99 protein-coding genes, 1 tRNA gene, 1 other RNA gene, 2 pseudogenes and 1 riboswitch are annotated in these 102,875 nt (G+C 57.0%); of the genes and pseudogenes, 78 read left to right on the plus strand and 25 right to left on the minus strand.

Annotation, left to right across the window (positions count from 1 at the left end):
- Positions 1-155 precede the first annotated feature (155 nt).
- The 4 genes and pseudogenes from ABIE60_RS14735 to smpB all read right to left on the minus strand — a co-directional run.
- A pseudogene (locus ABIE60_RS14735) lies at positions 156-473 on the minus strand (transposase domain-containing protein); the annotation flags it as partial.
- A gap of 36 nt (positions 474-509) precedes the next feature.
- Positions 510-620 (minus strand): annotated as a pseudogene (tnpB, locus tag ABIE60_RS14740) (IS66 family insertion sequence element accessory protein TnpB); the annotation flags it as partial.
- A gap of 1,100 nt (positions 621-1,720) precedes the next feature.
- Positions 1,721-2,078: a transfer-messenger RNA gene (gene ssrA / locus ABIE60_RS14745) on the minus strand.
- A gap of 55 nt (positions 2,079-2,133) precedes the next feature.
- Positions 2,134-2,613, minus strand: a complete 480-nt coding sequence (gene smpB / locus ABIE60_RS14750; RefSeq protein WP_354470374.1) for an SsrA-binding protein SmpB — start codon at positions 2,611-2,613, stop codon at positions 2,134-2,136.
- 162 nt (positions 2,614-2,775) lie between these two features.
- Between smpB and ABIE60_RS14755 the strand changes: the two genes are divergently transcribed.
- From ABIE60_RS14755 to ABIE60_RS14765, 3 genes are read left to right on the plus strand one after another with little or no spacing between them, the layout of a single operon-like run.
- On the plus strand, positions 2,776-4,140 hold the full coding sequence (locus ABIE60_RS14755) for a sodium-dependent transporter (RefSeq protein ID WP_354470281.1): 1,365 nt from the start codon (positions 2,776-2,778) through the stop codon (positions 4,138-4,140).
- A gap of 23 nt (positions 4,141-4,163) precedes the next feature.
- On the plus strand, positions 4,164-4,604 hold the full coding sequence (locus ABIE60_RS14760) for a type II toxin-antitoxin system RatA family toxin (RefSeq protein WP_354470282.1): 441 nt from the start codon (positions 4,164-4,166) through the stop codon (positions 4,602-4,604).
- On the plus strand, positions 4,604-4,927 hold the full coding sequence (locus tag ABIE60_RS14765) for an RnfH family protein (protein ID WP_354470283.1): 324 nt from the start codon (positions 4,604-4,606) through the stop codon (positions 4,925-4,927). Before ABIE60_RS14760 ends, ABIE60_RS14765 begins: the two co-directional genes overlap by 1 nt.
- A gap of 21 nt (positions 4,928-4,948) precedes the next feature.
- Here ABIE60_RS14765 and ABIE60_RS14770 read toward each other — a convergent pair whose 3' ends face one another.
- Positions 4,949-5,290, minus strand: a complete 342-nt coding sequence (locus tag ABIE60_RS14770) for an outer membrane protein assembly factor BamE (protein ID WP_354470284.1) — start codon at positions 5,288-5,290, stop codon at positions 4,949-4,951.
- Between the two features lie 88 nt (positions 5,291-5,378).
- Between ABIE60_RS14770 and fur the strand changes: the two genes are divergently transcribed.
- Positions 5,379-5,813, plus strand: a complete 435-nt coding sequence (gene fur / locus ABIE60_RS14775) for a ferric iron uptake transcriptional regulator (protein ID WP_354470285.1) — start codon at positions 5,379-5,381, stop codon at positions 5,811-5,813.
- 19 nt (positions 5,814-5,832) lie between these two features.
- Here the strand turns inward: fur and recN are convergent, their stop codons facing one another.
- A complete protein-coding gene (gene recN, locus ABIE60_RS14780; protein WP_354470286.1) occupies positions 5,833-7,500 on the minus strand; it encodes a DNA repair protein RecN in 1,668 nt (555 codons plus the stop codon).
- A 165-nt stretch (positions 7,501-7,665) separates the two neighbouring features.
- On the opposite strand from recN, the gene grpE reads away from it, so the two are divergent.
- From grpE to ABIE60_RS14840, 12 genes are all read left to right on the plus strand, one after another.
- The gene (gene grpE / locus ABIE60_RS14785) at positions 7,666-8,256 is read left to right on the plus strand and encodes a nucleotide exchange factor GrpE (RefSeq protein WP_354470287.1); all 591 of its coding nucleotides are present in this window, start codon (positions 7,666-7,668) and stop codon (positions 8,254-8,256) included.
- A gap of 101 nt (positions 8,257-8,357) precedes the next feature.
- A complete protein-coding gene (gene dnaK / locus ABIE60_RS14790; RefSeq protein WP_354470288.1) occupies positions 8,358-10,277 on the plus strand; it encodes a molecular chaperone DnaK in 1,920 nt (639 codons plus the stop codon).
- A gap of 102 nt (positions 10,278-10,379) precedes the next feature.
- Positions 10,380-11,519 carry a molecular chaperone DnaJ gene (gene dnaJ, locus ABIE60_RS14795; RefSeq protein WP_354470289.1) on the plus strand — a complete coding sequence of 380 codons (1,140 nt, stop codon included), beginning with the start codon at positions 10,380-10,382 and terminating at the stop codon, positions 11,517-11,519.
- Between the two features lie 46 nt (positions 11,520-11,565).
- Positions 11,566-12,375: a 4-hydroxy-tetrahydrodipicolinate reductase gene (gene dapB, locus ABIE60_RS14800; RefSeq protein WP_354470290.1), complete on the plus strand. Its 810-nt coding sequence runs from the start codon at positions 11,566-11,568 to the stop codon at positions 12,373-12,375.
- A gap of 167 nt (positions 12,376-12,542) precedes the next feature.
- The gene (locus ABIE60_RS14805; protein ID WP_354470291.1) at positions 12,543-12,854 is read left to right on the plus strand and encodes a YqfO family protein; all 312 of its coding nucleotides are present in this window, start codon (positions 12,543-12,545) and stop codon (positions 12,852-12,854) included.
- A gap of 29 nt (positions 12,855-12,883) precedes the next feature.
- Positions 12,884-14,242 carry a V-type ATP synthase subunit B gene (locus tag ABIE60_RS14810; RefSeq protein ID WP_354470292.1) on the plus strand — a complete coding sequence of 453 codons (1,359 nt, stop codon included), beginning with the start codon at positions 12,884-12,886 and terminating at the stop codon, positions 14,240-14,242.
- 7 nt (positions 14,243-14,249) lie between these two features.
- Entirely contained in the window at positions 14,250-14,855 is a 606-nt protein-coding gene (locus tag ABIE60_RS14815; RefSeq protein ID WP_354470293.1) for a V-type ATP synthase subunit D, read from the plus strand.
- On the plus strand, positions 14,852-16,645 hold the full coding sequence (locus ABIE60_RS14820; RefSeq protein WP_354470294.1) for a V-type ATP synthase subunit I: 1,794 nt from the start codon (positions 14,852-14,854) through the stop codon (positions 16,643-16,645). Before ABIE60_RS14815 ends, ABIE60_RS14820 begins: the two co-directional genes overlap by 4 nt.
- The gene (locus tag ABIE60_RS14825; RefSeq protein ID WP_354470295.1) at positions 16,633-17,079 is read left to right on the plus strand and encodes an ATP synthase subunit C; all 447 of its coding nucleotides are present in this window, start codon (positions 16,633-16,635) and stop codon (positions 17,077-17,079) included. The genes ABIE60_RS14820 and ABIE60_RS14825 overlap by 13 nt, the downstream gene beginning before the upstream one ends.
- A gap of 11 nt (positions 17,080-17,090) precedes the next feature.
- Positions 17,091-17,774 (plus strand): ATPase, encoded by a 684-nt coding sequence (locus tag ABIE60_RS14830; RefSeq protein ID WP_354470296.1) that lies wholly within the window; start codon positions 17,091-17,093, stop codon positions 17,772-17,774.
- Entirely contained in the window at positions 17,774-18,478 is a 705-nt protein-coding gene (locus tag ABIE60_RS14835; RefSeq protein WP_354470297.1) for a hypothetical protein, read from the plus strand. Before ABIE60_RS14830 ends, ABIE60_RS14835 begins: the two co-directional genes overlap by 1 nt.
- The gene (locus tag ABIE60_RS14840) at positions 18,478-20,298 is read left to right on the plus strand and encodes a V-type ATP synthase subunit A (protein WP_354470298.1); all 1,821 of its coding nucleotides are present in this window, start codon (positions 18,478-18,480) and stop codon (positions 20,296-20,298) included. Before ABIE60_RS14835 ends, ABIE60_RS14840 begins: the two co-directional genes overlap by 1 nt.
- Here ABIE60_RS14840 and ABIE60_RS14845 read toward each other — a convergent pair whose 3' ends face one another.
- Positions 20,299-20,856 carry an NUDIX hydrolase gene (locus ABIE60_RS14845; RefSeq protein ID WP_354470375.1) on the minus strand — a complete coding sequence of 186 codons (558 nt, stop codon included), beginning with the start codon at positions 20,854-20,856 and terminating at the stop codon, positions 20,299-20,301.
- A 124-nt stretch (positions 20,857-20,980) separates the two neighbouring features.
- Between ABIE60_RS14845 and ABIE60_RS14850 the strand changes: the two genes are divergently transcribed.
- Positions 20,981-21,589, plus strand: coding sequence for a CoA pyrophosphatase (locus ABIE60_RS14850; RefSeq protein WP_354470299.1), 609 nt, complete (start codon positions 20,981-20,983; stop codon positions 21,587-21,589).
- Entirely contained in the window at positions 21,582-21,773 is a 192-nt protein-coding gene (locus ABIE60_RS14855) for a DUF1289 domain-containing protein (RefSeq protein ID WP_354470300.1), read from the plus strand. Before ABIE60_RS14850 ends, ABIE60_RS14855 begins: the two co-directional genes overlap by 8 nt.
- 13 nt (positions 21,774-21,786) lie before the next feature.
- Here the strand turns inward: ABIE60_RS14855 and ABIE60_RS14860 are convergent, their stop codons facing one another.
- Both ABIE60_RS14860 and ABIE60_RS14865 read right to left on the minus strand, forming a co-directional pair.
- Positions 21,787-23,061: an HlyC/CorC family transporter gene (locus ABIE60_RS14860; protein ID WP_354470301.1), complete on the minus strand. Its 1,275-nt coding sequence runs from the start codon at positions 23,059-23,061 to the stop codon at positions 21,787-21,789.
- A gap of 73 nt (positions 23,062-23,134) precedes the next feature.
- Positions 23,135-23,932, minus strand: coding sequence for a cytochrome C assembly family protein (locus ABIE60_RS14865; RefSeq protein WP_354470302.1), 798 nt, complete (start codon positions 23,930-23,932; stop codon positions 23,135-23,137).
- A 155-nt stretch (positions 23,933-24,087) separates the two neighbouring features.
- On the opposite strand from ABIE60_RS14865, the gene ffh reads away from it, so the two are divergent.
- The 19 genes from ffh to parE all read left to right on the plus strand — a co-directional run bounded on the left by ffh (position 24,088) and on the right by parE (position 41,958).
- Positions 24,088-25,470 (plus strand): signal recognition particle protein, encoded by a 1,383-nt coding sequence (gene ffh / locus ABIE60_RS14870; RefSeq protein ID WP_354470303.1) that lies wholly within the window; start codon positions 24,088-24,090, stop codon positions 25,468-25,470.
- Positions 25,471-25,639: 169 nt separating this feature from the next.
- Positions 25,640-25,891, plus strand: a complete 252-nt coding sequence (gene rpsP / locus ABIE60_RS14875) for a 30S ribosomal protein S16 (RefSeq protein WP_091822730.1) — start codon at positions 25,640-25,642, stop codon at positions 25,889-25,891.
- 15 nt (positions 25,892-25,906) lie between these two features.
- Entirely contained in the window at positions 25,907-26,446 is a 540-nt protein-coding gene (gene rimM / locus ABIE60_RS14880; RefSeq protein ID WP_354470304.1) for a ribosome maturation factor RimM, read from the plus strand.
- Positions 26,447-26,449: 3 nt separating this feature from the next.
- Entirely contained in the window at positions 26,450-27,208 is a 759-nt protein-coding gene (gene trmD, locus ABIE60_RS14885) for a tRNA (guanosine(37)-N1)-methyltransferase TrmD (RefSeq protein WP_354470305.1), read from the plus strand.
- Positions 27,209-27,217: 9 nt separating this feature from the next.
- The gene (gene rplS / locus ABIE60_RS14890; RefSeq protein ID WP_091822721.1) at positions 27,218-27,574 is read left to right on the plus strand and encodes a 50S ribosomal protein L19; all 357 of its coding nucleotides are present in this window, start codon (positions 27,218-27,220) and stop codon (positions 27,572-27,574) included.
- A gap of 138 nt (positions 27,575-27,712) precedes the next feature.
- Positions 27,713-29,095 carry an aq_1923 C-terminal domain gene (locus ABIE60_RS14895; RefSeq protein ID WP_354470306.1) on the plus strand — a complete coding sequence of 461 codons (1,383 nt, stop codon included), beginning with the start codon at positions 27,713-27,715 and terminating at the stop codon, positions 29,093-29,095.
- Complete coding sequence (gene xerD / locus ABIE60_RS14900; protein ID WP_354470307.1) at positions 29,092-30,021, plus strand: site-specific tyrosine recombinase XerD; 930 nt, start codon at positions 29,092-29,094, stop codon at positions 30,019-30,021. Before ABIE60_RS14895 ends, xerD begins: the two co-directional genes overlap by 4 nt.
- A gap of 59 nt (positions 30,022-30,080) precedes the next feature.
- Positions 30,081-30,815 carry a DsbC family protein gene (locus ABIE60_RS14905; protein WP_354470308.1) on the plus strand — a complete coding sequence of 245 codons (735 nt, stop codon included), beginning with the start codon at positions 30,081-30,083 and terminating at the stop codon, positions 30,813-30,815.
- Positions 30,816-30,946: 131 nt separating this feature from the next.
- Positions 30,947-32,248 (plus strand): homoserine dehydrogenase, encoded by a 1,302-nt coding sequence (locus ABIE60_RS14910; RefSeq protein ID WP_354470309.1) that lies wholly within the window; start codon positions 30,947-30,949, stop codon positions 32,246-32,248.
- A gap of 10 nt (positions 32,249-32,258) precedes the next feature.
- Complete coding sequence (thrC, locus tag ABIE60_RS14915; RefSeq protein ID WP_354470310.1) at positions 32,259-33,653, plus strand: threonine synthase; 1,395 nt, start codon at positions 32,259-32,261, stop codon at positions 33,651-33,653.
- Between the two features lie 106 nt (positions 33,654-33,759).
- Entirely contained in the window at positions 33,760-35,487 is a 1,728-nt protein-coding gene (gene recJ, locus ABIE60_RS14920) for a single-stranded-DNA-specific exonuclease RecJ (RefSeq protein ID WP_354470311.1), read from the plus strand.
- A 27-nt stretch (positions 35,488-35,514) separates the two neighbouring features.
- On the plus strand, positions 35,515-35,694 hold the full coding sequence (locus ABIE60_RS14925) for a hypothetical protein (protein WP_354470312.1): 180 nt from the start codon (positions 35,515-35,517) through the stop codon (positions 35,692-35,694).
- 9 nt (positions 35,695-35,703) lie between these two features.
- Complete coding sequence (gene nfo / locus ABIE60_RS14930) at positions 35,704-36,555, plus strand: deoxyribonuclease IV (RefSeq protein ID WP_354470313.1); 852 nt, start codon at positions 35,704-35,706, stop codon at positions 36,553-36,555.
- 89 nt (positions 36,556-36,644) lie between these two features.
- A complete protein-coding gene (locus ABIE60_RS14935) occupies positions 36,645-37,517 on the plus strand; it encodes an EAL domain-containing protein (protein ID WP_354470314.1) in 873 nt (290 codons plus the stop codon).
- Positions 37,518-37,593: 76 nt separating this feature from the next.
- On the plus strand, positions 37,594-38,226 hold the full coding sequence (locus tag ABIE60_RS14940) for an NUDIX domain-containing protein (protein ID WP_354470315.1): 633 nt from the start codon (positions 37,594-37,596) through the stop codon (positions 38,224-38,226).
- Positions 38,216-38,656, plus strand: a complete 441-nt coding sequence (locus ABIE60_RS14945; RefSeq protein WP_354470316.1) for a DUF1249 domain-containing protein — start codon at positions 38,216-38,218, stop codon at positions 38,654-38,656. Before ABIE60_RS14940 ends, ABIE60_RS14945 begins: the two co-directional genes overlap by 11 nt.
- Positions 38,653-39,429, plus strand: coding sequence for a phosphodiesterase (locus ABIE60_RS14950; protein WP_354470317.1), 777 nt, complete (start codon positions 38,653-38,655; stop codon positions 39,427-39,429). The genes ABIE60_RS14945 and ABIE60_RS14950 overlap by 4 nt, the downstream gene beginning before the upstream one ends.
- Complete coding sequence (locus tag ABIE60_RS14955) at positions 39,426-40,049, plus strand: YqiA/YcfP family alpha/beta fold hydrolase (RefSeq protein ID WP_354470318.1); 624 nt, start codon at positions 39,426-39,428, stop codon at positions 40,047-40,049. Before ABIE60_RS14950 ends, ABIE60_RS14955 begins: the two co-directional genes overlap by 4 nt.
- A gap of 13 nt (positions 40,050-40,062) precedes the next feature.
- Positions 40,063-41,958 carry a DNA topoisomerase IV subunit B gene (gene parE / locus ABIE60_RS14960; RefSeq protein ID WP_354470319.1) on the plus strand — a complete coding sequence of 632 codons (1,896 nt, stop codon included), beginning with the start codon at positions 40,063-40,065 and terminating at the stop codon, positions 41,956-41,958.
- 84 nt (positions 41,959-42,042) lie between these two features.
- Here the strand turns inward: parE and ABIE60_RS14965 are convergent, their stop codons facing one another.
- Entirely contained in the window at positions 42,043-44,127 is a 2,085-nt protein-coding gene (locus ABIE60_RS14965; RefSeq protein WP_354470320.1) for a hypothetical protein, read from the minus strand.
- Positions 44,128-44,265: 138 nt separating this feature from the next.
- Here ABIE60_RS14965 and ABIE60_RS14970 point away from each other — a divergent pair, with 138 nt between their 5' ends.
- Together ABIE60_RS14970 and mepK are read left to right on the plus strand one after the other, a co-directional pair.
- Positions 44,266-45,945 (plus strand): L,D-transpeptidase family protein, encoded by a 1,680-nt coding sequence (locus tag ABIE60_RS14970; RefSeq protein ID WP_354470321.1) that lies wholly within the window; start codon positions 44,266-44,268, stop codon positions 45,943-45,945.
- A 79-nt stretch (positions 45,946-46,024) separates the two neighbouring features.
- Positions 46,025-46,621 (plus strand): peptidoglycan L,D-endopeptidase MepK, encoded by a 597-nt coding sequence (gene mepK / locus ABIE60_RS14975; RefSeq protein ID WP_354470322.1) that lies wholly within the window; start codon positions 46,025-46,027, stop codon positions 46,619-46,621.
- Here the strand turns inward: mepK and ABIE60_RS14980 are convergent.
- The 3 genes from ABIE60_RS14980 to ABIE60_RS14990 are packed head-to-tail and all read right to left on the minus strand — an operon-like array spanning position 46,606 to position 48,671.
- Positions 46,606-47,424 (minus strand): prolipoprotein diacylglyceryl transferase family protein, encoded by an 819-nt coding sequence (locus ABIE60_RS14980; protein WP_354470323.1) that lies wholly within the window; start codon positions 47,422-47,424, stop codon positions 46,606-46,608. The two genes, mepK and ABIE60_RS14980, sit on opposite strands and share 16 nt — an antisense overlap.
- Before the next feature lie 39 nt (positions 47,425-47,463).
- On the minus strand, positions 47,464-48,348 hold the full coding sequence (locus tag ABIE60_RS14985; protein WP_354470324.1) for a ChaN family lipoprotein: 885 nt from the start codon (positions 48,346-48,348) through the stop codon (positions 47,464-47,466).
- Positions 48,348-48,671, minus strand: coding sequence for a hypothetical protein (locus ABIE60_RS14990; RefSeq protein WP_354470325.1), 324 nt, complete (start codon positions 48,669-48,671; stop codon positions 48,348-48,350). The genes ABIE60_RS14985 and ABIE60_RS14990 overlap by 1 nt, the downstream gene beginning before the upstream one ends.
- Positions 48,672-48,836: 165 nt before the next feature.
- On the opposite strand from ABIE60_RS14990, the gene parC reads away from it, so the two are divergent.
- Complete coding sequence (parC, locus tag ABIE60_RS14995; RefSeq protein ID WP_354470326.1) at positions 48,837-51,086, plus strand: DNA topoisomerase IV subunit A; 2,250 nt, start codon at positions 48,837-48,839, stop codon at positions 51,084-51,086.
- Positions 51,087-51,106: 20 nt separating this feature from the next.
- On the opposite strand, the gene ABIE60_RS15000 is transcribed toward parC, so the two are convergent.
- Complete coding sequence (locus ABIE60_RS15000) at positions 51,107-52,840, minus strand: hypothetical protein (protein ID WP_354470327.1); 1,734 nt, start codon at positions 52,838-52,840, stop codon at positions 51,107-51,109.
- Positions 52,841-53,018: 178 nt separating this feature from the next.
- On the opposite strand from ABIE60_RS15000, the gene ABIE60_RS15005 reads away from it, so the two are divergent.
- The 13 genes from ABIE60_RS15005 to lipA all read left to right on the plus strand — a co-directional run bounded on the left by ABIE60_RS15005 (position 53,019) and on the right by lipA (position 64,765).
- On the plus strand, positions 53,019-54,275 hold the full coding sequence (locus tag ABIE60_RS15005; protein WP_354470328.1) for a glutamate-5-semialdehyde dehydrogenase: 1,257 nt from the start codon (positions 53,019-53,021) through the stop codon (positions 54,273-54,275).
- Positions 54,275-54,952, plus strand: a complete 678-nt coding sequence (gene nadD, locus ABIE60_RS15010; RefSeq protein ID WP_354470329.1) for a nicotinate-nucleotide adenylyltransferase — start codon at positions 54,275-54,277, stop codon at positions 54,950-54,952. The genes ABIE60_RS15005 and nadD overlap by 1 nt, the downstream gene beginning before the upstream one ends.
- Entirely contained in the window at positions 54,942-55,295 is a 354-nt protein-coding gene (rsfS, locus tag ABIE60_RS15015; protein WP_354470330.1) for a ribosome silencing factor, read from the plus strand. Before nadD ends, rsfS begins: the two co-directional genes overlap by 11 nt.
- A gap of 10 nt (positions 55,296-55,305) precedes the next feature.
- Positions 55,306-55,773 (plus strand): 23S rRNA (pseudouridine(1915)-N(3))-methyltransferase RlmH, encoded by a 468-nt coding sequence (gene rlmH, locus ABIE60_RS15020; protein ID WP_354470331.1) that lies wholly within the window; start codon positions 55,306-55,308, stop codon positions 55,771-55,773.
- Positions 55,774-55,782: 9 nt separating this feature from the next.
- Positions 55,783-57,672, plus strand: coding sequence for a penicillin-binding protein 2 (gene mrdA, locus ABIE60_RS15025; protein WP_354470332.1), 1,890 nt, complete (start codon positions 55,783-55,785; stop codon positions 57,670-57,672).
- Positions 57,669-58,811 carry a rod shape-determining protein RodA gene (gene rodA / locus ABIE60_RS15030; protein ID WP_354470333.1) on the plus strand — a complete coding sequence of 381 codons (1,143 nt, stop codon included), beginning with the start codon at positions 57,669-57,671 and terminating at the stop codon, positions 58,809-58,811. The genes mrdA and rodA overlap by 4 nt, the downstream gene beginning before the upstream one ends.
- Positions 58,812-58,823: 12 nt before the next feature.
- Positions 58,824-59,822, plus strand: coding sequence for a lytic murein transglycosylase B (gene mltB, locus ABIE60_RS15035; protein ID WP_354470334.1), 999 nt, complete (start codon positions 58,824-58,826; stop codon positions 59,820-59,822).
- A 1-nt stretch (position 59,823) separates the two neighbouring features.
- Positions 59,824-60,669: a septal ring lytic transglycosylase RlpA family protein gene (locus tag ABIE60_RS15040; protein WP_354470335.1), complete on the plus strand. Its 846-nt coding sequence runs from the start codon at positions 59,824-59,826 to the stop codon at positions 60,667-60,669.
- A 134-nt stretch (positions 60,670-60,803) separates the two neighbouring features.
- The gene (locus ABIE60_RS15045) at positions 60,804-61,919 is read left to right on the plus strand and encodes a D-alanyl-D-alanine carboxypeptidase family protein (protein WP_502914975.1); all 1,116 of its coding nucleotides are present in this window, start codon (positions 60,804-60,806) and stop codon (positions 61,917-61,919) included.
- A 70-nt stretch (positions 61,920-61,989) separates the two neighbouring features.
- Positions 61,990-62,856, plus strand: a complete 867-nt coding sequence (locus tag ABIE60_RS15050; protein WP_354470336.1) for an aminotransferase class IV — start codon at positions 61,990-61,992, stop codon at positions 62,854-62,856.
- Entirely contained in the window at positions 62,853-63,128 is a 276-nt protein-coding gene (locus tag ABIE60_RS15055) for an HP0495 family protein (protein ID WP_354470337.1), read from the plus strand. The genes ABIE60_RS15050 and ABIE60_RS15055 overlap by 4 nt, the downstream gene beginning before the upstream one ends.
- Complete coding sequence (lipB, locus tag ABIE60_RS15060; protein ID WP_354470338.1) at positions 63,128-63,781, plus strand: lipoyl(octanoyl) transferase LipB; 654 nt, start codon at positions 63,128-63,130, stop codon at positions 63,779-63,781. The genes ABIE60_RS15055 and lipB overlap by 1 nt, the downstream gene beginning before the upstream one ends.
- Positions 63,782-63,787: 6 nt before the next feature.
- Positions 63,788-64,765, plus strand: a complete 978-nt coding sequence (lipA, locus tag ABIE60_RS15065; protein ID WP_354470339.1) for a lipoyl synthase — start codon at positions 63,788-63,790, stop codon at positions 64,763-64,765.
- 78 nt (positions 64,766-64,843) lie between these two features.
- Here lipA and ABIE60_RS15070 read toward each other — a convergent pair whose 3' ends face one another.
- From ABIE60_RS15070 to ABIE60_RS15080, 3 genes are all read right to left on the minus strand, one after another.
- A complete protein-coding gene (locus ABIE60_RS15070) occupies positions 64,844-65,149 on the minus strand; it encodes a c-type cytochrome (RefSeq protein WP_354470340.1) in 306 nt (101 codons plus the stop codon).
- 152 nt (positions 65,150-65,301) lie between these two features.
- Positions 65,302-65,505: a hypothetical protein gene (locus ABIE60_RS15075; RefSeq protein WP_354470341.1), complete on the minus strand. Its 204-nt coding sequence runs from the start codon at positions 65,503-65,505 to the stop codon at positions 65,302-65,304.
- A gap of 60 nt (positions 65,506-65,565) precedes the next feature.
- Positions 65,566-66,090: a disulfide bond formation protein B gene (locus tag ABIE60_RS15080; protein ID WP_354470342.1), complete on the minus strand. Its 525-nt coding sequence runs from the start codon at positions 66,088-66,090 to the stop codon at positions 65,566-65,568.
- A gap of 382 nt (positions 66,091-66,472) precedes the next feature.
- Between ABIE60_RS15080 and gdhA the strand changes: the two genes are divergently transcribed.
- Together gdhA and ABIE60_RS15090 are read left to right on the plus strand one after the other, a co-directional pair.
- Positions 66,473-67,825 carry an NADP-specific glutamate dehydrogenase gene (gdhA, locus tag ABIE60_RS15085; RefSeq protein ID WP_354470343.1) on the plus strand — a complete coding sequence of 451 codons (1,353 nt, stop codon included), beginning with the start codon at positions 66,473-66,475 and terminating at the stop codon, positions 67,823-67,825.
- 69 nt (positions 67,826-67,894) lie between these two features.
- A complete protein-coding gene (locus ABIE60_RS15090; protein WP_354470344.1) occupies positions 67,895-69,103 on the plus strand; it encodes an MFS transporter in 1,209 nt (402 codons plus the stop codon).
- Here the strand turns inward: ABIE60_RS15090 and ABIE60_RS15095 are convergent.
- From ABIE60_RS15095 to ABIE60_RS15105, 3 genes are read right to left on the minus strand one after another with little or no spacing between them, the layout of a single operon-like run.
- A complete protein-coding gene (locus ABIE60_RS15095; RefSeq protein ID WP_354470345.1) occupies positions 69,069-70,106 on the minus strand; it encodes an alpha-L-glutamate ligase-like protein in 1,038 nt (345 codons plus the stop codon). The genes ABIE60_RS15090 and ABIE60_RS15095 overlap by 35 nt on opposite strands.
- Positions 70,106-71,623 (minus strand): inactive transglutaminase family protein, encoded by a 1,518-nt coding sequence (locus ABIE60_RS15100; protein ID WP_354470346.1) that lies wholly within the window; start codon positions 71,621-71,623, stop codon positions 70,106-70,108. The genes ABIE60_RS15095 and ABIE60_RS15100 overlap by 1 nt, the downstream gene beginning before the upstream one ends.
- Positions 71,620-72,420 (minus strand): ATP-dependent zinc protease family protein, encoded by an 801-nt coding sequence (locus ABIE60_RS15105; protein ID WP_354470347.1) that lies wholly within the window; start codon positions 72,418-72,420, stop codon positions 71,620-71,622. The genes ABIE60_RS15100 and ABIE60_RS15105 overlap by 4 nt, the downstream gene beginning before the upstream one ends.
- A 206-nt stretch (positions 72,421-72,626) precedes the next feature.
- Between ABIE60_RS15105 and ABIE60_RS15110 the strand changes: the two genes are divergently transcribed.
- The 3 genes from ABIE60_RS15110 to ABIE60_RS15120 all read left to right on the plus strand — a co-directional run bounded on the left by ABIE60_RS15110 (position 72,627) and on the right by ABIE60_RS15120 (position 78,675).
- A complete protein-coding gene (locus ABIE60_RS15110; protein ID WP_354470348.1) occupies positions 72,627-73,718 on the plus strand; it encodes an efflux RND transporter periplasmic adaptor subunit in 1,092 nt (363 codons plus the stop codon).
- Positions 73,719-73,720: 2 nt separating this feature from the next.
- Positions 73,721-76,846 (plus strand): efflux RND transporter permease subunit, encoded by a 3,126-nt coding sequence (locus tag ABIE60_RS15115; protein WP_354470349.1) that lies wholly within the window; start codon positions 73,721-73,723, stop codon positions 76,844-76,846.
- Between the two features lie 169 nt (positions 76,847-77,015).
- Positions 77,016-77,093: riboswitch (cyclic di-GMP riboswitch) on the minus strand.
- Between the two features lie 172 nt (positions 77,094-77,265).
- Positions 77,266-78,675, plus strand: a complete 1,410-nt coding sequence (locus ABIE60_RS15120) for a diguanylate cyclase (protein ID WP_354470350.1) — start codon at positions 77,266-77,268, stop codon at positions 78,673-78,675.
- An 11-nt stretch (positions 78,676-78,686) separates the two neighbouring features.
- On the opposite strand, the gene ABIE60_RS15125 is transcribed toward ABIE60_RS15120, so the two are convergent.
- The 4 genes from ABIE60_RS15125 to flgA all read right to left on the minus strand — a co-directional run bounded on the left by ABIE60_RS15125 (position 78,687) and on the right by flgA (position 80,461).
- A tRNA-Arg gene (locus tag ABIE60_RS15125) sits at positions 78,687-78,763 on the minus strand.
- 41 nt (positions 78,764-78,804) lie between these two features.
- Positions 78,805-79,302 (minus strand): flagella synthesis protein FlgN, encoded by a 498-nt coding sequence (locus tag ABIE60_RS15130; protein WP_354470351.1) that lies wholly within the window; start codon positions 79,300-79,302, stop codon positions 78,805-78,807.
- 6 nt (positions 79,303-79,308) lie between these two features.
- Positions 79,309-79,629 carry a flagellar biosynthesis anti-sigma factor FlgM gene (gene flgM / locus ABIE60_RS15135; RefSeq protein ID WP_354470352.1) on the minus strand — a complete coding sequence of 107 codons (321 nt, stop codon included), beginning with the start codon at positions 79,627-79,629 and terminating at the stop codon, positions 79,309-79,311.
- Between the two features lie 127 nt (positions 79,630-79,756).
- Entirely contained in the window at positions 79,757-80,461 is a 705-nt protein-coding gene (gene flgA, locus ABIE60_RS15140) for a flagellar basal body P-ring formation chaperone FlgA (protein WP_354470353.1), read from the minus strand.
- A 65-nt stretch (positions 80,462-80,526) separates the two neighbouring features.
- Between flgA and ABIE60_RS15145 the strand changes: the two genes are divergently transcribed.
- The 13 genes from ABIE60_RS15145 (at position 80,527) to flgL (ending at position 94,418) form a co-directional block, all read left to right on the plus strand.
- The gene (locus ABIE60_RS15145) at positions 80,527-81,465 is read left to right on the plus strand and encodes a chemotaxis protein CheV (RefSeq protein WP_354470354.1); all 939 of its coding nucleotides are present in this window, start codon (positions 80,527-80,529) and stop codon (positions 81,463-81,465) included.
- A 16-nt stretch (positions 81,466-81,481) separates the two neighbouring features.
- On the plus strand, positions 81,482-82,321 hold the full coding sequence (locus ABIE60_RS15150) for a CheR family methyltransferase (RefSeq protein WP_354470355.1): 840 nt from the start codon (positions 81,482-81,484) through the stop codon (positions 82,319-82,321).
- 192 nt (positions 82,322-82,513) lie between these two features.
- Positions 82,514-82,912 (plus strand): flagellar basal body rod protein FlgB, encoded by a 399-nt coding sequence (flgB, locus tag ABIE60_RS15155; RefSeq protein WP_354470356.1) that lies wholly within the window; start codon positions 82,514-82,516, stop codon positions 82,910-82,912.
- Positions 82,913-82,914: 2 nt separating this feature from the next.
- Positions 82,915-83,349, plus strand: coding sequence for a flagellar basal body rod protein FlgC (gene flgC / locus ABIE60_RS15160; RefSeq protein WP_354470357.1), 435 nt, complete (start codon positions 82,915-82,917; stop codon positions 83,347-83,349).
- 21 nt (positions 83,350-83,370) lie between these two features.
- A complete protein-coding gene (locus ABIE60_RS15165; RefSeq protein ID WP_354470358.1) occupies positions 83,371-84,054 on the plus strand; it encodes a flagellar hook capping FlgD N-terminal domain-containing protein in 684 nt (227 codons plus the stop codon).
- 14 nt (positions 84,055-84,068) lie between these two features.
- Positions 84,069-86,180, plus strand: coding sequence for a flagellar hook-basal body complex protein (locus tag ABIE60_RS15170; protein WP_354470359.1), 2,112 nt, complete (start codon positions 84,069-84,071; stop codon positions 86,178-86,180).
- A gap of 119 nt (positions 86,181-86,299) precedes the next feature.
- The gene (gene flgF, locus ABIE60_RS15175; RefSeq protein WP_354470360.1) at positions 86,300-87,043 is read left to right on the plus strand and encodes a flagellar basal-body rod protein FlgF; all 744 of its coding nucleotides are present in this window, start codon (positions 86,300-86,302) and stop codon (positions 87,041-87,043) included.
- Between the two features lie 18 nt (positions 87,044-87,061).
- On the plus strand, positions 87,062-87,847 hold the full coding sequence (flgG, locus tag ABIE60_RS15180; protein ID WP_354470361.1) for a flagellar basal-body rod protein FlgG: 786 nt from the start codon (positions 87,062-87,064) through the stop codon (positions 87,845-87,847).
- Between the two features lie 25 nt (positions 87,848-87,872).
- Complete coding sequence (flgH, locus tag ABIE60_RS15185; RefSeq protein ID WP_354470362.1) at positions 87,873-88,550, plus strand: flagellar basal body L-ring protein FlgH; 678 nt, start codon at positions 87,873-87,875, stop codon at positions 88,548-88,550.
- 20 nt (positions 88,551-88,570) lie between these two features.
- Entirely contained in the window at positions 88,571-89,680 is a 1,110-nt protein-coding gene (locus ABIE60_RS15190; protein ID WP_502914976.1) for a flagellar basal body P-ring protein FlgI, read from the plus strand.
- A gap of 1 nt (position 89,681) precedes the next feature.
- Positions 89,682-90,749: a flagellar assembly peptidoglycan hydrolase FlgJ gene (gene flgJ / locus ABIE60_RS15195; protein WP_354470363.1), complete on the plus strand. Its 1,068-nt coding sequence runs from the start codon at positions 89,682-89,684 to the stop codon at positions 90,747-90,749.
- 64 nt (positions 90,750-90,813) lie between these two features.
- Positions 90,814-92,820, plus strand: coding sequence for a flagellar hook-associated protein FlgK (gene flgK / locus ABIE60_RS15200; RefSeq protein ID WP_354470364.1), 2,007 nt, complete (start codon positions 90,814-90,816; stop codon positions 92,818-92,820).
- A 2-nt stretch (positions 92,821-92,822) separates the two neighbouring features.
- On the plus strand, positions 92,823-94,418 hold the full coding sequence (gene flgL / locus ABIE60_RS15205) for a flagellar hook-associated protein FlgL (RefSeq protein ID WP_354470365.1): 1,596 nt from the start codon (positions 92,823-92,825) through the stop codon (positions 94,416-94,418).
- Positions 94,419-94,436: 18 nt separating this feature from the next.
- On the opposite strand, the gene fliT is transcribed toward flgL, so the two are convergent.
- Positions 94,437-94,757: a flagellar protein FliT gene (fliT, locus tag ABIE60_RS15210; protein ID WP_354470366.1), complete on the minus strand. Its 321-nt coding sequence runs from the start codon at positions 94,755-94,757 to the stop codon at positions 94,437-94,439.
- 203 nt (positions 94,758-94,960) lie between these two features.
- On the opposite strand from fliT, the gene ABIE60_RS15215 reads away from it, so the two are divergent.
- From ABIE60_RS15215 to ABIE60_RS15245, 7 genes are all read left to right on the plus strand, one after another.
- A complete protein-coding gene (locus tag ABIE60_RS15215; protein WP_354470367.1) occupies positions 94,961-97,018 on the plus strand; it encodes a flagellin N-terminal helical domain-containing protein in 2,058 nt (685 codons plus the stop codon).
- Between the two features lie 71 nt (positions 97,019-97,089).
- Positions 97,090-97,485 (plus strand): flagellar protein FlaG, encoded by a 396-nt coding sequence (locus tag ABIE60_RS15220; protein WP_354470368.1) that lies wholly within the window; start codon positions 97,090-97,092, stop codon positions 97,483-97,485.
- Positions 97,486-97,543: 58 nt separating this feature from the next.
- On the plus strand, positions 97,544-99,595 hold the full coding sequence (gene fliD / locus ABIE60_RS15225) for a flagellar filament capping protein FliD (protein WP_354470369.1): 2,052 nt from the start codon (positions 97,544-97,546) through the stop codon (positions 99,593-99,595).
- Positions 99,596-99,635: 40 nt separating this feature from the next.
- A complete protein-coding gene (fliS, locus tag ABIE60_RS15230; RefSeq protein WP_354470370.1) occupies positions 99,636-100,040 on the plus strand; it encodes a flagellar export chaperone FliS in 405 nt (134 codons plus the stop codon).
- Between the two features lie 99 nt (positions 100,041-100,139).
- Entirely contained in the window at positions 100,140-100,847 is a 708-nt protein-coding gene (locus ABIE60_RS15235; protein WP_354470371.1) for a DUF4351 domain-containing protein, read from the plus strand.
- A 57-nt stretch (positions 100,848-100,904) separates the two neighbouring features.
- Positions 100,905-102,317 (plus strand): DUF6880 family protein, encoded by a 1,413-nt coding sequence (locus ABIE60_RS15240; protein WP_354470372.1) that lies wholly within the window; start codon positions 100,905-100,907, stop codon positions 102,315-102,317.
- A 31-nt stretch (positions 102,318-102,348) separates the two neighbouring features.
- Complete coding sequence (locus ABIE60_RS15245; protein ID WP_354470373.1) at positions 102,349-102,561, plus strand: DUF4351 domain-containing protein; 213 nt, start codon at positions 102,349-102,351, stop codon at positions 102,559-102,561.
- Positions 102,562-102,875 lie beyond the last annotated feature (314 nt).

The raw sequence follows: 102,875 nt of genomic DNA on the forward strand, positions 1-102,875 counted from the left end.
GGTAGTGTGGGGCTTCCCCATGTGAGAGTAGGTCATCGCCAGGCACTTAATACCAGAAACCCCGGCCTCGTTGAGGCCGGGGTTTTTGCATTGGGACGAAGCACGGCAGCAGCGTAACCGCCCGGTGATCGTATCCGTCCGGTGATCACACCTTGTCAGTCGTCATCTACCGGTTTCCAGTTGTGAGGCAACAACTCATGGATCGCACTGGCTTTCTGTGTAGGGAGTCGAGCCAGCACGTCTTTCAGGTACGCATAGGGTTCATGTCCGTTCAGCTTCGCTGACTGGATCAGGCTCATGATCGTGGCCGCACGACGGCCGCTGCGTAACGAGCCCGCGAACAACCAGTTCTTGCGACCCAGTGCCCAGGGACGGATCAGGTTTTCCACACGGTTGTTATCGATGGGGACAGCACCATCCTGCAGGTACCGCGTCAGGACGGACCAGCGCTCCAGGTTGTAGTCCAGCGCCTGCAGTTGCTTGGGTGTTAATGCTATACGCTTGCCGCGTCAGGTATTGGCCCAGCTGAAGTGGCCCTGATGCAGTCGACGCGAACAGAGCCAGATACCCAGGCCATCATGGATCAGTACCTTCATGCGGTTACCGCGCTTGTTGGCAAATAGGTAAGCGGTCGCGCCTCGCCGAACACCTAGACTACCCGTGCCAGCGCCGTATCAGGCTTCGCCCACATGTCCATGGGCTCGGTGGCCAACCAGACCTCATCGATGCGGATCATGATAACAGGTCGCGCAACAGGGCAATGCACGGCTGGGCCTGATCAACCGGCCACTCAACAACGACTGTTCCCGAAGGTCTTGTACACGCGATCCGAATAACCGAGCGATCGAGCTGAGCTGGCCGATGTAGTGCAGGGAGTTGAACGGGGACGAAGGCCGGCACCGGTGCCGGTGTATTGGCGCGCTCGGCTTCTTGCATCCAGCGCCGTACCATGTTGGCGTCAAGGCCCCGGGTTACCCAGTACAATCCGTGAAACGGATACGTTCGGCTGGCGGCATTGATAGTGTCTACTTAAAAATAAGTGGACACTATCGGATGGTCAGCGTGTTGAGCTCAAGATGGGTTCACCTGATGGATACGCAGCAACCCCGTCAGCGCAAGACAAGGCGGATGAATGCCAAGCAAAAGAAAGGGCCCGGCGCTCTCCCTGCGGCGGGCCCTGTCACTGACTTCCCTGTCAGCCGCTGCTTCAGTCCCGAAGCAGGCGGTGAGGTACGAACTCCTGTCGTCTTGATCACTTCCTGTGAACCTCAGGGGCATAATAGGCATATGGTCTGCGCGGGTATATAGGAAAAATTCTTATATTGCGCTATCAGGCCATAAGATGATGACCTGCATCAATATATTGAGCATTTCTTCTAATGTCTTTTAGTAGGCTTACCTAGCATAGTAATTTCACCAGCTACATTGGCTCTTTTGGGCGTGTATTGGTAAAGACGGGTATTGAGTTGCTGGCCAGGCAATCGGGTTCTCTGTCATACCTTTGCCAGTTACCGGTTATGAAGGGCGGCAATATTCTTACCTTTCAGCTTACCCTGGGACACTAGTTGGTTTAGGTGACAATGCGGTATGCAGGCTTTTTCTGAACACTTGGAAGAGGCGGTGAAATTGGCTCCGGTGACACATTGGTGACACTTTGAGCAAAAAGGAGGGGCTAGAAAAGAAAAAACCCTGTAAAAACAGGGTTCTAACTCTGGGTGTTTGGTGGAGGTGGCGGGTTTCGAACCCGCGTCCGCCAATCCTCTGCCTCAAGATCTACATGCTTAGGCATCTCTATTCAATTAACCCGTCGCGACCCGAGAGCCAGGGTGCTATGGGCGAGCTCTTTTAGTTTTAACCGTTCAGCTTAGAGCAAAGCATCCAGGCGATTCTGTCTCATATGACACCGCGAACCTCTGAGTTACAGACACCTTAGAGTGCGGCGCTAGCCGACTTAAGCGGCTAGAGCGTAGTTATCGTCGTTTGCAACTATAACTGTGTGATGAGGGATTAACGAGAATCATCACGTTCTCGGCATGCACCCAAGGGTTCGTAATCAGCGTCGAAGCCAAGTCACCCCCAGATATGTAACGAGTCATTATACCGTCATTATAGGCTGGAAGAAAGTGAAAAGGTTCAACGGGCTGCAACCGACATTTCGCGATGTTTCTGTCGATTCCAGTCTTTCTCTTTCTCGTCAGCACGCTTGTCGTGCAGTTTCTTTCCCTTCACAAGCGCAATTTCACACTTGACCATGCCGTTCTTCCAGTAAAGAGCCAGGGCTACACAGGTGTAGCCTTTGGCCTCGACGGCGGTGGTCAGCTTTTCAATCTCGCGTCGGTGCAGCAGAAGTTTTCGATCACGCCTGGGGTCTGTGACAAAGTGTGTTGAGGCTGAGATCAGAGGTGTGATGTGTGCCCCTACAAGCCAGGCTTCATCATTCTTGAAGACAACGTATGAGTCGACAAGCTGGCCACGCCCTTCACGCAGGCTTTTGACCTCCCAGCCACTGAGAGACACCCCAGCCTCGAATCGAGTTTCGATAGTGTATTCGTGCTTGGCACGCTTGTTCAGGCAGATGGTATTTCCGCCGGGGGACTTCTTCTTTTTCGCCATGGCGCGATTATATAGAGCGACTGTCTGCATTGAAAGCGGCTGCTACTGCCGCTCAAGTGTAATTAATCTACCGATTGGGGCTTACGGATGCAGCAAAAGGTTGTCACCCTTGTCCGAAATATGAACAATTGCTGTTCCTGAATTTTTTAACCTGAGAACACTATGCAGTCAAAGCAGTCTATGCACGGTTCATGGGCGAACCGTTGGATCTTCATTCTGGCAGCAACAGGATCTGCAGTTGGCCTGGGTAATATCTGGAAATTCCCCTATATCACGGGCGAAAATGGTGGCGGCGCGTTTGTGCTGGTTTATTTGGTCTGTATTCTTCTGGTCGGTATACCGATCATGATGGGTGAGATTCTGGTCGGTCGTCGGGCCAGGCAAAGCCCGATCAATGCAGTGCGCGAAACGGCCGTTGAAGCCGGCAGAGATCCTCGGTGGGGCCTGATTGGCTGGCTGGGTGTGCTGGCGGGTTACATCATTTTCTCATTTTATTCGGTGGTGGCGGGCTGGGTTCTGCACTATATCGCCGGCATGGGAACGGGACAGTTTGTTGATATAGGCAGTGATCTTGCTGGTAAGAAATTTGAGTCGCTGCTGGCAAGTCCGGATCAGATGTTGATTTGGCACTCAGTCTTTGTGCTGATGGTGGTCGTGGTCGTGGCCGGTGGTGTAAACAAGGGGCTGGAGCGAGCAACCAAGATAATGATGCCTGCTCTTTTCCTGTTGTTATTGGTGCTTCTGGGCTACTCATTCAACAGCGGGAGCTTCGCTGAGGGCTGGTCATTCCTGTTCAGCTTCAACCCTGACGCGCTGACTTGGGATGCAGTATTGGTAGCTCTGGGACATTCCTTCTTTACCCTGTCGTTGGGTATGGGGGCGATTATGGCCTATGGCTCCTATATGGGTAAAAAGGATTCAATCGGTGCCACTGTTCTGACAATAGGGGTGCTGGATACGCTGGTTGCGCTGGTTGCAGGCCTTGCCATTTTTCCAATCGTGTTTGCCAACCAGCTGGATCCGGGAGCGGGGCCGGGACTGATGTTTATCACTCTGCCGGTCGCCTTTGGTCAAATGCCAGGCGGTCAGATATTTGGCTTTCTGTTCTTCCTGCTGGTAGGTGTTGCCGCATGGACTTCAGCGATCTCCCTGCTGGAGCCTGCAACGGCCTGGGTTGTGGAGCGCTTTGGGCTTAAGCGCCTTCATGCCGCCGCTTTGCTTGGCTTCATCATCTGGCTGATGGGTATTGCATCACTGCTGTCGTTTAACCATTGGGCGGACATCAAGATATTCAGCATGGGCATCTTCGACTTCCTGGACTTCATTACCGCCAACATCATGTTGCCGTTGAGTGGGTTGTTGATTGCCGTCTATGCGGGTTGGGTTCTGACGCAGAAAATGACCCGCGATGAGCTGGCACTGGACAGCTCTGTCGCCTACAGTGCCTGGCAAATCACAATTCGGTTTATCGCTCCGGTTGCGGTTGCAGTGATTTTTGTGGTCAATCTGTACGGCAAGCTGGCCTGAGTCGGTGGTCGGATGAGGATGCTATGACACAGGTAAACCGCAGCGCGTTGGTGCTGCACTCTGCCGAGCAGATGTTCGATCTTGTCAATGATGTGCGTAACTACCCGGCTTTTCTGCCTTGGTGTGCATCCACCGAGGTGGTTTCCGAGTCTGCTCAGGAACTGGTGGCCACTCTGCATCTGTCAAAGGGGGGGCTTAAATATAGCTTTACCACGCGCAATATCCTGCAGCGCCCGGACTCAATGGAGATCACGCTGGTTGAAGGGCCGTTTTCGTCTTTCAGGGGTAAGTGGACCTTCACTCCCCTGAGCGAAGACGCTTCAAAAGTAGAGCTGCAGATGGATTTTGAATTCAGGGGCAAGCTCACCGGGCTCGCCATGTCCAAGGTGTTTAATTCGGTGGCAACAACGCTGGTGGATGCATTCGTGATGCGTGCCGATACAGTATATGGTCAGGAGGCGTAATGATCAGTGTCGAAGTGGCCTATGCACTACCCCATGAGCAGAAAATTATTGCACTGCAGGTGGATGAGGAATGTACTGCCTACCAGGCAGTTGTTCGCTCAGGAATTGCCGAGCTGTTTCCCGGAGTTGATCCTGCAAGCGCGCCGATGGGGATTTTTGGCAAGGCGATAAAAGATCCAGCAACGACGGTGCTGAAGGACGGTGATCGGGTTGAAATATACCGGCCGCTAATTGCGGACCCCAAGGAGGTTCGTGCCCGTCGAGCTGCAAAAATGAAAGCTGAGAAGGCGGCGGAACAAACGAAACGGGACGACGGGGAGTGACTCCCCGCATCGGATAAACGGTTAGCGAGGCTGATCCGGCTCTGCCCCCGGACGAAAGTCGCCGCTAAGACGGGTCAGTTTGCCATCTTCAAAGAAAATGCTGATCCGTTCCTGATAGCGCTGACCGTTCCCCTCCTTGATACTGTACAGGTAGTCCCAGCGCCCCTCACTGAAGGTGTCGGTGATCAGTGGTGTGCCCATGACGTAGCGTACCTGAGAGTGCGTCATGCCGGGGCGCAGCTGGTTGACCATCTCCTGAGTAACCACGTTACCCTGAGGGATATCGATCTTGTAAACGCCCGGGAACTCGGAGCAACCGGCGATCATCAGGGCAAGTGTTGTGCTGAGAAGAACCTTTCGCATCGGTAAATGGCTTCCGTTTTCATGCCTAAACAAAGATAATGGAGTCTAACATTGCAAATCCCGAACAGCATAGTGATTGAGACCTAATATGGCACTGGAAAATCAGGAACTGCGGAAAGCCGGACTGAAGGTGACTCTGCCGCGGGTCAAAATTTATCAGATTCTCGAACGTGCCGGCGAAGGCGACCACTTCAGTGCGGAAGATATCTACAAACTGCTGATGGAGCAGGGGGAAGATGTCGGTCTGGCCACGGTGTATCGTGTTCTGACTCAGTTTGAAGCGGCCGGTCTGGTGTCGCGCCACCACTTTGAAGGTGGGCATTCTGTATTCGAATTGGCACGCGACGAACATCACGATCATGTGGTCTGCGTTAAGTGTGGTCGAGTACGCGAGTTTACAGAGCCCAAGGTATCTGAAATTCTCGACAAGGTTGCAGACCAGCTCGGCTTTACCATTACCGACCGTACGCTTTACCTGTATGGCGTGTGTAAGGGCGGCTGCGAAGACGACGTCAAAAAGTGATTCCGGTGCTGTCAGCCGCTTAAGCTGACAGCATTTCCCGTGCGTGCTCCATGGACGTGCGGGTAATATCTACCCCGCCCAGCATACGCGCAACCTCTTCTACTCTTTGGGCTTCACTCAACCGTGATACCCGAGTCTGGGCTGTGCCCTTCTGTCCCCTCTTGCTCACGTACAGATGCTGGTGCCCTTGTGCTGCCACCTGGGGCTGATGTGTAACACATAAAACCTGCACCCGCTCACCCAGCTCACGCAGCATCCGACCTACCACTTCAGCGATGGCACCGCCGATACCGACATCGACTTCATCAAATACCAGTGTTGGGGTGCTGGATGATTGTGCTGTAACTACCTGTATTGCCAGGCTGATACGAGACAGTTCACCGCCTGATGCAACTTTCGCCAGTGCGCGGGCTGGCTGGCCTTCGTTGGTGCTGATCAGGAACTCGACCTCTTCAAGGCCGTTGGCATTGTAGCGCTCAGTATCCAGTGGCGTCAGGCATGCGCTGAAACGGGCGGCAGGCATGCCAAGGGCATGCAGCTGGGCGCCGACTAGGCGATCAAGGCGCTCCGCTTGCTGCTGCCGTGCAAGGCTGAGCTCAGCGGCGGTTTTAAGGTGGCTCTGCCAGGCTGTTTCGACTTCGTCGACCAGTAATTCAATTTCATTGTCGGATCGGGTCAAGCTCATCAGTTCCTGCTGCAGCGATTGCTGGAACTCAATAAGTTGCTCAGGCAGTAGGCGGTGTTTGCGTGCTACATCGTAGATGGCCGTCAGGCGTTCCTCTACCTCCTGCTGGCGTTCGGGGTTGATTTCGACCGCTTCCAGAAAGTGACGAACCTCGCGACCGGCTTCTTCTACCTGTATCAGTGCGCTGTTAAACATTTCACTGGCTTGTTGCAGGCGCGAATCTTCCGTGCCGAGCTGTTGCAGCAGCTGAAGGCAGTGGTGCAACATGGACTGACAGTTGAGGCTGTCATCCTCATGACTGATGTTGAGCAGCTGCTGGCCTGTACTCAACAAGCTGCCGGCATTTTCCAGCAGTTGCTGCTCATGCTCGAGCTGTTCCAGCTCTCCCTGAGTCAGCGCAAGCTGCTCCAGCTCTTCGACCTGGTAGCTCAGCAGTTGAATGCGTGCATTGCGCTCGTCCGATACCTGGGTCAGTTGCTCCAGCTCGGCATGCTGGCGGCGCCATTTGTGGTATAGGCGGCGTGCTTCTTCAGCCAGCTCGGTATGGTTGCCGAATTCGTCCAGCAGGATCCGATGATGATCCTTCTTCAATAGTCGTTGATGTTCATGCTGGCCGTGAATGTCAACCAGGTACTGGCCGAGCTCGCGCAGCAGTGCCAGTGGTGCGGGGCGACCGTTGATATAGCTGCGGCTGCGGCCTTCGCGGGTTACAACTCGCCGCAAATGGCATTCCTGGGGGTCTCCCTCCAGGTCGTGTTCGCTGAGCCACAGCCTGGCCTGTGGAATCTGGCGGATATCAAAGCTGGCCGTGAGCTCGGCGCGCTCTGCGCCGCTGTTGACACTGTCGCTGTCAGCCCGATCACCCAGGCAGAGGCCGAGGGCGTCCAGCATGATTGATTTGCCGGCGCCGGTTTCGCCGCTGATGACAGTCATCCCTCGATCCAGCTCGACTTCAAGGTCGCTTACGATGGCGAAGTTGCGAATGGTCAGTTGGGTCAGCATGATGATCACATATGGTTATTTATACAGTATTAACTGTATAAGCCATTTAATCGTCACCTGCAATCCCTGGCCGAAAAAAAATCTTTAAGCCGGTTGAATCCATCTGAGTGAGCCCCATATAGATGCCATCAACGCCAATACTCAAGTGTCAGTTGGAGAGACCTGATGTCGAAAGAGCAGCAGAATCAGAATGAAACCGTCGAGCCGGTTCAAAACGAACCTGAAGTGCTGGCCGCCGAAGGTGAAGTTGTAGAGCCAAGTGCTGCCGAAGAGACGGAAGTCAGCCTGATCCAGCAGCTGGAAGAATCCCGCGCTGAGGTTGACGCCCTGAAAAAGGAGTTGGCTGAGCTCAAACCGCGTGCGCAGGCTGAAATTCAGAACATTCGCCGCCGTGCCGAGCAGGATGTGGAAAAGGCACACAAGTTTGGTCTGGAAAAATTTGCTACAGAGTTGCTGCCGGTGGTGGATAGCCTTGAGCGTGCAATTGAAGCCAGCCAGGGCGATGAGGATAAGGTCAAGGCGATTCGTGAAGGTGTCGAGATGACGCTGGGGCTGTTCCTCTCCAGTCTGGAAAAATTCAATGTGGAGCAACTGAATCCGCAGGGTGAAGTATTTAATCCGGAGCACCACCAGGCGATGTCTATGGTGCCGGCAGAGGGTGTTGAGCCTAACACGGTCGTCACTGTGGTACAGAAGGGTTACCTGCTGAATGGCCGTCTGGTACGTCCTGCCATGGTAATGGTAGCAAAAGGCTGAAGCCGGAGTTGAAAAAATCGCTGCCGTACCCATATAGATGCACAACGGCTAATTGAACAGTTTTTGACCCAATACGGGTCACAGAAAGATCGGAGTAAGACATGGGCAGAATTATCGGTATCGACCTGGGCACCACCAACTCCTGCGTGGCGATCCTTGACGGCGACAAGACAAAAGTTATTGAAAACGCGGAAGGTGATCGCACCACTCCGTCTATTATCGCCTATACCAATGACGGCGAAACACTGGTTGGCCAGCCGGCCAAGCGCCAGTCCGTTACCAATCCGGACAACACGCTGTATGCCATCAAGCGTCTGATTGGCCGCCGCTATGATGACAAGGTGGTTCAGAAAGACATCAAGATGGTGCCTTACAAAATCATCGCGGCCGACAACGGCGATGCCTGGGTTGATGTAAAAGGCAAAAAGATGGCGCCGCCGCAGGTATCGGCTGAAGTGCTGAAAAAAATGAAGAAGACCGCTGAGGACTATCTTGGCGAGTCGGTCACTGAAGCGGTAATCACCGTGCCGGCCTACTTCAATGACTCTCAGCGTCAGGCCACCAAGGATGCAGGCCGAATTGCCGGTCTGGAAGTGAAGCGCATCATCAATGAGCCGACAGCGGCTGCGCTGGCTTATGGCATGGACAAGTCCAAGGGTGACAAGACCGTTGCCGTATACGACCTGGGTGGTGGTACGTTTGATATCTCCATCATTGAGATTGCCGATGTGGATGGCGAGCACCAGTTTGAAGTGTTGGCAACCAACGGTGACACCTTCCTAGGTGGTGAAGATTTCGACCTGGCGGTGATCAACTACCTGGCGGACGAATTCAAGAAAGAAAGCGGAATCGACCTGCACAACGACCCGCTGGCGCTGCAGCGCCTGAAGGAAGCTGGTGAGAAAGCCAAGGTTGAGCTGTCTTCCGCACAGCAGACCGACGTCAACCTGCCGTACATCACGGCCGATGCGACCGGTCCGAAACACTTGAACGTGAAACTGACCCGCTCCAAGCTGGAGTCGCTGGTGGAAGAGCTGGTCGAGCGCTCCATCGAGCCTTGCCGCATTGCGGTAAAAGACTCTGGACTGTCCGTGTCCGAGATTGACGAGGTGATCCTGGTCGGCGGTCAGAGCCGCATGCCACTGGTACAGAAGAAAGTGGCTGAGTTCTTCGGCAAGGAGCCACGCAAGGACGTGAACCCGGACGAAGCGGTCGCCATTGGTGCTGCCATTCAGGGTGCGGTTCTGTCCGGTGATGTGAAAGACGTACTGCTGCTGGATGTCACTCCGCTGACGCTGGGTATCGAGACCATGGGCGGTGTTGCGACCTCCCTGATTGAAAAGAACACCACTATCCCGACCAAAAAGTCGCAGGTGTTCTCGACAGCGGACGACAACCAGACAGCGGTGACCATTCACGTGGTACAGGGCGAGCGAAAACAGGCGAGCCAGAACAAGTCTCTGGGCCGCTTTGATCTGGCCGATATCCCGCCGGCACCGCGTGGCATGCCGCAGATCGAAGTAACCTTCGATATTGATGCCAACGGTATTCTGAACGTGTCCGCCAAGGACAAGGCTACCGGCAAGGAACAATCCATCGTAATCAAGGCATCTTCCGGCCTGAATGATGATGAGATCGAACAGATGGTGCGTGATGCCGAAGCGCATGCCGAAGAGGACAAGAAGTTCGAGGAGCTGACCACTGCGCGTAACCAGGGTGATGCGATGATCCACACCGCACACAAGACCCTGAAAGATGCCGGTGACAAGGCGACTGCGGATGAAAAAGAGAAGATCGAGTCGGCTATCAAGGATCTGGAAGAGGCGCTCAAGGGCTCTGACAAGGAAGCCATCGAGAGCAAGACTGAAACTCTGACTGAAGCGCTGTCAGCGGTGGCTCAGAAAATGTACGCCGATGCGGCTCAGGCTGAACAGGCCGGTGGCGAAGCGGGCGAAAAGGATGCCGCGGACGATGTCGTTGACGCCGAGTTTGAAGAAGTCAAAGACGACGACAAGAAGTAAGCGTTCGCGAGTGTCGATCGTTGCAGTGTGACAACGCGGGCTTCTGCCCGCGTTGTCATGTCCGGCTCTTTGGAGTCAAACCTGACGGGTCAGATTCGGATCATGGCAAAACAGGATTACTACGAACTTTTGGGCGTATCGCGCGACTCCTCCGACCGCGATATCAAAAAGGCCTATCGTCGGCTGGCGATGAAATACCACCCGGACCGCAATCCGGGCGACAAGGAAGCTGAAGACAAGTTCAAGGAGATCAGCGAAGCCTACGAAGTACTGTCGGATGCCCAGAAAAAAGCGGCTTACGACCAGTTCGGCCACGCGGGTGTGGATGGCCAGGGTGGTATGGGCGGCTTCGGAGGCGGTGGCTTTGAAGGCAACTTCTCCGATATTTTTGGTGACGTTTTTGGTGACATTTTCGGTGGAAACGGTGGCGGGCGCCGCCGCTCCAGCGTACAGCGTGGCGCCGATTTGCGCTACAACCTCGACCTGACGCTGGAAGAAGCGGTGCGCGGTTGTGAGAAAACGCTGCAAATTCCCACCTACGTCAGCTGCGAAACCTGTGATGGCAGTGGCGCCAAGCCAGGTACCAGTGCCAAGACCTGCTCCACCTGTGGTGGCATGGGACAGGTGCGGATGCAGCAGGGTTTCTTCTCGGTACAACAGACCTGCCCAACCTGCCGCGGTGAGGGTAAGGTCATTTCCGACCCCTGCGACAGCTGCCACGGTCAGGGCCGGGTGGAAAAAACCAAGACGCTGCAGGTCAAGATTCCGGCCGGTGTTGATACAGGTGATCGCATTCGACTGGCCGGTGAAGGTGAAGCCGGCTCGCATGGTGGCCCAGCCGGTGATCTGTATGTACAGGTACATGTGCGTGAACACGCGATTTTCCAGCGTGATGGCAAGCACCTTTACTGTGAGGTGCCGATCAGCTTTGTGGATGCGGCGCTGGGTGGTGAGCTTGACGTGCCGACACTGGATGGCCGCGTCAAACTGAAGATCCCGACCGAAACCCAGACCGGCAAGCTGTTCCGCCTGCGTGGCAAGGGTGTGACCCCGGTTCGAGGCGGCAGCGTGGGTGATTTGATGGTGAAGGTAATCGTCGAAACACCGGTTAATCTGAACAGTCGCCAGAAAGAGCTGCTGCGAGAATTTGCTGATGCCACTGAAGAGGGCAACAGCAAGCACAGCCCGAAGAAACACGGTTTCTTCGATTCGGTGAAAAAGTTCTTTGAAGATATGACCTGATCATCACACAATCAGGTATATGGATACAGACCAGCGGGGCAGGTGCATGATCAGAGTAGCGGTGACCGGCGCAGCCGGCCGTATGGGAAAAACCATTATTGAAGCACTGCAACAGGCTGATGATGTCAGCCTCAGTGCTGCCATCGTTGAGCCTGGCAGTTCACTGATCGGTGCTGATGCCGGCGAGCTGGCGGGAGTGGGCAGGCTGGATGTCAAATTGGCTGGCAGTCTGGACGATGTGGCGTCCGATTTTGACCTGTTGATCGACTTTACCGCGCCGGAAGTCACCCTGCAGAACCTGGCGTTCTGTGCCGCCAACGGCAAGAAAATGGTGATCGGAACTACAGGCCTGAACGAGAGTCAGAAGGATGAACTGAAACAGGCTGCGGAAAAAACAGCGCTGGTGTTTGCTCCCAACATGAGTGTGGGCGTAAACCTTTGCTTCAAGCTGCTTGAGATTGCTGCCAAGGCTCTGGGTGATGACGGTGGCTACGATATCGAAGTGATCGAAGCGCACCATCGACACAAGGTTGATGCGCCATCCGGTACCGCTCTGCGGATGGGGGAAGTCGTTGCTGACGCGCTCGGACGTGATCTGAAGACCTGTGCCGTATATGGTCGTCAAGGGCAAACCGGTGCCCGTCCTGCAAAAGAGATCGGCTTTGAAACCATTCGGGCCGGAGATGTTGTGGGTGATCACACCGTGCTGTTCGCGACCGAAGGCGAACGCATTGAGATCACGCACAAAGCCTCCAGTCGCATGACCTTTGCCAAGGGCGCAGTCCGTGCCGCAGGCTGGTTGGGCGATAAGCAAACCGGACTGTATGACATGCAGGACGTACTGGGCCTGCATTGAATCCAACACGTTGTTGTTCCCTCTGCCCGCTCCAGTAGCGGGCTTTTTTTATGCCTGCGCGCAATGTTTGTGTCACCCGAATCTGTCATCCTGACATCCATGCTTGCTGCAACTGCACAGTTGGCGCTATGGTGGAGATAATTGAACAGTATTGGCAGGAAGACAGTATGTACAAACTCTGCTTTTTTGTACCTGAAGCCAACTGTGAAGCGGTCAAGCAGGCTCTGTTTGCAGTTGGCGTTGGCCGTATCGGCGATTATGATCAGTGCTGTTGGCAGTCCCTTGGGACCGGCCAGTTTCGCCCGCTTGAAGGCTCCAACCCCCACCTGGGTCAGCCGCACCAGCTGGAAAGGGTGGCCGAATGGAAAGTGGAAATGGTCTGCAGTGATGAGCTGATCGAGTCTGCTGTAGCGGCATTGAAGCAGGCACACCCCTATGAAGAGGTCGCCTACGAGGTCTATCCGCTGGCTGCATTCTGAGAGTGATGGCAAATGAGAGGGAAATCGGTGTGACACAGTTGTTGGTTCGCTACTCGCGCATCCTTGAGATCGTGGGGGATATCGTCAAGGTCCACGTGCCGGAGCCCGAAGAGGGCGAGGTTGCTGCCATCGGTTACGGTGACCTGGCATTGATTGAAAACATCCTCGACCCTGATCAGCCCCCCTACATGGCACAGGTGATTCAGCTTGATCGTGCCAGCGTCTCCCTGCAGGTGTTTTCCGGTACCAAAGGGCTGTCCACCAAGGCGGGTGTGCGCTTTCTGGGTCACCCCATGCAGGTTACCTTTTCTCCCAATATACTGGGGCGTGCGTTTTCAGGCTCGGGTCGTCCCATTGATGGTGGGCCGGAACTGTCCGAAGAAGCCCGTATCGATATCGATGGGCCTACGGTAAACCCGATCAGGCGCATCCTGGCATCCCGCATGATCCGTACTGACGTACCGATGATCGATGTGTTCAACTGTCTGGTCGAAAGCCAGAAAATTCCCATCTTTTCCATTGCCGGTGAGCCGTACAACCGTCTGCTGGCACAGATCGGTGCTAACGCCGATGCGGATGTGGTTGTATTCGGCGGGATCGGTTTGATATTCGATGACTACCACTTCTTCCGTCGCGCCTTCGAAGAGGCCGGTGTAAGCGCGCGTACGGTGATGTTTGTTCATCTCGGCTCGGACCCCACTGTGGAAGGGCTGCTGGTGCCGGACATGGCGCTGGCGGTAGCCGAGCGCTTTGCCGTGGAAGAGGGCAAGCGAGTGCTGGTGCTGCTCACCGACATGACCGCCTATGCCGATGCGCTCAAGGAGGTGGGTATCTCCATGGAGCATGTGCCGTCCAACCGGGGTTATATCGGTGACCTTTACTCTCAGTTGGCGCGTCGCTACGAGAAGGCCTGTGACTACAAGGGTGCCGGCTCGGTGACCATCCTGTCTGTGACCACCATGCCCGGTGATGATGTGACCCACCCGGTGCCGGACAATACCGGTTATATCACCGAAGGTCAGTTCTATCTGCATAACGGCGTGCTCGATCCGTTCGGTTCCCTTTCGCGCCTGAAGCAGCACGTCATCGGCAAGGTGACGCGAGAAGATCACGGCCAGATCATGAATACCATGGTGCGCTTTTACGCCGAAGCAAGGGACGCACAGCAAAAACAGGCGATGTCCTTCGACCTGACCGAATATGACGAGCGCCTGCTGAGATTTGGCGATCTGTTCCATGATCGCTTCATGGATATCAGTGTGTCCATGCCGCTTGAACAGGCGCTGGATCAGTGCTGGCAGACGCTGGCTGAATGCTTCAAGCCGGAAGAGCTGCTGATGAAGCAGCAGTTGATCGACAAGTATTTCCCACAACAGCAGGCGGGCTGAGTCGGTTATGGGCAAGCTGGCGCTCAATAAAAGCACACTCAATCACGAGAATCAGCGGCTGAAGTCCTTTCGTCAGTTCGTGCCGGCGCTGGATCTCAAGCGCAAACAGATACTGGCAGCGCGAATGAAGTCTCGCCGTGTACTGGAACAGCTGCAGCAGGATGAGCATCAGATCAACGCCAGTGTGGCCGAGCAGATTCCCATGCTGGCCCAGACGCGGCTCGACCTGAACAGTCTGATCAGGATTCAACGGGTTGAGCATCAGCTGGATAATCTGGTGGGCATCGAGTTGCCCCGCGTGGCGCGCGTTGAGCTGGACAGAGCGCAGTACTCACGGCTGGCGATGCCGCAGTGGGTCGACCGTGCCGTGGACCTGCTGGGCCAGATGCTTGAGCTGAAAGTGCTGCAGCAGGTTGAGCGGGTACGGCTTGAACGTCTTGAGGCGGCGCTGCAGAAAACGACACAGCGTCTTAACCTGTTCGATAAGGTCCTGATTCCCCGTACCGAGTCCAATATCCGCCGTATCCGTATCGCTCTCTCGGATGCCGAGCGTGCCGGGGTCGTGCGGGCCAAAATTGCCAAGGGGAAACGGGCCAGGGTGGCACTGCAATGAGTATTGTAACGCTGCAAAAGGCGACCTTGATCGGGTTGACCGAGGACAAGGCTCAGGTGCTGGACCAGCTGCAGGCGCTGGGGCTTGTACATGTTATTCCGCTGCGCCATGAGTCGCAGGAGCGCGAGGTGGCATTGCTCGATGGTGTACACCCCGAACAGCTGCAGCAGGCGATTCGGTACCTGCTCAGTTGTCCGCAGAAGCGCAAGCAGGTGACCACGGAGCGTCATTTCGGCCTGCGGCAGGTGGTCGATGGTGCCCTGAAAAACCGCAAGAAACGACTGGAACTGAACGAGCAGCGCGACTTTTTGCGAAAGCGCATCAAGGATCTGGAACCCTGGGGCAGCTTTAACCTGCCCGGCGAGCAGGGCCTGTGTGGTCAGCTGCTCTGGTTCTACCTGGTGCCGAACTACCGTATGCATGAGCTGGAAGGCAATGAGCTGCCCTGGTCGGTGGTACATCGTGACAACCGCAACTCCTATGTAGCTGTCATCGCCAGGGATGAGCCCCGCAGCAACCAGATGCCGGTACCACGCACTCATACCGGCTCGGTCCCGCTTGAACAGCTTGAGGCTCAACTGGAAGACCTTGAGATTGAGCTGGAAGCTCTGGATGCCGAGCGTGAGGCGTATACCCGCTGGCTGTATCTGCTGCAGCGTTCTCTTGCCGGCAATGAAGATGAGGCCGAGCGCGAAGAGGTCAGCCGGCAGACGCTGGACACGGAGGAAGTGTTTGCCCTGCAGGGCTGGTTCCCGGCGCAGCAGCAGGACGCACTGGAAACCTTTGCCCGCCGACAGGGACTGGCGCTGGTGATTGAGGCACCTGCCGAAGAAGATCTGCCACCCACGCTGTTGCAAAACCCTGACCGCATCTCCGGCGGTGAGGATATCGTCCGTTTCTATCAGATGCCGGGCTACCGCAGCTGGGATCCATCGCGGGTGATCTTTTTCTCGTTTGCCATCTTCTTTGCCCTGATCATCTCGGATGCCGGCTATGCGCTTCTGCTTGCAGCGGTGCTCGGCTTTTATTGGCGCCGCATGGGTGAGAGTGCCACCGGCCGCCGTCTACGCGCGCTTGGGGTGACACTGGCGCTGTTTTCGGCCGTCTGGGGCGCGTTGGTGGGAAGTTATTTTGGTGCAGCACCGCCTGAGGCGCTGGCTGGCCTGAAGCTGTTTGATATGAACGACTTCGACAGCATGATGAAAATATCAGTGATCATGGGAGCCGGGCATCTGGTACTGGCTAACTTGATTACGGCCTGGCGCAGTCGCGGGAGCTCCGTCATGCTGGCTCCACTGGGCTGGATCGTGCTGATTCTGGCCGGTGTCAGCGCCTGGCTCAGGCAGCAGGTCGATATTGAGTGGGCCATGATGTCCGCGGGCATCATGGCGATTCTGTTCTGTTCCAGCCATCGCCCCTGGCAGGGGGCGAAGAACTGGATGTGGCGGCTGATTGATGGCCTGATGGCTTTGACCGGCCTGTCAAAAATGTTCGGTGATGTCCTCAGCTATCTGCGTCTGTTTGCGCTGGGGTTGGCCAGCGCCTCGTTGGCCATCACCTTCAACCAGCTTGCCAGCGACGTTGCGGCTGCCGTTCCCGGCATGGGGCTGCTGCTGGAGGTGCTGATCCTGCTGCTGGGGCACCTGCTCAATTTTGTACTGGCCGTTGTCAGTGGCGTGATCCACGGACTGCGGTTGAATTTGATCGAGTTCTACAACTGGAGCCTTGCGGATGAAGGCTACGCATTTCAACCTTTCACCAAGCGGGAGGTGAACCCTTGGATAACCTGATACTGGCACTGGGATGGGCGGGGCTGTATGGCCCCATGGCATTGGGTGCTATCGGCAGCATCATTGGCTGTGCGCTGGCGGGGCAGGCTGCCTGCGGCGCGCTGCTGGAAACGGAAACCGGGCATGGGCGATACGTCGGCATTGCCGCCATGCCATCGTCACAGACCATTTATGGCATTGTGGTGATGTTCTCACTTAATCGTGAGGTAAATATCGAAAATGCGCCGGGCCTGTTTGCCGTTGGCATCTTGGCGGGTCTGGCGCTGCTGTTCAGTGCGGTCCGGCAGGGGCAGTGCTGTGCCAGCGCGATCAATGTTTCCAAAATCAAGCCGGAAATATTCGGTATGTCGATTGCGCCAGCCGCCATTGTGGAAGGCTTTGCCGTGTTTGCCTTCATTTTTGCTCTGGTGATCAGCGCCGGCATTCCGGCCTGAGGAGGTAGACCATGACCGAGCAGGTTAAGGGCCATGCAGCGTCCGGCGTTGAAGAACTGATCGAGCGCCTGCGAGAGCAGGGTGTCGAGCAGGGCCAGCAGCGTGCAGCCGAGCTGATAGAAGAAGCCGAGCACCGCGCTGACTGGCTGCTGCAGCAGGCGCGTCAGGAAGCGGATGAGCTCAAGCGCAAGGCGCATGACGAGGCCGAGCGCATGAAGCGTGCCGGCGAAGATGCATTGAAAATGGCCGCTCGCGACATGAATCTGCAGGTGCGTGAAATGCTGTCACGCACCTTTGCCGACCGGGTGAAGCTGCTGATCAGTGAGCAACTGGACAGCCATGCGTTCATGCGCGAACTGATCCGTGAAGTGGTACTGCAGGCCTGTGGTGATGCTGATCTGGCCAGTATGGAGAAGATGGACCTGCTGTTGCCGGCTGATTTTATCGGTCTGGAAGAGCTGCGGCGCCATCCTCAGGCCTACAGAGCCAGCCAGCTGAGCCAGTATGTGCAGGAGCAGCTCAGTGTGTTGCTGCGCGAGGGGATAGTACTGGATACCCATGATGGCAAGGGGATCAGGATTCGTACCAATGGCGAGGCTACCGAGATCGACCTGAGCGACCGGGCGCTGGCAGAATTGCTGCTGCGCCACCTGCAGCCACGCTTCAGAGCGATACTGGAAGGAGTGATCCGCTAGTGTCCTCGTCCTCCTACTACACGCTCATTCCCGCCCTGCCGGCGCTGCCGGCACGCATGGATCAGCTCAAGGAGCTGCCGATCTCGATTCTGCAGCTGGAACAGCGGCTGGGCATGCTCGATGAAGCGGATCAGCGGCAGCTGGCACTGGCGCTACGCCTGTTCCAGCGTGAGCGTGATGGTGATGAAGAACTGTCGGACCGGGATGAGGTCCAGCACTGGCAGCAGGAACTGGCACAGATTCAGGACCACACGCTGAAGCAGTTGCTGGAACAGCACCTGATCTGGCGTACCCTGATTGCCGCTCAGCGATATCGGCTGGCGGGGCAGTCGGAGGGCAACGGGTTTCAGGGCTTCGGTGATTTGGTGTGGCTGATACGACGCCACTGGCAGGAGTCCGACTTTTCCCTTGCAGGGCGCTTTCCCTGGTTGGTTGAAGCCCAGAGCATGCTTAAAAAGGGTCAAAGTGCCGAGCTGGAGCAGCACTTGCTGGCCTGGTTCTGGCAGCAGTTGCGCGAGCTTGAGCAGTGTAACCCCTTCAGTTTTACCGCCGTGGCCGCCTACCGCCTGCGCTGGTCGATTGCCGAATACCGGCTGCGCTGGCAGGGTGAACAGGCTCAGGAGCAGTTCAGCCGGCTGGTAACCAGCGCGCTGGCAGGATTCAAACAGGATGAGACTCTCCACTCAGTGACAGAGGCAGGATAATGAGTTCAGCGAATACCGTGACCGCACGTGTGACCGGCGTGCATGATGATATTGTCAGTATCCGAATGCTGCGCGATGCAGAGGGTGAGTTTTACCCGCTGACCAAAAACGAAGTGGTACTGATCTGTCCGCAGCGCAGTGAGGCGGGGCGTACGGAAAAGCTGCAGGCTGAAGTGCTTCGGGTGCGCCATGGCGAGGCTGATGTACAGGTATTTGAAACCACCCGAGGTGTTGCCATTGGTGACGCTGTGGAGCAAACCGGACAGATGCTGTCGGTGGCACTGGGACCGGGGCTGCTGGGACAGGTGTATGATGGCCTGCAGAACCCACTGGAGCTGATCGCCGGCCAGCACGGCTTTTTTCTGCCGCGTGGCCTGGCCGTCGACGGTATCGATCAGCAACAGAAATGGTCGTTCCAGCCGGTGGTCAAGGTGGGTACTCGGGTCAAGGCCGGTGATCTGCTTGGGCGTGTACCTGAAGGCAAGTTCAGCCACAAGATCATGGTGCCGTTCAATCTGCGCGGTGAAGCAGAGGTCAGCTGGGTGCAGGAGGGCAGCTTCAGTGTTGTCACGCCGGTGGTCCGGCTGCGGCTGGCCAACGGCCAGGAGCGTGAAGTCAGCATGCAGCAGCGCTGGCCGGTGCGTGTACCGGTCAACCGTGACCTGCTGCGTGAAGGCTACAACCAGCGACTGTTTCCGCAACAGCCCATGCTGACCAGCATTCGCCTGATCGACACCTTCTTTCCGGTGGCGCTGGGCGGTACCGCCTGTATCCCCGGACCCTTCGGTGCCGGCAAAACGGTATTGCAGGGGCTGATTTCGCGCTACTCCAACGTCGACATCGTGGTGATCGTGGCCTGTGGCGAGCGCGCCGGTGAGGTGGTGGAAACCATTACCGAATTTCCCAACCTGCCTGACCCGCGCGGTGGTACGCTGATGGACCGTACCGTTATTATCTGCAACACCTCGTCAATGCCTGTGGCTGCCCGCGAAGCATCCATCTATACAGGTATCACCATCAGCGAATACTACCGTCAGATGGGCTACAACGTACTGGTGATTGCAGATTCGACCTCGCGTTGGGCTCAGGCAATGCGCGAAACGTCGGGCCGCCTTGAAGAGATTCCCGGTGAAGAGGCTTTTCCTGCCTATCTTGATTCGGCCGTGAGGGCGCTTTACGAGCGGGCGGGTATGGTACAGACCAATGATGGCACCATTGGCAGCCTGACGCTGATCGGCACGGTTTCACCGGCCGGAGGCAACTTTGAAGAGCCGGTTACCCAGTCGACGCTGCGTACGGTGAAAACCTTTCTTGGACTCAGTGCCGAACGCGCCTATAAGCGTGCCTATCCGGCTGTTGACCCGTTGATCTCCTGGTCACGCTATCTGGATCAGCTTGAAGACTGGTTTACGCGCGAGCTGTCCGATGGCTGGGTCGGCCAGGTCAAGCGCATGATTGAGCTGATTCGCGATGGCGAACAGGTTCAGCAGATGATGCAGGTAACCGGTGAGGAAGGGGTTACTCTGGACGATTATCTGACCTTCCAGAAGGCCCAGTGTCTGGATCAGGTGTACCTGCAACAGGATGCCTTCGACGATGTGGATGCCTCCACCTCGCTCAGTCGTCAGCAGGAACTGTTCGGGCTGTTGGTACGCTGTCTGGATCACCCACTGAAACTGGAAGAAAAGGAGCAGGTGCGTGAGCACTTTGTGCGCCTCAGTGGCCTGTTTCGCAACCTGAACTACAGTCGCGAGGACAGCCCAGACTACAGCCGCTTCCTGCAGGAGATCGAGATGGTCGGTCTTTCGGCTAGCGGCTGATCAGGGCTTGAGCAGCAGGCTGTCGGCGCCGGGCTCCAGCTCAATATGGCGCAACGGGAAGTGGTTCTCGCGTCGATCCGCAAAGTAGAAGCGCAAGGCGTTCCGAATGGTAGTAAAGGCCAGCTGATCCCAGGGGATTTCCTCTTCACTGAACAGCCGGCTCTCCAGCGTCTCGTTACTGCTGCCGAATTCGGGGCGCTCCAGCTCTGCCAGATAGATCAGCTGCACCTGATTGACATGGATAATGGATGTCAGCGTATAGAGCTGGTTCAACTGCACTCTGGCCTGAGCCTCTTCCAGTGTTTCCCGCAGGGCTGCCTGCTCGGTGGATTCGCCGTTTTCCATAAACCCGGCCGGCAGCGTCCAGTAGCCATAGCGTGGTTCAATGGCGCGGCGGCACAGCAGTACCTGGTCGCCATACACCGGCAGGCAGCCGGCGATGATACGCGGATTCTGGTAATGAATACGACCGCAACTGTCGCATACATGCCTTGGTCGGTTGTCACCTTCGGGTACTCTTAAACTGACGCGTTCGCCGCAGTGGCTGCAGAAGTTCATTGGCGGTGCCTGTTCCGGTTCAGAGAGGGCAGAGTAACGTCCCGCCGTGGCGGGGTGCAAGCAGGGTCGCTGATGCTCGCCGTGCAGGGTATTATAGTGATCCCGGCCACAAATGGATCGCCTCATGTCCGACCCGCTGCACCAGCTGCGTCATCGCTTGCAACGACATCGCCCCTGGCGGCTGCGCACCACCGGGCGTGAAGCGGGAGTGTTGCTGGCGCTGACGGATACCTCTGACCCGGAAGTGATTGTAACCCTGCGCTCGCCCTACCTATCTACCCACAGTGGGGAGATGGCGTTTCCTGGCGGCAAGCGAGATCCCGAAGATACCGATCTGCTGGCAACTGCGCTGCGTGAGGCCGAAGAGGAGGTAGCGCTGCCACCGGGTCAGGTGGAGGTGATCGGCTCTCTGGGTCAGGTGGTTTCCAAGCACCTGTTGCAGGTGACCCCCTGGGTGGGAGTGATTCCGCCACGCCTGCCGCTGGAGCCCAATCCCGACGAGATCGACAGCATTCATCGGGTGCCGCTCAGCTACCTGCTTGATCCAGCCAACCGGCGCATTGATCAGATCGATTTTGCCGGCAAGGTGAGGTCTGTGCCCGCATGGCACTGGCAGGGTGAGGTGATATGGGGGCTGACAGCCTATATTCTGGCGGAGTTGCTCAATGTGGGCTTTGATGCCGACATTCCGATGCGCCCCCGTCCCGAACACCGAGAGACCGAGCATGAATAAACCCGTCGATGAGAAACCGGTGCCCAGCCCCTGTGTCAGCGTGTGTGCACTGGGTGAGGGCGATATCTGCATCGCCTGCCACCGCAGCGGCGATGAGATCAGCCGCTGGGGGCGCATGAGTAATGACGAGAAACGGGCAGTCTGGGCGCTGATAGTGCGGAGGGAGCGGGGCGAGACAGTGTAATTTCGCCCGGAGACTAGAGGCTTTCGAGGGCTCTGGCTGTCTTGGTAATGCGCACGGTTTTGACCAGGTTGTCACAGATCTGCAGGGTTTCCATCCGATAGCCTGATACTTCCAGACAGACATTGGCGTCCGGAATCGACTCCAGAATTTCCGTGATCAAGCCATTCAGCGTCTTGGGGCCGTCAGTCGGCAGATTCCAGTGCAGGGCCTTGTTAACCTCGCGGATGTAGGCGCTGCCGTCGATAAAGAAACTGCCATCTTCCTGAGGGTGGATCTCCTGATTCAGATCGTCATGGTCGTTGGACATCTCACCCACGATCTCTTCCAGAATATCTTCCAGCGTCACGATCCCTTCAACATCCCCGTATTCGTCCACCACCACACCGATGCGGCGGCTGTGGCGCTGGAAGTTGAGCAGCTGAGTCTGGAGGGGTGTGCTTTCCGGAACAAAGTAGGCTTCATGCACGACCTGCATGATGGCCGGCTTGGTCAGATTGCCCTGCTGGATCAGCTGGGCAAGGTTGCGCATGTGCAGGATGCCGACAATATTGTTGATATCGCCGCGATAGACCGGAAGGCGCGTGTGCCCGGTTTTGGACAGCAGTTCCAGAATCTGATCCATCTCCAGATCCAGGTCGATCCCTTCCACCTCGTTGCGCGGAATCATGATGTCGTTAACCGTGACCTCGTTCAGCTCCAGTACCCCGAGCAGCATCGACTGGTTGCGATGGGGCAGCAGCGAGCCCGCCTCATGTACGATGGTACGCAGCTCCTCGGTACTCAGGTGTTCGTTGCCGGCATCGTTGACGTTGATGCCAAACAGGCGCAGGAAACCATTGGTGATGCCGTTGATGACCCAGACCAGTGGATAGGCCAGCTTCAGCAGCGGCTTCAGAATGTAGGAGGCGGGAAAAGCGATTTTTTCCGGATGCAGTGCGGCCATGGTCTTGGGTGATACTTCAGCGAAAATGAGTATCACGAGCGTCAGTCCAGCCGTGGCGATGGCGATACCGGCATCTCCCCAGAGTCGGACGGCGATCACGGTAGCGATGGCGGAGGCGAGAATGTTGACGAAGTTATTGCCGATCAGAATCAAGCCAATCAGCCGGTCCGGTCGCTCCAGCAGACTATTGGCCCTGCGTGCTCCGCGGTGACCGCTTTTGACCAGATGGCGCAGTCGGTAGCGGTTGAGGGACATCATCCCGGTTTCGGAGCTGGAGAAAAATGCTGAGCAGAATATCAGCAGAACCAGAATGGCGGTCAGTGTGCTTATCGACGCGTCGTCCAAGGGACAGGAACCTTTGTTTGCGGATTAGGGCGTTCATTTTCTGGTCAGCCACAGAGGCTGTCAAGCGAACGGGCTACATCTTGAGCAGCATCTCAAGGACCAGCTTGGAACCGAAAAAGCCCAACATCAGTAATACGAAGCCACCCAGTGTCCAGCGTACAGCGGTTTGACTGCGCCAGCCCAGAAAATGTCGTCCCGCCAGCAGCAGGGCATACACGACCCAGGCGATCAATGAAAGCAGCGTCTTGTGGACCAGGTGCTGGGCAAACAGGTTGTCCACAAACAGGAAGCCGCTGATCAGGGCGGCTGTCAGCAGCAGGAAGCCGGCCCAGAGGCTCTCAAACAGCAAGCGCTCCATGATCTGCAGAGGTGGCAGTGAGGCGACCAGCCCGCGGGTATGGTGCTGCTTCAGGGCGCGTTCCTGACGCGAAAGCATCAGGGCCTGTACGGTGGCGATGGTGAAAAGGCTGTAGGCCAGCAGTGACAGCAGAATGTGCGCCAGCAAACCGCCGGCGTAGGGTTTGTGTATGTTGGCTTCAGGTGTGAGTGCTGCCAGCAGTGCCGTGATGGCGGCCAGAGGAAACACACCTATGAACAGGTTGTCGAGCCGGTGCCTGAGGCTGCTGCTCAGTACCAGCCCTGCCACGACCCAGGCGATGAGCGAGCCGACCGGGAAGAAACTGAGGTCGATGCCATCCGGGTGGTGTAACTCCAGATACACGGCATGGCCCTGCAGCAGGAAACCGGCAAGGCCCAGGAGGCGAATGGGGGTGCGGAGCTGTTCATGGGCCGTGGACGACAGCCGACGACACTGCAGTACCGTGGCAATCGCATAGCAGAGTACAGCAACGAGTGTCGTGGTGATCAGCATCCATATCCTCCCTAAAGACCGCCAAGTGTGGCACAAATGTGCAGAGGAGGAAATATAAGGTGCCGCCTGGGCGGGGGGTCCTGTATAATATGTCGCCAAAGCGTTTTAAAAGGGTGGCTGCCGGGAGCGCGGTCGCCGGCAGATAGAGGTATGCGATGTTTGATAATCTGACAGAACGGCTTACACAGACACTGCGCAGTGTAACCGGTCAGGCAAAGCTGACTGAAGACAACATCAAGGGCACGTTGCGTGAAGTGCGCATGGCATTGCTCGAGGCTGATGTCGCCCTGCCCGTGGTGAAGGATTTCATCAACAGCGTGAAGGAACGCGCTGTAGGTCAGGAAGTCAGCAAGAGCCTGAGCCCTGGGCAGGTCTTCGTCAAGATCGTCAATGAGGAACTGATCCGCGTCATGGGTGAAGCCAACGCGGAACTGGATCTGGCGGTAACGCCTCCGGCCGTGCTGATGATGGCGGGTCTGCAGGGGGCGGGTAAAACCACCTCGGTGGCCAAGCTGGCGCGCTTTCTCAAGGAACGCAAGAAAAAGAAAGTGCTGGTGGTGTCTGCGGACGTATACCGTCCGGCTGCAATTCGTCAGCTGGAAACACTGGCCGGTGAAGTGGGTGTCGAGTTCTTCCCCTCCAGCGCCGACCAGGACCCGATCTTTATCGCCGAGCAGGCGATTCAGCACGCTCGCGTCAAGGCGTTCGATGTTCTGATTCTCGATACCGCGGGTCGTCTCCATGTCGATGAAGACATGATGCAGGAGATCAAGCGCCTGCATGCCGCCGTTAATCCGGTCGAAACCCTGTTTGTCGTAGACTCCATGACCGGTCAGGATGCGGCCAATACCGCTCGCTCTTTCAATGAAGTGCTGCCGCTGACCGGTGTGATTCTCACCAAAACCGATGGTGATGCCCGTGGCGGTGCCGCCCTGTCGGTGCGCCATGTCACCGGCAAGCCGATCAAGTTCCTCGGGATTGGCGAAAAGACCGATGCACTTGAGCCGTTCCACCCGGATCGTGTTGCCTCACGCATCCTCGGCATGGGTGACGTGCTGTCACTGATCGAGGAAGCCGAGCACAAGATCGACAAGGAGAAGGCCGAGAAGTTTGCCAAGAAGATCACCAAGGGCAAAGGCTTTGATCTTGAGGACTTCAAGGAACAGATCCAGCAGATGCAGAGCATGGGCGGCATGATGTCGATGCTGGAAAAGCTGCCGGGCATGGGCCAGATGGCACAGGCGGCGCAGGCTGCACAGGCCGAAAAGGGTGTGTTGCAGATGGTCTCTATCATCAACTCGATGACGCCGCATGAGCGCCGCCATCCTGACATTGTGTCGGGGTCGCGCAAACGTCGTATCGCCCAGGGCTCAGGCACACAGGTACAGGATGTGAACCGTCTGCTGAAACAGCACAAGCAGATGGCGAAAATGATGAAGAAATTCGGCTCCAAGTCCGGCATGGCCAAGCTGGCGCGTGGCATGAAAGGCATGATGCCCCCCGGCATGGGTGGAGGCGGCGGCTTTCCGCGCTTCTGAGCTGATTAAAAACTGATCTTTTTGCTTTCAACGGGCGGTGGTTTCACGTAAAATCACCGCCCTGTTTAGTTTGGCCTTCGTTTATCTGGGCAGTTTGGCCGGGGAAGCGAAGAAACAAGAATGATGGGCGATCCTAAAACCCATCCAGCGAAATAAAGGGGTCCAGCGCATGGTCACTATTCGTTTGTCTCGTGGTGGCGCCAAAAAGCGTCCGTTTTATCACATCACTGTAGCCGATTCGCGTAATGCGCGTGATGGCCGCTTTATCGAGCGGGTCGGTTTCTTCAACCCGGTTGCACGTGGTCAGGAAGAGCGCCTGCGCGTTAACCTGGAACGTGTTGAGTACTGGGTTGGCAAGGGTGCTCAGGCTTCTGAGCGTGTTGCTCAGCTGCTCAAAGAAGCACGCAAGGCAGCAGAGTAAGGTCGGATTCGGGCCGTGTCAGTAAATAGTGAAAAACAGGAAGACCTGGTTGTACTGGGGCGCTTCACTGCACCTTATGGGATCAAGGGCTGGATCAAGATCCACTCCTACACCGAGCCCATGGAAAACATACTGAACTACAACTCATGGCTGGTTGAGTCGGGCGGGCAGAAAGTGCCGGTCAGGCTGGAAGCTGGCAAACGCCATGGGAAAGGCCTGATCGCCAAATTGGCCGGTGTGAATACTCCGGAAGAGGCAAAGCTTTGGCATGGGCGCGAGATTATGGTGCCCCAGACTGAACTGCCTGATCTGGAGACCGGTGAGTATTACTGGAGCCAGCTGGAAAACCTGTTGGTTTACACCGAATCCGGCGTATTGCTGGGACGGGTGAGTCACCTGATGGAAACCGGCGCGAATGACGTGTTGGTGGTAAAAGGTACGGCCGAGAGTATTGATCGCGAACAGCGCTTGATTCCCTGGCTGCCTGATCAGGTGGTGAAAGAGGTTGATCTTGATTCAGGATTGATGCGGGTCGATTGGGATCCGGATTTCTGAGTGATGTGGTTCGGGATCGTCAGCCTGTTCCCGGAGATGTTCGAAGCGGTTACCCGCTATGGCATCACCGGGCGGGCGGTTCGTAACGGCCTGCTGCAGGTGGAGTGCTGGAATCCCCGCGACTTCACCCATGATCGGCATCGCACAGTGGATGATCGCCCCTATGGCGGTGGCCCTGGCATGCTGATGAAAGTGCAGCCGTTGCGTGATGCGATTCTGGCTGCAAAAGAAACCGCCGGTGAGGGCGCTCGGGTGATCTATCTGTCACCCCAGGGGCGCCGTCTTGATCAGGCGGGTGTGTGTGAGCTGGCAGCAGCGGAAAAGTTGATTCTGGTGGCCGGACGCTATGAAGGCATTGATGAGCGTCTGTTGCAGAGCGAAATCGACGAAGAGTGGTCACTGGGCGACTTTGTCCTCAGTGGCGGCGAGCTGCCGGCAATGGTGATGGTGGATGCAGTGGCAAGAATGATACCGGGTGTACTCGGACATCAGGACTCTGCAACCGAGGATTCCTTCTTTGAAGGTCTGCTTGACTGTCCCCACTACACCCGGCCCGAAGAACTGGCGGGGCAGCAGGTGCCCGCAGTGTTGCTCAGCGGCAACCATGCCGAGATTCGGCGCTGGCGACTGAAGCAGCAGCTGGGAAGGACCTGGGAACGGCGTCCGGACCTGCTGGAAAAGATTGATCTGAACCCCGAGCAGCAGACGTTGTTAAGCGAATATGTCCGCGAGGCCCAGGAGGCCAGCGGTAGAAATACTTAGGAGCGAGCGATGAGCAACAAGAGCCTGATTATTCAGCAGATTGAAGCTGAACAGATGAGCAAAGAGATCCCGGCATTTGCACCGGGTGATACCGTAGTAGTACAGGTACGCGTAGTAGAAGGCACTCGTAGCCGTCTGCAGGCGTTTGAAGGTGTAGTGCTGGGCAAGCGTAACCGCGGCCTGAACTCCGCTTTCACCGTGCGCAAGATCTCCCACGGTGTGGGCGTTGAGCGTACTTTCCAGACCTTCAGCCCGACTGTTGAACAGATCGAAGTGAAGCGTCGCGGTGACGTACGTCAGGCCAAGCTGTACTACCTGCGTGAGCGTAGCGGCAAGTCTGCACGCATCAAGGAAAAGCTGGGCTGAGGCACGCCTCACCCAACGATCCAGAAAAAGGCAGCCCTTTGTGGCTGCCTTTTTTATTGATCTGGGTACTCGCCATTATGATGGTCAGGTCCTAGAATTTTCTCTGAACGGAAACTGAATGGGTGCGGGAGTGTCGCCATGCGCAAGCTGGGAGCGGGAGTGTTTGTTCTGGTACTGATGGTGGCAGCCGCCTATGGCTTCTACTGGTATCAGGTTAAGAGTCAGGCGGATGATCTGGTGCAACAGATGTCGCCTTTCGCTCAGGTGCGTTACGGGTCGGTTTATGCCCATCCCGATGGTACGGTCGGGGTTGATGGTCTGACCATAACACCGCACCAGATGCATGCGCCTGTCAGCATCGAGGCTGTGCGAATACAGGCTGGCAGCCCATTGTTCTTTCTTTTTGGCAGTGATACTCCGCCCGAACGGCTCAACATCAGCCTGAAACAGGTACGACAGGGACTGGATTCGGAACTGTTTCGTACGGTTCAGCAGCAGTCCGACCTGATGCTGGAATCCAATCCTCTTTATGTCAGCCCCAATGCACTGGGCTGTGGCAGTGTGCGTCAGTTTGATATCAACACCATGAAGCGGATGGGCTTCAGCGAAATGCTGATGGACATCAACATGGACTATCGGGGCGACAGCCGGGCGCGCAAGATTCACTTCGATCTGTTCGTGGATATTCATGATCTGGGTGAGACGCGTATGGAGATGGCACTCAGTGCTGACCCGAACCAGCTGCGGAACCCGATGATAGCCAGTGGCAATGCGCGTCTGGAAACACTCTCTTTCAATTATGCGGACCGGGGCTATAACCAGCGGCGCGATCGCTTCTGCGCTGCGGAAGCAGGCATTAAGCCTGCCGAATACAGGCAGCAGCATCGGCACTTGTTTGTGCAGTGGTTGAACGCCAGTGGCGTTGAGTTGCCTGACAGCCTGCTGGCGGCCTATTTTGACCTGCAGCAGCCAGACGCTGACATGGCGTTTAGCCTGCGTCCGGTGGGTGGTGTCGGTGCTGCCGAGGTGATGATGCAGGATCCGATGACCCTGCTGCAGTCGCTCAATCTGCAGTTCAGCATCAATGACAAACCGCTGGTGCTTGATGGCATCGACTGGTCCGAGTTGATGACAGGGCTGGCCATGGCCGGCAATCCCGGTCGGACGGATTCTGTGTCTGCCGCTGAGCCTGAAGAGGGTATGGTGGCCGCGGCGTCAGAAGCAGAGGCCGAAGCATCGGCAGGAAGCGAGGCGTCGCAGGTGGCAGAGTCGGTTGCAGCCGCGGAGCAACGCGTGCGGGCTCAACCGGTCAGCAAGCGATATCAGCCAACGCCATTGGCAGAGCTGCCGGCCTACCTGGGGGCGCCGGTACGCATTTTCACCTACTTCGGCAATGATGTGGAAGGTCAGCTGGTACATGCCGACGGGCAGGGCATCAGGGTGATGCAGCGGCTGAAGCAGGGTGTCGCCGAGTACCCCCTGGACAACGACCGTATTCAACAGGCTGAGGTCTGGCGTTGAGTGAAGACCGTCGTTGTACTGCGGTAACCGTTGCGGCCGAAGATGAGCAACAGATTGATCTGTGGCTGGAAAGCCTGTGGCTGGAAAAGGGGTTGAGTGACAACTCGATCAGCTCATATCGGCGCGATCTGCGCCAGTATGCGCACTGGCTCAACAACCGTGGTGAACACCTGCTGCAGGCAGGGCGTGCCAGTCTGCAGCAGTATCTGAATTGGCGCCTGCAACAGCAGCTGCGCAGCAGTTCAACCTCGCGCCTGCTCTCCTGTCTACGCGGCTTCTACCGTTACCAGTTGCGCGAGGCACAGATTGTCGAAGACCCTACACTGAATCTGGACAATCCGCGCATGGGGCGCCCTTTGCCCAAAACCCTGACGGAACAGGATGTGGAGTGTCTGCTGGCTGCTCCGGATGTGAGTGAGCCGCTGGGCCTCAGGGATCGAACCATGCTGGAGCTGCTGTATGCGACCGGCCTGCGCGTGACCGAGCTGATATCACTGCAGTTGGAGCAGATCAACAGCCGGCTTGGTGTCATTCGAGTGGTTGGCAAGGGTGACAAGGAGCGCCTGGTCCCCGTCGGTGATGAAGCGCTTTACTGGCTGGGGCGCTATCTGAGCGAAGCCCGGTCATTGCTGACCGAAAACCCGCGGGAGGAAGCCCTGTTTGTCAGTCGTCGCGGTCAGTCCATGACCCGACAAACCTTCTGGTATCGAGTGCGCCGCTATGCCATCGAAAGCGGGATCGACAAACCGCTATCACCGCATGTGCTGCGTCATGCCTTTGCCACCCATCTGCTCAATCATGGCGCCGATCTGCGCGTGGTTCAGATGCTGCTGGGTCACAGTGACCTGTCCACAACTCAGATCTATACCCATGTGGCCAGCCATCGCTTGCAGCAACTGCACCAGACACACCATCCGCGTGGATAGGAACCAATCAACGAATTCGTGTTCTACCTGAAACGGTTCACCTGAAAATAGAGGTTTACATGCGATCAACAACACTGACTTCCGCCCTGATGCTGGTACTCACGGGCTCGGTCTGGGCAGCGGATGACGCTGCCGAAAAAATCCGCCAGCAGCTGAACAGTGTGGACAGTCGGCTTAAGGTGCAAAGCGTAGAGCCTGCACCCATGGCCGGGTTGTATGAGGTGGTGCTGAGCAGCGGCGAAACCCTGTACGCCGATAGTGAAGGCAGTTACCTGTTGGCGGGGCAGCTCTATCGGGTGGATGCAGAGCAGGGGCTGGTCAACCTGACGGAGCAGAAACGCAATGAAGCCCGTCGACTGGCAATGCAGGGCGTTGATGAAGCTGACATGGTGATCTACAGGCCGGCAGGTGAGGTCAAGGCGACCGTCAACGTGTTCACTGATGTGGATTGCCCCTACTGCCGCAAGCTGCATGACGAGGTACCGGCGCTGAATCGCATGGGGGTGCAGGTGAACTATCTTGCCTTCCCGCGTGGCGGCCCCCAGTCCAAGACCTTCTCGCGCATGGAATCGATCTGGTGTGGCAGCGAACAGGAGCGGCGTGAGCGCATGGATGAGGTCAAGGGCGGTGATTCAATCAAGCAGCAGGAGTGCGACAACCCGGTACAGGCACAGTACGAGCTGGGCCAGAAAGTTGGCATCACGGGTACACCGGCGCTGGTGCTGGAAGACGGCTCATTGCTGCCCGGTTATGTACCTGCCGCACGTCTGCAACAGATGCTGGGGCTGAACTGATTGGGTTAAACCGGCAAGACCGAGGCGGGCGTGCATAGTGCATGGCCCGCCTTTTCGCTATAATGGAGCCCATTTTTTAACCGCCAGCTGGCGGCTGTCTGATCTGACCGAACAATCTGTGAGGTGTTGGCTTGAAACCTGTAAAAGTAGGGATCTGTGGTCTGGGTACCGTCGGTGGCGGTACATTCAATGTTTTGACGCGAAATGCCGAGGAGATTTCCCGGCGTGCCGGTCGGAAAATCATCATTGAGCAGATCGGTACACGCAGCGAGAATCCGGCCTGTGACACCTCTGGGATGCAGCTGACCACTGATGTGTTTGAAGTGGCCACCAACCCCGAAATTGATATCGTCGTTGAGCTGATCGGTGGCTATGAGACCGCGCGCGAGCTGGTGATGACGGCGATCGAGAACGGCAAGCATGTCGTGACCGCCAACAAGGCACTGATTGCGGTGCACGGCAACGAGATCTTTGCGGCCGCGCAGGAGAAGAACGTGATGGTGGCGTTCGAGGCATCCGTTGCTGGCGGCATTCCGATCATCAAGGCGATTCGTGAAGGGCTGGCGGCCAACAAGATCAACTGGCTGGCGGGTATTATCAACGGTACCGGCAACTACATCATGACCGAAATGCGTGAAAAGGGCCGGGCCTTTGCTGATGTGCTGCAGGAAGCGCAGGCGCTGGGCTATGCTGAAGCCGATCCCACCTTCGATGTGGAAGGGATCGATGCCGCGCACAAACTCACCATTCTGTCATCACTGGCGTTTGGTGTGCCGCTGCAGTTCAACAAGGCCTTCACCGAAGGCATCAGCAAGATCACCCCGCAGGATGTGCAGTACGCCGAAGAGCTGGGCTATCGGGTCAAGCATCTGGGTATCACCCGTCGCACCGACAAGGGGATCGAGCTGCGTGTCCACCCGACGCTGATCCCGCGTGATGTGCTGCTGGCCAACGTCAACGGTGTCATGAACGCGATTCTGGTGGATGGCGATGCGGTTGGCCAGACCCTTTACTATGGTCCAGGTGCCGGCGCGGAAGCGACCGCATCTGCGGTCGTAGCCGATATCGTTGATGTTGTGCGTACCCTGACTGCCGATCGTGACAACCGCGTGCCACACCTTGCATTCCAGCCTTCAGAGCTGTCCGATGCACCCATTCTTCCGGTGGAAGAAACCACCAGCGCCTACTACCTGCGTCTGCAGGCCGTGGAACGTCCGGGTGTGCTGGCCCACGTAACCCGTATTCTGGGTGAGAAGGGGATCAATATTGAAGCGATCATCCAGAAGCAGACCACCGAAGCACAGGTGCCGGTGATCATGCTCACCCAGCGGGTGGAAGAGCGGATGATGAACGAAGCGATCCGCGAGATCGAAGCGCTGCCGGATATTCTCGGCGAGATCATCCGCATCCGTGTTGAGCTGCTGGCTGATTGAGGAACGATCGATGAACTACATTTCTACCCGTGGCCAGGCGCCGAAACTGAAGTTTGCTGATGTATTGCTGGCGGGCCTTGCCAGTGACGGTGGCCTGTACGTGCCGGAAACCCTGCCAACCTTCAGCCGTGACGAGATCGCCTCCTGGGCGGGCCTGTCCTACGCCGAGCTGGCATTCAAGGTGATCAAGCCGTTCGTCGACGACTGCATCAGTGATGCTGACCTGAAACGGATGATCGACGAGACCTACGCCGGATTCAATCACAGTGCCGTGGCGCCACTGAAAGAGCTGGGCACCAATGAGTGGGTGCTGGAGCTGTTCCATGGCCCGACTCTGGCATTCAAGGATTTCGCCCTGCAGCTGCTGGGCCGTCTGATGGACCATGTGCTGGCCGAGCGTGGCGAGCGTCTTGTGATCATGGGTGCCACCTCCGGTGATACCGGCTCTGCCGCCATCGAAGGCTGCCGCCACTCGAAACACCTGGACATCTTTATCCTGCATCCGTACAACCGCGTGTCTGAAGTACAGCGTCGCCAGATGACTACCATCAAGGCCGACAATGTGTTCAACATTGCGCTGGAAGGCAACTTCGACGACTGCCAGGAGATGGTGAAGGACAGCTTTGCCGATCAGGGCTTCCTCAATGGCCTCAAACTGGGTGCGGTCAATTCGATCAACTGGGCCCGCATCATGGCCCAGATCGTCTACTACTTCTCCGCCTCGCTGGCTGTTGGCGGTCCGCACCGTCCGGTCTCCTTCTCGGTGCCCACCGGCAACTTCGGTGATATCTTCGCCGGCTACCTGGCCAAGCAGATGGGCCTGCCGATTGAGCAGCTGGTGGTTGCCACCAACCGCAACGACATTCTTCACCGCGTGATCAGCGGCAACGACATGTCCAAAGGCGAGCTGGTACATACGCTGTCACCTTCCATGGATATCATGGTTAGCTCCAACTTCGAGCGTCTGCTGTTTGATGTCTATGGCCGTGACGGTGCCGAAATTACCGACCTGATGGCACGCTTCAAGAAGGAATCGGTGCAGCTGGAACCGGCCCGCTGGGAGACGGTGCGTGCGCTGTTCGACAGTCACGCGATCGATGATGACACCACCTGTGACGTGATCCGCGACGTGCATGCCGAAACCGGCTATCTACTCGATCCGCATACGGCGATCGGCGTCAAGGCTGCCCGTGAGTGCTGGCGTGACAAGTCGGTGCCGATGATCACCCTGGCGACCGCACATCCGGTCAAGTTCCCGGAGCCGGTCGTCAAGGCGGGTCTGGAATCGCCTCAGCTGCCGGCGCATATGGCAGACCTGTTTGAGCGTGACGAGCGCTTTGAAGTGCTGGCCAATGATCTGTCCGTGGTTCAACAGTATATCGCCGATAACGCCCACCGCGATTGAGTCTGACGGCTCTGGCCCAGCCGGGTCGGACAGGGCCCGCCTGCTTTCTGCGGCGGGCCTTTTGATTTCTGCACTTTCCTGCACACCATAAAGGCTTGACGGCACTATGACTGAACCGGTGATTCAACAGCGGCCGCTGCAGGTCGATCCTGCCCATCCCGGCCTTAACGGCCTTCACCCTGTGTTGGCTCGGGTGTATGCGGCACGCGGTATTGAGGACCCCGAGCAGCTCGGCCGTCGCCTGCAGGAGCTGCTGCCCGACAGTCGGATGAAGGGCATGGCGGCAGCGGTGGAGCGGCTGGTACAGGCCATTGAGCAGCGCCAGTCGATCCTGATTGTGGGTGACTTCGACTGTGATGGTGCCACCAGCACCACCGTCGCGATGCTGGGCTTGCGTATGCTCGGTGCTGCCGAGGTGGACTATCTCGTACCCAATCGATTCGAATATGGCTACGGCCTGAGCCCTGAAATTGTTGACGTGGCCGCGGTGCACAAGCCAGGTCTGCTGATTACGGTGGATAACGGCATCTCCAGCATTGAGGGTGTGGCTCGGGCCAATGCCCTTGGCATCGATGTGATCGTAACCGACCATCATCTGGCGGGTGATGAACTGCCCGCGGCCTGTGCCATCGTCAATCCCAATCAGCCCGGCTGTGAGTTTGTTGCCAAGTCCACCTGTGGCGTCGGCGTGATCTTCTATGTGCTGATTGCGTTGCGCCGCGCCTTGCATGAACGCGGCGGGCTCGGAACTCAGGCGCCCAATCTGGCCAGTCTGCTGGATCTCGTCGCGTTGGGTACCGTAGCGGATGTGGTACCGCTGGAGCGCAATAACCGGGCACTGGTCTGGCAGGGCATGCAGCGCATCCGCGCCGGACAGGCACGCCCCGGGCTTTTGGCGCTGATTGAGGTGTCCGGGCGCAACCGTGCCCGGCTGGTGGCCAGTGATCTGGGCTTTGCCATCGCCCCGCGGCTCAACGCGGCGGGGCGGCTGGAAGACATGTCGATCGGTATCGAGTGTCTGCTGGAAGACGATTACGAGCGCGCACTGGAGATGGCACGTTCGCTGGATGACCTTAACCGTGAGCGGCGTGGCATCGAACAGGAGATGCAGCAGCAGGCGCTGGAGCTGCTGAGTCAGCTGAGCCTGAATGATCAGGCGCTGCCCTTTGGTCTGTGCCTGTATGATCAGAGCTGGCATCAGGGCGTAATCGGCATTCTGGCCTCCCGCATCAAGGAACGGGTACACCGCCCGGTGATAGCCTTTGCCCCCGGTGATGCCGGTGAGGTCAAGGGCTCGGCCCGCTCCATCAACGGCTTCCACATCCGTGACGGGCTCGATGCCGTGGCAGCCAAGCATCCGGGACTGCTGAAGAAGTTCGGCGGTCACGCCATGGCCGCGGGGCTGACCATCGCTGAAGATCAGCTGGATGCCTTCCGCGACGCCTTTGATGCCGAGGTAAGGCGTCAGCTGGATGCCGAGGATCTGACTCAACGTATCCTGACGGATGGCGAGTTGCCGGAAAGCGCCTTCAGCATGGAACTGGCCGAAGCGTTGCGGAACGCAGGCCCCTGGGGGCATCATTTCCCCGAGCCCCTGTTTGAGGGCCGCTTCCATCTGCTGCAGCAGCGTATCGTCGGTCAGCGTCACCTCAAACTGGTGGTGATGCCCGAAGGTGGTGCTCAGGCACTGGATGCGATCGCCTTCAATGTGGATACCCTGCGCTGGCCCAATGAATCGGTGCAGAAGCTGCGTCTGGTATATCGGCTGGACGTGAACGAGTTTCGTGGTCAGCGTACCCTGCAGCTGATGGTGGATCAGCTGCAGCCCTGTTAATGCCATTTACACACTGGAGATACTCCCATGCATGAATTGACCCTCGAAGAACTGTCCGCCCTGCTGAATGTCTTCGACCGCGCCGGTGCCGGTCAGGATGCCATCGAGGCAGACCTGCTGAGCCGTATCAAGACGCAGCATGCCGAGAAGGAAGAGCTGGCCTCGATGGACTTTGACGACTGCCTTGGCGGCGCCTGCAAACTGTAAGGGGACGGCATGTACTATATCGGAGCCCATGTCAGCGCAGCCGGCGGGGTGGAAAATGCGCCGCTGAATGCGGCCAAAATCGGTGCCAACGCCTTTGCCCTGTTTACCAAAAACCAGCGCCGCTGGGATGCCAAGCCGCTCACCGGTAAAAGCATCAAGGCATTCAGGGCCAACTGTGAGCGCCTGGGGTTCAGTGCCGACCAAATCCTGCCCCACGACAGCTACCTGATCAATCTGGGCCACCCGGAAGCGGAGCCGTTGGAGAAGTCGCGAGATGCCTTTGTCGACGAGATGCAGCGCTGTGAACAACTGGGATTGAAACTGCTCAACTTTCATCCCGGCAGCCATCTCAGGAAGGTCGATGAGACAACCTGTCTGGCTACTATTGCCACATCGATCAATCTGGCGCTTGAGCAGACGGAAAACGTGGTGGCGGTGATCGAAAACACCGCCGGGCAGGGCTCCAACCTGGGCTTTCGCTTCGAGCAGCTGGCGGCGATCATTGACCGGGTCGAGGACAAGTCCCGTGTCGGTGTCTGCCTCGATACATGCCACACCTTCGCTGCCGGGTATGACCTGCGAACCCCGGAAGCCTGCGAGCAGACCTTTGCCGACTTTGAGCGTATCGTCGGTTTTGAATACCTTCGCGGCATGCACCTGAACGATTCCAAGGGGGCACTGGAGAGCCGCATCGACCGTCACCATAGTCTGGGGCAGGGCGAGATCGGCTGGGCGCCGTTTGAATACATCATGCGTGACAGCCGTTTTGAGGGGATTCCGCTGGTACTGGAAACCATCGAGCCGGAAATCTGGGCGGATGAAATTCAGCAGTTGAGAGCGCTGGCCGCTGACCAGTCCTGAGCCTGAAGCAGCGATACAGACTGTCATTCGAGTGTCATCAAGATGCAATAGGCTTGCCCGGCTATCATTACGATCGACCGGGGAGCCTAATGTCCACACCGCCACCCTCACCAACCGCCGCATTGCTGGCGGCAGAACGGGCCGAGCTTGAACAGATTCTGCATCTGGAGCAGCTGGAGCCCGTATTTCAGCCGATCATGGACCTGCGTAACGGAACGGCGATCGGTCATGAAGCGCTTATTCGTGGCCCCCATGACAGCCTGCTGCATGCCCCTTCGCGCCTGTTTCAGGCCGCCATTCGCCATGGCTATCAGCTGCAGCTGGAGCTGCTCTGTCGCAAGTGTTCGCTGGCGCGTTTTGCTGAACTGAAACCGGGTGGCCTGCTGTTCCTGAATGTGACCGCCTCTCTGCTCAGTTCGCCGGACCACCAGCATGGCTTTACCGCCGAACTGTTGCGCCAGTTGGAGATTCCGCTTGAGTCGATCGTGATTGAGCTGTCCGAACAGCATCCCTTTGACCATCAGGGGCTGACGCGGGCAGCGGTAGAACACTACCGCAGCATGGGCTTTCAGATTGCGATTGATGATCTGGGGGCCGGCTACTCCGGTCTGCGCCTCTGGTCGGAGTTGCAGCCGGAATTCGTCAAGATCGACAAGCATTTCATCAGCGATCTGGACCGGGACCCGGTCAAGCGTGAGTTCGTGCAGTCAATTGGCCGGATCGGGCGCAACCTGCGTTGTCAGATACTGGCGGAGGGCATTGAACGGCATGAAGAGATGCGCGCCCTGCAGCAGATGGGAATCGGCCTGGGTCAGGGGTTTCTGTTGGGCATGCCCTCTTCCTGTCCACAACCGCTGCTGCGACCGGATCAGATTCGACGCCCGCTGCATGTGCGCTCGGGGCAGGCCGCGCGGCAGCTGTTTCATCTCATGCGCCAGCCGATGCAGCGCCTGCGCGGTTGAGTCCCGGCAGGGCTGGGGTCTGCTGTCTGCCGATGGTATAGTCGCGTATTCAAACAACGCGAGCTGAGGTGGAGTGATGGCCCCTGTCTGGCAACCCGCATTCAATCTGACTGATGTCCGTCTGGAGCAGGATGAGCCGCTGTATCAGGGATTTTTTCGCCTGCATCGGTTGACGCTCAGTCATCCCCGTTTCGAGGGTGGACGAGTCCGTATTCAGCGTGAACTGCTGGACCGTGGCGATGCGGTCTGTGTCCTGCTGTACGACCCGGCCCGTGACGCAGTTGTTCTGGTGGAACAGTTCCGTGCCGGCGCACTCACCAAGACGGATGCCCCCTGGCTGCTGGAACTGGTGGCCGGCATCGTCGAACCGGGTGAGTCGCCGGAAGATGTGGCCCGGCGTGAAAGTATCGAAGAATCCGGCATCGAACTGGGTGAACTGATCCCGATCACCGGCTACCTGCCCAGTCCCGGTGGCTGCGATGAGTGGATCGAACTGTTCTGTGCATTGGTTGACGCCCCCGAGTCGGGTGGCGTGTTCGGTCTGGATGAAGAGGGCGAAGACATCAAGGTACATGTCATTCCGGCTATCGAGGCCTTTGCACTGGTGCAGCAGCGGGTGGTCAACAATGCAGCCGCGATTATTGCGCTGCAGTGGCTGCAGCTCAACCATGACCGCCTGAAGCGATCGGGAGTGGATCATGAAGCGTAAGTATGTACCCGACTTGAAACGTCAGCAGGCCGTGGGCGAAGGCAACTACATGCGTCTGCTCAAGCTGCTGCCGGACCTTGATCACTGCGATCAGCGCGAGTTCCAGCTGGTGCATGACGGCCACCGAGCGCTGGTGCGGCTGCAGGTCGAAGAGCGCTTTACCTATACCACCACCGTGCTGGTCTCCCACCAGTACGAGAATGTTTCCGAATGGCTGGACGCCCCGCGTCTGGTGGTCAGGCTCTACCACGATGCCCGCATTGCGGAAGTGATCTGCATGCGCCGTCGCCAGCTGTCCGGAGTCTATCCCTACCCCAACCGGCAGATGCATCAGCCGGATGAAAAGGCCCAGCTCAATACCTATTTGCATGAATGGCTCAGCCACTGTCTGGCCCATGGCCAGTTACTGGAAGAGGTGTTTGCCGAATGACTCGGCTGCTGCAGCTGAGTGACTGTCATCTGCCGCCGGTGGCTGGTGAGCTGTTTCGTGGTCGTGATGCAGATCAGTGCCTGGTCCGGCTGGTACAGTGGTTGCAGTCCGAATTTGCCCCCTTCGACCATCTGCTGCTGACCGGTGATCTGGTGCACCATGGCGGACCGGATGCCTATGCGCGTCTGCTGCAGATTGTGGCGCCACTGAGTTCTCGTGTGCACTGGATCCCCGGCAATCACGATGTAACAGCCGCGATGCAGTTGGCCGATCACACGGGAGAACTGGGACATAAAGTTATCCACAGCGGAAACTGGACCCTGCTGTTGCTCGACAGCACCTCGGAACCCGATGGGTGCGGCAGCGGCAGCCTGAGCCGGTCCGAGCTGGGCTGGCTGCAGCGGCAGTTGGCACAGACACCGCAACGGCCCACACTGCTGGTGCTGCATCACAACCCGACACCCACCGGCAGTGCATGGCAGGATGCGATCCGTCTGGGCAATCCGACCGCGCTGGCCGCGCTGGTCGAGGCGGCCCCGCAGGTGTGTGGTGTGGTCTGTGGCCATCTGCATCAACTGCAGGCACTGAGCTTTGCCGGGCGTCCGCTCTGGTCCGCGCCCTCTACCGTGGTACAGTTTCGTGCCGGTCGTGAACAGTTCGAGCTGGAAACCGATCCGCCGCGATCCACTCCGGGGGCGCGCTGGTACAGGCTCCACCCAGACGGACAGGTAGATGCCCACTCACTGCAACTGCCGCAAGCGTTAACCCCATGAGTGAGCCGGTTTTCATTTACGTGCACGGCTTCAACAGCTCGCCCCAGTCCTGGAAGGCCCGCTGTCTGCAGGCAGCATTTGAGCGGCAGGGACGCGCAGGGCAGCTGCGAGTGCCTGCCCTGTCACACTGGCCTGCCGAAGCGATCGAGCAGCTGGAAGCCGAAGTCGCCGCAGCCGACGGGCCGGTGACGCTGATCGGCAGTTCACTGGGCGGCTACTACAGTACCTGGCTGGTGGAGCATAACCCGGCGCTGCGAGCGGTGCTGGTCAACCCGGCGGTCTACCCGTATCGATTGCTGGAAGAGTGGCTGGGGCAGAACACCAACCTCTACACCCGCGAGCAGTATCAGCTGACAGAGCGTCACCTTGAACAGCTGCTGGTGCTGGACTGTCCGCAGTTGCAGGACCCGTCCCGCTACCTGTTGCTGGTACAAAGCGGTGATGAAACACTGGACTACCGCGAAGCTGTGGATAAATATGCCGCCTGTGCCCAGTTTGTGCAGCCGGGCGGCAGTCATGGATTTGAACATTTTGAGGCGCTGATTCCGGCCGTACAGGCATTTGCAGAGGGCAGAGTTGAGCTGCCCGTGCCTGTTGCGCTGCCGATTGCGGCCCCCTGAACAGGAACACCCGATGTCGAAGCAATATAACGCCGATGCGATAGAAGTGCTCAGTGGCCTGGACCCGGTACGCCGCCGTCCGGGCATGTACACCGAAACCGACCGCCCCAACCATCTGGCACAGGAAGTGATCGACAACTCGGTCGATGAAGCACTGGCCGGGCATGCCAAACAGATCGATGTCATCCTGCACGAAGATGGCTCCCTCAGTGTGGCTGACGACGGCCGCGGCATGCCGGTGGATATCCACCCGGAAGAGGGCGTCAGCGGGGTGGAACTGATCCTGTGCAAACTGCACGCCGGCGGCAAGTTCAACAACGACAACTACAACTACTCCGGCGGCCTGCACGGGGTGGGGGTGTCGGTGGTGAACGCTCTGTCCAAGCTGCTCAATGTGGAGATCAAGCGCGACGGTCAGGTGTACCGCATCGGTTTTGCCGATGGTGACAAGGTGTCCGAGCTGGAAGTGATCGGCAGCTGTGGCAAACGCAATACCGGCACCAGCCTGCGCTTTCTGCCCGATCCCAAGTATTTCGACTCACCCAAATTCAGTGTCACTCGGCTCAAGCACAACCTGCGTGCGAAGGCGGTACTCTGCCCCGGCTTGAAGGTGACCTTTACCGATCTCAGCGGCGGCAAAAAGGAACAGGAAGAGTGGTACTACGAAGACGGGCTGATCGCTTATCTGCGTGGCACCACACAGGTATACGAAACGCTGCCCACCGAGCCGTTCAGTGGCAGTCTGCAGGGGGATGAGGATGCGGTCGAATGGGCGGTGCAGTGGTTGGCCGACGGTGGTGAAGTCACGGCCGAAAGCTACGTCAACCTGATTCCGACCGCGCAGGGCGGTACTCACGTCAACGGCATGCGTACAGGTCTGCTGGAAGCGATGCGCGAATTCTGCGAATTCCGCAACCTTCTGCCACGCGGAGTCAAACTGAGCCCGGATGATATCTGGGACCGCTGCTGCTATATCCTGTCGGCCAAGATGCGCGACCCCCAGTTTGCCGGTCAGACCAAGGAGCGTCTGTCTTCGCGCCAGATTGCGGCCTTCATTTCCGGTGCGATCAAGGATGCCTTCTCTCTGTGGCTCAACCGTCATGTGGAAGAGGGTGAAAAACTGGCCGAACTGGTCATTGCCAGCGCACAGCGCCGGCTGCGTGCCGGGCGCAAGGTGGTGCGCAAGAAAGTGACCCAGGGCCCGGCACTGCCCGGCAAGCTGGCGGATTGTTCCGGTGCCGATGCCAGCCAGTCAGAGCTGTTTCTGGTGGAAGGTGATTCAGCGGGCGGTTCTGCCAAACAGGCCCGCAGCCGTGAGTTTCAGGCGATCATGCCGCTGCGCGGCAAGATTCTCAATTCCTGGGAAGTGGACCCGGCCGAAGTGTTGGGCTCACAGGAGATCCATGACATCTCGGTGGCGATCGGGGTTGATCCCGGCTCTGACAAACTGGATGGCCTGCGCTACAACAAGGTCTGTATTCTGGCGGATGCCGACTCTGACGGCCTGCATATCGCCACGCTGCTCTGTGCCCTGTTCGTACGCCACTTCAAGCCACTGGTGTCGGCCGGTCATATCTATGTGGCGATGCCGCCGCTGTACCGCATCGATTTCGGCAAGGAGGTCTATTACGCGCTGGATGATGCCGAGAAGGATGGCATCGTTGAGCGGATCCGTGCCGAGCGCAAGAACGCCAAGATCGGCGTACAGCGCTTCAAGGGGCTGGGCGAGATGAACCCGCTGCAGCTGCGCGAGACCACCATGTCGCCGGATACGCGCCGGCTGGTGCAGCTGACGCTGGACAGTGGCGATGACACCATGGAGATCATGGACATGCTGCTGGCGAAGAAACGTTCACCGGATCGCAAGCGCTGGCTGGAACAGAAGGGCAATCTGGCCGAGGTGGTCTAAGCCCGTTAAGCCAGAGCCGAAACGGACAGCCAAAACAGAAACGCCGGGCGATTGCCCGGCGTTTTGCATGGTGCACAAGTCTGGTTATTCCGGAATGTAGTGCAGCAACGTTTTGCCCTGTTCGCCATCGAACAGGCAGCGGAAGCCGTTGTCAGCCGGAATCAGCAGACACTGGGTGTCGATCGCCTCGGCCGGAGCCCATTGCTGAGAGCAGTTTTCGCGGTTTTGCGCATCAATGGTGCTGATCTTCAGCGTACGGCCTTCAACGCTCCAGTTGTAGTTGCTCTGATAGAGCTGGCAGTCCATGTCAGCATAAACGTAACGTCCGGTGCCATCCTTGCGAATCTCTTCGTAGCCGGCCTCTTCACCCACTTCACACTCAAAGGTCTTGTCGACGACAACGAAATTACCGACAGGGTCAACGGATTCACGCGGTTCGGACTCAAGCCTGATATCCATATCCGTCACCCAGCCCTGACTGTTGATATCGGAGTGGTAACCGATACTTCCGGCCTGTGAACGCAGCAATTCAGACAGCTGAACCTGAGCGACACAGCCTGTTTCCGTGCCGGTATCCATCTGGGCCGCCAGAGGTGCGGGGATCTGATCCACCAGATCCGCCAGGCGCGGATAGTTGACGGTCAAACTGGTCAGGCCATTGGCATCCAGCGACTCGGAGCTGATTTTGTCGACAGCCTGCTGCGCCTTCTCACCCTTGAACGCTACGATATGGTTGCCCTGAATGCCGGCCCTGATGCTCATGCCAGGGGCAATGAACGACAGGTCGATGTCACTCAGGCTGCCATCCTGGGGGATGCGAATCATGCGGCCAAACGGTGTACTGCCCAGCAGTGACAGCAGCGGCTGTGGGTTGGCGGTGGCGATACTGAACAGGAAGTCGTAGTGTTCAGGAACCGGTTGGGTGGGGCTAAGCTTGAGATCATACAGCGAGAAGCCGGCACCGGATGTGCCCTGAGCCATGCCGGCAAAAATCCCCATCATGGCCGGGCTGGCATTGGACATCTGCTGTTGGGCACTGACCAGCTGTGGGCAGCTGAAATCGGCCTGAACAAACTGGTTCCACAGTGCCGTACTGGCCGGTACCAGATTGTCGATATTGAGCGCCAGGCCCAGCCCCAGAATCTGGTTTTCGGCATCCTGACTGTGGGTCGGGATATGGCCTCTGAGCTTGCTCAGGTTTTCTACCACATTGCCGTTTTTCAGCTCCAGTACGGTGCGGCTGGACAGCGTGCTGCCGGATGTCGAACCGGTGTTGCCGGCCACCAGACGCGGCATTTGGCTGACAAGGGCTACCAGCTCGTTGCGGCAACTGGCTTCCATATGCTGTTCAATCGGCTTGCCGCTGGCATCACGAATGGCAGGGTGGAGCTGGCGCGCCAGAGAGTTGCTGCCGGGCTCCATGACACCGCGTGCCAGCCGTTCCAGGTGCACAAAGGCGGTCATGCTGGTGTCGAAGCCGTGGCTTTTACGGATCTCTTTCAACTCACCACTGTCAGCCAGTGACTGCTCCGGTCGATCCAGGGCCATACGCAGGCGCTTGCTGGTGGCGTCATCGCTGTAAATGAAGAAACTGATGGTGGCAGTGCCGTCGGCAACCCGAACCGCCAGATCCACACTGCGGTCTGCGTCCGGGTTAAGGCGCCAGGTACGCACACGGGCATCGCCCAGCTGTTCATCGCGAGGCTGCAGCCCGCTGGCGGCAGAGGCTTCATCCAACGGCGCCCAGAAGCTGGCTTCATCTGTCACGCCCAGGCGGATCACCGGCACCAGACCGTCCATGTAGATCGCCTGCGGACGGGTCAGATCAAAACTGTAATGATCAACCAGCGCACCGTAGGTGGTCGAGTGGGTGAGCAGATCGGCCAGCAGGTGGCGCGCAAAGCGGGCGGCGGGGCTGTCTTCCCCCGCGTTTTGCAGCTCCTGAATCAGCTCGCTCAGTTCACTCTGTGAGGCCGGCATCAGTGGGGTGCTGCGCAGCTGCTGCATCAGGGCAGGGTCGGCGCTGCCGCCAAGGTACATAACCGTATCGGCCGGTACATGTGCCGTCATCTCGGTTGGGCCTCCGGTGCCGCCCAGCCAGCCCTGCTGCCAGGCCAGCCCACCGCCTGCAACCACGACCAGTACACCCGCCCCTATCCATTTCTGCATCTTTGACTCCTTCAATTACGGCTTGCGTGAAAATAACCGCCAGAACCCTTGGGCGCCGGGGTATGTAAAGGTGTATCAGCATATCACTAACCGAAAACAGGCTATAGTGAAGGAAGGCAAATACCGAACGAGGTCGAGATGTTGCGAGCTGTGAGTCAACGTCTGTCTGCATTGCTGCTGTTATGTGTGATCGCAATGCCGTTACAGGCTGCAGAATCGGTTGAAGAGCACCTGCAGCAGTTGCTGCAAACGGGTGTTGCCGGCGAACTGCCGGCAACCGACAGGCTTGACTGGCCGGCGCTGCAGTCTCTGTATGAGCGCTCCGGCGGGCAGCTGCTGTGGAGCAATGCGCGTGGCGAAGCGAAAACGGTGATGCAACAGGAGCTGGAACACTGGATCCGGGCATCACTGCAACATGGGCTTGATCCGGCACATTATCAGTATGCGCGGCTGCAGCAGCCGTTTTCGGCCGGATCGGCCATGAGCCCCGAGCCGGTATTGAATGACCTCCTGTTGAGTCACAGTTTCATGCGTCTGGCACGAGATCTGGCCGGCGTGACCCCTTCTGCCGAAGAGCATGACCGGCTGTGGCGCTTCCAGCCACGTACTCTTGATGCGGTCGACCTGTTGCTGCAGGCCGCCGCGGCGGAAGAGGTGGGGGCAACTCTGCAGGCACTGCTGCCCCAGTCAGCCGAATATCAGCGTCTGGTTGAACATTATACGCAGCTGTTGCAGCGGCATGAACGCGAGACATGGGTGGCGCCGGACTTGAGCATGAATGGTCTGCTGCGCAGGGGGGCGAGTCACTCTGTGGTTGTGGGAGTACGTGATCTGTTGATTCGCAAGGAACTGTTGAACGCGGCAGAGAGTTCGTTTGAACCACAGGAGGTCTATACCCCGCTGGTTGTGGATGCGGTAAGGGCGTTCCAGCAGCAGCAGGGGCTGGAACCTGATGGCATTCTGGGGCCTGTGACCCGCGCAGCGCTACAGCGCTCGCCGGAGCAGCAGCTGCAGCAGGTACGGGTCAACCTGCAGCGCTGGCGCTGGCTGCCAAGAAATCTGGGCGAACGTTACCTGCTGGTCAGAACCGGGACCTACTCAATGACACTGGTTGAACAGGACAGAGCCGTGCAGCAATACCGAATTATCAGTGGTCGTCCGCACCGTCCTACCCTGTCGTTCGAGTCGGACGTGGACCACCTTATCATGCACCCACCCTGGACGGTGCCCTTCCGTCTGGCTGTTGAGGATCTGTTGCCCAAGCAGCGAAAGGATCCTGACTATTTTGCCCGCCAACAGATCGAGGTACTGCAGAAGGTGGATGGCAGCTGGCAGCCGGTTGACCCCGAGGGGATCGACTGGGAGAGTCTGTCGCGCCGAAATTTCCCGTATCTGTTGCGGCAGCGCCCTGGCCCCTTGAACAGTTTGGGTCGAATACGCTTTGGCATGTCAAACCCCTACAGTATTTACCTGCACGATACACCGCAGCAGACCCTGTTCGAGTCCACCGAGCGGGCGTTCAGTTCCGGCTGTATTCGAGTGGACGAAATTGAAGACCTTGCCCAGCGGCTGCTGGGTGAGCGCTCTCTGGAACAGGCACTGAACATCTCCCGCACCCATACGCTCAGGCTTGAGCGTCCGCTGCCGGTATACCTGGTCTATCTGACCGTCTGGGTGGATGAGCAACAGCAGGGACACTATCACCCCGATGTATACGGGCTGGACTGGCAGTTGCAGCAGGCATTGGGGCCGCTGCCGGAGATGCCTGATCCGAAGGCCGAGCCGGGTGCACTGGCACAAACTGTGCTTAAAGAGTAGCCAACGACAGGACTATTGGGTAAAATTCGACCAGATTTGTTTATTAATCATACAGTTGTCAATTTTACCGAGGTGCTGCATGCTGTTCACCCCACGCCAGATCCGATCGGATGCCGAAACGGCGCCAGAATGTCGTCAACGTCGCCGCCTGTTGACCGGGCTGGCCCTGACGGCAGCGGCACTGCATGTGCCACAGGCGGCAGCCAATATCCGCCCTCTGTTTGAACGCAAACTCCAGTTCAGTCATCTGCATACCGGTGAGCAACTGAAAACCACGTATTGGGCAGAAGGGCGTTACCTCAGCTCCAGCCTGGACGAGATCAACTACCTGTTGCGTGATTTCCGCACCGGCGAAATTCATCCGATAGATCCTCGGCTGCTGGACCTGTTGCACACCATCAGGGTGGAGAGCGGCAACATCAACAACCCGTTCGAGATCGTGTCCGGCTACCGCTCACCGAAAACCAACAATCAGCTGCGCACCAGTGGTGGCGGTGGTGTGGCCAAGAAGAGCCTGCATATGCAGGGCAAGGCGATCGATATCCGTCTGCCCGGAACATCACTGAAAGAGCTGCACCGAATCGCGTGCGAGGCGAAGGTTGGAGGGGTCGGTCTCTACACCAGCTCCAATTTTGTCCACATCGATACCGGCAACGTGCGCTACTGGGGCAGCTGAGCGCGGATGGCGGTCAGCTTGTCCCTCAGGCTGGCCGCTGACAGCTCGCCCAGATGAGAGTCCTGTAACCGTCCCTGTGCATCAATGAACAGGGTTGTGGGCAGAGCGCGCGAGCCATAGTGCGCCCCAAGCTGGTTCTGCTGATCCAGCAGAACATTTTCCAGCTGGATATCCAGCTGCTGTAGAAACGCCTCCACAGTTTGTGCATCTTCCCCCAGGTTGGCGAACAGGAAATGCACATCCGGCAATGACCTCTGGGCTTCGGCCAGTACGGGCATCTCACGCACACAGGGCGGGCACCAACTGGCCCAGATGTTGATCACGATCGGTTCACCGCTGAACTGCTGCAGGCTCACGGCCTCTCCGCTGAGCGTGTTGAAGCTCAAGGGTGGAAGCGTTTCAGTCGTTTTGTGCAACAGCTGCAGCGGCAGAGCGGTGGCGGTCCAGAACAGCGCGCCGCTCACCAGCCCGATGCTGAGGGGACGTCGCAGGGCAGGCTGGCGCAGCCCGAAAAACAGGGCACAGGCCAAGCCTGTGATCAGGCCGCTGACCCACCAGAAACCGCCATCGCGAATATCGATGATCTGCACAGGCTGCGACAGGTACTCATCGGCATACCGCAGCACAAACCCCAGCCGCGCCCCGACCAACCCCAGCAGCAGGGTAATGAACAGGGCGCTTTCCGGATTCCTGCCACCGCGGCGACTGCTCACCCAGCCGGCAAACAGGGCAACCAGAAAGGCGATCAGCAGGGCAAGGCGGTCCGCCGAGATGGCAAAGGGACCGATGGACAGTGACAGCATTGCAGGCTCCATGGCAAAAGGGATTGATACAATGACCCGTCAGGACCCGGAAGATTCCGTTTTCCGGTGCGAAGACTGCAGCTCAGCACAGTAATCACGCTCGGCGATGGCATCGGTGAACATCAGATAGTCGGCCGCCGCCGGTGCATCCGGGTAACTCTCCGGCAGATAGTCATAGGGCTGGTGGCGGTCATCCCGCACAGATGTCAGCAAGACAGTGACCGCCGGTTTTTCAAGCCAGAGCGGAATCCCCAGGTCATCTCGGGCGTGAATGGTGCCGGTCAGCATGACACCACTGAGTGCTTCAAGCTGTGCCTGATCAAGACGCTCGGCCATCTGCTGGTCCCGGGCCAGTTGCACCTGCAGCATCCCCTCCAGCGAGTCTTTGGGAAGCTGACCACAATGGCTTTCGAACAGCAGCCGGCGCATATAGTTGGCGTGCAGTTCCCCCGTATCACCTGCGGGAGCGCCTTCGCTGTAGGCACTGCGTTGCTGTTCACGGGTGAGGTCGGTGCCGATGACGGCGGGAGCTCGGTCGAGTGACAGGCGAACCACATCGGCATACAGCGTCCAGTTCCAGCCCGCATTCCAGTTCAGGAGCTCTGCCGTGACAGTGCTACCCTGTCCCAGTGCCTGATTCAGCAGGGGCTGTTGCGCTGTTGTTGCCATCTCCAGTGCCACCGCACCCAGCTGTCCGCGATCGGCAAGGCTTTCTATCCAACGCTGTTGCAGCCGGTGATGGTGTGGGTTGTCGTGCTGTTCGCCCAGCAACAGCCAGCCACCGGCAGGCAGTTGATTGAACAGCTCAGCCTCAGGCACAAAACGCTGCTCTGAAATGTGCCAGAGTTTGCCGCTCAGCGGGTGTTCGGCCTGTACCGTCAGAGGGATTGCCATTGCCAGCAGCAGCGTCAGGGTGTGTCGCATTACTGCCCCCGGCCCTTCACATCCAGGTAATCACGCTGAATAACGGTTTCAAGCGCGTTCATGGCTGCCACCAGCTCATCGAAGTGTTCACGGCAGGCTCTCAGCTGCTTGATCTGGTCTGCCGATGGCGCGTTGCCGCCACTGATGTTGGCGATGTCGATCAGCTCGCTGATATAGGCAGCTCGTGCGTGCGCTACCATCGACAGTACCGGCTTGAGACTGTCCAGGCTGAGTTCTGGAATCTTCGGGTTGATGATTTCGCGGTTGATGTCGCGACGCTGTTTTTCAAGCTCCAGCAGCAGGCGGTTGTTGTCCTGTGACATGGGCGATTCCTCGATGGTTGTCCTTTTCTTTTATCCTATACGCAAAAATGCACTGACGGGAGCGCTCAGGATGCGCTTTTCCCGCTGAGCTGGCATACTCCCTGCCAATCAGCGGGCTGGAACAGTTGCCTGCGCTAACGGAATCCAGTGTTCAAGGATCAGTTGATGAGTGTAGAGACCACCTTTGACGGTGATACCGAAAAACTGTCACTGCGCGACTTTACCGAGAAAGCCTATCTCGACTATTCCATGTACGTCATCCTCGATCGGGCACTGCCCAATATCGGCGATGGCATGAAGCCGGTGCAGCGTCGTATCGTCTATGCGATGTCGGAACTGGGGCTGAAGGCAACGGCCAAGTACAAGAAGTCGGCGCGTACCGTGGGTGATGTGCTGGGTAAGTTCCACCCCCATGGCGACTCGGCCTGTTACGAAGCGATGGTGCTGATGGCACAGCCTTTCAGCTACCGCTACCCGCTGGTCGACGGTCAAGGCAACTGGGGCTCGCCGGATGACCCCAAGTCATTTGCCGCCATGCGTTATACCGAGTCGCGGCTGGCGCCCTATGCCGAGCTTCTGCTGAAGGAGCTGGCGCAGGGCACGGTGAACTGGGTCCCCAACTTTGACGGCACCATGGACGAACCGGAAGTGCTGCCGGCTCGGCTGCCCAATGTGCTGCTCAACGGCGGCACCGGGATCGCTGTCGGCATGGCAACCGACATTCCCTCGCACAATCTGCGCGAGGTGGCTTCCGCCTGCTGTCATCTGCTGGATTATCCACAGGCTACGCTGGACGATCTGTGCAATATCGTGCGTGGCCCGGATATGCCTACCGAGGCGGAAATCATCACGCCGGCGGCGGATCTGCGTCAGATCTATACCACCGGGCGCGGCAGCTTTCGCATGCGTGCCATCTGGAGCCGGGAGGACGGAGAGGTGGTGGTTACGGCGCTTCCGGCGCAGGTGTCCGGAGCCAAGATTCTGGAACAGATTGCCGCCCAGATGCAGCAGAAAAAACTGCCGATGGTCAGTGATTTGCGTGATGAATCCGACCACGAAAACCCTACCCGTCTGGTGATTGTGCCGCGCTCCAACCGGGTCGATTGTGACCAGTTGATGGCGCACCTGTTCGCCACCACGGATCTGGAGCGCAGCTACCGCGTCAATCTGAACATGATCGGCATTGACGGCCGGCCGCAGGTCAAGGACCTGCGCCAGATCCTCACCGAGTGGCTCAGCTGGCGTACCAGCGTGGTCCGCCGCCGACTGGAATACCGGCTGCAGAAGGTGCGCGACCGTCTGCACATTCTCGAAGGCCTGATGGTGGCCTACCTCAATATTGATGAAGTGATCGCCATTATCCGTGAGGAGGAAAAGCCGAAAGATGAGCTGATGCGCCGTTTTGGCCTGACCGATGTGCAGGCCGATGCGATCCTCGACCTCAAGCTGCGTCACCTGGCGCGACTGGAAGAGATGAAGATCCGGGGCGAGCAGGACGAGCTGAATGAAGAACGTCAGCGCCTGGAACAAACCCTGGGGTCGGATGAACTGATGCGCAATCTGATCCGCGAAGAGATCGAAGCGGCGGCAGAAGAGTTTGGTGATGCCCGCCGCTCACCGCTGGCGGAACGGGGCGAAGCGCGTGCCTTCAGCGAAAAGGATCTGCTCAGCGCCGACCCGGTAACGGTGGTGCTGTCCAAGCAGGGCTGGATTCGGGCGGCCAAGGGGCATGATATTGATGCCGGTGGTCTCAGCTACAAGTCCGGTGATGGCTTCAAGCTAGCCTGTGCCGGGCGGATGAACCAGCCCACTGTACTGCTCGATTCCACCGGGCGCAGCTATACCCTCGATACCCACGCCCTGCCTTCGGCACGGGGCCAGGGTGAGCCGGTGACCGGTCATATCAGCCTGCCCAAGGGCGCTGTTGTGGATGCGTTGCTCTGTGGCCGTGACGAAGATGCGGTGTTGCTGGCATCGGATGCAGGTTACGGCTTTGTCACTCGGGTTGATCAGCTCACCAGCAAAACCAAAAACGGCAAGGCCGCCCTGACCCTGCCCAAGGGGGCGAAGGTGCTGCAGCCGGTACTGGTGCCGAGCGGTGATGCGTTACTGGCCGCGATCAGCAGCGAAGGACGGCTGTTGGTGTTCCCTGTGTCGGAGCTGCCCGAGCTGGCACGTGGCAAGGGTAACAAGATTATCAACATCCCCTCGGCGCGAGCGGCGGCCGGCGAAGAGCTGATGACCCATATCATGCTGCTGGGGCCCGGTGATACGCTGATGGTGCATGCCGGTCGCCAGCACCTGAAGCTCAAGGGTGCCGAGCTGGAACACTACCGTGGTGAACGCGGCCGTCGCGGCAACAAGCTGCCGCGGGGGTATCAGCGTGTTGATGGCATGGAGGTCATCAGCGACTGACAGCCTGCCTGCCGGCCTCGTCAGGAGGTCGGCTGGCTGCTCTGTGAACCCTGCTGACGTTCGTTCAGCTTGCTCAACAGATGACGTGCCTGTTTTTCCAGCAGGGCCTGGTAGGACTCGCTGACGCTGAGAATCAGCACCTTGTCTTCATCCTCACGTCGAATATCCGCTTTCTGCAGCAGGCTTTCCTTCAACAGCGGCGCTTCGGTCAACGCCGTGTGGCTGATCAGCTCGTTGCTCTGTGTGGTGCGGGTGAGAAAGTGGGCTTCTTCCTGCATCCGTTCGATGCGATCACGGGCGCCACGCACCAGGGCCATGTGCAGGTTCATGACCGGCTGGAAGGCGCGAATCTGACTCTGGTTGTACTGCTTGTATAGATGGGTGAACAGCATGGCACAGCAAAGTGCGTTGACGCCATGGCTGTCCTTGTCATCCGCGTTGGTGAACAGTACACGCAGGTTGCCGTCGCTCATCGGCTCGATACTGCCGCTGTAAATACGGGCGACCGAATTGGCCAGTGTGCGGTAGTTTTTCAGCAGTGCATTGCGCTCGTCATCCTCTACATTGTCGGAGTGCGCGCTACGGGTGTCGATCAGCAGCAGGTAGCCTGCCTCGTCCGGTGTCAGCATCAGCTCCAGCTCATGCTCGAAGCTGTACAGTCCCAGTTGCTCCTCGTTACCCAGCTTCAACGGGTTGGGGCGCAAGGGGGTGTACTCTTCCTCCTCCGCAGTGTGTTCCTCCAGCTCCATCTCGTCGGTGTCGGGTACCATCGCCTCGTCACTGTCGTCGGCCAGATCGGTAATCTGCGGGACCTGCGGGATAAAGCTGGGCATGCGACGTTCATCCCGCTCCGGTTTGAGCAGTGACACCAGCTCATCCGTATCGAAGCGTGGCTCACGCCGATCATTAAACGGGTATGCAGCCTCTGGCTCTGGTTCAGGTTCTGGATCAGGCTTGAGAGAAGGGGATTCAACGGCAATATCAGGCGGTGGTGCGTCATCCTGTTGCACGGAAGAGGGTTCAACTTCAGCTTCGGTGTCAGACTGAGCTGAAGCCGGCTCAGGCGACGGTCTGGAGGGCGCGAAGCGTGTGTCCTGTGGCGCTGCAGCTGTTGGCGAGCGGGTTTCCGGTTCCGTATCCATATCGTCGAAGCTGAATGCCGGGATGGTATCGCGGGCGGCAGCGGGGGTCAGTTCACGGGCAAACTCACGGAAGTCGGGTTTGGCTTCGACCGGAGCCGTGGCAGGCTGGCGGCGCAGGCTCATGCCCAACAGCAGTGCGGTCAGCAGCAGACTGCCACCCAGCAGCAGCCCTGTTTCCATCAACTGTCGGTGCAGCAGCTGTTCAAAAGGGGCTGGATTGGTCCAGTAGGTCAGTTGGCCGATCACTTCGTCACCCTGCACCAGATCGAGGCTGTGTCCACGCCCCTGAGGCTGGCCCGCCAGCGCGATCAGGGTTTGGTCCGGAGCGGTGAGTCGCAGGCCGCTGACCAGAGGTTGGGCTGCCAGTTCGGTGAACAGGAAGTTGAGACTGATGCGATCATCGGCCAGCACCAGTGGCTGGATCAGGATGGCACTGCTGCGGCCAAACATCAGCCCCACCTCGTTGGCCTGCTGGCGCGCCAGATCACTGCTGCGCAGGTATTCCAGCACACCGCCCAGTGACAGGCTCAGCAGCAGAATAAGAGCGACCGAGAGCAGTGCGCGCAGTGACAGCGTGCGAGGGCTGTGGTGAGTGTCGACTTGTGGCTCCATGGGGCTTCTTGCACCGGGTGGCTGATAGCGGAAAACGGATGTCCGATGATAGCAACAATCACCCCAGGGTCACAGTAATACCCCAGCGGCTTAAACCAGCTTTTTGCAGCACGAAAAGACCTTTTGTGTCTCTGGCGTTATACTGTGCGGCTGACAATGTCCAAGCGGATAGACGATGATGGATATAGCACAGTATATGACCCGACTCGGTGAACAGGCACGCGCGGCTTCACGTCTGATGGCCCGTGCTGACACCGACAGTAAGAACAAGGCGCTGCTGGCCATGGCTGAGGCGATTGATGCCCGCCGTGAAGCGCTGGCAGAGGCAAACCGTACCGATATGGAAAACGGTCGCGGCAAGGGGCTGGATGACGCATTGCTGGACCGGCTTGAGCTGACCCCGGCCCGCATTGACGGCATGATTGAGGGGTTGCGCCAAGTCGCGGCGCTGCCGGACCCGATCGGCGCGATTCGCGACATGAGCTATCGCCCGTCCGGCATTCAGGTTGGCAAGATGCGCGTGCCCCTGGGGGTTATCGGTATCATTTACGAGTCGCGTCCCAATGTGACCTGCGAGGCGGCAAGTCTGTGCCTGAAATCCGGCAACGCGGCGATTCTGCGCGGTGGGTCGGAAGCGATCAAGTCCAACCAGGCAATTGCAGCCTGTATTCGTCAGGGGCTGGAAGCCGCCGGGCTGCCTCAGGAAGCGGTGCAGGTGGTTGAAACCACGGATCGTGAGGCGGTCGGGCATCTGATCGCAATGCCCGAGTATGTAGACGTCATCGTGCCGCGTGGCGGCAAGGGCCTGATCGAACGGATCAGCAACGATGCTCGCGTGCCGGTGATTAAGCATCTGGACGGTATCTGCCATGTGTATATCGATGCCGAGGCCGACCGTACTAAAGCGCTGAATATCGCCATCAACGCCAAAACGCATCGCTATGGCACCTGCAACACCATGGAAACCCTGCTGGTGGATGCCGCCGTGGCCGCCGAGATCCTGCCTGAGCTGGCTGATCACTACGAGCAGCTGAATGTGGAGCTGCGCGGCTGTGAACGTACCCTTGCGCTGCTGCCGCGACTGAATGCCGCCACTGAGGCTGACTGGGACACCGAGTATCTGGCTCCGATTCTGTCGATTCGGATTGTGGACGGTATGGATGAGGCGATTGCCCATATCAACCGCCACAGCTCACAGCACACCGATGCCATCATCACCGAGAATTACACCAAGGCGCGTGCGTTCCTGCGCGAGGTGGATTCCAGCTCGGTGATGGTGAATGCATCGACCCGTTTCGCCGATGGCTTTGAATATGGTCTGGGCGCCGAGATCGGCATCTCCACCGACAAAATTCATGCGCGGGGTCCGGTGGGGCTGGAGGGGCTCACATCGGAAAAATACATCGTGCTGGGTGACGGTCAGGTTCGCAGCTGATGTCGCCGCTGGTGTTCATGGGCGGAACCTTCGACCCCGTTCACAATGGCCACCTGCGAACGGCGCTGGAACTGCAGCAGTGGCTTGGGGTCGAACAGGTCTGCCTGATCCCCTCCGGCGAGCCGGTACACCGTGATCGGCCCGGCTGCACTGCACGTGAGCGGCTTGAAATGGTGCAGCTGGCGGTGGCAGACGAACCGGCACTCTGTGCCGATGCGCGAGAAGTCGAGGCGGATGAGCCTTCATACTCACTGCTGACGCTGCAATCATTGCGTCAGGAGCGCGGACCCGGTTGCCCCATTGTCATGACCATGGGGATGGATGCTTTTCAGACGCTGGAGCGCTGGCATCGTTGGCAGGCGTTTCTGGATTATGCCCATATTCTGGTGATCGCACGGCCGGGCTATGTCGACAGTGATCTGAGCCCTGTATTGCAGACGCTGTTGCAGCAGCATCGCAGCCATGATCATAGGGAGCTGCTTGGGTCGCCCTCGGGGCGCATACATATTCAGGAATTGACCCCGCTGGGGATATCCGCCACCCAGATCAGACAACTGATAGCGTCCGGACAGTCGCCGCGCTACCTGTTACCTGAGCCGGTGTGGCACTATATCAGCCAGCATGAACTTTATGGTTTTCACTCAAAAGAGAAGGTACAAAGCGCTAATGCAAACTGAGCAACTGCGTGAACTGGTGCACAGTGCACTGGAAGATATCAAGGCCCGTGAGATCACCGAGATCGATGTGCGCGGCAAGTCCAGTGTGACCGACTACATGGTTATCGCCAGCGGCACCTCAAAGCGGCATGTAATGTCCGTGGCACAGGAAGTGCTCGACAAGGTCAAGGCAGCCGGTCTGCAGCCTGTTGGTACTGAAGGCCAGGCGGTGGGTGACTGGATTCTGGTGGACCTGGGCGATGTGATCGTGCATGTGATGATGCCGGATGCGCGCAGCTTCTATGACCTGGAACGTCTGTGGCGGTTTGATGCCGAAGACAGCGCAGAGCCTGTGCAGGAGTAAGCACTGACGTATGCGTATTCGCCTGCTTGCCGTTGGTAACCGCATGCCTGCCTGGGTTGAGGAGGGCTACAACGAGTATGCCCGCCGCCTGCCGCCTGACTTCCAGCTGGAACTGGTGGAGCTGACACCGGGACATCGAGGCAAGAATGCCGACATCGCCCGCGCCATTCGCAGCGAGGGTGATGCCATGCTCGCGGCCATCGGCAAGGGGGATCGGGTGGTGGCGCTGGATGTGAAAGGTCGCCCCTGGTCAACCCCTCAGCTGGCAGAGCAGGCTGAACAGTGGCGCATGGACGGACGCAACGTCAGCCTGATGGTCGGCGGACCTGACGGTCTTGATCCGCGAGTGCTGGCATTGGCCGATCAAAAATGGTCGTTGTCGGCGCTGACGTTGCCGCACCCATTGGTGCGAGTGGTGCTCGCTGAACAGCTCTACCGTGCCTGGACCATTCTCCAGGGCCACCCCTACCATAAATAGTGGCGCACCATGGCACCCTTTGAGCGCTTGAAGGACTATTCTCAGGAAAGCATCACCTTTACCAACCGGGCCGCTGTTGCCTTCGGGTGTGTACTGCTGTTGATGCTGGTCCTGATTGGGCGCATCTACTATCTGCAGGTGATCGAGTTTGATCGCTATGCGGCCATATCCGAAAAGAACCGGGTGCAGCTGCAGCCTGTGGCCCCGCGCCGCGGGCTTATCTATGATCGCAACGGGGTGTTGCTGGCCGATAATCAGCCCAACTTTTCGGTCACCCTGCTGAAAGAGGAAGTACAGGATCTCGACACCACACTGGCCGAGCTGGCCGAGCTGATTGAATTGAGCGAGCGTGATATCGAGCGTTTCGTGCGTCGCCTACAGCAGCGCCGGCGGCCGTTCGAGACGGTTCCGTTGCGCTTTGGTCTGAGCGAAGACGAAATTGCTCGCATATCGCTGAACTATCATCGGCTTCCCGGTGTGCAGGTTGAAGCCGACCTGATTCGGCGCTATCCCTATGGCGAATCCCTGGCGCATGCGCTGGGCTATGTAGGCCGGATAAACGAGCGTGAGTTGGAGCAGGTCGACCCGATCAACTATGCCGCCACACACTATATTGGCAAGCTGGGTATCGAGCGGTTCTATGAAGACCTTCTGCACGGGCAAGTGGGTTTCCAGAAGGTAGAGACCAACGCCCGGGGTCGTATTCTGCGCGTGCTTGAGCGGGAAGACCCGGTGCCGGGGCAGAATGTACAGCTGAGTCTGGATCTGCGCCTGCAGCAGTTTTCCGAGTCTCTGCTAGAGGGACGGAGAGCTTCTATTGTAGCGATCGAGCCAGACAGCGGCGAAATACTGGCACTGGTCAGTACACCAGGTTATGACCCCAACCTGTTCGTGACCGGTATATCCAGTCGTGACTACAGCGCTCTGCGTGACTCCATGGACCTGCCACTGTTCAACCGCGCCCTGCGGGGTGGCTATCCACCGGGCTCCACCATCAAGCCGGTCATCGCGCTGGCGGCACTGGAAACGGATACGATTACCCCAGAAAAAAGAGTTTGGGACCCCGGCTTCTATCAGATCAACCAGAATGGCCGACGCTATCGTGACTGGAAGCGTACCGGGCATGGCTGGGTTAATCTCAACGATGCCCTGGCCGAATCCTGCGATGTCTGGTTCTATGAGGTGGGTCACAAGATGGGCGTTGACCCGATGTCTGACTTCCTCGGTCGTTTCGGAGTGGGGGCGGATACCAGTCTGGATCTGCCTGAAGCCATCACCTCCTTCCTGCCCTCACGGGAGTGGAAGGAAAATGACCGTCGTCTGCCCTGGTATCCCGGTGATTCGATCAACCTGAGTATTGGACAGGGCTTTCTGGTCATGACGCCACTGCAGCTGGCAACGGCAGCGTCCGTGCTGGCCAATCGTGGGCGTTGGGTACAGCCGCACATGCTGCAGGGGCTGGTGCCGGAGCTGGGAGATACCCCGGTGCCTTTCAATCCGATCTACCGACGCAAGCCCAAACCGGCTGATGTCGTACTCAAGAACCCTGACAACTGGGATCCCGTGATTGATGGTATGGTGTCGGTCATGCACGGCGAAAAAGGAACTGCACGCCGCTCGGCCCAGGGGGCGCAGTATCGTATCGCGGGCAAGACCGGCACGGCCCAGGTGGTCGGTATTGCGCAGGATGCTGAATATGATGCCGAAGCACTGGCAGAGCGGCACCGTGACCATGCCCTGTTTATTGCGTTCGCACCAGTGGATAACCCCCGTATAGCCGTGGCCGTCGTGGTCGAAAATGGGGGGGGCGGGTCGAGTACCGCAGCCCCCATTGCACGCGAAGTGATGGATGCCTGGCTTATCGGTGACTACAACAATGACCTGCAGGTGAAACCATGAGCGGTCGTGACTTTCAGCGCACCATGCCGGGCAGCAATGTGCACTTGCAGCGCCCGGATGGGCTTTGGCGCTACACCCATCTGGATGGCTGGCTGTTGTTGTTGCTGTTACTGCTGTGCGGGTTCGGCCTTTTTGTGCTTTACAGTGCTTCGGGGCAGGACCTTGGTTATGTGAAGCGCCAGGCCGTCAGGATGGGGGCCGGTTTTGTGGCCATTCTGGTGTTGGCACAGATTCAGCCCAGAACCTACCGGTTTCTGGCACCACTGGCCTATCTGGCCGGGGCTGGCTTGCTGCTGGGTGTGCTGTTTTTTGGTGTCGGTGCCAAGGGCGCGCAGCGCTGGCTGGAACTGCCGGGGTTCCGCTTTCAGCCTTCAGAATTGATGAAGCTGGCGGTACCCTTGATGGTCGCGGCCTGGTTGACACGGCAGCAGTTACCGCCCACCTTTCGGCACCTGCTCAGTACACTGGTGCTACTGGCCATTCCCACCGCGTTGATCATGCAGCAGCCGGACCTCGGGACTTCACTGTTAATCGCGGCTTCAGGTGTGTTCGTTATTCTGCTTTCAGGGGTTTACTGGCGCTGGATTTTTATTGCCCTTGGGCTGGCCGCAGCAGCCTTGCCGGCGCTCTGGGCCATAATGAAAGACTATCAGCGTCAGCGAGTACTCACGTTTCTTGACCCCGAAAGTGACCCTCTGGGGTCGGGCTGGAACATCATCCAGTCAAAAACCGCCATCGGCTCCGGCGGCTTGCCGGGCAAGGGTTGGCTGCACGGTACCCAGTCTCAGCTCGACTTCTTGCCGGAGTCGCATACGGACTTCATTATTGCGGTGATTGGTGAAGAGCTGGGAATGGCCGGTGTATTGATCCTGCTGGCGCTCTATCTGTTGATCATTGCGCGTGGACTGATTATATCGGTGCAGGCACAGGACAGCTTTTCTCGTCTGCTTGCCGGCAGCATTACGCTGACTTTTTTTGTATATGTGTTCGTGAATATCGGAATGGTGACCGGGTTGCTGCCGGTGGTGGGGGTTCCCCTGCCAATGGTCAGTTACGGCGGGACCTCAATTGTGACGCTGATGGCAGGCTTTGGCATACTGATGTCCATCAGGACACACAGACAGATGCTGACCCGCTGAGGGAGAGATGGAATGCGCAAGAAGATCGGAACACTGCTGCTGACGGGGCTGATGCTGACAGGAGCAGGCACAGGTTATGCGGCTGACGGATATGACACTCACCCTCTGGCGGATGAGGTGGTTGCCAAACTGGCGGAGCAGGGGTTCGATGCCGAAGAGGTGCGCAAGGTCCTGGCCGAAGCACGACGGCAGGAGTCCATCCTGGAGGCGATTTCACGACCGGCCGAACGGCGCCTGACCTGGGGTGAGTATCGCAAGATTTTTGTGGAGCCGAACCGCATCACGCAGGGTGTCAGCTTCTGGCAGGAACATGAAGATACCCTCAAGCGTGCGGAAGAAACCTACGGTGTCCCGGCCGAAATCATCGTGGCCATCATCGGTGTGGAAACCCGCTACGGTCGTATCATGGGACGCTACCGGGTACTGGATGCACTGGCAACACTGGGCTTTGATTATCCCAAACGTGCCGATTTCTTCAGGGGGCAGCTGATCGAGTTCATGCAGATGGTGCGTGAGGAAAACCTCGACCCCACTGCGCTGGTGGGCTCCTATGCTGGCGCCATGGGCTATGGTCAGTTCATTCCCTCGAGCTTCCGCAACTACGCTGTGGACTTCGATGCCGATGGCAAACGCAATATCTGGAGCAACAAGGTTGATGCCATCGGCAGTGTCGCCAACTATTTCAACGAGCATGGCTGGAAAGCCGGTGAGCCGGTACGTTCCAATGTAGTCATGAATGAGCCGGCTGACCCGCAATGGGTGAACGCCGGCCTTAAACCCGAGGTCAGTCTGGCTGAGTGGGAAGCACGAGGTGTCTCCACTCGGCGTGACCTCGATCCGGAGCAGAAGGCAACCCTGATGGAGCTGACCATGGAAGATGGTGAGCACTACTGGTTCGGGCTGCATAACTTCTATGTGATCACTCGCTACAACCATAGCCATCTGTATGCCATGGCGGTGTATGAGCTCAGTCAGGCGATTCGTGAAGCGCGTGAATCACAGGAGCCTTGAGATGAAAAGACTGATGCTGCCGCTGCTGGCAGCGGCATTGACCCTGGGCGGCTGCGCTTCGAAGGACAGCGGCAGCAGCAGTCGTTACAGCATGAAATATGATCGCGGGCCGGAACAGACGGTCAGTATGGCCCATGTGCCGGATGCCGTGCCGCGCTACGAGCCGGTCAGTCGCTGGGGTAACAAAAGTCCCTATGAAGTACTCGGCAAACGTTACTATGTGCTGCCAAGTGCAGAGGGCTATCAAGTGCGTGGCAACGCCTCCTGGTACGGCAAGAAGTTCCATGGCCACACTACTTCGAACGGTGAAATCTACGATATGTACCAGATGACGGCCGCACACAAGTCGCTGCCGTTGCCCAGCTTTGTCAGGGTGACCAATCTGGATAATGGTCGTCAGGTGATCGTTCGGGTCAATGACCGCGGCCCTTTCCATGCCGACCGGGTAATCGACCTGTCCTACGCGGCAGCCTACCGTCTGGATATGCTGCAGAAGGGTACGGCTCGGGTTGAAGTCGAGGCGATCACGCCGGGCAGCAGCGGTGCGGTGCTGGCGCAATCCAGAGAGCAGGAAGGGCGCAGCCTGGTCAGTGCTGATCAGGCTGCGATCACTGGGCGCATGTTGCAGATCGCGGCATTTTCGACCGAGTCGGGTGCTCGGGATGTTGCGGAGCGCCTGCGTGGTCTGCTGCAGGAGCCTGTTCAGATCAACCCGGTGCAGCGCGAAGCGCGAACCCTTTACCGGGTCCATCTGGGTCCGCTGACCGGCAGTCATACACTGGGCTGGATTCTTGATCAGCTGAATGCGGCGGGTTATCCGGGCGCACACCTGGTGGACTTGCCCTGAACCGGCGGGTAGAGTTGAACCTTTGTACGGGCAGCGGGTCACTGCTGCAGACTTCACTTCCACGATGTAACGAGACTATGGCGCAACGACTCACTCTTCAACACCTCTTCGCCCTTTCTGTCCTGCTGATGCTGATGCTGGTAGCGAGCACAGCCCAGGCGGTTTCAGCACTGATTCCGGCCCCGCCCCAGATTGCGGCGCGTGCCTATCTGGTGATGGATGCCGATACCGGACATGTCATCGCTGCGGACCGTGAAGATGAGCGCTTCCCGCCCGCCAGTCTGACCAAAATGATGACCAGCTACGTGGTTGAGTACGAAATTGCCAAGGGCAATATTGCGCTCGAGGACATGGTGCTGGTGAGCGAAAAGGCCTGGCGTACCGGTGGCTCACGCATGTTTATCCAGGAAGGAACGCAGGTCAGCGTGGATGATCTGCTGCACGGCGTTATTATCCAGTCGGGCAACGATGCCTCGGTTGCACTGGCCGAACATATTGCCGGCAGCGAACGTGCATTTGCCGACCTGATGAACCAGCATGCTCGCCTGCTGGGTATGGAAAACACACACTTCGTCAATGCCACCGGCCTGCCGGCAGAGGATCATTACTCTACGGCAATTGATCTGGCGATACTGGGCAAGGCGCTGATCAATGAGTTTCCGCAGCATTATGCGCTCTACTCACAAAAATACTTTACCTACAACAATATACGTCAGCCCAACCGTAACAAGCTGCTGTGGCGGGACGACAGCGTGGACGGCATCAAGACCGGTCATACGGATGAGGCCGGCTACTGCCTGGTTGCCTCGGCTGTGCGTGACGACATGCGCCTGGTTTCGGTGGTGATGGGCAGCAGCAGCGAAGAGGTGAGGGCTCAGGAAAGCCAGAAACTGCTGTCCTATGGCTTCCGTTACTACCGAACTCATGCTCTGTATGAGGCGGGTCAGGTGCTGCGTGACGAAAAGGTATGGGCCGGCAGCCGTGACCAGATTCGACTGGGTGTAGCTGAAAACCTTGCCGTTACCGTACCGCGTGGCCAGACCGATCAGCTTGAAGCCAGTATTGAGCTGGACAAGGTGATCAAGGCTCCGGTGGCCAGCGGTGATGTGCTGGGTCAGGTGCAGATTACCCTGCAGGGCGAACGCGTGGCTTCGGTGCCACTGGTTGCGCTGGAGGCTGTTCCTGAAGGTGGTCTGTTCAAGCGGATCTGGCATGCCATTCTGCTCTTCTTTATCGGCCTGATCGGCTAAAAATCAGACAAAAACCTTGAATCCGGTTTATGCTGCCCACATCTATCAATGATGTGGGCAACTGCGTTTTATGAATACAGAAATCGTCTACCTCAACGGTGAATACCTTCAGGCCGACCAGGCGCGCATCTCCGTGTTTGATCGTGGCTTCCTGTTTGCCGACAGCGTGTATGAAGTGATCCCTTACTATCAGGGCGTAGGCTTCCGGCTGCAGCAGCATCTGGACCGTCTGGCTTACAGCCTGCGTGCAGTCAGAATAGAAACCGATCATGACTGGGCGGCCATTCTGGATGAGCTGGTCAGTCAAAACGGGGGGGGCAATCTGTCGGTCTACCTGCAGATCAGCCGTGGCAGTGCCGGTTACCGTACCCACGCCTATGACGATCGGATGCAACCGACCGTGTTTGCCTGCTGCTCTGCGATCCGCGACATCTATGCCGATGGCCCGGAGCATGTTCAGGGCTACAAGGTGATCGTGACCGCTGATCTGCGCTGGCATCGCTGTGATATCAAGTCCACCGGCTTGCTGCCCAATATTCTGGTGTTGCAGCAGGCGCGGGAAGCGGGTGCCGATGAGGCCCTGCTGGTACGCGATGGTCTGTTGAGTGAAGGCACCTCCTGCAACCTGTTTCTGGTGCGTCAGGGGGTGATCTACACACCCAAGCGCAGCTCGGAAATACTGGGCGGCACCACCCGTGAACTGATTCTGGAACTTGCAGCGGAAAACGGCATCCCCTACCAGGAGGTCGACCTGCGACCGGAAGATCTGGCCAGTGCCGATGAAGTTTGGATCTCCAGCTCTACCCGCGGTGTTGTGCCTGTGCTTGAAATCGATGGATGCCCTGTTGCCGACGGCGCGAAAGGCCCGCTGTGGCAGCGCATGTTTACCCTGTTTACCCGTTTCCAACACCGGCTAATGACCGGAGAGAGAGCATGAGTACCGAACCAAAAGCCCCGAAAATCGAATTTCCCCACCCTGACTATCCGATCAAGGTGATCGGCGATAATGAGCAGGATTTCAAGGGAATGGTCATCGAAGTTGTCCAGATCCATGCCCCGGATCTGGACATCGAGCAGGTTACCGTGCAGGAAAGCGGCAACGGCAACTACAGCTCAGTGCGGATGAAAATCACCGCTACCAGCAAGGAGCAGCTGGAAAATCTGCATCAGGACCTCAAGGCGACCAGCCGTGTGAAGATGGTGCTCTGATGGCACTGGCTGACCAGCTGCTTGTGCGTGAGCTTGGGCTTCAGCCCTATGCCCCCATCTGGCAGCGGATGCAGACTTTCACCAACAGCCGTACAGCTGACAGTCGCGACGAAATCTGGCTGCTTCAGCATGAGCCGGTTTTCACACAGGGGCAGGCGGGTAAGGCAGAGCACCTGATCAATCCCGGCAATATCCCCGTGGTTCAGGTGGATCGCGGTGGCCAGGTAACCTACCATGGCCCCGGCCAGCTCATTGCCTACCTGTTACTGGACTTGCGTAGGCGCAAGCTGGGCGTGCGTGATCTGGTCGACATTATCGAGCAGTCCATCGTGGCCGTGCTGGCGGACTGTGGTATCAGTGCCTACCCGAAACCGGACGCACCGGGTGTATATGTCGATGAGCGCAAGATCTGCTCGCTGGGGCTGCGTATTCGCAGAGGCTGCTCGTTTCATGGCCTGGCACTCAACCTGAATATGGATCTGGAGCCCTTCTTGCGGATCAACCCCTGCGGCTATGCCGGGCTTGAAATGACACAGGTGCAGACCCTGGCCCCCGACGCCGATCTGACACAGTTGCCTAATAACCTAGTAAATTACTTGGTTAAAAAATTGGGGTATAATCAGATTACTCGCACACCAACACTGGAAGACTGAATCAGAATGGCTGAATCCACCGAAAAAAACAGCGGTAGAATCGAGCAGGGCGTCAAACTGCGTGGCGCTGAAAAGGTTGCTCGTATCCCGGTCAAGGTGATCCCGACCGAGAAGGACGAGATGCAGCGCAAGCCTGACTGGCTGCGGGTGCGCATGGGCTCCAACGCCGAAGTGAAACGGATCAAGGACAAGCTGCGCAAGCACAAGCTGGCGTCTGTCTGTGAAGAGGCCAGTTGCCCCAATCTGGGCGAGTGTTTCAGCCATGGCACAGCGACTTTCATGATCATGGGCGATATCTGTACCCGTCGCTGTCCCTTCTGTGATGTGGCCCATGGACGCCCCAATGCACTGGCCCCTGAAGAGCCGCGTGAACTGGCCGAGGCCATTGCCGATATGGGGCTGCGCTATGTGGTGATCACGTCGGTGGACCGTGATGATCTGCGCGATGGCGGTGCCCAGCACTTTGCCGACTGCATCCGCGAAACCCGTCAGCGTATTCCGTCGATACAGATTGAAACACTGGTGCCCGACTTCCGTGGTCGTATGGATGTGGCACTGGAGATACTGGAGCAGACGCCGCCGGATGTGTTCAACCACAACCTCGAAACCGTGCCGCGGCTGTATCGCAAGGTACGCCCGGGTGCGGACTATCAGTGGTCACTGGATCTGCTCAAACGCTACAAGGCGCTGCGCCCTGAGGTGCGGACCAAATCCGGCCTGATGGTGGGTTGTGGTGAGACCAATGACGAGATCATCGAGGTGATGCGCGATTTGCGGGCGCATGATGTGGACATGATTACCATCGGTCAGTACCTGCAGCCAAGCCGCAACCATCTGGCGCTGGAGCGTTATGTGACACCGGCAGAGTTTGCCGAATTCGAACGGATCGCGAAGGAGTTGGGCTTTACCCATGTGGCCAGCGGGCCGCTGGTGCGCTCCTCCTACCATGCAGATCTTCAGGCGAAGGGTGAGCGTGTCAGCTGAAAAGACTTGTGGGCAGTCGGTAGAGGGGCGAATGAAAAGAGGAGGCTGAGCGCTTCCTCTTTTCGTTTCACTTGGGGCTTACTTGGCGGCGTCCAGCATGTACTGGATGGCGGATTTCATTTCCTCATCGGAGCAATCCATGCAGGTGCCCTTGGGCGGCATTGCGTTGATACCGGTCAGAGAGGTCGCCAGCAGCGCATCCATGCCTTTCTCGGCACGGGGTGCCCAGGCAGCCGCATCACCGAACTTCGGAGCGCCGGCAACGCCGGCAGCGTGGCATACGGAGCACTTGGTGTTGTAGAGTTCTTCACCGCTGCGCTCGGCCATGGCGGCAGTCGAGGACAGCATCAGGGCCGCGGCAGCGACCAGCAGAGTTTTTTTCATTGCAGGCTTCCTTTGTTATGGCCGGCAGCAGGGGCCGGAGTATAAAAAACCGTCAGAGTGTAGAGCGGCCTTTGACCTGTTGTAAATAGCGCAAAGGTCGTTAATACCGGCTTAATATCAGTGTTTACGCATGGAAACCGCGATTGGATTTTTCAGTGTCGACCAAGACGCATGGCAAACTCAGCCTGGCCCTGCAGCAGGCGGTCATGGCGCCGGCTGCGCTCCTGCAGATGATGTTCGCGGATGGCCTGTTCCAGCACCTCGTGCGGGACGGTTACCAGGTTGCGAACATCATCGACCGAGTAGCCACGGTTGAGTAACTGTTTCAGCTGTGCCGTCAGATGGATGGTGTTCATGCTCTGATCCTCCAAGTGTGTCATGGGATCATTGAACCTGACATCTGTTGCAGAAACATGTCAGTCAGTGCTGCGCAGGCTGCGGATAAGGCCGATGAACGCCAGTGGTACAAACACCACACCGGCACCGGCCAGCAGCTCGGCCATGGTCAGGCCGCCCAGCATTTCCGGTGTATAGCCGCAGGACTCCCAGATCTCGAACATCCAGGGCCACCAGCGGTCCGGTGCAAACCATTCAGGCAGTCCGGACTCAAAGCTGCAGCTGCTTTCAATCCAGCTGCGCTCAATGGCCAAGGTGCGCCAGCTGCGCTCGGTGAAGCCCAGCGCAATCACAGCGGTCAGCAGGTGACAGGCTTTTTGCACATGTGTGCAGCGTTGTGCCACAAGGCCCGCCACTGCGACCAGAACAAGAGCCGCAACCCAGAGACGTATATGGATGCACAGCACGCAGGGGCCGTAGTCCAGTCCATACTGGAAATACAGCGCCACGCCTTCAGCCGATAGGCTGCCGATCAACAGAGCTGACCAGTAAATGCAGGGGCTGAAAAGACGGTTCAGCAATGACTCAAAAGCCGGTGTAGTCATCTTCGATGCTCACAGTCACGTTCAAAGACAGGGGTGTTGCAGGAGAGTAACGGGGCAGGAAATTTGAAGCAAGCAACGGAGGCCACGGGTGGGCCTCCGTCGGAGTGTGTCAGTCAAACGGTTGGGGCTTCGGAGTCGCTGAGGCTATCTGGTCGGGAGTCAGACCTGATACGTTTTCTGCAACAGCATTTTGCACTATTGCAGTGCATAGCACTATATTAGTGCTTTAGTTGCACCAATGTAGTGCTGTATAATACTGAGCTTTTTTCCGACGGGTGTCCCGGTTCTGCCTGTTCAGGTGGCGCGTTTCTGCCAGTAGTCATTTCGTTATCGACACTGGTGCTGCCCGTGAAGCGTTAATCCATTCCTCAGAGGTACATCGATGTCCTACATCCATAACACCATCACGCAGCTGATGGCTTCCAGCCCTGCTCAGGCTGAATTCTATCAGGCTGTTGAAGAAGTGCTCGAATCGCTGGAGCCCTTGCTGGAGTCGGAAACTCGCTACCGGGACAGCGGTATCATTGAGCGCATGGTAGAACCCGAGCGCCAGATCATGTTCCGCATTCCCTGGGTTGATGACAAGGGCAAGGTGCAGGTCAATAAGGGTTACCGCATCGAATTCAACTCGGCTCTGGGCCCATACAAGGGCGGCCTTCGCTTTCATCCTTCCGTAAACGCCGGCATCATCAAATTCCTCGGCTTCGAGCAGATATTCAAGAACTCCCTGACCGGTTTGGCAATCGGTGGTGGCAAGGGGGGCGCCAACTTCAATCCCAAGGGTCGCTCCGATCAGGAAATCATGCGCTTCTGCCAATCTTTCATGAACGAGCTCTATCGGCATATTGGCCCGACTACCGATGTTCCGGCGGGTGATATCGGCGTGGGTGCCCGTGAAATCGGCTACATGTTCGGTCAGTATAAGCGTTTGACCGGTCGCTATGAGGGGGTTCTGACCGGCAAGGGGCTGCTGTGGGGCGGTTCACTGGTGCGCAAGGAGGCTACCGGTTACGGCTGTGTCTACTTCGCCCAGAACATGTTGCAGGCCCATGCGGACTCGCTGGCGGGTAAAACCTGTCTGGTGTCGGGTGCCGGTAATGTGGCGATCTATACCATCGAAAAGTTGTATCAGCTCGGTGCACGCCCGGTGACCTGTTCCGATTCCACCGGCACGCTGTATGACTGCCATGGTATCAACCTGGAAACCCTGAAGCAGATCAAGGAAGAGCATCGTGGCTCACTGGCCGAGTACCTGGAAGAACACCCGAAAGCGGAGTTCACCCCGGTTGAAGCCTACCCGGAAGATGGTCATGCAGTATGGCGTTACGCTGCCGATGCCGCTTTCCCGTGCGCAACCCAGAATGAGTTGACGGAAGCGGATGCACGCGCACTGATCGGCAACGGCGTACGCTGTATCAGTGAAGGTGCAAACATGCCTTTAACACCTGAAGCGGTAGAGGTGTTTATTGCAGAGCGTATTCATTACGGTCCGGGCAAGGCGGCCAACGCAGGTGGCGTGGCGACCAGTCAGCTGGAAATGGCACAGAATGCCAGCATGCAGCAGTGGACCTTCGAGCAGGTCGATGAACGTCTGCAGCAGATCATGGCCGGTATCTACCAGCGCTGCAGCGAAACAGCGAAGGCGTTTGATCAGCCGCATAACCTGGTACTGGGAGCCAACATCGCCGGTTTCCGCCGCGTGGCGGATGCCATGCTGGAGCAGGGTGTGGTTTAATCACCTGAACCGGTTTTGTCATCGTAGCCCGGGCCCTGTGCCCGGGTTTTTGCTTATTGGAGTCTAAGGATGCGGTCTCTGGCCCCTGAATTTGTTGTGATGCTGGCAGGTATCACCGCTGCCCTTCATATCGGGAAATTGCCGCCGGCCATTCCGGTGCTGCAGGACACCCTGGGTGTCACGCTGGTTGAGGCCGGTTTTCTGCTGTCTCTGGTGCAGCTGGCCGGCATGTTGGCAGGGGCCCTGATCGGGCTGCTGGCGGACAGTGCCGGTCTACGCCGCAGTGTGCTGCTGGGGCTGGGTATTCTGGTGCTCGCCAGCCTGCTCGGCAGCCAGGCACAGAGTGCGGCCATGCTGCTGTTGCTGCGTGGTATTGAAGGTTTCGGTTTTCTGCTGGTGACGCTATCCGGTCCGGGGCTGATTCGGCACCTGGTGGTGGCAGAGAAGCTGAGCCTGCGGCTTGGCTGGTGGGGGTGCTATATGGGGTTGGGCACCGGGATCGCCCTGCTGACAGGCCCCTGGGTCATGGCACAGGTGGGCTGGCAGGGCTGGTGGATATTGATGGCACTGTTGTCGCTGCTGATGCTGTTCTGGGTCTGGCGTGCTGTGCCGCCGGATCAGCAACTGCATACGCGCCAGGCGGGGCCGGTAGGCGGTGCGTTGGGACGTGTGCTGGGGCGACTGAAACTGACCCTGAGTCATCCGGGCCCCTGGCTGGTGGCGATGATTTTCGCCACCTATTCCGGTCAGTGGCTTTCAGTCATCGGGTTTTTGCCCTCAATCTATTCCGAAGCGGGCGTCAGTGCCGGGCTGGTGGGGCCGCTAACGGCTCTGGCGGCGGTGGTCAACATTATTGGTAATGTCCTGTCGGGGCGTTTGCTGCATGCGGGGGTAGGGGCAAGGCAGTTGCTGTATGGCGGTTTTGCTGTGATGGCAATGACCACGTGGTTTGCTTTCTCGGCCCTGACAGCTGACTTCCCTTGGCTGCGTTACCTTGCTGTACTGCTGTTTTCAGCCATCGGCGGCATGGTACCGGGAGCGTTGTTCTCGCTGGCGGTAAGGTTGGCACCGGACAGTTCTGTAGTGTCGACCTGTGTTGGCTGGATGCTGCAGTGGTCGGCCTTTGGGCAGTTTGTGGCGCCGCCCGCCATCGCCTGGCTGGCGGCGCAGGCCGGCGGCTGGCACTGGACCTGGATGGCAACAGGTGCGATGTCACTGCTTGGTGTCGTGCTGGTGACCAGGGTCAGCCGTCTGCCGGGGTTCGCTGCTGCTCACTGAGGATGCTGTTCACCAGACATAGCGGTGCAGGAGCAATATCGCCCGGCTTGGCGCCTGCCTGCTGCATGGCCCACTCAACTCGGGCCTCAGGGGTCAGGTGAGGGCGGCGCAAGGCTTCAACCGCCTGCAGGCGTGGCAGCAGGCCCCTGCCGTTGGCGATCTGGATGGCGAGTCCAGGGCGGGCATTCAGCTCCAGCAGCAGCGGGCCGCGCAACGCGTCGACGACCAGATCCACTCCCATGTAGCCAAGCCCGGTGGCTTCATAACAGCTGCTGGCCATGGTCAGCAGGTACTGCCAGCTTTCGATCTCGATGCTGTTGAGCTCAAGACCCGTATCAGGATGCAGCGTCAATGGACGGTCGAACTGTACAGCGTTACGGGCGCGGCCGTTGGCCAGGTCCAGCCCGACTCCCACTGCACCCTGATGCAGGTTGGCCTTGCCATCTGAAGCACGCGTTGCCAACCGCAGCATCGCCATTACGGGATAGCCCTGGAACACAATGATGCGAATGTCCGGTACACCCTGAAAGGAGTGGCGTGCAAGGCCCGGCTCGGAGCGTACCAGTGCCTCAACAATGGCAACATCGGGAGCGCCGCCCAGTGAATAGAGCCCCGCCAGAATGTTCGACAGGTGGCGCTCGATCTCCTGCAGCGAAATTTCCATTCCGGATGCCTTGATGAAGCGCTCACCCTCATGCGAGCCGATCACCAGAATCCCCTTGCCGCCGGAGCCCTTGGCCGGTTTGATGGCAAAGCCATCGAAGCCCGCGACCCGCTCCATGAAGTGGCCAATTTCGTGCTGCTCGCGCACCACCTGCAGCAGGGCAGGTGTGGCGACACCGTACTCTGCCACGGCCTGTTTGGTCAGCAGCTTGTTATCCACCAGCGGGTAGGCGCTGCGGTCGTTATAGCGCGCAATATAGTCAATATTGCGCTTGTTCATATTGAGGATGCCGAGCCGGTTCATGTGGCGCGGACTGATCCACTCGCCCCACCAGCCCATCAGTCGTACCTTTTCATCGGGGTGAAGCGGCGCAGCTCGGTGAGCTTGTAACCGGTGTACTGACCCAGCAGCAGGATTAGCCCGAGCACCACAAGGTGCAGTTCGGGGAAGTTGAAGCTGAGGTGCTCGGCCAGCGGTGCACGCATCACCAGGAATGCAAAAATGGCGACCAGCAGGCTGCCAAAGCCCTGTGTAACCACCTCGCGAGCGCCTTCCTCTTCCCACAGGATCGACATGCGCTCAATGGTCCATGCCAGAATGACCATCGGGAAAAAGGTGACGGTCATGCCGGTGCTGTAGCCCATCTGGTAGCCGATAATGCTGATGCCGGCGGTGATGAACAGAACCAGTACGATCAGAGCCGATATGCGCGATACCAGCAGCAGGTTGAGACTGGACAGATAGCCCCGCATCAACAGCCCCAGCGTGACGACGCCGATAAAGGCCGCAAGGCCCGGCAGTAGAGAGGTTTGCACAAAGGCTACTGCAATCAATACCGGCATGAATGTGCCGGACGTCTTGATGCCAACCACTATTCGCATCAGGCAGACCACCAGTGCACCAAACGGGAGCAGCAACAGCATGCGGAACATGCCCTGCTGCTCAACCGGCAGCTGATGCAGGCTGAAGGCCCCGAACGCCTGCCCATCCGCCTCGGCGCGGATGATCTGCAGGGCGGGAACTGTCTGACGCAACATGGAGAAGCTGACCACTGAGCTGCTGCCTCCCGTTACATCCAGCAGTGAGCTGGCCTCCTGCCGCCAGAGCAACACATCATCCGGCACCCCCTGCTCGGCGGTACGCGGGTTGAACGTGAGCCAGCGATCGCCGTCATGTACCTGCAGCCAGGGCAGCAACGACTGCTGTCGACGGGCATCCTCAAGTCGAAGTCCTTCGGCGATGCGGGCCGGTGTGCCACTGTGGTTTATGAGGAGGTAAAGTGCCTCGGCGCGGGTTCTGTCACTCAGCAGAAGGCGTGTATTCTGGTCCGGTGTTGGGCTGTTAAGTACGGTGATCAATTCGCGTGTGAAGCTGGCCGGGCTGCTGGAACGACTGCCCGCCAGCTCAATCACCGCGCGTGCGGCCGCAATATCAGGCCCCTCCAGAAAAACTTCGTTGGCAGTTACCGGGGTATTGTTGGGTTGAGCGTCTGTGTCATCTGAAGCGGTCAGTCGGCTCTTGAAGTAGAGTGTCTGTGGGCCGCTGGCCTGACGGATGGTCCACTCGGCACGACGATCCTGGCCACGCTGGGTAATGGCAAAACCGTAACCGGGCGAGGCTGCCTGCTCAGACAGTACCGAGAATCCGGGCGGGCTGTCCGGCAGGTTGAGGCTGACCGTGACCGGCTCGCCCCAGGCACGAAAATCGACCCGCGCTTCTACCAGCCAGACAGGCTGTTGCTGGCCAGGCAGCCAGGGAACCCCCAGCTGATAATGACGCAGAACAGCCAGCAGGATGCCCGCCAGAATCAGCAGGCCCGTCGCAATAAAAAACGGGGCTTTGGAATGTCGGCTCAAGGTGCTTTGACTCCCTGTTCAGTATTCAGACCTTCGGGCAGTTCGGTCACGAATTCCTGGCCCACATCGACCAGCATCACATCACGCAGGATATTGCGTCCAACCAGTACCGGGTAGGTCAGGTGGCTGCGATCGCTCAGGGTAAATTCAGCCAGGTCGCGGTGATCGCCGATCATGAACGGCAGCTCTACGACAATGCGTCGTTCGGGATCATCGGTGTTTGACTGTATGATGCGAGCACGTCGGGAAATTTCATGCTCCATGGTCAGGGTTTCATCACGGCCGGGTACGCTGACATCAAACCGAACCCAGGGCTGGCCGTTGCGCTCGAATCGCTTAACGTTGATGGCATGCAAGGATGAGGTGGCGGCACCGCTGTCAATGCGTGCAGTATAGACCAAGCCCGGATCGGCAATGTAGATCGGTTCTGTTTCACCCACCACCAGCTTGCCCTTGAGACGAGCGGACGGCTCGCTGGTGGTTGGCTGCGGTGGCAAAATGCTTGCCTGCTGTTGCGGCAGTGACTGAATCAGGGCCTGTTGACGGTTTAAACGATCGAGCAGTGCCTGCTGGCGCAGCTGCTGGCGCGTTTCCATGATATCAAACTGCTCAAGAGTGCGTGTTTCAAGAGCTTCAAGGCGCTGCTTTTGCTGCTGGTGCTGTTGCTCCAGTTGATCCAGATCGGCTCGCTCCAGAAACAGGTAACGATCGTGGCTGCAGGCTGACAGCAGCACGGCAAGGCCGAGCAGGGAAACCAGACGGGTGATCCTTGATCGGGACGAACGAGTAGAAAGCATGGATAACTCCAGCCAACAGATAAATAAGGAACCTGGCAGCGTCAATAGACTCTGATGTGGGTGCCGACTCTGCAGTGGCGCAGCTTAACAGACAGTGAAAAATTCACCTGAATGTGTTCTGCTGCAGCGTGCAACGTGACGTGGGCATGATAAGACCGCAATGGATCGTCTGTCACTAACCCGGGCAATAGAGGGAGAAAAAATTCGTGAAACAGTGGCTAATTGGATTGCTGGTAATGGTTGTGGCGGCAGTGGCGGCCCTGGCGTGGCATCAGCTTGCGCCCGTTGAGCAGGAGCAGGGGCGGCAGAAACGCCCTCAGGCGGTACATGTGATCCAGCCGGCAGTACAGACGGTCAGAGACAGGATTGAGGCGGTCGGAACATTGCGTTCGCGGGATGAAGTCGTGGTGACCAGTGAGGTCACCGGACGGATTGTGGCGATTGACTTCACCACCGGTCAACAGGTCGACAAGGGGCAACGTCTGGTGCAGCTGGATGACCGTCAGGCTCAGGCTGACCTTGCGGTGGTCGAGGCGCGACTGGCTGATGCTCAACGTCAATTGCGCCGAGCCCAGCAGCTGCGCAGCAGCAACAGTATTTCTCAGGCTCAGGTGGATGAACTTCGCACTGCCGTCAATGTGGCTGAAGCCGAGCGTCAGGCCGCCAGAGTAAGGGCAGCCAACCACCGTATCGTGGCGCCCTTTGCCGGCGTGGTGGGGCTGCGTGAGTTCAGTCCAGGTGCCTATATTGAAAACGGAGACCCGTTGACCACCCTGGATGCGAGTGGCGAGATGGAGCTGACCTTTGCCGTAGCCGAGCGTTTTATCGGCCAGTTGCAGCAGGGTCAGCCTGTGAACAGTGTCACCTCCAGCTGGCCGGATGAGGTGTTCCGGGGCGAGTTGGCGGAGCTGGATACTCGAATCGATCCTCTTAGCCGAACGCTCAAGGTCAGGGCGTTGATCGACAACAGTGAAGGACGTCTGCGTCCGGGGCAATTCATGTCGGTTCGGTTGACACTCAGGCAGCGAGAAGCGCTGGTGGTGCCTGAGCAGGCGGTGCTGTTGCAGGGCGATGAGCGCTATCTGTTCATCGCCACTGACGACAATACGGCGGAACGCCGCTCGGTGCAGCTGGGCAGCCGTGAGCCCGGCAAGGTCGAAATTCTCTCGGGCATCAACGCGGAAGATCGAGTCGTGATCACGGCTCAGGATCGGCTTTCCAGTGGTGATGCACTGCAGATTCTTGAAGGTACGGGTGATGCCATTCCGGAGTCTGAGTTGACCCGACAGGAGTCCTGAACATGGTGTTGTCCGATATTTCCATCAAGCGACCCGTGTTTGCCACGGTCATGAGCCTGCTGATTCTGGTGTTTGGGCTGGCGGCGCTGAATCAGCTGCCGGTGCGTGAATATCCCGATATCGACCCACCGGTGGTATCGGTCTCTACCGACTATACCGGTGCCGCTGCCGAGGTGGTGGACACCCAGATTACTCAGGTGATTGAGGGAGCGATCAGCGGTATCGAAGGGATTCGATCAATCGAATCCAGTACCGAACAGGGCGAGTCACGCACGACGATTGAGTTCACCACCTCGCGGGATGTGGATGTGGCGGCCAACGACGTGCGTGATGCCGTGGCCCGTGTCAGCAACCGGCTGCCTGACGAGGCAGATCCGCCTGTCGTCCGCAAGGCGGACTCCAACGCACGGCCGATGATGTGGATTACATTAAGGTCTGATATCTGGGATTCCGCTCAATTGAGTGATTTTGCCGATCGGGTCCTGAAAGATCGACTGGCAGTGGTCGATGGTGTGGCAGAAGTGCGGATTGGCGGTGAGCGTCGTTATGCCGTGCGTGTCTGGCTGGACCCTGAACGGCTGGCGGCCCGTGATATGACAGTAGCTGAAGTGGAGCGAGCGCTGCGGGCCAACAATGTTGAACTGCCCGGCGGCTCGGTGGAGTCGGTCAGTCGTGACTTTACCGTGCGCACGGAAGGTCGGCTCAACCGGGTTGAAGAGTTTCGTGAAATGGTGATTCGCCGTGACGGCAACGTGCTGTTGCGACTGGGTGATGTGGCCGATGTGCAACTGGGCGTTGAGTCTGATGTGAGCCGTTTGCGCGCCAATGGACAGACCGCCATCGGCATGGGCATTACGCGTCAGTCGAAGGCCAACACGGTCGCAGTTTCAGACCGGGTCAAGGAAGAACTGAGCCGGATACGGGAGAGTCTGCCGCCTGAAGTGAGTATCACCGAAAGCTATGACGAGTCGATTTTTATTCGTGCGTCCATCAAGGAAGTACTGGTCACGCTGGCGATCTCGGTATCACTGGTGATACTGGTGATCTTCATTTTCCTGCGCTCCTGGCGGGCCACCCTGATACCGGCCGTGACCATTCCGGTTGCTGTTATCGGTGCGTTTATCGGCCTCGGCTTTCTCGGCTTTTCCATCAACGTACTGACACTGCTGGCGATCATCCTGGCGATCGGTCTGGTCGTGGATGATGCCATCGTCATGCTGGAAAACATTCAGCGTCGCATCGATGAGGGCGAAAAGCCATTGGTGGCGGCCTATCTTGGGGCGCGTCAGGTTGCCTTTGCCGTCATAGCCACCACGTTGACGCTGGTCGCGGTGTTCGTACCGATCTCATTCATGGGGGGTAATATCGGCCGCCTGTTCAGTGAGTTTGGCTTTACGCTGGCTTCGGCGGTGATCGTATCCAGTTTCGTAGCACTGACGCTGGCTCCCATGCTCTGCTCCAAATGGCTCCGACACAGCCCTGAGCAAGAGGAAGGGCATCGGATCTGGATGGCCAGCGAACGTGTGCTGGGTGCGCTTAATCGAGGCTATGAACGCATGTTGCGCTTCTCGCTGCGTCAGCCCGGTCTTTTGCTGGGGATTGGCCTGGCCGGTCTGGTGCTGGCCGCGGTGATCTTTCCACGTCTGCCGCAGGAGTTGGCACCAACCGAAGACCGGGGTGTCATTATCATGCCGACCAAGGCGCCGCGTGGTTCCACGGCCGACTATACCGAACACCACGTCCGCCAGATTGAACAGCGGCTGCTGCCCTATCTTGAAGACGGAGTGGCCGAACGGCTGTTGTCCATCGTCGGCTTCCGTGGCGAGGCCGACAACGCCTTTATCATTCTGGGCTTGAGTCACTGGGATCAGCGTGATGTGAAACAGCAGAGCATTGCCACTGAGTTGTTTCCAAAACTGGCACAGGTGCCCGGCGTGCGCTCGATTCCGATCAACCCGCCGGGACTGGGGCAAAGCGGCTTCAGTCAGCCCGTCTCTTTTGTGATTGGTGGGCCTGACTATGAAAGCGTACAAAGCTGGAGCCAGGAGATCCTGCAGCGAGCCCAGGAAAACCCGAACCTGATCAACCTTGAAACCGACTTCGAGCTGACCCGACCAGAGCTGCGCGTTAACATCGACCGCCAGCGTGCGGCTGATCTTGATGTCACGGTTGAAGATGTGGGGCTGACCCTGCAAACCGTACTGGCGTCACGTCAGGTTACCACCTACATGGACCGGGGCCGCGAGTATGACGTTATCGTACAGGCTCAGGATGCCAGCCGAGCTACGCCGTCTGATCTCGGGCGGATCTATCTGCGACCACGCGAAGGGGGCGACTTGATACCGCTTCAGGCACTGGTGGATGTGGAAGAGGTGGGAGCCAACCCGGACCTGCGCCGCATCGACCGCCTGCCTGCCGTTATCATCAGTGGCTCGCTGGCGCCAGGCTATGATCTGGGTACGGCACTGGGCTACCTCAATGGGCTTGCTCAGGACTACCTGCCGCCGGAGGCGAGGGTCAGCTATAAGGGGCTCAGCCGAGAGTTTCAGGATTCTTCAGCGGCGATCTATCTGACCTTTGCGCTGGCGTTTGTGATCGTGTTTCTGGTCCTGGCGGCCCAGTTCGAGAGCTGGATTCACCCTCTGATCATCATGCTCACCGTTCCACTGGCCGTGACGGGCGCGCTGGCCGCGCTTTGGGTATCAGGGATCAGTCTCAATATCTACAGCCAGATCGGCATTATCATGTTGCTTGGATTGATGGCCAAAAACGGCATCCTGATCGTGGAGTTTGCCAACCAGTTGCGTGACAAGGGGCTGGAGGTCCATGAGGCGATTCTGCAGGGCGCGATCATGCGCTTCAGACCGGTGTTGATGACCACTATCTCCACCATTTTCGGCGCGATACCGCTGGTACTGGCGACCGGAGCCGGGGCGGAAAGCCGTGCAGCCATTGGCATGGTGATTCTGGGTGGGCTGGTATTTGCGGCCACACTGACCCTGTTTATCATTCCGGTGCTGTACAACCTGCTTGCACGGTATGCCAAGTCAGCGGGCGCCGTTGAGAAGGCGCTGAGTCGAGAGTTGCCCAAGCATGAGCATGAAGTGAACAGAGATGAAGCGATTTGAGGGGGCCTTCCTTGGCACGCTATCGCTGGAAGATAGTGTCTCCATAATACAACACCAAAATCAGTGTGCAAACGTAAACAGCAACAGGCCCGTCGCACCAGGTGTGCCGATGGGTCTGGAGGGTATATGGGACAGGGAATACAGAGGCAAGCGTAGGGCGAATCTCTCTTTCGGTAGCCCGGCGGTCTCATCCATTACAGACCCGAGGCTTTGCGTCCGCTGCGCACAGCGGTTGCCCTTTCGGGAGAGATTCTTTCGCTGGAAAGCGGGAAAGGCCATACATCAAAGCCAAACCTGATTGCATACTAGCAACATTAGGATGGATGCGCCAACCGTCAGGTTTTGAGTGGGATCAAGAAGAACGTGCTCCATGATACACTTAACACTGGTATTCCCTTCCTCCGGGCCATGGAGTGATCATGCCTCGCTTCTCTTCCGAGCACTTGTGTACAGAGTGGACCTCAATAAACCAGCGCTTCACCGCTGAAATCCAGCAATTTGTCATCAACTTTTCCCGCGAACATTCGGCTTCCCTGTCGGAGCATTTCTATCGGGAGATGCTGGCTGACCCCGCTGCATCACAGTTCCTGTCAAACGATGAAGTACAGAACCGTTTGGGTCAGTCCATGCAGCGTTGGGTTGCGGGCCTGTTCGCCTCGGTCACAGAAGATGATGTGGTGCGGTTGATTGCAGAACAACGCAAGATCGGTGAAGTACATGCTCGTATCGGGATACCTGTTCACCTGGTGTTGAGAGGCGCACGCTGCCTCAAGGATCGCTTTGTTCAATTGCTGCATGCAGTACCGAACCTGACCGGTGAGGATCAGTATGCGGCGATGCGACTGGCGTCGGATACCATCGACCTGGCAATGGAAGTTATGGGGCATGCTTATTCCCTGTCACACGATCGCAACTCTCGATCCGAAGAGGCCTATCGACTTTTCGCCATCACCCAGAATATTGCCAACGAAAAAGATCAGCAGAGGGCGGCGCTGTTCGACTGGGAGAATCAGCTGATGTTCAGCCAGGCGATCGGTACTCAGCCCAGCGAACTGCCGCGAATACAGGCGTCGGACTTTGGCCTCTGGTTCCGCCATAAGGGTATTCATGCCTTTGAAGGCTCGGCTGAAGCCGGCGCGGTGATGGACACCATGGAAGAGATTGACAGTGTACTTCTGCCGCTTTTCGGGTCGGATGGCAGCAACGCCATCAGCCAGGATTCTCGCGTACACCTGTTGCGAGACCTGCGAGACAAGGTTAAAAGCATCCGCTTTCACCTGAGCAATCTGTTTGAACGCAACGATGAGCTGGAGTCCGGCCGCGATGTGCTGACGCGGCTGCTGAACCGAAAGTTCATGCCGGTAGTGCTGAGCAAACAGATCAGCCAGTCTCGCGCTCAGAAAACGGCCTTTGCCGTCCTTGCCATTGATATTGATCACTTCAAGCAAGTCAACGACGTTCATGGGCATCAGGCGGGTGACAGTGTGCTGCAGCAGCTGGCGTTGATACTGGTGAACAACAGTCGTTCCGGTGACTATCTGTTCCGATTGGGCGGTGAAGAGTTTTTACTCATCGCGGTGGATATGGATGCCACACGCGCCAGAACAGTAGCGGAGAAGCTGCGCAAAAGCGTCGAGCAGGAACGTTTCCTGCTGTACGATGGCAAAGAGCTGAAAGCCACCATCAGCGTGGGTGTGGCCTGCTTTGATGGTCACCCCGATTATCAGAGACTGCTGCGCAAAGCGGATGACGCGCTTTATCAGGCCAAAAACAGTGGTCGCAACAGAGTGGTGGTGGCGATGGGTGGTGGGGTGCCAGAGAATGACTGAAGTGAAAAGACTGGTGCCCCAGGCAGGACTCTAACCTGCGACCTGCCCCTTAGGAGGGGGCTGCTCTATACAACTGAGCTACTGAGGCATTTCAAGGCTGTGGATTCTACCGTCAGTAGTCCGGATTTTCTAGGCTTTGCCCAGGCTGCGTTGACCTTCATAGCGGCCCTTGTCGCCTTTCTGGTCATAAATGGAGTTGCCTTGGGCGTGTCCCTGCAGCAATGCCAGCAGCTGGTCCGTGTTCTGTTTGCTGCGCAGCAGCGTCTGTTCGTTCCGCTGATTCAGCATGCGCACCTGCTCCAGCGACTGTTCCAGACGCTGCCAAGCCTGCTCCAGCAGCTCGCTGGCGGGCGCGGGCAGTTTGCGGATGAAGGCAACGACAGCATCGCGGCTGGTTTCAACCTGAAGCTGTGTCAGCAGGGCGTTGCGCTCACGAATATTGCGATCAAGCCCAAGCAGGCACTCCTGCTTTTGCTGGTTGCTCTGTTTAAGTTGCTCAAGATCGCGTGTTTCAAGCGCAGCAAGCTCTGTATCGAGCAGTTTCTGCAGCTGTGACAAAAGCACAACGCCCTGATCGATCAGGGCGCCGAGCTGGATACTGATATCCTTGGCGGGCTGGTCAGTCATCAGTTATTAGCCGAGCAGACTGTCAAGCTGCAGCATACGGTCGGCGATACGCTCGTTATCGATCTTGTAGGAACCATCTTCGATGGCTGCCTTGATCTGAGCTACACGGTCGCTGTTCACGTCTGCGTTTCCGCTGTTTTCGCCCACGGAGCGCTGCAGCGCCTGTGCTGTATCACTGATACGTACAGTGTCGTCGCTCCGAGCAGGCGTATTGCCAGTCGGCTGGTTACCGGCGCTGTTGCCGGTGGCCGGGGTCTGCTGCTCACTGACTTTGCCTCGGTTGCCTGCCGACTGGGCGGGAGACAGGCCGGGAAAATCGATAGCCATTTTAAGTTACCTCGCAATCAGTTCTATGCAAGGGTATCGGGCGCCCTGAGTAAAACTTTAAGGTTTTTTACATTTGTTTGACTTGCCAAGCAGTATAGCTGAACAGTCGGGCGACTGTGAACCGAACTCAGGGGACACGAACCACACCACCGCCTTCCACGCGTGCACGAATTTCGCGCCCTGAGCGGTTGTTGAGGACATCGATTATGTCACCCATGCGCCCGTCCTGTCGTGCGGTCCCTTCGGTGCGGATGACAGCACCGCCGCGGGATGCCTCGATGATCACAGGGTCGCCTCGGCTGACAGCGTTTGCCTGAGTCAGCATGCGAGGAGTGATCGGTGTGTCTGCGCTGATACTGATGCGGGCCTGATTCCCGACGACATCCTGCTGACGGTAAAAATAGTCACCGGACAGACTGGCAATATCCTGTTCTCGCAGCTGCAACTTGCCGGCATTTATGCGGCTGCCTTTGACGATCGGCGTTGCAGCGACCACAATCGCCTTGTATTGCTTGACTCTGCCGGTGACGAACAGGCTCCAGCGCGGCATGCTGCAGCTGGCTTTTGCAGTAATGCGCTCACCGCTGTGAAAGGGAAGTGTCACGTTAATGGGGGCTTCACAGGGGGCGAGTTGCAGTTGCTGATTGACCGGGTTCAGGCTGACCTCGACCCGGCTGTCTGGTACTTTAGACAGCAAGTGTTGTTTAATGGCTTCAGTCACCTGCAAGTTGATCCGCGCTGCGGTATCATCGGCAGAAGCCGAAAAAGGCAGCATCAGGATGCAGACTATGGCAAAAACAGTGGCAACTGGTGTTAAATTGATATTATTCACGCGGGTGTCCTGGCTTTCGAAGCCGGGCGAAACTCATTGTTAGCGACCTCGGGGTTGGTTAAATCATGTCAGGGATCCTGGATACTGTAAACCTGCGCACGCAGATGGTCGGTCAGAACCGTCTAGAACTGTTGCTTTTCGGGCTGGAAACCAATCAGCGCTACGGCATTAACGTATTCAAGGTACGTGAAGTGCTTCAGTGTCCGGATCTGACTGAAGTGCCGCGCCAGACCAGTGCAATCAAGGGGATGGCGCATATCCGCGGCGAAACCATACCGGTGCTTGATCTGTCCGAAGCGATTGGCCGCAGGCCGATTCCGGAAGAGGATCTGCCCAAAACCTTTCTGATTGTGGCCGAGTACAACCGTCGTACGCTGGCCTTTATGGTGCGCAAGGTAGACCGCATCCTGAACACTCAGTGGGACCAGATCATGGCGCCGCCGAAAGAGATCGGTAACGAGAACTACCTGACCGCCGTGTTCGAATATGAAGGCAAGCTGGTTGAAATTCTGGACGTAGAACAGATCCTCGCGGACCTGTACCCCATGTCAACTGATGTCAGTGACGAGGTGGCAACGCAGGATGACCGCGCCCGCGCCCGACAGCGCCACGTTCTGATCGTCGATGACTCCGCAGTGGCACGTAACCAGATGCAGCGCAGCCTGGAAGATCTTGGTGTAAAGGTATCGGTTGCCAATAATGGTCGTCAGGCGCTTGATCTGCTCAAGGGGCTGGTTGAGAAAGGGGTGGACGTTGAGAGCTTTTTCCTCTTGGTGATCTCCGACATCGAAATGCCTGAAATGGATGGCTACACCCTGACCTCCATGATCCGTGAGGATCAGCGCATGTCCAAGCTGCATGTGGTGCTGCACACCTCATTGAGTGGCGGCTTCAACGTGTCGATGGTGAAAAAGGTAGGGGCCGACGGCTTCCTGGCCAAATTCAACCCGAACGATCTGGCCGGAGTGGTAGTGAACCGTATCCGTCAGGTCGAACAAGGCTGACGGGGAGCGTCTCCGGGTGAGCATCAGCTTCAGTATTACACCGGCGGAATTCCGTGAATTCAGCAGCTTTCTCGAAAAAAGCTGCGGCATTCTGCTGGCTGAACACAAGCAGTATCTGGTCCAAAGCCGCTTGGGCAAGATCATGCAGCAGCAGGGGTGTGCAAACCTCAGTGAGCTGGTGGCACGTCTTGGCCGGGCGGGTGGCAACAGCTTGAAAGAACAGGTGATTGATGCCATGACCACCAACGAAACCCTCTGGTTTCGTGATATCCACCCCTACGAGATTCTGCGTAACAAGCTCCTGCCTGAACTGCATGAAAAAAGTCGCTTCCAGAAGCTGCGCATCTGGTCTGCTGCCTGCTCTACCGGGCAGGAGCCGTACTCCATCAGTATGGTGATCGACGAATTCAAGCAGAGCCATGCAGGGGCTTTTTCGTCCGGTGAAGAGATACTGGCGACTGATATTTCCACGACAGTGCTCGATCAGGCCCGACGGGGTGAATATGAAATGCTGGCATTGGGTCGAGGGCTGTCTCAGGATCGCCTGCACCGTTATTTCGAGTCATCGCCATCCGGCAGCTGGGGCATCAAGCCCCATATCAAGAGCCGGGTGCGCTTTCAAAGCCTCAACCTGCTTGGGCCTTACAGTTCACTGGGGCAGTTTGATCTGATTTTCTGTCGCAATGTGCTGATCTACTTTTCATCCGACGTAAAACTCGAGATCCTGCGCAAGATGCACAAACAGTTGCGCCCCGGTGGTTACCTGCTGCTTGGCGCTTCCGAGTCCCTCTCTGGTCTGCCGGACCTGTACAAAATGATCCACTGCCGCCCCGGTATTATCTACCAGGCGATCTGAATCTGAGCGGCGGCCTGCCGCTCTTTGCCGCCCCGTTGCACGAAGAGCGGTACAGCATTGCCGCTTGCCGCTGTACCTTGCCTCTGAAAACAGAGCCTGACCTTCCCGAACCCCTTTATAATCGGCTTTTTCTTCCGATGGCACGCTGCTTGCTTAACTACAGGCAAAGCAACCTGTAACGGATAAGCGGCAATGGCGATCAGCTTCAATTCAGCACTGGGAATTCATGAAAACGCCCTGACACTCAGAGCGCGTCGTGCTGAAGTGCTGGCCAACAACATTGCCAATGCGGATACGCCCAACTACAAGGCGCGTGATCTGGATTTTAGTGCCGTGCTCGAAGGTGAAACCGCTGGTGCCAATCTGTCGTTGAAGAAAACGGCATCCGGTCATCAGTCCGAGTTTTTGTCACCGGATGCCGCCGCCGACCTCATGTTCCGTATTCCGAACCAGCCGGCAGTCGATGGCAATACTGTAGAGACCCAGGAAGAGATGGCTCGCTACACCGACAATGCGCTCCGTTATCAGGCCTCTTTCGAGTTCCTGAACAGCAAGTTCCAGGGGCTGACACGCGCAATCAAGGGTGAATAAGCATGTCGTTGAGTAACGTTTTCAATATCGCAGGCTCCGCCATGACCGCACAGACCGTGCGGCTTAACACCACCGCCAGCAACATGGCCAATGCGGAAAGCATCAGCTCCAGCGAAGCGGAAACCTACCGCGCACGCAAACCGGTGTTCGCGCTGAAAGAAACGCAGACAGAACACCTGCCTGATCACCTGCAGACGTTGGTGCCAGGTCAGGGCGTGGACGTAAAAGAGATCATTGAAAGCGATTCGCCTCTGCGCATGGCGTACGAACCGAATCACCCGATGGCTGATGAAAACGGCTATATCTGGTACCCGAATGTGAACGTGGTGGAAGAGATGGCTGACATGATTTCGGCCTCACGTTCCTTCCAGATCAACGCCGATATTATGAATACGGCCAAACAGATGCTGCAGCGCACATTGACGCTGGGGCAATAAGGCCAGTAAGAGGATAGCGCCATGAGCAATGTAAACGGCGTCGGTAGCAGTAACCCTTTTGAACAGATCAATCAGAAAAATCAGGCGCAGTCGAAGGCGACTGACGCTGTTTCTGAAGATCGCCAAATGTTCATGAAGCTGCTGATCGCACAGTTGCAAAACCAGGACCCGTCCAGTCCTGCTGATACCAGTGACTTCATGCAGCAGATATCGACGCTAAGCAATGTCGAAAGTATCCAGAATCTTTCCAAGACCATGGAAACAATGAGCAGCACCCTGATCAGCAGTCAGGCCGCGCTTCAGGCTTCATCCATGGTTGGACAGCGCGCGTTTGTGAATACAAACATTGCCCAGCTGCCTCAACAGGGAGGGCTGGTTGATGGGCTCGTGAGCACAGATGTCAGCTCCAGCGATGTCCGCATCTCAATCTATGATGGCAGCGGCAACCTGGTTGATCGCGTCAGTATGGGCGCGCAGCCACCGGGCGATCATAACTTCGTTTGGCAGGCAGGCGAAAATGTGCCGGCAGGCAATTATCGCATAGTGGCTGAGGCAGCCTCTGGTGCAGAAGGTAAATACGAAGAAGTGGGCACGTATATGGGGTTCAATATCAACAGCGTCACTCTGGGACAGAACGGGATCGGTATGAAGGTTAACACCGCGATCGGTTCTATCGATATGAGTGAAGTGAAACAGCTCGGTTAAGTGAGGTAACGAAGATGGCAGGTTTCAATACAGCTGTAACAGGACTCAAGTCGGCATCTACCTTGCTGGACGTGGCCGGTAACAACATCGCCAACGCCAGTACAGTTGGCTTCAAGTCCTCGCGTACCGAGTTTGGTGACATTTATGCAACAGCGGTAGTGGGTGCGGGCTCGTCCAATACCCCGGGCTCTGGTGTTACAGTGACGGATATCTCCCAGGATTTCAGCGGTGGTACCATTGAGTTCACCAACAGCAACCTGGACCTGGCGATTAATGGCTCCGGCTTCTTCATGCTGGACGATGGGCAGGGGAATATCACCTACACCCGTGCCGGTGCGTTTGAGTTGGATAAGCAGGGCAACATTGTCAGCAAGAATGGCAAGTACCTGCAGGGTTATGGTTTGGACGCGCAGGGCAATCAGTTGCCGATACAGAACCTGTCAGTGACTGAAAAAGAAAGTCCGCCCAAAGCAACTGAGCGGGTCGAGCTCTCTTTCAATATTAACGCTAACTCCAATGCTGAAGATCTGAATATCCCGTTTTCCAAGACGGATCCTACTTCCTACACCTATTCGACGACTGTAGGCACGTTTGATAGCTTGGGTAACGAGCAGAGCGTACGGTTTTATTTTGCCGAACAGCGCCCGGTGCGTGAAGAGCACAATTATGCCGCCACCGCCTGGGATCCGGCAGCAAACGCCGGTGCCGGTGGTCTTGATTTTACGAGTGCAGCCCTCTCTGGCTTTAACCTTAATGTGGCCAGCAGCTTGGGCGCGGGCGCTGAAGATCCCAACACGCTTTATTTTGATGATGCGGGTACCGCACCGTATGCGCTGACAGCTGAATCCATAGAGAAACTGTCGGGTGTGCCGTCAAACGTAGATGGTGACCCCCGCATTGATGCAAATACAGTGAGACTTGGTGCAACGGGTGATCTGTCTTTCGAGGTAAAGGCGGAATATGTGGCGTATGGCGATTTTGTTGTTACCAAAGCGGATGGCACTGAGGCGGTTGGGAGTATTACCGAGCGCAGTGCCAGTGAGGTTCAGGCTCTGACTTTGGACTCCGCTGGCGTTTTTGATGCTGCGGGTGCGCTGACGCAGGATGTCACAGTCACGATTGCCGGAGTTGAAATTACCGTTAAACGACCGACTGCTGCCGGGGAAATTAAGACTCTGGACCAGGTAGGTCAGGAAATAGCCAGTAAAGAACAGCAGATTCTGGATAAAAACCCTGATATTGAATCAGTTCAATATGATGATGGAACAGATCAGCTCAGGATTACATGGAAGCCTGAAGCTGGTGATGTTGGTCGCCTGGGGGTATCCGGTGCTGATGCAAATAATCTGTTCACGACCACCGTTTTGAGTGGCCAAACGGTTCCTGACGTTTCAGTACTTGAAGTGGGTGACAACAGCTTCATCGGTGCCTATCGCTCGTATGCCTTCTTGAATGACAGGGATCAGCTGAATCTTGGAAAGGAACTTGATCCTGGTGAGACCAGTCCGGATAACCAGCCTACGGAAGTAGGTCCGGTCATGATTAACTTCAATTCGATCACGGGTGTGCTTGAAAAGGTTAATGGTCAGGAAGTTGCCTCGACTGGTCGTGCACCCACGCTTACCATTCTGGGAGCTGATCCTGCTAACCCGCTGGATCAAATTCTGGACTCTGATGTAGACCAGTTGGCGGGCCTGCAGTTGGATATCTCAGGCTCCAGTCAGTTTGCTTCTGAGTCGATCGTTAAGCGTCAGCAGCAGGATGGCTATACCAAAGGTGACCTGATCGGGGTTAGTTTTGCCGAGACCGGTGAAATGGTCGCTAGCTACAGTAACGGTCAGCGTGCCAACCTTGGACTGGTCTCTGTTGCGACTTTTGAAAACCAGGACGGTCTGCAGCCCAGTGGTAACACAGAGTGGATAGCGACCCTCTCTTCAGGTAATGCCATTGTTAACCCGCCAGGCACTGGCCTGAATGGCACTCTGCGTTCGGCTGCATTGGAGCAGTCCAACGTGGACTTGTCAGAAGAGCTGGTGAAGCTGATCGAAGGTCAGCGTAACTTCCAGGCCAACTCCAAGACACTGGAAACGCTGAATACGGTGACTCAGGCGATTCTGCAGATCTGACCAGCTGCATCACGTATCCTCAAGCCGGGCTATCTGCCCGGCTTTCTCGTTTATGGCACATAGTTTGCTTAATACAAGGTAAAGCCAGTTTGAACGGCAAGGTTTTACCGGAGTAAACGATGGATAAAGTGCTGTATGTCGCCATGACCGGCGCGCGTGAGAACATGTACGCGCAGCAGGCGCACGCCAACAACCTGGCCAATGCCACCACCACCGGCTTCAAGAGTGATTTCGAGCAAGCCCGCGCCATGCGGGTGCTGGGAGAAGGCTTCGAGTCTCGTGTTTACTCAATGAGTGAGCGCCCCGGTACCGATATGGACAGCGGAACCTTGATGCAAACGGGTCGCGATCTTGATGTGGCTGTGGAAGGTGATGGCTGGATCGCGATTCAGGGGCCAGACGGCAACGAAGTGTACACCCGTAACGGCTCCCTGCAGATCAATGCCGCCAACCAATTGGTGACGGGCAGTGGTTTGCCGGTGATCGGTGCCGGTGGAATCCCCATCGTCATTCCGCCGGCTGAAAGCATTACGATCGGCAATGATGGCACCATTACTATCCGTCCGCTGGGTGAAAACGCGGTCGAAATTGCACTGGTCGATCAGATAAAGCTGGTACAGCCGGAAAATGATCAACTGTTCAAGGGGCGTGATGGCTTCATGCACACCGATAACGATGTGCCATTGCCCCAGGCGCTAAACGCCCAGCTTCGTGCGGGCTATCTCGAAGCCAGTAATGTAAATGCTATCTCAGAACTGACGGCTATGATCGGCCTGCAGCGCCAGTTCGAGATGCAGGTCAAAATGATGAAGACAGCAGAAGAGATGTCCACCTCTGCGTCTGAAATTCTTTCATTGAGCTGATATTAAGGAGTCTGCCCCATGCACGGTGCTTTGCATGTCGCTAAAACCGGTCTGAGTGCACAGGATACTCAGCTCAAGGTGATTTCCAACAACCTGGCCAACGTCAGTACCGTTGGCTTCAAGAAAGATCGGCTGGAATTTGAGGATCTGCTGTATCAAATCCGCCGCCAGCCCGGTGCGGCCACCGGTGAAGATTCAATGTTGCCTTCTGGTCTGCAGCTGGGCAGTGGTGTGCGTACCGTCAGCACCCAGAAGCTGTTTCACACCGGCGATATGCAGATCACGGATCAGACTTTTGATGTGGCAATCAATGGCCGCGGGTTTTTGCAGGTCGCCATGCCCAATGGCGATATTGGCTATACTCGCAACGGAGAACTTCACCTCGATGGTGAAAACCGGCTGGTTACGTCTGAAGGCTATCTAATTGAGCCCGCCATTACCTTGCCAGAGCAGGTGACCAATTTCTCGGTGGGGAATGATGGCACCGTGAATGTGACCGTGGCGGGTGATCCTAATCCCGTGGAACTCGGTCAGCTGGAACTGGCTGACTTTGTGAACCCTCAGGGCTTGCAAGCAATCGGTCAAAACCTGTTCCTTGAAACGGCTGCCAGCGGCGCCCCGATTGTAGGTGTTGCCGGAGAAGAAGGGCGTGGCATTATCAAGCAAGGCATGCTGGAAGGCTCCAATGTGAATGCAGTGGAAGAGCTGGTGGATATGATCACGACCCAGCGTGCCTACGAGATGAACTCCAAGGTGATCTCGACCGCCGATGAAATGCTGTCTTACGTCAGCCAGCAGCTCTGATAACCGGTTAAATTGAGGAATGAAGATGTCTAACCTGTTGCGACTGTTGCCACTGGCAGGCCTGATCCTGCTGACCGGTTGTGTCAACAAGGCCCCGAAGCCTGACAATCCCTATTACGCCCCGATCCAGCCGGCGCAGATGGAGCAGCCAAAGCCTGTGAACGGTTCCATCTATCAGGCGGGCGCGGGCATGGATCTGTACGGTGATGGTCGTGCGCGTCGTGTGGGTGACATCATTACGGTAGTATTGACAGAACGTACCCAGTCTTCGAAAAGCTCATCAACCGAAACCGACAAGAGTACCAATATTGGTATCAGTGCACCCAATGTGTTGGGTCAGGATTTGGCTGTGCTGGGTAATCCGCTCAGTGCCACCATGAACAGCAACAGCGGCTTTGAAGGTGAGGGTAGCTCTGATATGAGCAACAGCCTGAATGGAAATATTACCGTTACCGTGCATCAAGTGCTCCCCAATGGAGCCATGCTGGTCCGCGGTGAAAAGTGGCTGACGCTGAATCAGGGCGATGAATATATCCGTGTAAGCGGTCTGGTACGGCCCCAGGATATCGGCCCGGACAACAGCATCGAGTCTACACGCCTTGCTGATGCACGCATTACATACAGCGGTACCGGTGCCACCCACGACGCTAATGTCATGGGCTGGCTGGCACGTTTCTTTATCAGCCCACTGTGGCCGTTTTAAGTGCTTCTGAGGAGAACGCCATGAATAAAATGCTTCGACTTGGATTGCTGCTGACCCTGATCCCGGCCCTGTTGGCAACGCCACTGGCACACGCCCAACAGCGGCTGAAAGATATCACCAGCGTGGCGGGTGTGCGCACCAACCAGCTGGTGGGTTATGGTCTGGTGGTGGGGCTTGACGGCACCGGTGACAAGACCAGTTTTACCTCGCAGACCTTCCGTAACATGCTGAACAATTTCGGTGTGGCGATTCCGCCCAATATTGACCCGAAATCGAAGAACATCGCGGCGGTGGCGATCCATGCCGATCTGCCGCCCTTTGCCAAACCGGGGCAGAGCATTGATATCACGGTATCCACTATCGGCGATGCCAAAAGCCTGCGTGGCGGCAGTCTGTTGATGGCGCCGATGAAGGGAGCCGACGGCAATGTCTACGCCATTGCTCAGGGCAACCTGGTCGTGTCCGGCTTTGGCGCCATGGGCAACGATGGCTCGCGTCTGTCGCTGAACGTGCCCAGTGTTGGTCGAATTCCGAATGGTGCCACGGTTGAGCGCACGGTGCCCAACGCGTTTGCACAGGGTGACAGCCTGATGTTCAACCTGAACCACCCGGATTTCACCACCGCTCGCCGCGTGGCTGAGCAGATCAACAACCTGCTGGGGCCAGACATGGCACAGGCGCTGGATGCAGCCTCCATTCGTGTGCGTGCGCCGCGTGATCCGTCACAGCGGGTCTCGTTTCTGTCAGTGCTGGAAAACCTCGAAGTCCAGCCCGGTGAAGAAACGGCCAAGGTCATCATCAACTCCCGTACCGGCACCATCATCATCGGTCAGAACGTGCGCGTGTCGCCGGTGGCGATTACCCATGGTGGCCTGACCGTCGCCATTACCGAAAATCTGGATGTTACTCAGCCCAACGTGCTCGGTGGTGGCAATACCGTGGTCACACCACGTACCGAGATTGAAATTGAAGAAGGCTCGGGCCGCATGTTCGAGTTTGCGCCGGGTGCAACCCTGAGTGACATCGTTGAAGCGGTCAATCAGGTGGGTGCAGCGCCCGGTGATTTGATGGCGATCCTTGAAGCACTCAAACAGTCCGGTGCGCTCAAGGCTGAATTGGTGGTGATCTGATATGGCGATCGACAGCGGCAGAATGAGCCCATCGCAGGCGGCGCTGTATACCGACCTGAACCAGCTGCAAAAGCTGAAAAATCAGGCTGGCAATGACCAGCAGGCTGCATTGAAAGGTGTGGCGCAGGAGTTCGAGCAACTGTTCATGAACATGATGCTCAAAAGCATGCGCCAGGCCAGTGATGTGTTGGCGTCCGACAGCCCGTTCAACTCCGGCGACGTCAAGTTTTATCAGGAGATGTTCGACCAGCAGATGACGCTGGACCTGTCGAAAAAGGACAGCATCGGCCTGGCCGATATCATCGTTAAGCAGCTGAGCCAGCAACATGCACCCGTCGTGGCGCCGGGGCAGGATGATAAGAAGGGTGATCAGCAGTCGATGACTGAACAGATGCTGTCACGTGCCTTCGGTGGCGGGCCGCTGCCACAGACACCGGGCATGAATTACCGTGCAGCATCAACCAGCGAACCTGAGCAGGAAGGCAGTGATACGGCTCAAGCTGTGTCTCAGGAACTGGCCGATCAGGACAAGGCAGGCTCTGAAACTGCAGTGGTGAAAGAAACCCTGCCCAACCGTTTTGAAACCCCGGCCGAGTTCATTGAGCAGTTAATGCCGCTGGCCGAACAGGCAGGCAAGGAGCTGGGTGTAAACCCCAATGTGCTGCTGGCCCAGGCCGCGCTTGAAACCGGCTGGGGCAAGTTCATCACCCGTGATGCAATCAGTGGGGAAAGCAGTCGCAACCTGTTCAATATCAAGGCACATAGCAGTTGGGAAGGTGATACGGCAAAGGTACAAACGCTGGAATACCGTGGCGGCGTGCCCGAGAAGGAACAGGCTCGCTTCCGTGCCTACGACAGCTATGCCGACAGCTTTACCGACTACGTTGATTTTCTGCGCAGCAACCCGCGTTATCAACAGGCGCTGGAGCAGGGTGCCGACCCGACCCGCTTTGTACGTGAGCTGCACAACGCCGGGTATGCTACCGACCCTGAGTACGCAAACAAAATTGAGCGTATTTTTACAGGTGATCTGCTGGCCGGATTGGGTCGCAGTACTCAAGAAGGCTGATCACTGGCCGATACATATACGATACAGATAAGCCGGTGCGGTTGCTCCGCCTGGGAGAGACGAAATGAGTTCAAGTATCCTTAACATCGGTGTTCAGGCACTCAATGCCAACCAAACCGCGCTGTCCTATGTCGGGCAGAACATCGCGAACGTGAATACCGAAGGCTACACTCGCCAGACAGTGCTGATGGGCACCCAGCAGCCCCCGATTCTGGGGGTAGAGGTCAAGGATATTCGGCGCATGACCGACCAGTTCCTGATCAAGCAGGTCTGGGCTGATACGTCTGTATTCAAAAGCAACGAAGCCTATTCGCAAAAAATTGCTCAGCTGGATTCAATGCTGGTGTCGGACTCCACCAGCTTGTCATCGTCCATGGACAGCTATTTTGCCTCCATGCAGCAGGTAGTGGATGACCCACTGTTTATCGCCAACCGTGAGCTGTTTCTGGCCGAGGCTTCATCGCTGGCCAACTCATTCAATGATTTTGACAGCAAACTGCGCAGCCAGGCTGATCTGGTCAACACTGAAATTCGCAGCATGACCGACACGGTCAACTCGATCACCGAAAACATTGCGGCATTGAATGTTCAGATCAGCACTATGCATGCGGCAGGGCAGAGCACCAACGAGTTGCAGGATAAGCGTGATCTGTTGGTTAAAGACTTGTCGGGTTACGTTACGACAAGTGTAATCTCGCAGGATGGCATTACCTACAACGTGATGATCGGGACAGGTCAGCCCTTGGTTGTGGGTAATACGGCTGCGCGTTTGGATGTACGTAACAGTGACGCTGACCCGACTCAGCTTGATATTTATATGACAAATGGCTCGGGTATCAGTTCTCAGGTCACCAACCAATTGGGCAATGGTGCCATTGGGGGCATGGTCAACTATCGAGATAACGTGCTTCAACCGACGCTGAATGAAGTTGGGCGATTGGCGATTGTGTTCTCGGAAACCATGAATGAGCAGCACCGGAAAGGGATGGATCTCAACGGTGATATGGGTGAAGACCTGTTCAAGCCCCTGCAGCGTGGTGAAGTCACCGCCAATGCACAAAACAAAAACCTGAATACCTCGGCACACGTCAGCTTTTATGATGTAAAGGAACTTACGGGCAGTGATTACAAGTTTGAAGTCACGGGGATCGATAGCTTCCGTATTACCCGCCTGAGTGATGGCCAGCGTTTTGACTCTTCCAATCTCACCGAAGTGACCAGCGCAGATGAGCTGGACCAAAGTGCAACGTTTTATGAAGATACCGCCAACGGCAGTGTAAGTATCAGCCTTGATGGCATGACCTTTACGTTGAAAGGAGAGGCGGGTGTCGGTGACAGTTACCTGATCCAGCCGACCCGTAGTGGTGGCCAGCTAATGGACACCAAAATAAACAACCCGCGTATGCTGGCCTTGGCCTCGCCCTTGCGGATTGAGCCTGCCTCCACCAATACCGGCAATGCCGAACTGACCGATATCAACATCACGTCAACACGCTCGAGTGCAAATTTGCGCACCGGTGCAGCTGAGTTGCCGCTTGAGATCGTATTCAACGCCCCGGATGCCGATGGCAATGTTACATATTCTGTATACATGAATGTGGCATCCGGCAGCCCGGAAATATACGAAGGCATGGAAAATCTGGTTTACACTGAGGGTGAACCGATCGTGATCGAACAGGATGACTATGCGCTGACATTTAACAATCAGCCCAATCCAGGTGATCGTTTCACCGTTGAGTTCAATACCAATGGCTATTCGGATAACAGCAACGCCTTGGCCATGTCTGACCTGCAAAATCAAACGCTGGTCAACGGTTTCAGTTATCAAGACACCTATGGCCAGTTGCTGGCAAAAGTCGGCACCCAGGCCAGCAATGCCAATATTTCCTACGCGTCGAGCCGTTCGGTTCTGACAGCCAGTGAGAACGCCCTGCAAAGCGTTGCTGGCGTTAACCTGGACGAAGAGGCCGCCAACCTGGTGAAGTACCAGCAGGCGTACTCGGCCGCAGCCCAGCTGATCTCAGCCTATCAGACCATATTTGACAGCCTGATCAGTGCTGTTCGGAGGTAATCATGCGTATTTCAACCGGCCAGATTTTTACCAGCGCCAACCGTAACATGATGGAAAACCAGACCTCCTTGCTGGATATTCAGAACAAGCTTTCCAGCGGTAAAAAATTCACCAGCCTGGCGGAAGACCCGGTAGGAGCCAGTCGTGTGGTGGGTTTGAAGCGTGAGCTGGCGCAGCTGGACATGTTTCAAAGCAATATCGATGCCTCCCGCCGCAGGCTTGAGCTGGAAGAAACCACGTTAGATGATCTGAACACGGCATCTGACCGGGCTCGTGAGCTGGTTCTGCAGGCGGCCAACGGTACTTTGAGTGACGCTGACCGTAAAACCATCTCCTATGAGCTTGAGGAGCTGGTCGGCTATATGTCGGGCTTGATGAACACGCGTGATGCGAAAGGAGAGTATCTCTTCTCGGGTTCACAGGGGCAGGTTAAAACCTACACACAACAAGGCAATCGCTATGTTTTTCAGGGTGATGCGACTACTCGGCAAATTCAGGTGTCCAGTGAGCTGTATGTCCGTGCCTCTGACTCAGGCAAGTTCCTGTTTGAATCGGTGATTGATGAGCCAAGCCTGCAGGCAACCGGCAGTTTGCAGTCCAGTTTTGACCCGGAAAACCTGACTGTTACCGACCCTGACGCCTTTGCTGCTTTTATGCGGCAAACCGGTGATATCAAAGTTGAAGTTGACCAGTATGTAGACAGTGTAACCATGGCTACGGTGAACACGTATACCTTGCGTGACAGTGCTGGAAACGTGGCGAAGGATGCGTCGGGTAACCCGTTGCAGAATGTCGAGTTCACTAACGGCGCTGTTCCTGAAATAGAGCTGCCCGGTGCCAGGCTGGTGCTGGACTTGGCCGAGCCTGTTTCTCCCGATCCGTCCGCGTTGGCCATTCAGGGAGAGGGTGCCGCGGTGGTTGGCGCAGGCACAATTTCATCCGAGCCTGACTTCCTTCAGTTGATGCGCGAGACAACCGGCGATATTCGGCTGGAAATGGCTTATGACGCAGGCAGCGATGAATATGCATACAATGTGCTGGATCAGGCGGGTAATACGCTGACAAGCGTAACGGGTATTCCCTCGGCCTCACCGCTGCAAACAGTCAATCTTGCTGGTCCGCCCACGGTGTCGTTTGATATTGACCTTACAACGGTGACCGACTCCACTGTCGCAACCTTCGTTGTGGATACACCGCCGACATCAGAGCTGAAACTTGGTTTTTCTCAGCCGCCATCCAACATACTGAACACTATGCTCGATACCATCGAGCTGATGCGTGAGCCGGTTGCCGGTAATGCGCAGGCCCAAACGGAGCTACAGGAACGTTTTGCCAAAACCTTGGATCAGATCAGCATGTCCCAAGAGCGGCTGTCTGAAGCCACGGCTACGCTCGGCTCGCGCCTTAATACGCTGGATGATGCTGAAATGAGCAATACCGACTTTAAATTGATGACTGAGGGCACCCTCTCATCGGTGCAGGATTTGGACTATGCCGCAGCGGCGACAGAACTCAGCAAACGCCAGCTTGCCCTTGAAGCTGCCTATGCCAGTTTTGCCAAAATTCAGGATCTGAGTCTGTTCAATTACATACGTTAAAACCAGAAATGTTAAGGCTCAGCTGAACCGGTCGTAGGCCTTGCGCGCCTGTTTGCTCAGCTGCAGTTTGTTGTGCTCTTCCCCCACCTCTTTACGCTGTACACTCAGCTGCTTGAGTATGCTCTCCTCAAGCAGCTGAGCTTGTTTAATAAGGCCTTGGCACCCAATCAATACATCGCGAGGCCAGGGCTTCTGACTCTCGATATCCAGCTCGGCGACCAGTTCGGCACGCTGAAGCTGCAGTGACTCCACCTCGGTCAGGTCGCCGGCTTCAACCCTGAGCTGCAGCGCCTCGGTGGCCTGTAACAGTTGCAGCGACAGCTCCATGATTTTATCCATTCGCGTTACCTCACAAAAATGCTAATGCCCAGTCTGAACGTGCCGATAAAGCAAAACAAGCACCCAGTGCGGCACATACAAATTTAGCGTTAAAGTTTGTACCGAGTGGGTCGATAAAGTAAGCACAAGCGGATCAACCGCCCAGTTTTAGCAACGATTTGCATACAGCCGGTCAGACAGACCGCTATCGAGGAGAAACACTCATGGCAATGGTAATCAACTCAAACATCATGTCGCTGAATGCTCAGAATCAGCTGACAAAATCCAGCAATGAACTGAACACCTCTATGGAGCGTCTGACCAGCGGTAAGCGTATCAACTCCGCAGCCGATGACGCGGCCGGTCTTGCGATCGCCAGCCGTATGACCTCTCAGGTGCGAGGCCTGGACCAAGCGGTACGTAACGCCAACGATGGTATCTCTCTGATCCAGACCGCTGAAGGTGCGCTGGAAGAGTCCACCAACATCCTGCAGCGTATGCGTGAACTGTCCATTCAGTCCGCGAACGGAACCTACTCTGAAGGTAACCGCTCCACCCTGAACGCTGAGGTGAAGCAGCTGACTGCTGAGCTGAACCGTATCTCTGAAACCACCTCATTCAACGGCCAGAAAATTCTGGACGGCTCGCTGGGTAAAACATCTTTGCAGGTGGGCTCTGAAGCCAACGAAACCATCAGCTTCCAGATCCAGGCAATGGATGCCAAAACTTTGGGTATGGGGTCTACCAGTGTTGATATGCTGAGCGCAGAAACAACTTTGGCTGATCTGACTGGTGCTGCAGACTTGGGTTATAACGATGTATTGATTAATGGACAGTCCATCGTTGCTCTGGGAGATACAGCCATTGATGGTACGGATGCAGATGGTGCCCAGCAGGTTATTGATGCGATTAACAATAATGTGTCAGGTGTTTCTGCTTCAATGATGGCAGTTGCAACAGCAACCGATGTGGGTGATGGGGTCTTCGATGGAACCGCTAACAGCCTGACAATTGATGTAACTAAAATTGATGGTACAACCACATCGCTTGAAATAACAGATACTGAATCCTTGAAGGAAGTTGTTGATAAAATTAACAGTCAAGGACAAGGGTTGGTCACTGCGAATCTGAATGATGATGGTGAAATTTCAATCACTGCAATGGATGCCTCGGCTATTACATTTACCGATGGGGCTGCTGGTACAGGCTTAGGTACGATCGCAAATGCTAGTGGTCAGCTGGTCCTGACGTCAGACAATGGTGAAGAAATTACTGTAGAGCGAGGCTCTACCGGTACTCTTGAGCAACTTAATGCGCTTGGTTTCCGTGAAAGTAATAAACCAGGTGTCGTGGAGGGTGTCGGTATTGCAACCCCAACAAACGCTTGGGGTGTGGGTGATGTGACAATTAATGGTGTACAGATATCTGCAGATAACACTGATAGCTTGCAGGGCAAAATTAACGCAATTAACGATGTTTCTACTGAAACAGGTGTGACAGCCTCAACATTTGCTGCAGCAACGCTTGATTTCTCTGCAGTAGACGTGTCTTCTCTTACAGGTGGTGCATTTAACCTTAATGGCACAGAGATCACTACTGCTGCAGGTACCCTCGATGATGTAGCAACTGCAATTAATGGTCAAACTGACTCGACAGGTATTACTGCACAAGTACTCGGCACTAAGTTGGTTTTGGAAGGTAACGTTTCCTCAATTACTTTCGCCGATGGTGGAGGTGCAGTAGCTGATGCGTTAGGTGATGGTACTAACGTTGCCGTTTTGCAGAGTAGTTTAGATGAGTCTACAGGTACTGCCGGGGCTGCTGCAGCGGATGGCGATGTTGTTAATGGTGGTATTCAGCTGAAATCTGATAACGGTAGTCCAATAAGCATCGAACTGGGTGCAAACGCTACAGCCGCTGATATTGGTCTGCTGGAGTCCAATTCTGCTGGTGATGGCAAATTCGGCGCAGCAGTCAACAGTATAGACATCTCTACTGTAGCGGGCGCTCAGAAGGCGATCAGTATCATTGATAACGCGCTGGATACCATCAACTCAACTCGTGGTGACCTCGGTGCGGTAAGCAACCGTCTGGACTTCACCATCAACAACCTGTCCAGCATCTCCGAGAACGTGTCCGCTGCACGTTCACGGGTAGAAGATGCCGACTTCGCCAAGGAATCTGCAAACCTGAGCCGTGCTCAGGTGCTGCAGCAGGCCGGTACCGCAATGCTGGCCCAGGCCAACGCGGCACCGCAGCAGGTACTCTCACTGCTGCAGTAAGCATTAGGGTCTATCCTTAATGAGTAAGGCTGCCCCGCCGGGGCGGCCTTTTTGAACAAGAGGTAAGGGTAATGAATATCGAAACCTCCGGCATTAATGCAAATGCCCCGTCACAACAGTCAAGCGCATCTTCCCGTCAGTTGCCTGACTCCGCTTCAGCCAATACGGCTGCACCCGTGCCAACGGTGAATGCAGCGACGAATACTGTGCAGCAGGCTCAGCAGGCTGAAAAGCCTGAGGTATCACCTGAAAAGCTGCAGGCAGCTGTCGAAAAGATGAACGAGCTGATGCAGAGTGGTAACCGCTCGCTCAGGTTTTCCGTTGATGACACCGCCGACAGAGTGGTGGTCAAGGTAATGGATCTGGAAACCGAAGAAGTGGTGCGCCAGATACCCACTGAAGAAACCCTGAAATTCTCTGAATTTCTTGAAGGTATGGTTGGCCTGATCTTTGACGAGAGGGCCTGAAAGCACACTCAAGTCTCTGCTACACTGTACCGCCTAAGCGCAACCCAGGGAGGCCCCCATGTCTAATATTATCTCTTCACTCGGCGGTGGTTCAGGGATCGATACCACCAGCCTGGTATCCCAGCTGACTCAGATCGAACGTGCCCCCAAAGAACAGCGTCTTGATGTTCGGCAGGAAAAGCTCGAAGCTGAGATTTCAGCGTACGGCACACTCAAAAGCGCGCTCTCTGATTTTCAAGGGGTGCTGGCACCTCTGGGTAACAGTGACACCTTTAACGCGCGCTCGGTTGCCTTCCCTGAAACCGGCGTTATTACGCCCAACTCCCTGGCGGCAGGCGCGCAAACCGGTAGCTATCAGATCGAAGTAATGAATGTGGCCAAGGCTCAGTCTCTGGTGATGGGTAACAGCGCCGACCCGAAGTCACCGCTGGGGGCCACGGGTGAGCTGAGTATTCAGTTTGGCGAATGGAGCTATTCAGGCAATGACCCGGACCAGTTTCAGGTCAACGATGCCCGTGCTGCATTGAATATTACGGTTGATGCATCGGACTCACTGCAAACGCTGGCAGACAAAATCAACAAGGGTGACAGTGGTGTTCAGGCCAGTGTCATGAAAGTGGATGGCCAGTATCAGCTTCTGCTGAGTGCTCCTTCTGGCGCCGGTAATGCCATGCAGATCTCCGCATCAGACGGGGCAACCGGTCTGGAAGGTTTTGAGTACAATCAGGCTGCGGCCATTGCCGGCACCGGAGCCTTGCAAACGCAGGCCGCCAGTGATGCTGTGCTCAAAATCAATGGCCTTGAGGTGCGTCGTGACACCAATACCATTGACGATGTCATCGAAGGCTTTGACTTCACAATCAACAAGCCCAGTAACGGGGAAGTGGTCAACTTCTCGGTCGATGCCGATAAGGCTGTGGCTGAACAGTCCATCCGTGATTTTGTCGAAGCCTATAACAGCTTCCTGACCACCGCGAAGAATCTGACTGGTTACAGCAAGGACGAAGACAACAATACCGTCCGCGGTGACCTGGCCACTGATGGTACCGCCAAAGCTCTGATCAGTCAGCTGCGCGGTATGGTGGGTACTGAAGTTAATGGTGTTGAGTCCGGCTTTACAGCCTTGACGAATTTGGGCATACGTACTCAGTTGGATGGATCCCTTTCCATTAACGAGAAAGAGTTCAGCTCGGCCATGAGCGGTAACTTTGATCTGGTCGGTGATCTCTTCGCGCAGAAGGCCTCTTCCAGCAACAGTTTCGTTGACGTGGGTATGGGGACGCGCATCGGTAATACGGTGCCTGGCAGCTACCAGGTCGAGATTACGCAGGACCCGGCCAAGGGCTCACTGGCTGGCAGCAGCGTTGGGACCCTCTTTGATAATCCGCTCGATACCAGTGGCGGTGGTTACGCCTTCAAAATCAGCATTGATGGTACTCGCAGTAATGAAATTACACTGAATGGAGTGTACGCAGATGCAGAGTCATTACGCTCTGAGCTGCAGTCACTGATTAATGGTGATGAGAAGCTCAAGGCGGTTAATGCCAAGGTGGATGTCGGTTTCGATGCCGACACTGGCCAGTTCACCTTTACTTCACGTGAGTATGGGGCTGCATCAAAGGTTAGCCTGAGCGAGCAAAGTGCTGCAATGGATGATCTAGGACTTGGTGCAGGCTCAACGTTGACGGCCACGGCTGGCCGTGATGTTAAAGGTACAATCAATGGCGTGGCTGCTTTTGGTGCCGGTAATGTATTACTGCCCGAGCTTGGATCTGATGCCTATGGCCTGAACCTGTCCATAAGGCCGGGGGCTGCTGCCGAGGGTGAATTCACTATCGGCTTCTCACGCGGCATGGGCGGGCAGCTGACCAATTTGATAGATCAGTTCCTTGCCCGGGATGGCGCTATTGCCACCCGGGAAGAAAATATCGACAAGCAGCTGGATAAGGTTTCCACTGACCGTGAAGATCTCGATCGCCGCATGGAGCAGTATGAGACCCGTATAAGCGCTCAGTTTTTGGCAATGGAGCGTATCATCAGCAGTCTGAATACCACCGGAAACTCGCTCGATGGTATCCTTGACCGACTGCCGTTTACAGCCCAGAAGTAAAGTGCAGCCAATCCGTTTTCCGACAGAGTAGAGCGACTGAATGAACAACAAGGCCCTGAGTCAGTATAAAAGCGTTGATTTGAATGCGGCGGTAGCCTCTGCCACCCCCCACCAGCTGATCAGTATGCTGTTCCGTGGCACACTTGAGGCGCTGGCGAAAGCGAACGGAGCGATTGAGCGCAAGGATATCCAGCTGCGCACAACTCAGCTGAACAAGGCCTGTGAAATCATCGTTAACCTCAAAGGCTCGCTCGACCTCGAAAAAGGCGGCGAAGTCGCTGAAAACCTGGATGGCCTGTACGACTACATGCTGCGTACTCTAATGGAAGCCAATCGCAACAACGATGTTGCCAAGGTCAAGGAAGTGTCTGGTCTGATTGCTGAGATCGCTGAAGGCTGGTCACAGATTCCTGCAGAAGAGCACAACACCACCGCTGTTGAATAAGCCTTTATTTATAAAGGGTCAGAGCAAAATTTGATTTTCATTTAAAAAAGCCGAACCAGCACGTTCGGCTTTTTTACGGCACTCACAAAAGGAGTTGTGATGAGCCATGACCAGAATTTCAAGAATTTGATTCTTGATTACCTCCGCGAGGCGCTGGAAATCTTTGCGGCTGACGAAGCCACCATGATTAACGCCTCAGCACGCATTTGGGTTCTACCCCGTTTCCACTTAGCCGAAATGTTCAACACCGAGCGGGTGGTGCCGGTGGTGGTCTTCCTGCGTGATGGCGCAGTACCTGATCGACTGGAACTGGGCGGCGATCGCCACACTTATCTGAGCTTCCGCTATCTGGCCTGTCATCTTCCAAGGCTGGACTGGCAACAGTACCGCGATAGCCAGAACCTCACCGCACGGCTAAACTTACCCAATATGCACTACGCCCACGCCATGCGCGGCCTGTTTGAGCTTGAACCCGACCCGGAAAAACAGATCAAATACATCGACTTTATCGACATCTACACCGCCCTGGCCCCCGATGAGCTGGAGCGTTACTGTGAGCAATATTCGGAGGATGTGAAAAAAATGAGCAGCTTCGCGGAACGTCATTTGGAAAAAGGCCGCCAGGAAGGCATGCAGCAAGGTATGCAGCAGGGCGAGGCCCGAGTACTGCTGCGCCAGATGGAGCGAAAGTTCGGTACTGTATCGGTCGAGATTCGCCAGCGCATCAATCAGGCGGATGAGGAACTGCTGCTGGAGTGGTCAGAGCGGATCCTGACTGCTAACAGCCCTGAGGAAGTGCTGCATTGAATGGAAGCAACTGGGATTACCCGTTGACCTTCTGCAAGAAGAGGAACAAGCCTGTTGATGAATCTGAAACCACAACTCAAGAAATGCTCGAAAGCAGATCTAATTCAACTGATCGAGCGATTGTACGGTGCCAGTGAAGATATTGATGCGGTTATCCATGCATTTCTGCTTACCGGCGACGCTGCCGGCAGCGATGGTGTTGTGGCATCACTCAGGCAGGATTTGGGTGCAATTATCAACGGGGTTGATTTCATCGATTATCGCCATGCAGGCGATTTTGCGGCTCGTCTGGAGCGTGTTCTGTTCACTGCCTGCGACCGGGTGTCGCCTCAAAATCCTGCAGCCGCGCTGAGTCTGGTTGAGTACTTCATGTCGTTGGTCGATCAGCTCTTCGAGCGGGTGGACGATTCCGGCGGTGATATCGGCATGTTGTTTATGCAGGTGGTTGAGCTTTGGCTGGAGCTTGCGGAAAAGGTGAGAGAGTATGAGCCCGTGGGTGCCACCGATTGGGTCGAACGTGTGTTGTATTACTTTGACCACAATGACTACGGCGTCTTCGATGAGCTTATCCCCAAAAGTGCCATGTTGCTGACTGAACAGGAGCTGAGGCAGCTGGCCTGGCGCTTTGAAAATGATGCACGTAAAGCGTTGCAGGTGCAGCCAGAATCCGATCAACCGGGAAGCTACAACCAAAAGGCGGCTCACGCCTGTATCGGTCTGGCATCGGTAGCCCATGCATTAAGTGATATGGCGCTGTATGAAAAGTCGACACTGATCAGAAGCCCTGCGCCCAACTACCTGCAGATGGCTGCGATTGTACGTTTCGCGCTATCGATTCAGGATTATGATCGAGCTCGATATTGGCTGGCACAAGAGGTATGGCATGGGCATCCTGTTGAGCACACCCGGCTCAATAACGAGCTGTTTCGATTGCAGGGTGATACGGAGGGTCTCAAGGCAAATTTGCTCAATGCGTTTATGGAGCAGGCCTATACCCATTGCCTGAAAGATTACTGGGAGCTGGCTAATACCGCTGAAAAGGCGGAACAGCGCCCCGCAATTGTGGCGCTTGCTCAGCGAAGCGACGACTTGGTGATGGCGGTTGAATCCCTGCTAACGATCGATGAAATCTCTGCAGCAGCCAAATATATTTCTCGCGCTGAGAAGCCGCTTGACCAGGTGTTTTATGCCGACTTGACCAACTGGGCCGCTTGTTTGGAGCAGAGCCATGAGTGGCTGGCGGCGATACTTTGCTACCGTGCGCTGTTAAGCGATATTCTCGATAGCGGCCGCAGCAAGGCCTATGGGCATGCTGCGCGTTATTTTCGGCGGTTGTTGCAACTGGATAAACAGCATCCAAACTATGGCGAGCATGGCGATGCTCAGCAGTACATAGGTCAGTTGCAGCAAAAACACTGGCGCAAACGAGCCTTCTGGAGCCAGGCTGATTACCCCAACAAGGCACAGTAGCATTGTTGCCGATTCTGAGAATGTAAAGAAAATGAGCAGCTTCGCAGAACGTCATTTGGAAAAAGGCCGCCAGGAAGGTATGCAGCAGGGCGAGGCCCGAGTACTGCTGCGCCAGATGGAGCGAAAGTTCGGTACTGTATCGGTCGAAATTCGCCAGCGCATCAATCAAGCGGATGAGGAACTGCTGCTGGAGTGGTCAGAACGCATCCTCACGGCCAACAGCCCGGAAGAGGTATTGCATTGAATGATTGACGACTTGTCGCCTGTTTGGAGTAGCCATGCGTTTATCCACTGAGCAAATCAACACAATACTGAACAGTATCACTCGGGCGCTGGGTGATACTGTTCTTTTCGTCGGGGTTTACGGCTCTCGTCTGGACGATGCAGGACGAGGTGGTGATGTTGATTTGTACTTGGAAACTATCCGCCCAATACCTTTGTTGAGCAGGGCGGCGCTTGTTCTCGGTAACTGTCAAGGTATCTGTCGCCCTGTCTGATTTTTATGCAGCCATTCGCACTGTCTCAGTGACCACTTTCCGCTCTGGATTCAACGACACT

It is taken from the genome of Marinobacterium sp. MBR-109 (genome assembly GCF_040547565.1).
Classification (GTDB): domain Bacteria; phylum Pseudomonadota; class Gammaproteobacteria; order Pseudomonadales; family Balneatricaceae; genus Marinobacterium.

Coding starts and splice junctions, on each gene's coding strand:
- ABIE60_RS15045 (WP_502914975.1), top strand. CDS start 60,804: ATGCTGGTAGCGAGCACAGCCCAGGCGGTTTCAGCACTGATTCCGGCC.
- ABIE60_RS15005 (WP_354470328.1), top strand. CDS start 53,019: ATGGATATAGCACAGTATATGACCCGACTCGGTGAACAGGCACGCGCG.
- thrC (WP_354470310.1), top strand. CDS start 32,259: ATGAACTACATTTCTACCCGTGGCCAGGCGCCGAAACTGAAGTTTGCT.
- mltB (WP_354470334.1), top strand. CDS start 58,824: ATGCGCAAGAAGATCGGAACACTGCTGCTGACGGGGCTGATGCTGACA.
- ABIE60_RS15145 (WP_354470354.1), top strand. CDS start 80,527: ATGTCAGGGATCCTGGATACTGTAAACCTGCGCACGCAGATGGTCGGT.
- ABIE60_RS14840 (WP_354470298.1), top strand. CDS start 18,478: ATGAGTTCAGCGAATACCGTGACCGCACGTGTGACCGGCGTGCATGAT.
- ABIE60_RS15115 (WP_354470349.1), top strand. CDS start 73,721: ATGGTGTTGTCCGATATTTCCATCAAGCGACCCGTGTTTGCCACGGTC.
- ABIE60_RS15220 (WP_354470368.1), top strand. CDS start 97,090: ATGAATATCGAAACCTCCGGCATTAATGCAAATGCCCCGTCACAACAG.
- flgM (WP_354470352.1), bottom strand. CDS start 79,629: ATGGCTATCGATTTTCCCGGCCTGTCTCCCGCCCAGTCGGCAGGCAAC.
- ABIE60_RS14805 (WP_354470291.1), top strand. CDS start 12,543: ATGTACAAACTCTGCTTTTTTGTACCTGAAGCCAACTGTGAAGCGGTC.
- rsfS (WP_354470330.1), top strand. CDS start 54,942: ATGCAAACTGAGCAACTGCGTGAACTGGTGCACAGTGCACTGGAAGAT.
- smpB (WP_354470374.1), bottom strand. CDS start 2,613: ATGGCGAAAAAGAAGAAGTCCCCCGGCGGAAATACCATCTGCCTGAAC.
- ABIE60_RS14755 (WP_354470281.1), top strand. CDS start 2,776: ATGCAGTCAAAGCAGTCTATGCACGGTTCATGGGCGAACCGTTGGATC.
- ABIE60_RS15240 (WP_354470372.1), top strand. CDS start 100,905: ATGAATCTGAAACCACAACTCAAGAAATGCTCGAAAGCAGATCTAATT.
- ABIE60_RS14965 (WP_354470320.1), bottom strand. CDS start 44,127: ATGCAGAAATGGATAGGGGCGGGTGTACTGGTCGTGGTTGCAGGCGGT.
- fur (WP_354470285.1), top strand. CDS start 5,379: ATGGCACTGGAAAATCAGGAACTGCGGAAAGCCGGACTGAAGGTGACT.
- ABIE60_RS15090 (WP_354470344.1), top strand. CDS start 67,895: ATGCGGTCTCTGGCCCCTGAATTTGTTGTGATGCTGGCAGGTATCACC.
- gdhA (WP_354470343.1), top strand. CDS start 66,473: ATGTCCTACATCCATAACACCATCACGCAGCTGATGGCTTCCAGCCCT.
- ABIE60_RS15095 (WP_354470345.1), bottom strand. CDS start 70,106: ATGGGCTGGTGGGGCGAGTGGATCAGTCCGCGCCACATGAACCGGCTC.
- ABIE60_RS15105 (WP_354470347.1), bottom strand. CDS start 72,420: ATGCTTTCTACTCGTTCGTCCCGATCAAGGATCACCCGTCTGGTTTCC.
- ABIE60_RS14945 (WP_354470316.1), top strand. CDS start 38,216: ATGAAGCGTAAGTATGTACCCGACTTGAAACGTCAGCAGGCCGTGGGC.
- flgK (WP_354470364.1), top strand. CDS start 90,814: ATGAGTTCAAGTATCCTTAACATCGGTGTTCAGGCACTCAATGCCAAC.
- ABIE60_RS14990 (WP_354470325.1), bottom strand. CDS start 48,671: ATGTCACAGGACAACAACCGCCTGCTGCTGGAGCTTGAAAAACAGCGT.
- ABIE60_RS14985 (WP_354470324.1), bottom strand. CDS start 48,348: ATGCGACACACCCTGACGCTGCTGCTGGCAATGGCAATCCCTCTGACG.
- lipA (WP_354470339.1), top strand. CDS start 63,788: ATGGCTGAATCCACCGAAAAAAACAGCGGTAGAATCGAGCAGGGCGTC.
- ABIE60_RS15130 (WP_354470351.1), bottom strand. CDS start 79,302: ATGACTGACCAGCCCGCCAAGGATATCAGTATCCAGCTCGGCGCCCTG.
- ABIE60_RS14820 (WP_354470294.1), top strand. CDS start 14,852: ATGAGTATTGTAACGCTGCAAAAGGCGACCTTGATCGGGTTGACCGAG.
- lipB (WP_354470338.1), top strand. CDS start 63,128: ATGGCACTGGCTGACCAGCTGCTTGTGCGTGAGCTTGGGCTTCAGCCC.
- ffh (WP_354470303.1), top strand. CDS start 24,088: ATGTTTGATAATCTGACAGAACGGCTTACACAGACACTGCGCAGTGTA.
- ABIE60_RS15080 (WP_354470342.1), bottom strand. CDS start 66,090: ATGACTACACCGGCTTTTGAGTCATTGCTGAACCGTCTTTTCAGCCCC.
- ABIE60_RS14815 (WP_354470293.1), top strand. CDS start 14,250: ATGGGCAAGCTGGCGCTCAATAAAAGCACACTCAATCACGAGAATCAG.
- flgB (WP_354470356.1), top strand. CDS start 82,514: ATGGCGATCAGCTTCAATTCAGCACTGGGAATTCATGAAAACGCCCTG.
- flgG (WP_354470361.1), top strand. CDS start 87,062: ATGCACGGTGCTTTGCATGTCGCTAAAACCGGTCTGAGTGCACAGGAT.
- flgJ (WP_354470363.1), top strand. CDS start 89,682: ATGGCGATCGACAGCGGCAGAATGAGCCCATCGCAGGCGGCGCTGTAT.
- ABIE60_RS14895 (WP_354470306.1), top strand. CDS start 27,713: ATGCGCAAGCTGGGAGCGGGAGTGTTTGTTCTGGTACTGATGGTGGCA.
- fliS (WP_354470370.1), top strand. CDS start 99,636: ATGAACAACAAGGCCCTGAGTCAGTATAAAAGCGTTGATTTGAATGCG.
- ABIE60_RS15245 (WP_354470373.1), top strand. CDS start 102,349: ATGAGCAGCTTCGCAGAACGTCATTTGGAAAAAGGCCGCCAGGAAGGT.
- ABIE60_RS14905 (WP_354470308.1), top strand. CDS start 30,081: ATGCGATCAACAACACTGACTTCCGCCCTGATGCTGGTACTCACGGGC.
- ABIE60_RS14980 (WP_354470323.1), bottom strand. CDS start 47,424: ATGCTGTCACTGTCCATCGGTCCCTTTGCCATCTCGGCGGACCGCCTT.
- nadD (WP_354470329.1), top strand. CDS start 54,275: ATGTCGCCGCTGGTGTTCATGGGCGGAACCTTCGACCCCGTTCACAAT.
- ABIE60_RS14955 (WP_354470318.1), top strand. CDS start 39,426: ATGAGTGAGCCGGTTTTCATTTACGTGCACGGCTTCAACAGCTCGCCC.
- dnaJ (WP_354470289.1), top strand. CDS start 10,380: ATGGCAAAACAGGATTACTACGAACTTTTGGGCGTATCGCGCGACTCC.
- dapB (WP_354470290.1), top strand. CDS start 11,566: ATGATCAGAGTAGCGGTGACCGGCGCAGCCGGCCGTATGGGAAAAACC.
- ABIE60_RS14770 (WP_354470284.1), bottom strand. CDS start 5,290: ATGCGAAAGGTTCTTCTCAGCACAACACTTGCCCTGATGATCGCCGGT.
- ABIE60_RS14935 (WP_354470314.1), top strand. CDS start 36,645: ATGTCCACACCGCCACCCTCACCAACCGCCGCATTGCTGGCGGCAGAA.
- ABIE60_RS14940 (WP_354470315.1), top strand. CDS start 37,594: ATGGCCCCTGTCTGGCAACCCGCATTCAATCTGACTGATGTCCGTCTG.
- ABIE60_RS14855 (WP_354470300.1), top strand. CDS start 21,582: ATGAATAAACCCGTCGATGAGAAACCGGTGCCCAGCCCCTGTGTCAGC.
- ABIE60_RS14865 (WP_354470302.1), bottom strand. CDS start 23,932: ATGCTGATCACCACGACACTCGTTGCTGTACTCTGCTATGCGATTGCC.
- ABIE60_RS14970 (WP_354470321.1), top strand. CDS start 44,266: ATGTTGCGAGCTGTGAGTCAACGTCTGTCTGCATTGCTGCTGTTATGT.
- dnaK (WP_354470288.1), top strand. CDS start 8,358: ATGGGCAGAATTATCGGTATCGACCTGGGCACCACCAACTCCTGCGTG.
- ABIE60_RS15040 (WP_354470335.1), top strand. CDS start 59,824: ATGAAAAGACTGATGCTGCCGCTGCTGGCAGCGGCATTGACCCTGGGC.
- rpsP (WP_091822730.1), top strand. CDS start 25,640: ATGGTCACTATTCGTTTGTCTCGTGGTGGCGCCAAAAAGCGTCCGTTT.
- mrdA (WP_354470332.1), top strand. CDS start 55,783: ATGGCACCCTTTGAGCGCTTGAAGGACTATTCTCAGGAAAGCATCACC.
- trmD (WP_354470305.1), top strand. CDS start 26,450: ATGTGGTTCGGGATCGTCAGCCTGTTCCCGGAGATGTTCGAAGCGGTT.
- grpE (WP_354470287.1), top strand. CDS start 7,666: ATGTCGAAAGAGCAGCAGAATCAGAATGAAACCGTCGAGCCGGTTCAA.
- parC (WP_354470326.1), top strand. CDS start 48,837: ATGAGTGTAGAGACCACCTTTGACGGTGATACCGAAAAACTGTCACTG.
- ABIE60_RS15170 (WP_354470359.1), top strand. CDS start 84,069: ATGGCAGGTTTCAATACAGCTGTAACAGGACTCAAGTCGGCATCTACC.
- rlmH (WP_354470331.1), top strand. CDS start 55,306: ATGCGTATTCGCCTGCTTGCCGTTGGTAACCGCATGCCTGCCTGGGTT.
- rodA (WP_354470333.1), top strand. CDS start 57,669: ATGAGCGGTCGTGACTTTCAGCGCACCATGCCGGGCAGCAATGTGCAC.
- fliD (WP_354470369.1), top strand. CDS start 97,544: ATGTCTAATATTATCTCTTCACTCGGCGGTGGTTCAGGGATCGATACC.
- flgF (WP_354470360.1), top strand. CDS start 86,300: ATGGATAAAGTGCTGTATGTCGCCATGACCGGCGCGCGTGAGAACATG.
- ABIE60_RS15000 (WP_354470327.1), bottom strand. CDS start 52,840: ATGGAGCCACAAGTCGACACTCACCACAGCCCTCGCACGCTGTCACTG.
- flgC (WP_354470357.1), top strand. CDS start 82,915: ATGTCGTTGAGTAACGTTTTCAATATCGCAGGCTCCGCCATGACCGCA.
- ABIE60_RS15075 (WP_354470341.1), bottom strand. CDS start 65,505: ATGAACACCATCCATCTGACGGCACAGCTGAAACAGTTACTCAACCGT.
- flgH (WP_354470362.1), top strand. CDS start 87,873: ATGTCTAACCTGTTGCGACTGTTGCCACTGGCAGGCCTGATCCTGCTG.
- recN (WP_354470286.1), bottom strand. CDS start 7,500: ATGCTGACCCAACTGACCATTCGCAACTTCGCCATCGTAAGCGACCTT.
- ABIE60_RS15050 (WP_354470336.1), top strand. CDS start 61,990: ATGAATACAGAAATCGTCTACCTCAACGGTGAATACCTTCAGGCCGAC.
- flgL (WP_354470365.1), top strand. CDS start 92,823: ATGCGTATTTCAACCGGCCAGATTTTTACCAGCGCCAACCGTAACATG.
- ABIE60_RS14925 (WP_354470312.1), top strand. CDS start 35,515: ATGCATGAATTGACCCTCGAAGAACTGTCCGCCCTGCTGAATGTCTTC.
- ABIE60_RS15055 (WP_354470337.1), top strand. CDS start 62,853: ATGAGTACCGAACCAAAAGCCCCGAAAATCGAATTTCCCCACCCTGAC.
- rplS (WP_091822721.1), top strand. CDS start 27,218: ATGAGCAACAAGAGCCTGATTATTCAGCAGATTGAAGCTGAACAGATG.
- ABIE60_RS15215 (WP_354470367.1), top strand. CDS start 94,961: ATGGCAATGGTAATCAACTCAAACATCATGTCGCTGAATGCTCAGAAT.
- ABIE60_RS15070 (WP_354470340.1), bottom strand. CDS start 65,149: ATGAAAAAAACTCTGCTGGTCGCTGCCGCGGCCCTGATGCTGTCCTCG.
- parE (WP_354470319.1), top strand. CDS start 40,063: ATGTCGAAGCAATATAACGCCGATGCGATAGAAGTGCTCAGTGGCCTG.
- ABIE60_RS15235 (WP_354470371.1), top strand. CDS start 100,140: ATGAGCCATGACCAGAATTTCAAGAATTTGATTCTTGATTACCTCCGC.
- ABIE60_RS14950 (WP_354470317.1), top strand. CDS start 38,653: ATGACTCGGCTGCTGCAGCTGAGTGACTGTCATCTGCCGCCGGTGGCT.
- ABIE60_RS14845 (WP_354470375.1), bottom strand. CDS start 20,856: ATGAACTTCTGCAGCCACTGCGGCGAACGCGTCAGTTTAAGAGTACCC.
- recJ (WP_354470311.1), top strand. CDS start 33,760: ATGACTGAACCGGTGATTCAACAGCGGCCGCTGCAGGTCGATCCTGCC.
- ABIE60_RS14850 (WP_354470299.1), top strand. CDS start 20,981: ATGTCCGACCCGCTGCACCAGCTGCGTCATCGCTTGCAACGACATCGC.
- mepK (WP_354470322.1), top strand. CDS start 46,025: ATGCTGTTCACCCCACGCCAGATCCGATCGGATGCCGAAACGGCGCCA.
- ABIE60_RS15120 (WP_354470350.1), top strand. CDS start 77,266: ATGCCTCGCTTCTCTTCCGAGCACTTGTGTACAGAGTGGACCTCAATA.
- ABIE60_RS14760 (WP_354470282.1), top strand. CDS start 4,164: ATGACACAGGTAAACCGCAGCGCGTTGGTGCTGCACTCTGCCGAGCAG.
- nfo (WP_354470313.1), top strand. CDS start 35,704: ATGTACTATATCGGAGCCCATGTCAGCGCAGCCGGCGGGGTGGAAAAT.
- fliT (WP_354470366.1), bottom strand. CDS start 94,757: ATGGATAAAATCATGGAGCTGTCGCTGCAACTGTTACAGGCCACCGAG.
- ABIE60_RS14830 (WP_354470296.1), top strand. CDS start 17,091: ATGACCGAGCAGGTTAAGGGCCATGCAGCGTCCGGCGTTGAAGAACTG.
- ABIE60_RS14765 (WP_354470283.1), top strand. CDS start 4,604: ATGATCAGTGTCGAAGTGGCCTATGCACTACCCCATGAGCAGAAAATT.
- ABIE60_RS15165 (WP_354470358.1), top strand. CDS start 83,371: ATGAGCAATGTAAACGGCGTCGGTAGCAGTAACCCTTTTGAACAGATC.
- ABIE60_RS15190 (WP_502914976.1), top strand. CDS start 88,571: ATGAATAAAATGCTTCGACTTGGATTGCTGCTGACCCTGATCCCGGCC.